General features: G+C 44.4%; 100 protein-coding genes (1 of these 100 running past the window's edge). 62 read left to right on the forward strand and 38 right to left on the reverse strand.

Annotation, left to right across the window (positions count from 1 at the left end; all coding sequences use genetic code 11):
- The coding region (locus tag AB6E78_RS02725; protein ID WP_372153727.1) for a hypothetical protein at positions 1–988 on the reverse strand (988 nt) is incomplete at its 3' end.
- Positions 989–1,153: 165 nt separating this feature from the next.
- On the opposite strand from AB6E78_RS02725, the gene AB6E78_RS02730 reads away from it, so the two are divergent.
- From AB6E78_RS02730 to deoD, 7 genes are all read left to right on the forward strand, one after another.
- Positions 1,154–1,309, forward strand: coding sequence for a DUF5363 family protein (locus AB6E78_RS02730; RefSeq protein WP_017066983.1), 156 nt, complete (start codon positions 1,154–1,156; stop codon positions 1,307–1,309).
- Complete coding sequence (locus AB6E78_RS02735; protein WP_102319908.1) at positions 1,290–2,102, forward strand: TatD family hydrolase; 813 nt, start codon at positions 1,290–1,292, stop codon at positions 2,100–2,102. Before AB6E78_RS02730 ends, AB6E78_RS02735 begins: the two co-directional genes overlap by 20 nt.
- Before the next feature lie 204 nt (positions 2,103–2,306).
- Positions 2,307–3,569, forward strand: a complete 1,263-nt coding sequence (locus AB6E78_RS02740) for a NupC/NupG family nucleoside CNT transporter (RefSeq protein WP_017058833.1) — start codon at positions 2,307–2,309, stop codon at positions 3,567–3,569.
- A 520-nt stretch (positions 3,570–4,089) separates the two neighbouring features.
- Complete coding sequence (gene deoC, locus AB6E78_RS02745; protein WP_010436196.1) at positions 4,090–4,866, forward strand: deoxyribose-phosphate aldolase; 777 nt, start codon at positions 4,090–4,092, stop codon at positions 4,864–4,866.
- A gap of 223 nt (positions 4,867–5,089) precedes the next feature.
- Positions 5,090–6,418, forward strand: coding sequence for a thymidine phosphorylase (gene deoA, locus AB6E78_RS02750; protein ID WP_017063283.1), 1,329 nt, complete (start codon positions 5,090–5,092; stop codon positions 6,416–6,418).
- Between the two features lie 76 nt (positions 6,419–6,494).
- Positions 6,495–7,715, forward strand: a complete 1,221-nt coding sequence (locus AB6E78_RS02755) for a phosphopentomutase (protein WP_372112667.1) — start codon at positions 6,495–6,497, stop codon at positions 7,713–7,715.
- Positions 7,716–7,779: 64 nt separating this feature from the next.
- The gene (gene deoD, locus AB6E78_RS02760) at positions 7,780–8,499 is read left to right on the forward strand and encodes a purine-nucleoside phosphorylase (RefSeq protein WP_017063285.1); all 720 of its coding nucleotides are present in this window, start codon (positions 7,780–7,782) and stop codon (positions 8,497–8,499) included.
- A gap of 97 nt (positions 8,500–8,596) precedes the next feature.
- Here deoD and AB6E78_RS02765 read toward each other — a convergent pair whose 3' ends face one another.
- Positions 8,597–9,208 (reverse strand): YtjB family periplasmic protein, encoded by a 612-nt coding sequence (locus AB6E78_RS02765; protein ID WP_076655999.1) that lies wholly within the window; start codon positions 9,206–9,208, stop codon positions 8,597–8,599.
- Between the two features lie 109 nt (positions 9,209–9,317).
- On the opposite strand from AB6E78_RS02765, the gene serB reads away from it, so the two are divergent.
- Entirely contained in the window at positions 9,318–10,298 is a 981-nt protein-coding gene (serB, locus tag AB6E78_RS02770) for a phosphoserine phosphatase (RefSeq protein ID WP_017058828.1), read from the forward strand.
- Between the two features lie 122 nt (positions 10,299–10,420).
- Here serB and AB6E78_RS02775 read toward each other — a convergent pair whose 3' ends face one another.
- Positions 10,421–12,766, reverse strand: coding sequence for a PilZ domain-containing protein (locus AB6E78_RS02775; protein WP_017066978.1), 2,346 nt, complete (start codon positions 12,764–12,766; stop codon positions 10,421–10,423).
- Positions 12,767–12,927: 161 nt separating this feature from the next.
- On the opposite strand from AB6E78_RS02775, the gene radA reads away from it, so the two are divergent.
- Positions 12,928–14,307, forward strand: coding sequence for a DNA repair protein RadA (gene radA / locus AB6E78_RS02780; RefSeq protein ID WP_017063288.1), 1,380 nt, complete (start codon positions 12,928–12,930; stop codon positions 14,305–14,307).
- Positions 14,308–14,541: 234 nt separating this feature from the next.
- A complete protein-coding gene (gene fusA / locus AB6E78_RS02785; protein ID WP_372112669.1) occupies positions 14,542–16,629 on the forward strand; it encodes an elongation factor G in 2,088 nt (695 codons plus the stop codon).
- A gap of 232 nt (positions 16,630–16,861) precedes the next feature.
- On the opposite strand, the gene AB6E78_RS02790 is transcribed toward fusA, so the two are convergent.
- The 7 genes from AB6E78_RS02790 to AB6E78_RS02820 form a co-directional block, all read right to left on the reverse strand.
- Entirely contained in the window at positions 16,862–17,716 is an 855-nt protein-coding gene (locus AB6E78_RS02790; RefSeq protein WP_102319911.1) for a hypothetical protein, read from the reverse strand.
- A 3-nt stretch (positions 17,717–17,719) separates the two neighbouring features.
- Positions 17,720–20,110, reverse strand: coding sequence for a fimbria/pilus outer membrane usher protein (locus AB6E78_RS02795; protein WP_372132640.1), 2,391 nt, complete (start codon positions 20,108–20,110; stop codon positions 17,720–17,722).
- A 10-nt stretch (positions 20,111–20,120) separates the two neighbouring features.
- A complete protein-coding gene (locus AB6E78_RS02800; RefSeq protein ID WP_102319913.1) occupies positions 20,121–20,801 on the reverse strand; it encodes a molecular chaperone in 681 nt (226 codons plus the stop codon).
- Positions 20,802–20,889: 88 nt separating this feature from the next.
- Positions 20,890–21,474, reverse strand: a complete 585-nt coding sequence (locus AB6E78_RS02805) for a hypothetical protein (protein WP_372054894.1) — start codon at positions 21,472–21,474, stop codon at positions 20,890–20,892.
- Positions 21,475–21,645: 171 nt separating this feature from the next.
- On the reverse strand, positions 21,646–22,284 hold the full coding sequence (locus AB6E78_RS02810; RefSeq protein WP_102319915.1) for a response regulator transcription factor: 639 nt from the start codon (positions 22,282–22,284) through the stop codon (positions 21,646–21,648).
- A gap of 237 nt (positions 22,285–22,521) precedes the next feature.
- A complete protein-coding gene (locus tag AB6E78_RS02815) occupies positions 22,522–22,737 on the reverse strand; it encodes a VF530 family DNA-binding protein (RefSeq protein ID WP_102319916.1) in 216 nt (71 codons plus the stop codon).
- 45 nt (positions 22,738–22,782) lie between these two features.
- On the reverse strand, positions 22,783–23,733 hold the full coding sequence (locus tag AB6E78_RS02820) for a LysR substrate-binding domain-containing protein (RefSeq protein WP_372132635.1): 951 nt from the start codon (positions 23,731–23,733) through the stop codon (positions 22,783–22,785).
- 103 nt (positions 23,734–23,836) lie between these two features.
- On the opposite strand from AB6E78_RS02820, the gene AB6E78_RS02825 reads away from it, so the two are divergent.
- Positions 23,837–24,043, forward strand: coding sequence for a DUF1127 domain-containing protein (locus tag AB6E78_RS02825; RefSeq protein ID WP_065584040.1), 207 nt, complete (start codon positions 23,837–23,839; stop codon positions 24,041–24,043).
- A 130-nt stretch (positions 24,044–24,173) separates the two neighbouring features.
- On the opposite strand, the gene AB6E78_RS02830 is transcribed toward AB6E78_RS02825, so the two are convergent.
- The 3 genes from AB6E78_RS02830 to AB6E78_RS02840 form a co-directional block, all read right to left on the reverse strand.
- Positions 24,174–25,079: a LysR substrate-binding domain-containing protein gene (locus tag AB6E78_RS02830; protein WP_372074603.1), complete on the reverse strand. Its 906-nt coding sequence runs from the start codon at positions 25,077–25,079 to the stop codon at positions 24,174–24,176.
- Between the two features lie 338 nt (positions 25,080–25,417).
- Positions 25,418–27,106 carry an AMP-binding protein gene (locus AB6E78_RS02835; RefSeq protein ID WP_136973756.1) on the reverse strand — a complete coding sequence of 563 codons (1,689 nt, stop codon included), beginning with the start codon at positions 27,104–27,106 and terminating at the stop codon, positions 25,418–25,420.
- A gap of 93 nt (positions 27,107–27,199) precedes the next feature.
- Positions 27,200–27,943, reverse strand: coding sequence for an AraC family transcriptional regulator (locus AB6E78_RS02840; RefSeq protein ID WP_171732469.1), 744 nt, complete (start codon positions 27,941–27,943; stop codon positions 27,200–27,202).
- A gap of 193 nt (positions 27,944–28,136) precedes the next feature.
- On the opposite strand from AB6E78_RS02840, the gene AB6E78_RS02845 reads away from it, so the two are divergent.
- The 17 genes from AB6E78_RS02845 to AB6E78_RS02925 all read left to right on the forward strand — a co-directional run bounded on the left by AB6E78_RS02845 (position 28,137) and on the right by AB6E78_RS02925 (position 44,205).
- Positions 28,137–28,325, forward strand: coding sequence for a Flp family type IVb pilin (locus AB6E78_RS02845; RefSeq protein WP_136973754.1), 189 nt, complete (start codon positions 28,137–28,139; stop codon positions 28,323–28,325).
- A gap of 169 nt (positions 28,326–28,494) precedes the next feature.
- Positions 28,495–29,025: a prepilin peptidase gene (locus tag AB6E78_RS02850; RefSeq protein WP_372132630.1), complete on the forward strand. Its 531-nt coding sequence runs from the start codon at positions 28,495–28,497 to the stop codon at positions 29,023–29,025.
- A gap of 37 nt (positions 29,026–29,062) precedes the next feature.
- Positions 29,063–30,412, forward strand: coding sequence for an AAA family ATPase (locus AB6E78_RS02855; protein WP_372132627.1), 1,350 nt, complete (start codon positions 29,063–29,065; stop codon positions 30,410–30,412).
- The gene (gene cpaB, locus AB6E78_RS02860; RefSeq protein WP_059020093.1) at positions 30,405–31,154 is read left to right on the forward strand and encodes a Flp pilus assembly protein CpaB; all 750 of its coding nucleotides are present in this window, start codon (positions 30,405–30,407) and stop codon (positions 31,152–31,154) included. Before AB6E78_RS02855 ends, cpaB begins: the two co-directional genes overlap by 8 nt.
- Positions 31,155–31,162: 8 nt before the next feature.
- Positions 31,163–32,617: a type II and III secretion system protein family protein gene (locus AB6E78_RS02865; protein WP_372132624.1), complete on the forward strand. Its 1,455-nt coding sequence runs from the start codon at positions 31,163–31,165 to the stop codon at positions 32,615–32,617.
- A complete protein-coding gene (locus AB6E78_RS02870; RefSeq protein WP_050652463.1) occupies positions 32,607–32,876 on the forward strand; it encodes a hypothetical protein in 270 nt (89 codons plus the stop codon). Before AB6E78_RS02865 ends, AB6E78_RS02870 begins: the two co-directional genes overlap by 11 nt.
- A 16-nt stretch (positions 32,877–32,892) precedes the next feature.
- On the forward strand, positions 32,893–34,161 hold the full coding sequence (locus AB6E78_RS02875) for a Tad domain-containing protein (protein ID WP_268671974.1): 1,269 nt from the start codon (positions 32,893–32,895) through the stop codon (positions 34,159–34,161).
- 2 nt (positions 34,162–34,163) lie between these two features.
- Positions 34,164–34,592 (forward strand): TadE/TadG family type IV pilus assembly protein, encoded by a 429-nt coding sequence (locus AB6E78_RS02880; protein WP_372132620.1) that lies wholly within the window; start codon positions 34,164–34,166, stop codon positions 34,590–34,592.
- Positions 34,592–35,083, forward strand: coding sequence for a TadE/TadG family type IV pilus assembly protein (locus tag AB6E78_RS02885; protein ID WP_102319923.1), 492 nt, complete (start codon positions 34,592–34,594; stop codon positions 35,081–35,083). Before AB6E78_RS02880 ends, AB6E78_RS02885 begins: the two co-directional genes overlap by 1 nt.
- 24 nt (positions 35,084–35,107) lie before the next feature.
- Complete coding sequence (locus AB6E78_RS02890) at positions 35,108–36,322, forward strand: AAA family ATPase (protein WP_102319924.1); 1,215 nt, start codon at positions 35,108–35,110, stop codon at positions 36,320–36,322.
- Between the two features lie 33 nt (positions 36,323–36,355).
- Positions 36,356–37,807, forward strand: coding sequence for a CpaF family protein (locus tag AB6E78_RS02895; RefSeq protein ID WP_171732476.1), 1,452 nt, complete (start codon positions 36,356–36,358; stop codon positions 37,805–37,807).
- A 9-nt stretch (positions 37,808–37,816) separates the two neighbouring features.
- On the forward strand, positions 37,817–38,782 hold the full coding sequence (locus AB6E78_RS02900; RefSeq protein WP_102319926.1) for a type II secretion system F family protein: 966 nt from the start codon (positions 37,817–37,819) through the stop codon (positions 38,780–38,782).
- Positions 38,783–38,785: 3 nt separating this feature from the next.
- Positions 38,786–39,757, forward strand: a complete 972-nt coding sequence (locus AB6E78_RS02905) for a type II secretion system F family protein (RefSeq protein ID WP_102319927.1) — start codon at positions 38,786–38,788, stop codon at positions 39,755–39,757.
- A complete protein-coding gene (locus AB6E78_RS02910) occupies positions 39,754–40,758 on the forward strand; it encodes a lipopolysaccharide assembly protein LapB (protein WP_102319928.1) in 1,005 nt (334 codons plus the stop codon). Before AB6E78_RS02905 ends, AB6E78_RS02910 begins: the two co-directional genes overlap by 4 nt.
- Positions 40,759–40,792: 34 nt before the next feature.
- On the forward strand, positions 40,793–42,556 hold the full coding sequence (locus AB6E78_RS02915; protein ID WP_372132615.1) for a hypothetical protein: 1,764 nt from the start codon (positions 40,793–40,795) through the stop codon (positions 42,554–42,556).
- Positions 42,553–43,482, forward strand: a complete 930-nt coding sequence (locus tag AB6E78_RS02920) for a glycosyltransferase family 2 protein (protein WP_372112682.1) — start codon at positions 42,553–42,555, stop codon at positions 43,480–43,482. Before AB6E78_RS02915 ends, AB6E78_RS02920 begins: the two co-directional genes overlap by 4 nt.
- A 9-nt stretch (positions 43,483–43,491) precedes the next feature.
- A complete protein-coding gene (locus AB6E78_RS02925) occupies positions 43,492–44,205 on the forward strand; it encodes a class I SAM-dependent methyltransferase (RefSeq protein WP_017065822.1) in 714 nt (237 codons plus the stop codon).
- A gap of 75 nt (positions 44,206–44,280) precedes the next feature.
- Here AB6E78_RS02925 and chrA read toward each other — a convergent pair whose 3' ends face one another.
- Entirely contained in the window at positions 44,281–45,429 is a 1,149-nt protein-coding gene (gene chrA / locus AB6E78_RS02930; protein WP_372132611.1) for a chromate efflux transporter, read from the reverse strand.
- A 101-nt stretch (positions 45,430–45,530) separates the two neighbouring features.
- Between chrA and AB6E78_RS02935 the strand changes: the two genes are divergently transcribed.
- Entirely contained in the window at positions 45,531–46,457 is a 927-nt protein-coding gene (locus AB6E78_RS02935; protein ID WP_372132608.1) for a LysR family transcriptional regulator, read from the forward strand.
- 233 nt (positions 46,458–46,690) lie between these two features.
- Here the strand turns inward: AB6E78_RS02935 and AB6E78_RS02940 are convergent, their stop codons facing one another.
- A complete protein-coding gene (locus AB6E78_RS02940) occupies positions 46,691–47,764 on the reverse strand; it encodes a LacI family DNA-binding transcriptional regulator (RefSeq protein WP_102398363.1) in 1,074 nt (357 codons plus the stop codon).
- 248 nt (positions 47,765–48,012) lie between these two features.
- Here AB6E78_RS02940 and AB6E78_RS02945 point away from each other — a divergent pair, with 248 nt between their 5' ends.
- Complete coding sequence (locus AB6E78_RS02945; protein WP_372128701.1) at positions 48,013–50,115, forward strand: alpha-galactosidase; 2,103 nt, start codon at positions 48,013–48,015, stop codon at positions 50,113–50,115.
- A gap of 102 nt (positions 50,116–50,217) precedes the next feature.
- A complete protein-coding gene (locus tag AB6E78_RS02950; RefSeq protein ID WP_102319935.1) occupies positions 50,218–51,912 on the forward strand; it encodes a solute:sodium symporter family transporter in 1,695 nt (564 codons plus the stop codon).
- Between the two features lie 93 nt (positions 51,913–52,005).
- On the opposite strand, the gene AB6E78_RS02955 is transcribed toward AB6E78_RS02950, so the two are convergent.
- The 8 genes from AB6E78_RS02955 to ebgR all read right to left on the reverse strand — a co-directional run bounded on the left by AB6E78_RS02955 (position 52,006) and on the right by ebgR (position 66,110).
- On the reverse strand, positions 52,006–53,346 hold the full coding sequence (locus tag AB6E78_RS02955) for an MATE family efflux transporter (RefSeq protein WP_102393203.1): 1,341 nt from the start codon (positions 53,344–53,346) through the stop codon (positions 52,006–52,008).
- 392 nt (positions 53,347–53,738) lie between these two features.
- Complete coding sequence (ygjK, locus tag AB6E78_RS02960; protein WP_372132603.1) at positions 53,739–56,132, reverse strand: alpha-glucosidase; 2,394 nt, start codon at positions 56,130–56,132, stop codon at positions 53,739–53,741.
- A gap of 15 nt (positions 56,133–56,147) precedes the next feature.
- Entirely contained in the window at positions 56,148–57,212 is a 1,065-nt protein-coding gene (gene ygjJ, locus AB6E78_RS02965; RefSeq protein WP_372132600.1) for a protein YgjJ, read from the reverse strand.
- Between the two features lie 427 nt (positions 57,213–57,639).
- On the reverse strand, positions 57,640–59,073 hold the full coding sequence (locus tag AB6E78_RS02970) for an amino acid permease (protein ID WP_017069519.1): 1,434 nt from the start codon (positions 59,071–59,073) through the stop codon (positions 57,640–57,642).
- 574 nt (positions 59,074–59,647) lie between these two features.
- Positions 59,648–61,072, reverse strand: a complete 1,425-nt coding sequence (locus AB6E78_RS02975) for an amino acid permease (RefSeq protein ID WP_372132597.1) — start codon at positions 61,070–61,072, stop codon at positions 59,648–59,650.
- Positions 61,073–61,214: 142 nt separating this feature from the next.
- Positions 61,215–61,667 (reverse strand): beta-galactosidase subunit beta, encoded by a 453-nt coding sequence (locus AB6E78_RS02980; protein ID WP_017066026.1) that lies wholly within the window; start codon positions 61,665–61,667, stop codon positions 61,215–61,217.
- Positions 61,668–61,670: 3 nt separating this feature from the next.
- Positions 61,671–64,802, reverse strand: a complete 3,132-nt coding sequence (gene ebgA, locus AB6E78_RS02985; protein ID WP_372132594.1) for a beta-galactosidase subunit alpha — start codon at positions 64,800–64,802, stop codon at positions 61,671–61,673.
- A gap of 324 nt (positions 64,803–65,126) precedes the next feature.
- The gene (gene ebgR, locus AB6E78_RS02990) at positions 65,127–66,110 is read right to left on the reverse strand and encodes a transcriptional regulator EbgR (protein ID WP_372132591.1); all 984 of its coding nucleotides are present in this window, start codon (positions 66,108–66,110) and stop codon (positions 65,127–65,129) included.
- Positions 66,111–66,503: 393 nt separating this feature from the next.
- Between ebgR and galE the strand changes: the two genes are divergently transcribed.
- The 4 genes from galE to galM all read left to right on the forward strand — a co-directional run bounded on the left by galE (position 66,504) and on the right by galM (position 71,376).
- Positions 66,504–67,514, forward strand: a complete 1,011-nt coding sequence (gene galE, locus AB6E78_RS02995; protein ID WP_136978116.1) for a UDP-glucose 4-epimerase GalE — start codon at positions 66,504–66,506, stop codon at positions 67,512–67,514.
- Between the two features lie 228 nt (positions 67,515–67,742).
- Positions 67,743–68,798 (forward strand): UDP-glucose--hexose-1-phosphate uridylyltransferase, encoded by a 1,056-nt coding sequence (locus AB6E78_RS03000; protein WP_065584017.1) that lies wholly within the window; start codon positions 67,743–67,745, stop codon positions 68,796–68,798.
- Between the two features lie 226 nt (positions 68,799–69,024).
- Positions 69,025–70,185 (forward strand): galactokinase, encoded by a 1,161-nt coding sequence (galK, locus tag AB6E78_RS03005; protein ID WP_017060799.1) that lies wholly within the window; start codon positions 69,025–69,027, stop codon positions 70,183–70,185.
- Between the two features lie 111 nt (positions 70,186–70,296).
- Positions 70,297–71,376 carry a galactose-1-epimerase gene (gene galM, locus AB6E78_RS03010; RefSeq protein WP_372132587.1) on the forward strand — a complete coding sequence of 360 codons (1,080 nt, stop codon included), beginning with the start codon at positions 70,297–70,299 and terminating at the stop codon, positions 71,374–71,376.
- A gap of 218 nt (positions 71,377–71,594) precedes the next feature.
- Here galM and AB6E78_RS03015 read toward each other — a convergent pair whose 3' ends face one another.
- Positions 71,595–72,593 (reverse strand): substrate-binding domain-containing protein, encoded by a 999-nt coding sequence (locus AB6E78_RS03015; protein WP_017066816.1) that lies wholly within the window; start codon positions 72,591–72,593, stop codon positions 71,595–71,597.
- Between the two features lie 197 nt (positions 72,594–72,790).
- On the opposite strand from AB6E78_RS03015, the gene AB6E78_RS03020 reads away from it, so the two are divergent.
- Positions 72,791–73,123 carry a tRNA-binding protein gene (locus AB6E78_RS03020; protein WP_017060796.1) on the forward strand — a complete coding sequence of 111 codons (333 nt, stop codon included), beginning with the start codon at positions 72,791–72,793 and terminating at the stop codon, positions 73,121–73,123.
- A 46-nt stretch (positions 73,124–73,169) separates the two neighbouring features.
- On the opposite strand, the gene AB6E78_RS03025 is transcribed toward AB6E78_RS03020, so the two are convergent.
- Positions 73,170–73,724 (reverse strand): gamma-glutamylcyclotransferase family protein, encoded by a 555-nt coding sequence (locus AB6E78_RS03025; RefSeq protein WP_017060795.1) that lies wholly within the window; start codon positions 73,722–73,724, stop codon positions 73,170–73,172.
- A 288-nt stretch (positions 73,725–74,012) separates the two neighbouring features.
- On the opposite strand from AB6E78_RS03025, the gene AB6E78_RS03030 reads away from it, so the two are divergent.
- Positions 74,013–75,197 carry an NnrS family protein gene (locus AB6E78_RS03030; RefSeq protein ID WP_372132584.1) on the forward strand — a complete coding sequence of 395 codons (1,185 nt, stop codon included), beginning with the start codon at positions 74,013–74,015 and terminating at the stop codon, positions 75,195–75,197.
- 67 nt (positions 75,198–75,264) lie between these two features.
- On the opposite strand, the gene AB6E78_RS03035 is transcribed toward AB6E78_RS03030, so the two are convergent.
- Positions 75,265–76,272 carry an adenosine deaminase gene (locus AB6E78_RS03035; protein ID WP_372132581.1) on the reverse strand — a complete coding sequence of 336 codons (1,008 nt, stop codon included), beginning with the start codon at positions 76,270–76,272 and terminating at the stop codon, positions 75,265–75,267.
- Positions 76,273–76,626: 354 nt separating this feature from the next.
- Here AB6E78_RS03035 and AB6E78_RS03040 point away from each other — a divergent pair, with 354 nt between their 5' ends.
- Positions 76,627–76,944, forward strand: a complete 318-nt coding sequence (locus AB6E78_RS03040; RefSeq protein ID WP_017069509.1) for a DUF3622 domain-containing protein — start codon at positions 76,627–76,629, stop codon at positions 76,942–76,944.
- Between the two features lie 202 nt (positions 76,945–77,146).
- Here the strand turns inward: AB6E78_RS03040 and AB6E78_RS03045 are convergent, their stop codons facing one another.
- Positions 77,147–78,193: a succinylglutamate desuccinylase/aspartoacylase family protein gene (locus tag AB6E78_RS03045; RefSeq protein ID WP_017060792.1), complete on the reverse strand. Its 1,047-nt coding sequence runs from the start codon at positions 78,191–78,193 to the stop codon at positions 77,147–77,149.
- Between the two features lie 271 nt (positions 78,194–78,464).
- Between AB6E78_RS03045 and AB6E78_RS03050 the strand changes: the two genes are divergently transcribed.
- Positions 78,465–79,004: a DUF3332 family protein gene (locus tag AB6E78_RS03050; protein WP_017066819.1), complete on the forward strand. Its 540-nt coding sequence runs from the start codon at positions 78,465–78,467 to the stop codon at positions 79,002–79,004.
- A gap of 155 nt (positions 79,005–79,159) precedes the next feature.
- Here the strand turns inward: AB6E78_RS03050 and AB6E78_RS03055 are convergent, their stop codons facing one another.
- Complete coding sequence (locus tag AB6E78_RS03055; RefSeq protein ID WP_017069507.1) at positions 79,160–80,632, reverse strand: aminoacyl-histidine dipeptidase; 1,473 nt, start codon at positions 80,630–80,632, stop codon at positions 79,160–79,162.
- Positions 80,633–81,695: 1,063 nt separating this feature from the next.
- On the opposite strand from AB6E78_RS03055, the gene AB6E78_RS03060 reads away from it, so the two are divergent.
- The 14 genes from AB6E78_RS03060 (at position 81,696) to pgpA (ending at position 94,487) form a co-directional block, all read left to right on the forward strand.
- Positions 81,696–82,985: an NCS2 family permease gene (locus tag AB6E78_RS03060; RefSeq protein ID WP_017060789.1), complete on the forward strand. Its 1,290-nt coding sequence runs from the start codon at positions 81,696–81,698 to the stop codon at positions 82,983–82,985.
- 84 nt (positions 82,986–83,069) lie between these two features.
- Positions 83,070–83,534 carry an oxytetracycline resistance phosphoribosyltransferase domain-containing protein Tet(34) gene (gene tet(34) / locus AB6E78_RS03065; protein ID WP_009847475.1) on the forward strand — a complete coding sequence of 155 codons (465 nt, stop codon included), beginning with the start codon at positions 83,070–83,072 and terminating at the stop codon, positions 83,532–83,534.
- An 89-nt stretch (positions 83,535–83,623) separates the two neighbouring features.
- Entirely contained in the window at positions 83,624–84,877 is a 1,254-nt protein-coding gene (gene frsA, locus AB6E78_RS03070; protein WP_017060788.1) for an esterase FrsA, read from the forward strand.
- Between the two features lie 144 nt (positions 84,878–85,021).
- The gene (crl, locus tag AB6E78_RS03075; protein ID WP_017060787.1) at positions 85,022–85,411 is read left to right on the forward strand and encodes a sigma factor-binding protein Crl; all 390 of its coding nucleotides are present in this window, start codon (positions 85,022–85,024) and stop codon (positions 85,409–85,411) included.
- Between the two features lie 76 nt (positions 85,412–85,487).
- Positions 85,488–86,672 carry a glutamate 5-kinase gene (proB, locus tag AB6E78_RS03080; RefSeq protein WP_372132578.1) on the forward strand — a complete coding sequence of 395 codons (1,185 nt, stop codon included), beginning with the start codon at positions 85,488–85,490 and terminating at the stop codon, positions 86,670–86,672.
- A gap of 66 nt (positions 86,673–86,738) precedes the next feature.
- Positions 86,739–87,989 carry a glutamate-5-semialdehyde dehydrogenase gene (locus tag AB6E78_RS03085; protein WP_017060786.1) on the forward strand — a complete coding sequence of 417 codons (1,251 nt, stop codon included), beginning with the start codon at positions 86,739–86,741 and terminating at the stop codon, positions 87,987–87,989.
- 156 nt (positions 87,990–88,145) lie between these two features.
- Positions 88,146–88,595, forward strand: a complete 450-nt coding sequence (gene nrdR / locus AB6E78_RS03090; protein ID WP_004734394.1) for a transcriptional regulator NrdR — start codon at positions 88,146–88,148, stop codon at positions 88,593–88,595.
- Positions 88,596–88,635: 40 nt separating this feature from the next.
- Complete coding sequence (ribD, locus tag AB6E78_RS03095) at positions 88,636–89,715, forward strand: bifunctional diaminohydroxyphosphoribosylaminopyrimidine deaminase/5-amino-6-(5-phosphoribosylamino)uracil reductase RibD (RefSeq protein ID WP_017060785.1); 1,080 nt, start codon at positions 88,636–88,638, stop codon at positions 89,713–89,715.
- 69 nt (positions 89,716–89,784) lie between these two features.
- On the forward strand, positions 89,785–90,441 hold the full coding sequence (locus AB6E78_RS03100) for a riboflavin synthase (protein ID WP_010436361.1): 657 nt from the start codon (positions 89,785–89,787) through the stop codon (positions 90,439–90,441).
- A gap of 108 nt (positions 90,442–90,549) precedes the next feature.
- On the forward strand, positions 90,550–91,659 hold the full coding sequence (gene ribBA, locus AB6E78_RS03105; RefSeq protein ID WP_017060784.1) for a bifunctional 3,4-dihydroxy-2-butanone-4-phosphate synthase/GTP cyclohydrolase II: 1,110 nt from the start codon (positions 90,550–90,552) through the stop codon (positions 91,657–91,659).
- Between the two features lie 295 nt (positions 91,660–91,954).
- A complete protein-coding gene (gene ribE / locus AB6E78_RS03110) occupies positions 91,955–92,425 on the forward strand; it encodes a 6,7-dimethyl-8-ribityllumazine synthase (protein ID WP_004741508.1) in 471 nt (156 codons plus the stop codon).
- Entirely contained in the window at positions 92,425–92,892 is a 468-nt protein-coding gene (nusB, locus tag AB6E78_RS03115; RefSeq protein WP_004734399.1) for a transcription antitermination factor NusB, read from the forward strand. Before ribE ends, nusB begins: the two co-directional genes overlap by 1 nt.
- A gap of 114 nt (positions 92,893–93,006) precedes the next feature.
- Positions 93,007–93,981, forward strand: a complete 975-nt coding sequence (gene thiL / locus AB6E78_RS03120; protein ID WP_017066823.1) for a thiamine-phosphate kinase — start codon at positions 93,007–93,009, stop codon at positions 93,979–93,981.
- Positions 93,981–94,487 carry a phosphatidylglycerophosphatase A gene (pgpA, locus tag AB6E78_RS03125; protein ID WP_017060782.1) on the forward strand — a complete coding sequence of 169 codons (507 nt, stop codon included), beginning with the start codon at positions 93,981–93,983 and terminating at the stop codon, positions 94,485–94,487. The genes thiL and pgpA overlap by 1 nt, the downstream gene beginning before the upstream one ends.
- Before the next feature lie 135 nt (positions 94,488–94,622).
- Here pgpA and dxs read toward each other — a convergent pair whose 3' ends face one another.
- From dxs to xseB, 3 genes are read right to left on the reverse strand one after another with little or no spacing between them, the layout of a single operon-like run.
- A complete protein-coding gene (gene dxs, locus AB6E78_RS03130) occupies positions 94,623–96,506 on the reverse strand; it encodes a 1-deoxy-D-xylulose-5-phosphate synthase (protein ID WP_372132575.1) in 1,884 nt (627 codons plus the stop codon).
- Positions 96,507–96,527: 21 nt separating this feature from the next.
- Positions 96,528–97,412: a (2E,6E)-farnesyl diphosphate synthase gene (ispA, locus tag AB6E78_RS03135; protein WP_012604642.1), complete on the reverse strand. Its 885-nt coding sequence runs from the start codon at positions 97,410–97,412 to the stop codon at positions 96,528–96,530.
- A 20-nt stretch (positions 97,413–97,432) separates the two neighbouring features.
- Positions 97,433–97,675 carry an exodeoxyribonuclease VII small subunit gene (gene xseB / locus AB6E78_RS03140; RefSeq protein ID WP_004734405.1) on the reverse strand — a complete coding sequence of 81 codons (243 nt, stop codon included), beginning with the start codon at positions 97,673–97,675 and terminating at the stop codon, positions 97,433–97,435.
- Positions 97,676–97,972: 297 nt separating this feature from the next.
- On the opposite strand from xseB, the gene pomA reads away from it, so the two are divergent.
- The 7 genes from pomA (at position 97,973) to rlmM (ending at position 105,136) form a co-directional block, all read left to right on the forward strand.
- Entirely contained in the window at positions 97,973–98,737 is a 765-nt protein-coding gene (gene pomA, locus AB6E78_RS03145) for a flagellar motor protein PomA (protein ID WP_017060778.1), read from the forward strand.
- A 12-nt stretch (positions 98,738–98,749) separates the two neighbouring features.
- A complete protein-coding gene (locus AB6E78_RS03150) occupies positions 98,750–99,697 on the forward strand; it encodes a flagellar motor protein MotB (protein WP_017060777.1) in 948 nt (315 codons plus the stop codon).
- A 318-nt stretch (positions 99,698–100,015) separates the two neighbouring features.
- Positions 100,016–101,464 carry a tRNA uracil 4-sulfurtransferase ThiI gene (gene thiI, locus AB6E78_RS03155; RefSeq protein WP_017060776.1) on the forward strand — a complete coding sequence of 483 codons (1,449 nt, stop codon included), beginning with the start codon at positions 100,016–100,018 and terminating at the stop codon, positions 101,462–101,464.
- Between the two features lie 671 nt (positions 101,465–102,135).
- Entirely contained in the window at positions 102,136–103,044 is a 909-nt protein-coding gene (locus tag AB6E78_RS03160; RefSeq protein WP_017063339.1) for a transcriptional regulator GcvA, read from the forward strand.
- Positions 103,037–103,660 (forward strand): alpha/beta fold hydrolase, encoded by a 624-nt coding sequence (locus tag AB6E78_RS03165; protein ID WP_171732497.1) that lies wholly within the window; start codon positions 103,037–103,039, stop codon positions 103,658–103,660. Before AB6E78_RS03160 ends, AB6E78_RS03165 begins: the two co-directional genes overlap by 8 nt.
- Complete coding sequence (locus AB6E78_RS03170; protein ID WP_102319950.1) at positions 103,650–104,048, forward strand: DUF423 domain-containing protein; 399 nt, start codon at positions 103,650–103,652, stop codon at positions 104,046–104,048. The genes AB6E78_RS03165 and AB6E78_RS03170 overlap by 11 nt, the downstream gene beginning before the upstream one ends.
- Complete coding sequence (rlmM, locus tag AB6E78_RS03175; RefSeq protein ID WP_017070491.1) at positions 104,045–105,136, forward strand: 23S rRNA (cytidine(2498)-2'-O)-methyltransferase RlmM; 1,092 nt, start codon at positions 104,045–104,047, stop codon at positions 105,134–105,136. Before AB6E78_RS03170 ends, rlmM begins: the two co-directional genes overlap by 4 nt.
- 80 nt (positions 105,137–105,216) lie before the next feature.
- On the opposite strand, the gene xni is transcribed toward rlmM, so the two are convergent.
- From xni to queF, 5 genes are all read right to left on the reverse strand, one after another.
- Positions 105,217–105,990, reverse strand: coding sequence for a flap endonuclease Xni (gene xni, locus AB6E78_RS03180; protein WP_017069498.1), 774 nt, complete (start codon positions 105,988–105,990; stop codon positions 105,217–105,219).
- 93 nt (positions 105,991–106,083) lie between these two features.
- Positions 106,084–107,448: a nucleotide 5'-monophosphate nucleosidase PpnN gene (gene ppnN / locus AB6E78_RS03185; protein WP_017060771.1), complete on the reverse strand. Its 1,365-nt coding sequence runs from the start codon at positions 107,446–107,448 to the stop codon at positions 106,084–106,086.
- Positions 107,449–107,691: 243 nt separating this feature from the next.
- Positions 107,692–109,257: a GGDEF domain-containing protein gene (locus AB6E78_RS03190; RefSeq protein ID WP_102393214.1), complete on the reverse strand. Its 1,566-nt coding sequence runs from the start codon at positions 109,255–109,257 to the stop codon at positions 107,692–107,694.
- A gap of 118 nt (positions 109,258–109,375) precedes the next feature.
- A complete protein-coding gene (locus AB6E78_RS03195) occupies positions 109,376–111,634 on the reverse strand; it encodes a tetratricopeptide repeat protein (protein WP_102393215.1) in 2,259 nt (752 codons plus the stop codon).
- A gap of 58 nt (positions 111,635–111,692) precedes the next feature.
- On the reverse strand, positions 111,693–112,538 hold the full coding sequence (gene queF / locus AB6E78_RS03200; RefSeq protein ID WP_017060768.1) for an NADPH-dependent 7-cyano-7-deazaguanine reductase QueF: 846 nt from the start codon (positions 112,536–112,538) through the stop codon (positions 111,693–111,695).
- A 131-nt stretch (positions 112,539–112,669) separates the two neighbouring features.
- Here queF and syd point away from each other — a divergent pair, with 131 nt between their 5' ends.
- Complete coding sequence (gene syd / locus AB6E78_RS03205; RefSeq protein ID WP_017063346.1) at positions 112,670–113,215, forward strand: SecY-interacting protein; 546 nt, start codon at positions 112,670–112,672, stop codon at positions 113,213–113,215.
- Between the two features lie 4 nt (positions 113,216–113,219).
- Positions 113,220–113,996: a Zn-ribbon-containing protein gene (locus AB6E78_RS03210; protein WP_017060766.1), complete on the forward strand. Its 777-nt coding sequence runs from the start codon at positions 113,220–113,222 to the stop codon at positions 113,994–113,996.
- Between the two features lie 120 nt (positions 113,997–114,116).
- Here AB6E78_RS03210 and AB6E78_RS03215 read toward each other — a convergent pair whose 3' ends face one another.
- Together AB6E78_RS03215 and AB6E78_RS03220 are read right to left on the reverse strand one after the other, a co-directional pair.
- Positions 114,117–114,926 (reverse strand): MetQ/NlpA family lipoprotein, encoded by an 810-nt coding sequence (locus AB6E78_RS03215; protein ID WP_017060765.1) that lies wholly within the window; start codon positions 114,924–114,926, stop codon positions 114,117–114,119.
- Between the two features lie 66 nt (positions 114,927–114,992).
- Positions 114,993–115,343: the 3' portion of a methionine ABC transporter permease gene (locus AB6E78_RS03220; protein ID WP_017060764.1), read on the reverse strand. 333 nt of this gene lie beyond the right edge of the window; the window shows 351 of its 684 coding nt (coding positions 334–684); its start codon lies off the right edge, out of view — the gene reads right to left on this strand; its stop codon occupies positions 114,993–114,995.

The following is a 115,343-nucleotide window of genomic DNA, read 5'->3' on the forward strand; positions in this document are numbered from 1 at the left end:
GAACGCGCACGGTCTCCCCGTCTACTTCAAATAAGTAGTCCATACCATCTATGCCAACAAATTCTGCGACGTAATCCATTTCACCGGTTCCAGGAGTAACTGTAGGAATACCAGGTTCGATAGGCTCACCGGGAATGATCGGTTTGATTGGAGTATCTGTACCTGGTGGTGTGATAGGACGGTCACCAGAAACTAGATAAAAAGATTTGCCATCAAAGCCATACATTTTACCGTCGTAATATACGATGTTATCGGTAATCGAGATTTCATGTTGTGGAACGCGCACGGTCTCCCCGTCTACTTCAAATAAGTAGTCCATACCATCTATGCCAATAAATTCTGCGACGTAATCCATTTCACTGGTTCCAGGAGTAACTGTAGGAATACCAGGTTCGATAGGCTCTCCCGGAAATGTTGGCTCATTCATTTCTGGACGAGTAACTTGATCTACTCGGTAAAGCTCATCTCCATTGATTCCTACTATAAGTTTGCGATCGTTCACGACAATGATTGCTGTGCCATCGTTGTGAAGTGTCACATTGCTTGAATCAACATAAACCTCTTGCCCAACAAGAGTCACAATATATCCACTGTCATTATCCGCGACTTTCCATGTACCAACACTGTCCATTGAAGTAGTGACTGGAAGCTCTGGGATTGTATTACCGTTGTCAGATGAACTGGAAGATGAAGAACTACTTAACAGCCCTGCAACCAACGCAGCCGAGGCGGCACCAACTGCAGCCCAGGTACCGTTAGATTGTTTTTCGTAAGTTACATCATCGACTGTAGCTGTCGTGCCTGGAGTAGCATTGGCATATTGTTCGTTTAATTTATACTGAACAGAAGCATCGATAGCGTTCATCTGCTCGTCAATAAGTTGAAGTGTTTGTTGGTTTGCTAGTTCTACGTCAACTTGAGGTGCAGAAGCAAAAGCAGGTGCTGCTAATACGCTAGAAATTGATATGGCTAAGAGTGATGCTTTCATAAAGTAGGATCTCGTTATTGAATGGAGCGTCTTGCTATCAATGCCTCCTTGGCAAGTGCGTTTATTATTCGCTGTGGTGAGATTTTCAACAATATAGCCAGCTAGTGTTGATGTATAAATCTAATTTATGCATTTGCGCTTTTTAGGTTGAGACTTGAGGTAAGTATGTTGGGTTGGATAAAAACTTGGGTTAAAAGATATGATAAGTGGTGTGAAGAGCTTGGCTTAACGCCTGAGAACAAGCGCAGTTGTGTTGCTTATCGTCGTGATCCTCAAGGGAAACAAATGGAGAGTAGGGAAAATGACACAGCAAATAAGTGACTTTCCGCTGTTTGATACTCATTGCCACGCGGATTTTGAGGCGTTTGAGCAAGGTTTTACACCTGATCAAACTATTGATGGCTATCTTAAAGAAGCGAAACAAGCGCAAGTCGAGAAGTTAATCATCCCTTCTATCGGCCAACGTAACTGGAGGAAGCTCGATGAAATCGCTCAATCTCACCCCAATATTTACTATGCATTAGGCTTCCATCCTTACTTTTTAGAACCGGCCAATGACGAACAATTTTCGGAACTTCGCCAATTACTCGCTTCAAAAAACAGCCAATGTGTCGCGATAGGTGAGTGCGGGCTCGACTTTTTTGTGGACGTTGAACGAGAGAAACAAGAGCGCTTTTTCATCCAACAAATGGAGCTTGCCAAGGAGTTTGACCTGCCTTTAATCATCCATGAGAGGAAGTCTTACAACCGACTTATCGAGCTAATAAAGCAGCATAAGTTCACCTTAGGTGGTGTGATTCACGGTTTTTCTGGGAGTGAACAGCAAGCTTTGGCGTGGATCAAGCTCGGTTTCTATATTGGCGTCGGTGGAACGATAACTTACCCAAGAGCGCAAAAAACACGCACAACCATCGCAAAATTGCCCCTTGAATGTCTGGTATTGGAAACGGATGCTCCGGACATGCCCATGTATGGAAACCAAGGAAATGTTAATCATTCCAAATATTTAGTTACGATCTTAAATGAACTTTTTTTGCTTAGAAAAGAGCCAAAGCAATCGATTGCAGCGCAAATTTGGCAAAATAGCCATCGCGCATTCGGTATATGTGAATAAAATCGAAGGTTTTTGTTTATCGTTTGCGTAAATTGCACTGAGCTTGTGATTTGGGTCACATTTGCGTGTGAATGGTACATGAATCTTCTACGAAAGTGTGAGGACGGCATTACTTTATTAGTGGTCGCATGAGTATAATTGCCTCCGCTTTATAGCCCCATTTTGTAACACGCCAATAAATAACTAATAAGGAAGTCATAAACTATGAGCCTGTTTATGAGCCTAGTCGGAATGGTTGCACTGATCGCAATCGCAGTACTACTATCTGACAACCGCAAAGCTATTAATCTAAGAACAGTGGGTGGCGCTTTCGCTATCCAATTCGCACTTGGTGCATTCGTACTTTACATCCCTTGGGGTCGTGATCTACTTGCAGGTTTCTCTGCTGGTGTAGCAAACGTGATCGACTACGGTAAAGACGGTACTGGTTTCCTATTCGGCAGCCTAGTTAACTTCTCAGTTGACGGTATCGGTTTCATCTTTGCTTTCCAAGTACTACCAACTCTGATTTTCTTCTCTGCACTTATCTCTGTACTTTACTACATTGGTGTTATGCAAATTGTAATCAAAGTTCTTGGTGGTGGTCTTCAGAAAGCTCTAGGTACTTCTCGCGCCGAGTCTATGTCTGCAGCAGCAAACATCTTCGTTGGTCAAACTGAAGCACCTCTAGTTGTTCGTCCATTTGTTCCTAAAATGACTAACTCTGAACTATTCGCAGTAATGTGTGGTGGTTTGGCTTCTGTAGCTGGTGGTGTACTAGCGGGTTACGCATCTATGGGTGTACCTCTAGAGTACCTTGTAGCAGCATCATTCATGGCAGCACCAGGTGGTCTACTATTCGCTAAAATCATCAAGCCTGAAACAGATACGCCAGACGACAACATCGCTGACGAAATGGACGGTGGCGATGACAAACCAGCTAACGTTATCGACGCAGCAGCAGGTGGCGCATCAGTTGGTCTACAACTAGCACTTAACGTTGGTGCAATGCTACTAGCATTCATCGGTCTAATTGCTCTAATCAACGGTATCCTAGGTGGCATCGGTGGTTGGTTCGGTATGGAAAACCTAACTCTAGAACTTCTTCTAGGTTGGATCTTCGCACCGCTAGCATTCATCATTGGTGTTCCATGGGAAGAAGCAACTATCGCTGGTTCTTTCATTGGTCAGAAGACAGTTGTTAACGAATTCGTTGCATACCTAAACTTCGTACCATACGTTGGTGAAAACGCTCAAGTTGTTGCAGCAACTGGTCAAGTGATGTCTGAGAAGACTCAAGCTATCATCGCATTCGCACTATGTGGTTTCGCAAACCTTTCTTCAATTGCGATTCTTCTAGGTGGTCTAGGTGGTATTGCACCAAGCCGTCGCCACGACATCGCACGTATGGGTGTTAAAGCGGTAATTGCTGGTACTCTATCTAACCTGATGGCAGCAACAATTGCTGGCTTCTTCCTGTCTTTCTAATTAGTTAGAAATCGATATATAGACGCCATAATAATATCGCCCCGTAGCAAGAAATTGCTGCGGGGCTTTTTTGTTTTTAGGCCTGCCGTTTTTAGTATATGCACGCGCTTATGCTTAGATTCGATGTAGGGTCTAGAATGTTTTTTTGAGATACAAACCGTTTGCGTTCTAAGGAGCACTACAATTTATTGATGGATACCTATAATGTATAAGCTAAAGGGATAGGATGTCTCTGTTGGCAAGAAAGTAACCTCGAAATCAACTCGAACGTTATTCTTCTGGGATTAAGCCAAAATTAGCGATACGCTATAGATGTTAGACACAACATGACTGATTTGTTGTGCCATAGACCAAACTGGTACTGTGCGGTGACAAGGATTGCAATTGGTAGCGAAAGTTATCAAGTCTTCAGGGAACCAAGTCCGTTCATTTGTGGCTACTGAGCATTACTAAAATATCCATCTATACTGGATGGAGGGCGAAGTAGTTAACTATTTGAATATATTGATCGGAGATAGAAATGAGCGATTTAAAAGCAGCAGCTCTACGTGCACTTAAACTTATGGACCTAACTACGCTAAATGACGACGATACTACTGAAAAAGTAGTGGCGCTTTGTCATGACGCGAAGACTGCAGTAGGCAACACCGCTGCAATCTGTATTTACCCTCGCTTTATCCCAGCAGCTAAGAAAGCGTTGCGTGAGCAAGGTACTCCAGAAGTACGCATTGCGACTGTAACTAACTTCCCTCATGGTAATGACGACATCGAAATTGCTGTTGCAGAAACAAAAGCAGCGGTAGCGTACGGCGCAGACGAAGTTGACGTAGTATTCCCATACCGTGCTCTTATTGCTGGCAACGAAGAAGTTGGCTTTGAGCTAGTTAAACAGTGTAAAGCAGCTTGTGGTGACATCACGCTTAAAGTGATCATCGAAACAGGTGAACTGAAAGAAGAAGCACTAATCAAGAAAGCTTCTCAAATCTGTATCGAAGCAGGTGCAGACTTCATCAAAACTTCAACAGGTAAAGTGCCAGTAAACGCGACTCCAGAGTACGCGCGCATGATGCTTGAAGTTATCCGTGACATGGGCGTTGCTAAAACAGTTGGTTTCAAACCAGCTGGTGGCGTACGTACTGCTGAAGATGCAGCACTATACCTAGCAATGGCTGATGAGCTACTAGGCGCTGAGTGGGCAGACAACATGCACTACCGTTTTGGTGCATCAAGCCTACTAACTAACCTTCTTAATACATTAGAAGTGACAGACCAGACTGCTGATCCAGCAGCATACTAATTTACTCGTCATATTTGACACCGCAGCGTTGTTGACTGCGTAAGTTCCTCCTAATCACATAGAGCCTCTATGCTCATAGGAATGAACTCACTGGTCGCCTAACTGCAACGCCAAATATTTAGAGTATTGAACATAATAAGTCTGTTTGATGGAGTGGCGTCAAGCCACTCCATATTACCTCTTTTCCCTACAAACCATACTCACTAGAGTTTGGGAGGCACTAATGTATCTACCTCAAGAAATTATTCGCAGAAAACGTGACGGTGAAGTCCTAACAGCTGAAGAAATTAACTTCTTCATTCAAGGTGTGGCTAAGAACACGGTTTCTGAAGGCCAAATTGCCGCATTCGCAATGGCTATCTTTTTTAATGAAATGACGATGCCAGAACGTATCGCACTAACGTGTGCAATGCGTGATTCAGGCATGGTGATTGACTGGAGCCACATGAACTTTGATGGCCCAATCGTTGATAAACACTCTACTGGTGGTGTTGGCGACGTTACTTCTCTGATGCTTGGCCCAATGGTGGCAGCATGTGGCGGTTTCGTTCCAATGATCTCTGGTCGTGGTTTAGGCCACACTGGCGGTACGCTAGACAAGCTGGAATCTATTCCGGGTTACAACATTACACCAACCAACGATGTGTTCGGTGAAGTAACGAAAGATGCTGGCGTGGCTATCATCGGTCAAACAGGCGATCTAGCTCCTGCTGACAAGCGTGTTTACGCAACTCGTGATATCACAGCAACAGTCGATAACATCTCGCTGATCACGGCTTCAATCCTATCTAAGAAACTGGCTGCGGGCCTTGATTCTCTAGTGATGGATGTAAAAGTAGGTTCAGGCGCATTCATGCCGACTTACGAAGCATCTGAAGAGCTAGCGAAATCTATCGTTGCAGTAGCAAACGGTGCGGGTACTAAAACAACAGCAATCCTAACGGACATGAACCAAGTGCTGGCTTCTTCAGCGGGTAACGCAGTAGAAGTTCGTGAAGCGGTTCAGTTCCTAACGGGTGAATACCGTAACCCTCGCTTGTTAGAGATCACTCTAGCATCGTGTGCTGAAATGCTGGTGCTCGGTAACCTAGCTAAAGACTCAGACGAAGCGCGCGAAAAACTGATGGCAGTACTGGATAACGGTAAGGCAGCAGAGTGCTTCGGTAAAATGGTAGCGGGCCTTGGTGGTCCAGTTGATTTCGTAATGAACTACGATAACTACCTAGAAAAAGCAGACATTATTAAGCCAGTGTACGCGTTAGAAAGCGGTGTGGTATCAGCAATGGATACTCGTGCAATTGGTATGGCTGTGGTTGGTATGGGCGGCGGTCGTCGTGTAGCAACTGACAGCATTGATTACGCAGTCGGTTTTGATCACTTCATTCGCCTAGGTGAAGTAGCAAGTGAAGATAAGCCATTAGCAATGATTCATGCTCGCAACGAACAACAGTGGCAAGAAGCTGCAACAGCATTACAAAATGCAATCACTGTGGGCGGAGAATATACAGCAACGCCAGACGTTTACCGTCAGATTCGTTCTGAAGACGTGTAAATAACAGGTATCGGTATACCTCGCGTATACCGATAAACAGAGTTCTGGTGCAAAGAGCAATAAGTTGGTGAAGAAAATGAAAAGAGCATTTATTTTAGTTTTAGATTCATTCGGTATCGGTGAAACAGCGGATGCAGACAAATTTGGTGATGTAGGTTCTGACACTATGGGCCACATCGCAGATCATTGTGACCAAGGTCTTGCAGACAATGCAGATCGTAAAGGTTCACTGGCACTGCCAAACCTGTCTAAGCTAGGTCTAGCGATGGCTCACAAAGAGTCTACGGGTCGTTTTGCTCCTGGTATGGATGCAGACGCTGAGATCATTGGCGCTTACGGTCACGCTGCTGAGCTGTCTTCTGGTAAAGACACGCCATCAGGTCACTGGGAAATCGCAGGTGTTCCTGTACTGTTTGACTGGGGCTACTTCACCGACAAAGAGAACAGCTTCCCAAAAGAACTGACTGACCGCATCCTTGAGCGTGCAGGCCTGTCTGGTTTCTTGGGTAACTGCCACTCATCTGGTACGGAAATCCTAGATAACCTAGGTGAAGAGCACATGAAGACTGGCCTGCCAATCTTCTACACTTCTGCAGACTCTGTTTTCCAGATCGCATGTCATGAAGAGACATTCGGCCTACAAAACCTATTAGACCTTTGTCAGATTGCTCGTGAAGAGCTAGCTGACTACAACATTGGTCGTGTTATCGCTCGTCCGTTTATTGGTGCAGGTAAAGGTCAATTCGAACGTACTGGTAACCGTCGTGACCTTTCTGTTGAGCCACCAGCGGCGACGGTACTTCAGAAGCTGGTTGATGAGAAGGGCGGCAACGTTCACTCAATCGGTAAGATCTCTGATATCTACGCAGGTTGTGGTATCACTCAGAAAACCAAAGCAACAGGTATTCCAGCGCTATTTGAAGCAACCAAAGAAGCGATCACTGAAGCGGGCGACAACACTATCGTGTTCACTAACTTCGTTGATTTCGATTCAGCATACGGCCACCGTCGTGATGTTGCCGGTTACGCAGGTGCGCTTGAGTACTTCGATGGCCGCATCAATGAAATCATCGATATGATGAAAGAAGATGACGTGCTTATCCTAACTGCAGACCACGGTTGTGACCCAACATGGCCGGGTTCAGACCATACTCGTGAACATATCCCTGTGATTGTTTACGGTAACAAGGTTCCAGCAGGCTCTCTAGGCCGTCGTGATACCTTCGCTGATATCGGTCAAAGCTTAGCGTCATACTTTGGCACATCGCCAATGGGATACGGTACAAGCTTTCTGTAATGGTTAACTAAGAGAGAGGGAAACCTCTCTCTTCTTTTTTGTTTTGAGATTAAGGATATTTTCAATGGCTACTCCACATATTAATGCTGAAATGGGTGATTTCGCTGACGTAGTTCTAATGCCAGGTGACCCGCTACGTGCTAAATACATCGCTGAAACCTTCTTAGAAGAAGTGGTTCAAGTGTGCGACGTTCGCAACATGTTTGGTTACACCGGTACTTACAAAGGTCGTAAGGTTTCGGTAATGGGACACGGTATGGGCATTCCATCTTGTTCTATTTACGCGACTGAGCTGATCAAAGACTTTGGTGTGAAGAAGATCATTCGTGTAGGTAGTTGTGGTGCAGTGAGCGAAGATATCAAAGTGCGTGATGTGGTGATCGGCATGGGCGCATGTACTGACTCTAAAGTGAACCGTATTCGCTTTAAAGATCATGACTTTGCGGCGATTGCGGATTACAAAATGGTGCGCGCGGCAGAAGATGCAGCCAAAGCTCTCGGTGTCGGCGTAAAAGTCGGTAACCTGTTCTCGGCTGAGCTGTTCTACACGCCAGATCCAGAGATGTTCGAAGTAATGGACAAATACGGCATTGTTGGCGTAGAGATGGAAGCGGCAGGTATCTATGGTGTATGTGCTGAATACGGCGCAAAAGCTCTAACGATTTGTACTGTGTCTGACCACATCAAGACTGGTGAGCAAACGACATCAGATGAACGTCAAACGACTTTCAACGACATGATGGTTATCGCACTGGACTCAGTGTTGCTTGGTGACCAAGAATAATCTTGATTTGTCTTAGCTTGATAAGTTAACAGATAACAAAAAGCCCCGTTGCTGCCTGAGCGTCGGGGCTTTTTATTGGATCTTTGGAGCTTAGTCGTTATGAGCTTACATTCTTCAACAGTAAGTTCTCACCAGACTTAGTCGGTCTTCTGCGAATCAGCATGATGAACAACACGCCACTCACAAACCCCATCAACACCATACCGATCATGTAGCGATCACTTTTGCGATAATGGTGATCAGAAATTGCAGTCATCTTACCCGTTTCGAAGGTCACTCGAATAAAGCCGATGATCGTCTTCTCTGGTGAATAAATAGGTTCAACTAATTGTTGTCTACCGATACTTGCTGTTGAAAGTGGCGTATCTAAGCCAAGAACCTCACGTACCGAGAGGGCTTTTTCGCTCGAAGCCAGTCGAATACCCTCTGCATCATAGATGGTGGTATCGAACACCAGTCGGTCTTGAGATAGCTGGTTAGTCAGATCAAGCAATCGCTCTTGGTCTTGTTGCGTGATCATCTTGCTGGCTGAAAGTGATGCCTGAGAGATAAGCAGCTTGGTAAGAGTTTCCAACTGTTTTGCTTGGATCTTCTCGTTACCTTTACTGATCACGACCGTATTTTTAATCGTTACAACGAACATGGTAGCCAACAAAATGAGGGCTAGCATTCGTAAAGCGTTACGTATTGAGAACAATGATTCATTCATGTTTCACGAAGCCTGAAATAAACAAATGTTATGATTAAGACATATTGAGACTTGCGTTTTCAAATTGCAATAGGTTAACGTTTAGCATAGTTAATTAGGAATCATACACATGGACGCTCAGAAATATCTGCCGATAAAAAGGCATACGACATTATTAACTCGACTCCCCGAGACTCGTTTCGCTTCTCAACTCGCTAAATCCAAGGCCAATTGGATTGTGTTTGGTGAGTACCTATCTCCACAATCTTTCGATGACATCGACTTTTTCACTGGCACTTACAACACCATCCTCGATACGTGGAAGGTTGGGCATTATGAAGTGGCTTTGATGTCAGGCAATCTAACGCCAGCACACGAAGAAATCCTCCAAGCGCTAAAGCTTGATTATGCTTGCCTTAGCGAGGTCCCAGACTTATCTAAGCCAGGTTTGATCGTGATGGATATGGATTCCACAGCGATTCAAATTGAATGCATCGATGAGATTGCCAAGCTAGCTGGAGTGGGAGAGTTAGTCTCTGAAATCACAGAACGAGCAATGCAAGGCGAGCTCGACTTTGAACAGAGCCTACGCCAGCGAGTAGGAGCACTGAAAGGTGCGGATGAATCGATATTAGAGCAAGTGCGTCAGTCATTGCCATTCATGCCAGACTTGGTCGGGCTGGTGAATACTCTAAATAAGCTTGGCTGGAAAACGGCGATTGCATCAGGCGGTTTTACTTACTTCTCTGACTACCTGAAAGATACCCTTGATCTAGACCATGCTCAATCAAACACGCTTGAGATCGTCAACGGTAAGTTGACGGGTGAAGTCTTAGGCGATGTTGTTTCGGCGCAGACCAAAGCGGATATCTTGGTAGAGTTAGCTGAAGAATACGAATTGGAACTGCACAATACCGTTGCCGTTGGTGATGGTGCTAATGACTTGGTTATGATGGGTTCTGCAGGTTTAGGTATTGCCTATCACGCGAAACCGAAAGTAGAGCAACAAGCTCAAACCGCTGTTCGTTACGCAGGTTTAGGCGGTGTGCTGTGTATCTTGTCGGGTGTATTGGCTAAGCAACAGAAGATCAGCTGGCAAGCGAAACCTTAGGGGCTCTACCTAAGTGCTATTGGCTATGTATCTTATTTAGCAATAGTGGCTCAGACACAAAAAAAGCAGGCTATCAGCCTGCTTTTTCAATTTTCATGCTTAAGTTAATACGCCACTCGAGGCTAGCGTGTTAGCTCCAATCGAATCAGCACTTCATCGGTAATGTCCTCTATCTCGCCATAACCGATAAACGCCGTCACCTCATTCTCTAGCTTCTTAGCTTGATGCATACTGATGCGTGAAAGCTCTTCTAAATCCGACTGGAATAAACTCGTTAGCGGATTAAAGATAGGTGCCGTGGTGACTCGCAATACATACACATCACCTAAGTGCTGCGCTTTCTTGATGAATAAGATGCGTTCCTTTGCTGAGGCGAAGTCTTTGACCAACTTGGTGTGTACCGACTGGATTTTGTCGCCAAACTTCACTGCAGCAATGTACACGTCATGATGCTTAGGCTCCGCACCTTCAATTCTTTTTAGTGGCTCAGCCAACAGTGAGTTGGTGTGACCCTTGAAGATTGGCTCGAGTGAGAACTTTTGGTTGTGACCAAGTTTAGCGAGTAACGTTAGATGTTTATTTAGTGGGAAATTCACACCAATGATCTTACAGCGCAGCGTTGAACTTGGCTTATCAATGAATATTGGGTTGCTGACCATCTTGCTCAACAAAATGTTGTGCAGTGATTCGAGTAGCGAATGCGTTGGCAGTATCTCTTGCTTCTTAATCAGCTTACTTTGGTTTTGATCGATAAGCCCATTAAGGAAAGCGATGGTACGCATTGTCTTGGCGTTCTCGGCAATAACCAACTGCACGTTACGGCCATTCGGGCTCACTCGAATCACATGGTAAGGCACAGTGCTCAGTGGCAAGTTCTTGTCATATAGCTGCAGTTCATTGAAGTTCACTAATACCGGATCATTAATCTTGAGTACCATAGGATGTTCAAGGCTAATACTCAGTCCACGCTTCGAGATATCTAAGGTGTGTCCGTTCGCCGCTGCGCCATCTTGTGATGTAAGTTGCAACGGTGACTTAAATTGGTATCTCGGCTCTTTACGACGAGTCTGAGAGTCAAAGTAGATGCTTTGAATATTGCCGACGACAGTACGCGGGTGACGGAAGCGGTTCAATTCACTGCTTGGAATGCGTGGCTTTTCACTCAGAAGATAGTCCGCCGCACTTTCGTGATCGCCAATCTCTTGCAAGATTCCGCAATGCGTCAGTTGAGCTGAGCTTTGAGCCAGCGTATCCGAGTGTTTAGCTAATGCTTGTCGCTCAGTGTCTGAAAGTTCGAAAACCGAGAACTTGAACGCCTTCCAACTTTTACGTTTGCCACCGATGTGCCAGAACAGCTGTCTTTGTTCACGAGAGGCTTCAGGCAGCATCATTGAATAGAACAAGGTCTTGTTTTGGTGTTCATGGGTAAAAGAGTAGATAACGTTACTGGTTCCCTTCACTCCTGGTTTCGCCAACAGGTTCATACGTTGCTCGTTGAACAGGGTACCCAGCGCTTGTTGATTTCGTTCGTCGTGCCAATATTGCCATAATGGATGGTTGTTATCCGTCAGTAGGGCAAGCTTTAGTTCGCTGCCGCTGAAAAACAGGGGTAGGTTACAAGTATGCTTTAGATAGGTGTGTTCGATTCCTCGAGTACGAGTTCGAATAATCCTATCTTGATTCTCATGGCTGGTTTTCTTACTGGTGCTATTTAAAGACTCATCGAGTAAGCGAGCCACAATATTGTTGTCGCTTACCTTGATGGTTCTTAGAAATTTGACCGCGTTGTTCTCATAAGATTCGTCGATACCCAAAACACGAAATTCAACCGCTTGGTTAACATCGTTTTCTTGGGACTTTTCGATAAGCTCTGAGAACTTAACGCTGATGATCTCGCCGAGGTTGTATCGAAAGGCGCTCGGTACTTTGAACTTTGCACCCGACGGGGAGATATCAACCGTTACACCATGTAGGCTTTGCCCTTTCGATGTGGTGATCTCGACCTGCGAGCTAATCTTGAGTCTGTTCTCTTGGCGTTTTAAGTCGTAACCTAGGTTAATAGCTTCCGCTTCGTACGGGCTATTGGCGCTAGTAATGTCGTGGTTACCTTGAGAAGATGTTTTAACAACGCTCAGAGGCTGAGTTCGCGGAGTCATTACTAACTCCCATGCGCCTTCTGTGTAACCTTTAAACTTTTTCGTACCACGTTGATATGCGTTTAAAGCGATATCATCGAGCCAGTGCTTACGGCCATCGAGAGTGAACTGACGACACTCATTATCAATACGCCCGCGTAAATCAATGCTCTTTGTACACGGAGCCATGATACGATTCAGTTCCATTTTAACGAGCAGCTTCAGAGACGGCGATTCCCCTTCTGTCATTTGAGAAAGAAGGAATTCGAAATCTTCGGCGTGGTAAGCCGGGATTAAACGTTCTGCTACAGATAGAATTTCAGATTGCTGCATACTTTTCTTGTTAGAATGGACGGTGCGTTTATGTTATCGACTAGTTTAAATCGATCTTTAAGTATAAGTGGTATGACTGCAACTTTTATTTTTATCCGTACGGTCAAATAAGTCACAAATTGACAACATCATTGTGTAATTGAGTAAATTATTGAGGTTTTATGGCGAAGGCAAAGCGAGCTTATGTGTGTAATGACTGTGGTGCCGATTTTCCACGTTGGCAGGGGCAGTGCAATGCATGTGGTGCTTGGAACACGATTACAGAAGTTAGGTTAGCCGCTTCACCTCAGGTCGCACGTAATGAACGATTGAGTGGTTATGCGGGCGGTGCAACTGAATCTTCGGTTCAAACGCTGTCAGAAATCGATCTGCAAGAAGTCCCACGTTTTAGCAGTGGCTTTAAAGAGCTAGACCGCGTACTTGGTGGTGGTGTCGTACCGGGTGCTGCGATCCTGATTGGTGGTAACCCGGGTGCCGGTAAATCAACGCTGCTATTACAAACCATGTGTCAGCTTTCTTCTCAATTACCGACTCTCTATGTAACCGGGGAAGAATCTCTGCAACAAGTCGCGATGCGTGCGTCTCGACTTGGATTGCCAAAAGAGCACCTAAAGATGCTCTCAGAAACGAACGTGGATAAGATTTGTCAGGTTGCAGAAAAAGAACAACCTAAGATCATGGTTATCGACTCGATCCAAGTTATGCACGTTGCGGATGTTCAATCTTCTCCGGGCAGTGTTGCACAGGTTCGTGAATCGGCAACCGCATTAACGCGCTACGCAAAACAGAATAACGTTGCTGTGTTCTTAGTTGGACACGTAACTAAAGACGGCACCTTAGCAGGGCCAAAAGTACTTGAGCACATTATTGACTGTTCTGTTTTATTAGATGGCGGAACCGATAGCCGTTTTAGAACGCTACGCAGCCACAAAAACCGTTTTGGTGCAGTGAATGAACTGGGTGTGTTTGCGATGACAGGCCAAGGGCTAAAAGAAGTCAGCAACCCATCCGCTATCTTCTTGTCTCGTGGTGAAGAAGAAACCTCGGGCAGTTCTGTCATGGTGGTGTGGGAAGGGACGCGTCCACTTCTTGTCGAAATCCAAGCGCTGGTGGATTATTCACAGCTGGCTAACCCACGTCGCGTCGCTGTCGGCCTAGAGCAAAACAGGCTTTCTTTGTTATTAGCGGTGCTGCATAAACACGGCGGCTTACAAATGGCTGACCAAGATGTGTTTGTGAATGTCGTCGGTGGTGTTAAAGTAACCGAAACCAGTGCTGATCTTGCGTTGGTGATGGCTCTACTTTCTAGTTTCAGAGACCGCGCATTACCAAAAGATGTGGTGGTATTTGGAGAAGTAGGCCTCGCGGGTGAGATTCGACCTGTACCGAGCGGACAAGAGCGTTTAAATGAAGCATTTAAACACGGCTTTAAGAAAGCGATTGTACCGGCGGCTAACATGCCTAAAGGTGGCATTCCAGGAATGCAGATCCACGGTGTGAAAAAATTATCGGAAGCAATTAATGCTTTTGATGAGTTGTAATTGAACTCACTTCAGCTACTCTATACAGCAGCAATTCAGCCTAACCTTAACGCCGATTAGGCTTTAGGTTAGCACTATAATTAACAATCATTTAGATTGTTACTACTGAGTGCCTTTTTCTATATGTTAGAAAAAGGCAAAGTTTTTTAGTCCCAAATGCATGCAAAGCTATCAGTCTTCACAGATTGTGATATACTCTGCGCGCATTTTATATCCTATTAACAGAGTAAGACAATGGCAGATTTATCGAAATACAGAAACATTGGTATTTTCGCGCACGTTGATGCGGGTAAAACAACTACCACTGAGCGTATCCTTAAGCTAACTGGTCAAATCCACAAGACTGGTGAAGTACATGATGGCGAATCAACGACTGACTTCATGGAACAGGAAGCTGAGCGCGGTATTACTATCCAATCAGCAGCTGTAAGCTGTTTTTGGAACGATCACCGTCTAAACGTTATCGATACTCCTGGACACGTTGACTTCACAGTTGAAGTATACCGTTCTCTTAAAGTTCTTGATGGCGGTATCGGTGTATTCTGTGGTTCTGGTGGTGTTGAACCTCAATCAGAAACTAACTGGCGCTACGCTAACGAATCAGAAGTATCTCGTCTGATATTCGTTAACAAACTAGACCGTATGGGTGCAGACTTCTACAACGTTGTTGACCAAGTTAAAAACGTTCTAGGTGCAACTCCTCTAGTAATGGTTCTACCAATCGGCCGTGAAGACGAGTTCGTTGGTGTTGTAGACCTACTAAGCCGTAAAGCATACGTTTGGGATGACACTGGTCTTCCTGAAAACTACGAAATCAAAGATGTTCCAGCGGACATGGTTGATGACGTTGAGCAATACCGTGAAGAGCTAATCGAAACTGCTGTAGAGCAAGACGATGACCTAATGGAAGCTTACATGGAAGGTGAAGAGCCTTCTATTGAAGACGTTAAGCGTTGTATCCGTAAAGGTACTCGTGATATCGCATTCTTCCCAACGTTCTGTGGTTCTGCGTTCAAGAACAAAGGTATGCAACTTATCCTTGATGCTGTAGTAGATTACCTACCAGCACCAACTGAAGTTGACCCTCAGCCTCTAATGGATGAGAACGGTGAAGAAACTGGCGAACACGCTATCGTTTCTACAGAAGAGACTTTCAAAGCGCTTGCATTCAAAATCATGGATGACCGCTTCGGTGCTCTAACTTTCGTTCGTATTTACTCTGGTAAACTGAACAAAGGTGACACGATTCTTAACTCATTCACTGGCAAGACTGAACGTGTTGGCCGTATGGTTGAGATGCAAGCTGATGACCGTAACGAACTAACTAGCGCACAAGCTGGTGACATCATTGCGATCGTTGGTATGAAGAACGTGCAAACTGGTCACACTCTATGTGATCCTAAGCACCAAGTAACGCTTGAGCCAATGGTATTCCCAACTCCAGTAATCTCAATCGCTGTATCTCCAAAAGATAAAGGCGGTTCTGAGAAAATGGGTATCGCTATCGGTAAAATGGTTGCAGAAGATCCATCTTTCCAAGTTGAGACTGACGAAGAGACTGGCGAAACTATCCTGAAAGGTATGGGTGAACTTCACCTAGACATCAAGGTAGATATCCTTAAGCGTACATACGGCGTTGACCTAACTGTAGGTGCTCCTCAAGTTGCTTACCGTGAAACTATCACTCAAGCAATTGAAGATAGCTACACGCACAAGAAGCAATCTGGTGGTTCTGGTCAATTCGGTAAGATCGATTACCGTATCAAACCAGGCGAAGCAGGTTCTGGCTTCAAGTTCAACTCTGTAGTTGTGGGCGGTAACGTTCCTAAAGAATTCTGGCCTGCAGTTGAGAAAGGCTTCGCATCTATGATGGAAAACGGCGTACTAGCTGGCTTCCCAACTCTAGACGTTGAAGTTGAACTTTTCGATGGTGGTTTCCACGCAGTCGATTCATCTGCTATCGCATTTGAAATCGCAGCGAAAGGCGCATTCCGTCAATCTATGCCTAAAGCTGGCGCGCAACTTCTTGAGCCAATCATGAACGTTGACGTGTTCACTCCAGACGATCACGTTGGTGATGTTATCGGTGACCTTAACCGTCGTCGTGGCATGATCAAAGATCAACAAGCTGGCGTTACTGGTGTTCGTATTAAAGCTGACGTACCTCTTTCTGAGATGTTCGGCTACATCGGTCACCTACGTACTATCACTTCTGGTCGTGGCCAATTCTCTATGGAATTCGCACAATACGCACCATGTCCAACTAACGTTGCTGACGAAGTGATTGCAAAAGTTAAAGCAGAAAAAGAAGCTGGTAAGTAATTAGCCCTTTTCTCAATTAGCTAAAAAAGCCCCGCAAGTGAAAGCTTGCGGGGCTTTTTATTTTCAACAAAACTAATTCTGCTCTCTTATCTTAAGTGCTTATATCCAAAAACTTAAAGTTACAGTGATGCATTAATTTCTTTTCATAGGATAGTGGTAGAGCCATATACGGTGTTCGTTAATATTTTTAGCTGTCCACTGACTAAACCGTAGGTTTCTTCATCACGTGTATCTATGGCATAGCTTTAACTTCAACCGTTATCGTATCTTGATATTTACCAGCTCTCGCAAAGTCTATGTTACCTAGCATTACTTCAAGGGGGAGCCCCCAACGCTTGGTTTCATCATTGTTTGAGAAGGTATAAACTGACTTCCGGTTTACCAAAGCATTATTAAATCGCAACGTATATGGGATCGAGATATTGGGTTCCGACTTCTGCTTTAACTCTCCATATTTTTGCTTTACAACTAACCTTACATTCGAGTTTGAAAGAAGATCAAAATCAGAACGGTAGGTGCGGTTAGATTCAAGATCACCAAGTTGGAAGCGATAACCTGAGCTCCCTGAACGTTGAACGTGTGGCGCATTTGGCACTGAGTTGAAAGCTACAAACGCTGGGACTTTGAGTTTAACTTTGGCATTTTTGGTCTCTTGCTTTCTATCTAAGGAAATAGAGGCTTCAAGAAGTCCGTTATAGTTACCAGATGCTGCTACTTTAGCTTCTGGTACCTTTATCCAAAACTTCGTCCTTTGGCTATTATCCAGAGGTAGTTGAAAACCTTTGCTAGGAAAGTGACTCAATTGACGGAAGTTCTTGTCCAGAATAGTAAGGGGCAAATTCGTTCCAATTGAACTTAAGTAGCTAGATTGTTTATTGTTGACCGATACTATGGCCATTGGGAATCGACAGTTCTGAATATCACGTGACAACTCTAAATAAACAGGAATATAAGCGCCTAAATCTCGCTTAAATTCAACATTGCTTCTGTCGATGTTTAGCATCCACTTGCCATTGCATTCGGCGGCCCAAATTGGTTGAGATAACATGGCTAAACCGAACACTGAGATCTTTAGAAAGTGTTTCATGGTTTATCCCTCTTTAATAAGTAAAGTTGGTAGATAAATCAGGTTGTCATTGATTTCTGGGACGTTCAATTTTGTTGGGCTAAAGCCATCTATGACGATGGTGTAGTTGCCCGGTGCAACGCCTTCCACAACGAACCTGCCTGATCGATTAGTGAAAAATTCATACGTTTTCTGTTGTCCAACCAACTGACCTTGGAAGAGCTTTAATGGTTTTTCTTGTCCGATCTCAATTTTACCAATGATGGTTTTCGATGCTGCCGATCCGATTTTTATTAGATGGCCTGTTTGTGATCCTGGCGTAATGCTGTACTCGTGGTCGCCAAAGTCATAACCTATCGGTGCGTCTGGCACATCAATGTAGATACTGGACAATTGGTGCCCTCCAGACAACTGAACGGCATTACTAATAGTATAGGTAGATATTGCTTCTGCAGGATCATCTGCAACCGCATTAATTTCTACATCAGCATCTAACGAGTTATGAACGGCAATAATTACCACTGGACCATTGATGGGACGTGACCAAGCTAAGTTACCGTCAGCCAGGGTAAGCGCTGTACTTGCTCGTAAAGAAGCGGTTTGGTAGTTTGCTGAGTTATCAAATGCTAGGTGAGAAACCTTAGCATCTGTGATAAAACGGTTTGCCACATAATTACCCTCGAAAGAGTAAGTTTGAGAGTCGCTCTCGCCTTCAGCAGTCATCGCATAGCCATAACTGCCCGTATAGTCCTCTGATGGGCGTTGAAATTGAGCTCGATAGGTATCTGGTTCGTTGGAGTAGGATATATTTGCATTGTATTCTCCATTGTCAGAGTTCCAGTCCCAATCTGCTGAAAAAGTAAAACGGGTTTCGTCAATGTTTTCATTTGGGTTATCTTCTTTCTCTATACCAGCAGAGAGTGATATATTATAAAATTGCCAAGCAACTTCAGTAGAAGCCTGCCATTGCACTTCAGCCTCTTCAAAATCACGATAGTCACCGCTCAGGATTAAACTAAGGTTATCCGTAATACTGAAAACGTAGTTTGAAAAGACACGAAGTCCAGTACTCGCATCTGCAATCTGCCAGGGTAGTGCAAAATAATTATCCTGGTATTCACTACCAAGGCGAAAGTTTGGGGAGCCATAACTGTCTGTTCCCCATAGTTGATGGGAATAATCTAAGCTGTAGATGCTACCTGTATCGTTATTGGGCTTGTTGTTTTGTGCTGAAGCTCTAACGCCTAAATTCCCCCAATCAGAACCTATTGTTGCAATCACGCCTAGTTGCTGTCCTTCAGGGTGATACAAAGCGTTTGCACCGGCTGTTAAGGTATCGCTAATACCATAGTCATAATAACCAGAAGTTACCCATTGCTCGTCGTCATACTTAAAGTTGTTATCTTCAATCGTCGACGTTAAACCAGAGTAGAATCCAAAATCTGAAATACCTTCGCGTAACAAACGCGAGTTAAAGAACTGGCTATAAACGATGGTATCGGTTCGACCTGATTGATAACTAATATCCAACCGAACATCATTGGTACCAGAAACGAGAGGCAAGTCGTCTAGTGTATATCGACCTGGAGGTAAGCGAATTTCAGTGAGAAAAACGTCGTTAATATAGACTTCTATATCAGCACTCTCATTCAGTACCAGTGGTTGAGTTCCGCCATTTTGGATATTCCGGGTAGGTTGTAAGTCTTGGTACAAACGTTCAAAAGCAAGTCCACCGAGAGGTGTACTAGGAAGGTGTCCGGCACTTGCTTGGGTTACATCGCCAAAGGTAAGTCGAAAAGGGGTTGTCGGTTCATCGAAGAAAAGACGAGCTTCGCCACGATAGACGTCAGAGTTGATATCGTTACCACCAGTAACAAAACCGGAAATGTCAATATTAGCGCCTCGAACGCCGCCAATATTGGTTTTTAATAACCATTCACCAAGCCACGTTTGGGTGTCCTCTGTATTAGAGTCGTTAAACAAGGAGTAGTCAGTACTGGCATTTAATGTATTTTGCATTGTCCAAACAGCGCTTTCTGAGTATTGGGCGGGTTCATATTTGCTACCAAACGAAAGCAAAAACTCAGCAGCAGCGGTTTCATCAATAACTAGGTTAATATTTTGATCGGAGGAATTGAAGGTTGCACTGATACCCATATGGTTCAGTTGTTCTATCGTAATGTACTCTTCGGAGAAATTTCGTAGCGCCACCAATGTCTCAGGGTTGATCAGCTTTTCAGTTGCCTGCACAAGCTGTTCTACGTTAATGGATCCAACAGTCATACCATCAGAATACGCATTTACTTCGCCGATAGTGTTTTCCCCCCAAGTTACTGGGAATGGGAACAACCAACTTTGCGCGAGCGCGGTTTGTATAACAGTAATGAGAGTGAGACATAAAATGAGATTTTTCATGAAAACCTCACTAGTCTATTGTTTTAACAGAAACTTTCTCTGGCTGCCCTAATTCACTTGGTAAGGTGTACTTGACGGTTGTTCCTGGCATTAAGTAAGCGCTTGTCTTTTTACTTAATACTTCCCAATCGACCGTTTTGTTTGCTTTGTCACCAGAGAAGCTGAACTCCATACCATTCATGTTCAGTACTCGTTTGCCATCGTTACGGATAGCAACCTGGCGATTTTGGAGTGTAGTAGTTGGAATTGATTTACTGGATGTGGGAGAGACAAAAACCAAAGTCGCAAACTCTAATAACATGGAAATAGAACTGTCGTCATCTTCCTCAATTTGATTTTCTAGTTCAATTTGCGAAAAGACGATACGGTAGGTGACGGTTTGTTTTATAGGTCCTGTTGGCATGTAACGTACGCGGAAAGTCTGAGATTTTTGCCCGTCAATTTTAGCTTGAGGTGGAAGGACGAGAAACTCATCTTCCGATGGTGTTAAAATTTCTTCGCCAGTAGAAAAATCAGTTTGATAGACATTTACTTCTAAGAGGATTGGTTCTTCTTCCACATTAGTCACTTTATACAAGCCTTGTGCATTTCGACCAACATCATCAAGTTCTAGATAGATTGGGCTGACTTCGTACGCGAAAAGGGCTGAGCTGAACAATAAAGAAAATAGAAGAGTTATAATCCTAGTCATTGATATTTCTCCATAAAATAAACTTGGCTCGAGAACCGAGCCAAGTTTCTTGCCTAAAAGACATTATCCATAAAGCGTCATTCGGTTATTAGCTTGCTGGACCTGCTGCAGCAAGACTCACTTTGATTTTACCTTTATATTTACCTGCTCGTGCAAAGCCTGAATCTTCAGGTTGTACATAAATTGGATGCTTGTTGATTTTGTTCACCAAGTGTTCGCCCAATGATGGAATTGGCGACGCCGTTACCTCCATGCCATGGTCGTTTTCGGTGTTCGCCACCGTATCTGAACCAATTTTCACTGCGTAGTTAATTTTTTCACTCATATTGTGCTTGGTTACGCCGTTTAGCTGGTAAGCTGTTACTGAAAACTCCAAATCAGTTCCGTAGTTACACCATGCACGCAAGTTACCTACCAAAACTTCCTTATTGTTGAAGCCATTGGACCATGAATCCTCGTGCACTTTGTTCGCTTTGCGTAGAACGTTATTCTTCACATCTTTCTTACCTATTCGCAGTAGACAGCGTTTTGGAACTCGGCCTTCAATTCGAATCGTTTTTTGGTCCGTGTTACTCAGTGTCGTAAAGTCCACAGCATTATTAAATTGAACCGCAGAAGCGCCAAAAGAAAGTGAAGCGGCTGCTACAGCAGTAGCAAGAAGTAACTTTTTCATAACTCAATCCCTCGTTAGTTAAGATGCATATCTGTGCATCGCCTCTAAAGACTACGAGGGAACGGTTAGTCAAACCTCATCACATGGAGTGAAAAATATCGTTTGCATAGGGTGAGTTTAGAATGAGTTTTGTCATAATTCATTTTTCTTTTGATTTAACCTTGTTGCTACCTAGTTAGCGCTTTTTACTTGAGCAAGAAGTTCATATCTCGATCGTAAGTTTAATTTACGAAGTAAGTTTGATGAGTGAGTTTTCACTGTATTGATACTGACGTGCTGCTGAGATGCAATCTGAGAGTTTGAAAGCCCCTTTAGCATCAATGTGCAGGTATCCCTTTCCTTTTTAGTTAACTCTTTGTAATTGATTATATTTTCGCAAGCTGATTCATAATTAGGCTCATTGCTTTGATAGGAAGAAACCAGCTTATTTAACACTGACCTTGGGAACCATATATCTTCTTGATAAACAGATAAAATTGCTTTCGATATAAACTCAAAGTGCTGACCGACTTGCCCTGAAAAGCCTTTCTCTAGCCATACTGTAGAGGTATTGTCATTCACATTGACTGCTAACCAAAATTCGTTTCGTTCATGTAGGATAAATCCGTATCTTTTGGGGCATGGCATTGTTTGAATATCAAATAAAACAACCGTTTCAGGTTCGAGTTTCGGTACTTGCACAAAGCATTGGGAATGAGTGATTTGCGCGCTAGGAATAGATACCGAAAGTAGGTCTTTTATCACCCTATAGTATGAATTATTGCGGGTAAGGACATGAATGTCTAACGCGAGTTCAGAATCAACTTCCATGATTGACCTCTCTATTTACTCATACACAAAATCTTTATTAATCGCTAGGTTAATGGGGAGTTATCCCACTGTCTCTGGTTCAATAATATTAGTATTGATTGAGCATTATTCAATGGAATGGATGTGCTATTTGTTTTAATTATTGATTTTCAAAGGAAAATAATAAAATTGAATGGAATGCGCACCAATGGGTTCATACTTTAGTACCGTAAATGGTGCGTTTGTTAAAGGTAGGGACTAGCTAGTTTTTAGTTGGATGTAGATTTGCTCTACCTTGGTACGTGCCCAATCTGTTTTACGCAAAAACTTTAAGCTCGATTTAATGCTTGGGTCTTTTTTAAAGCAGTTGATGTTCACCATGTAACTCAACTCTTCCCAACCGTAATGTTCAACCAATTCAGTCAGTAGCTTCTGTAGCGTGATACCGTGAAGTGGATTATTGTCTTGTGTCATGAGATGTTCTCGCCATTTATTTGAGCTAAGTATACCAGTTTCGCTTTATGAATTATCCGACCATTTGAGTTCGTAATCGGTGTGGATAATCGAAAGCTCTTCTCTACCTGTATCACCAAATAATTTAACCTGAGCCTGCATCCATTCTTCGAAACGTTTTATCTTCTCTCGATGAAAGTAACCCGGAGGCGCGCACAAAAAATAATTGTATTTAGGCTTCAGCGCGATGTTTCCGATCCGCACCAATTTCTTTTCTTGTAAGTAGCGGTATACCAAGCTGTGTTTAACAAGCGCGACACCTTGAACGGATAGCGCACCTTCTAGCACAAAATGAGAGCCATCAAATTGCAATGATGTGCGGCCAGCTTTTACCCCTGCGACTTGTAACCAGAGATTCCAATCCATATCAGGCCAACGGTCTTCAATAAGTTCCGCTTTATGCAGATCGTCGATGTCATAGATACCGTGTTTCTCTTGATAGATAGGGTGGCAAACCGGGTAAATGACCTCGTCCATCAACCAGCGTGATTCGATGTTTGGGTAGTCTCCATGACCATATCGAACACAGATATCGACATTAGAATCTTCAAATGTGACTAGCTTATTAGTCGGCTCAATTAACATGGATAGATCAGGGTGGCGATCGCGAAAGTCGCCTATTCTCGGTACGAGCCAATGCTGAGCAAAGGAAGGCACGGTAGAGATCGACAGCTGAGTGGGGTTTGGATCTTGGTTGATGCGTCTCACCCCATCTTGAATATGAGCAAAGCCTTTCTTCACTTGCTGGTACAGTACTTCACCTTCATGAGTGAGTACTATTTTTCGGTGCTGACGAATAAACAAGTCTGCACCTAACCACTCTTCAAGTTGGCGAATTTGTTGGCTGACGGCAGCTGCCGTGACAAATAGCTTTTGTGCGGCGAGCTTAAAACTGCCAGTTTCAGCCGCCGTGTAAAAGTAATAGATCCCTTGGAATGGTGGGGTTCGTTCTCTCACATTAGTTTTCCTTAACTGAATGCCAGTATCTATCGTTTGTCGATGTTGCTCTGTTGGTCGATTATTGACCATAACAAAGCAAAAGATCAACAGGAGAAAGGCTATGAATACGATCACAGCAACAGCAAATACCAACCATTCATTTTTATCATCATTATCAATTAAGAAATTCTATTCTAAATTAGACCTGTACTTTCAAAATCGTAGAACCAGAAAGCAACTGTCTGAGCTACCCGATTATTTACTGAGAGATATTGGGATTACGTCGGAACAAGTCGAGAAAGAACTGAAGAAGTCATTTTGGGAGTGATTCAAGGTAGCGTAGCTTTTAACTCGACGTTGCTTTAACTCAACATAGTTTTGTCGGTGTCGGGACGTTTACGTTACCGTTCTATGTTGAGTTAGGTTGATGGTTTATATAAAGAAGTGAGAGATGAGATTTAACTCTCCAATAGCTCGTTTACTTCTTCGTGCAACCAATTGGTGAACGCGGTAATGCGCTCTTCTCTCGGGGAGTTAGGATCAAAGCATAGGTTTACTTGAACACCAGGTGTCATGCCAATATTAAAGGGCTTCACTAACAAGCCGCGTTCGATGAAGTCACCAGCCAAGCTGTCTGTTGCCAAGCAAACCCCATGCCCTGCCATGACCGTGGTTAGCCCCATATCAAAGGTTCCTACTTCCATCCACTGAATGGTGCTGCTTTGAGTCGATATGTTTGCTTGCCTAAACCATTCCTCCCACGGGAAACAACCGCTATCAAACTGAATCAGCCAACATTTGAGGAGTTGTTCAGGTGATGTGAAGTTCAAAGAGTTTGCGAGTTCAGGGGAGCAAAAAGGGTAAACCGGTTCGTTGATTAGCATCTCGAGAGTTAAGCCTTCTTCAACACACAGATCTTCGCCCTGCAGAATAGCCACGTCAATCTCACCATGTTTTAAATTTGGGGTGTCAGACCCTGTGAGCACCTTAATTGGGATCTCTGGGTGTTTTACCGAGAACTTCCACAGCCTAGGCAGCAACCAACGAGAAGCAAAAGAAGGGGGACTTCTAACAACAAGCAACCCTTGAATAGGTTCTGATTGGATCTTGTTTAACCCCAGCAGAACCTCTTGAAATCCATCAGAGACATGTCTAAAAAGTGTGTGCCCTTCATGTGTCAAAGTCATTGCACGCCCCTTACGAATAAAGAGCTTACATCCAACCTGTTCTTCTAACTGTCGAATCTTCTGGCTGACTGCTGCCTGAGTGACGAACAGCTCTTCAGCCGCTTTACTGTAATTGCTCAAGCGTGCTGCAACTTCAAAGTAACGGAGGCCTGAAAGGTGACGCAGTCTATTGTCCATAATCTCAGCTTATAGTTCTTGTTAATAATGATTGTTCGCTTATCGAACAGGTTGTTTTCATAATAGCGATAAATAAACAGGGAATACAAGAGAGAGAACATGAAAGCAATAACCTGCTGGGTCGGTATATTTGTTACTCAGGTACTTAAAATCAATGATAATACTAAGGTGAGGAAGCCGACTAAATCTAGACAAGTTGTTTGCTTGGAATCGTTAAGTCATCGAATGAGAAAGGATGTCGGCTTAGATTACGAGAGTAGTGATGCTGCGGATTATACTAAGTACTTATAATGTGAGCTTACAAAAAAGGAGCCATAATGGCTCCCTCTCGATTTTAATTATTCTTCCCAAACCACCAATTTATCTTTCGGCCAGTTATGACCAACTTCATGGTATTTCTGCTCAAGGATATGTCGCTTGATTTTGAGAGTCGGGGTTAACACGCCATTCTCAATGCTCCATGGTTCCTTAATCATCAATACACCTTTGATCTTCTCGTGTGAACCAAGCTGCTCGTTCATTTTCTCGATAACGCGCTTTGTCGTTTTCTCATAGCGAGCTCGATCGAAATTAGGGAAGTCATGCGGTACCACAAGTAGGATTGGACCAGGTAGGCCAAGACCTATCAAACACATCATTTCTACGCGGCTGTACTCAAACAGTTTGTTTTCGATTGGTACAGGGGCAACAAACTTACCTTTAGCGGTTTTAAAGGTATCTTTCTTACGCCCACGAATCGTTAGGTAACCTTCACTATCGATATCACCGATATCACCGGTATGAAGCCAACCATCCGAGTTAAAAGACTCTTGGGTTGCAATATCATTCTTGTAGTAACCAGAGAATAAGCCTTTGCCTCGAACTAGAATCTCTTCATCTTCAGCTATTTTGAGTTCGATCCCTGGACCTGCATTACCAACCGTACCAATTTTATCGGCTCTGAATGGGTAGTTGAGCGTGCTGTAGGCGAAAGACTCTGTCATGCCCCATGCCTCGGTAATGTGCAGGCCAACACTCTCATACCATGCGAGTAGAGCGGGTGATACAGGTGCAGAACCACATCCAAGAACGCGAGCTTGGTCTAACCCTAAGCCATCAGCAAGTTTCTTCTTAATGATGTTGTTGATAAACGGAATCTTCAGTAAGAAGTTCAGTTTCTTCTGTGGCAATTTGTCTTGGATTCGCTGCTGGAACAGAGTCCATAAGCGAGGAACTGAGATAAACAGTGTAGGGCGATGCATTTTCACATCATCAATAAAGGTGTCTAAAGATTCAGGGAAAGCCGTAACCACGCCCCCCATCACTGAAGAACCAAAGATGTAAACGCGTTCTGTAATATGAGCAAGTGGTAAGTAAGAAAACAGGCGATCGCCAGGTTGGATTCCAATATGATCAATCAACCTTTGAACAGACCAAGTAAACGCGCCGTAGGTGAGCATTGCGCCTTTTGGTAGCCCTGATGTACCCGATGTATAAACAAGTGACATCAGCTTATCGTCGTGATGCTGAGGGCGTTTGGTTGATGGTTCATGTGTATCAATGAGCTGTTCGAAAGTGTGTTGGCACTTCGCTGCGCTGTCGTATGGCAGTGAAATACTCACTAAGCTCGGATTGTCATCAAGTACTTTTTGAGTGGCTTTAGGATCGTCAAGCTTACCTGCAATCACAATTTTACATTCACTGTGTTCAATACAGTATTGAATGGTATCTGCACCCGCTGTAGGAAAGATTGGGACGCTGACAAAATCTCCTAACATCATGGCAAGATCGCAGATGAACCATTCTGCACAGTTTTTCGATACGAGAGCGACTCGATCGCCAGGTTGGGCTCCGAGTCCTTCTAATGCTGACGCTAATTTCAGTGCTTTGTCGGCTACTTCTTTATAAGTAAATTCGACAAATTGGCGGTTAATAATCTGTTTCAAATAGACTTCATCTGGGCGTTCTTCTGCCCATTTTAAAATCATGTCATTGGGTGTAGGGAGAGCTGTTGCTTGTTCTTGGCTAAACTCGTTAGGCTGAATCATTGTCTAACTCCATGTTTTTCGCTAAGTTATTTTTGGTTATTTTTGTTAAAATCATGTTAAATGTACCATGATTTTTTCTTTTAGGGAGTAAAATTAGCGTTTTCTGTTATCTGTGCAGGCACGTCTGTAGCTTGCAGGGGTTACCCCCGTCCTTTTCTTAAAAATTCTTGAAAAATACGACACATCCTTGTAGCCACATTGATAAGAAATTACAGCTATTTTTGATTCGGTATCCGCCTCAATCAACTTTTTGGCTAACAGTATTCGTTTATCGCACACAAAGTCTCTAAAGCTTACTCCAAAGTGTAGATGAAACTTTTTAGAAAAATAGGTTGCTGAACAGTGACATTTTTCAGCTATGTCCGTTTCTCTTATTTCCTTGTTAATGTTATCCATAACAAAATTAACAACTTCAGAAGTAAACTGCTTGGTCGGCTCCTGGTTGTTGCTATTCATGTCTCTATCGAGGTCGAAGTGTGCTTCAAAGATATGCTGTGTTTTACTCTTTAATTCTTCGAAGGCACTGGTCAGATGATTGTTACTCGTTTCTATAATGAAAAATATATTCTTATGATTTCGAATGATATTAGGTATCTCAAATGGAGAAATTAAAACTATCCGCTTGTTTAGGTTTTTACAAATAGATAATGCCATGGTAAGTAATTGAATTTCACTTTCTCTATTTAAAATGAAAAATACAATTCTTACATCTAAGTTACTGATAACTGATATATCTTGTTGAAAATTTTCCACAGGGAAGTAGCGACTAATTTTATTTATAATAATTGAATTAAACTCGCTATCTATATCTGATAGCAGTGGTGTTATTAATTTCATTTCTACTAAACCTGTATCATATATAAAGGGCCAGATGTGAAAATTTAGAAATAAGGGAGTTATTACAGAGATTAGAAGTACAACAAAAAAGTGCAAGTAAATGGCAAAAAAATCCTAACCGAATGTGTGACTCACCTCTAGATTTACTTTACAGGTAAACGAAGCCTGTTATGAAAATCAAGGAGAGGTTGTCATGGGTAAGTTTTTGAATAATTGCAAAGAATTCATGAAAGATGAAGAAGGGTTGACTGTAATCGAGTATGTAATCGGTGCAGCATTATTGGTTTTAGGCTTAACAACTGTATTTTCAGGCCTAGGAAATACACTGGCAACTAAACTAAACACTATTGTTGCCAATGTTGGTAACACTTCGGGTGGTTAATACTATCATGGATAAGAAAAGAGCAAGACAGCAAAAAGGGCTTACTACGGTCGAATACGTGATTGGTGCTGCTTCACTTGTTCTTGCTGTTGGATTCATTTTTTCTGGAATGGCAACAGCCTTACTTAGTAAGTTCCAGAGTATTATATCGAGTGTATAAATAGAAAATATGATTAATGAGCCTTCTGCTTTTTGGGCGCTGCTAATTGCAGTTTCTGTATACGATGTTGAGAAGCATCGTATACCTAATAAAATATTGACTCTTCTTTTATTTGTTTATTTTTTGTCAATGTTTGATAGCAATTATACGTTGGGTTTTTTCTTGTCTTCATTAGCAGGGCTTGTCGTACTTTTTGGGTTTGGTTTGCTTTTGTATTTTATGAGAGCGATGTCTGCAGGTGATGTGAAGTTATTGGGTGTTGTGGGATTGTATCTTGGGTGGGGACAAATACTTGATGCGTCGTACTTTATCTTACTTGCCTCTGGGATGATCGGATCCTTTTATTTACTGTATAACTACGCTAACTCAAGTAGTGTCAGCATTAAAGGTTATTTCCAAAATAAACTTATTTTATTGAGTGGTGTTTCACCAGTCAAAGATGAGCGTACTAATTTTCATAATCGATACTTAAATAAAGTGACAATGCCTTTTGCCCCCTCTGTTGTCATAGGATTAGCGATGTATAGCTATTTTACTTAAATCCGTTGTTGGTTGCTTTTTATGGGGAGAGATATTTATGGATTCTATAGGGCATCGTGCTCCAACAACTTTGACGCCTCAAATTTCAGCCCCAACGGTCCCGACATCTCTTGATATGTTGGGTGTTCCTGAAGTGGTTATTGAAAACCTCGTGCTCAAACACTTGTCTGCTTACCCTAAGTCGGATGTGTTAGAGCTCTCTAATTATTTATGTGTTGTTACCCACATTGTGGAAAGTACTCTGGCTGTTTTGAGAAAAAAGTCATTGATTGAGGTTTTTCAACCGACTTCAGATCTTTCTCTCTCATCGGCCTCACATAGTCACGTTCGTTATTCCCTTTCAGAGAAAGGATTTGAAGAAGCTGATTTGGCTTTTAAGCGAGATGCTTATTTAGGCCCAGCTCCCGTTTCGCTTGCTCAATACAGTGAGATTGTAAAACAACAAGATTTGAGAGCAGAGTTGGTGACTCGTCCACATGTCGAAGCTGCGCTAAGTGATGTTTACGGCGTAGACAAAATGATCTCTGTGCTGGGACCTGCAATAAATTCTGGACGAGCATTGTTGTTATATGGCCACGCTGGTACTGGCAAAACCTTTGTCGCGAGCCGTATTGTGAATGCCTTGCATACCTCCGTATTTATTCCTTATGCAGTCTACGCTCTTGGAAATATCATCAAGGTTTTCTCAGCACAGCACCATAAATCTTTAGATAGAAACGGGAGTACCAACGCTATCTCGCTAAAAGACCAATATGATAAACGTTGGCTTAACTGTGAGAGACCGAATATTCAGGTGGGTGGTGAGCTTACCATGGATATGCTTGAAGTAAATCATTCAGAGAACAGCCGAGTCTGGTTAGCACCGGTACAGATGATGGCTAACAATGGGATCTTCGTTATTGATGATCTTGGTCGTCAACCAATACCTGTAGATGCATTGTTAAATCGATGGATTGTTCCGATGGAGTATTCTTTTGATTATTTATCGTTGCCCAATGGTCAGCAGATAACGATGCCGTTTGTTCTAACTCTTGCCTTTTCCACTAACTTAAACCCCAAGAAAATAAGCGATCCGGCGTTTTTACGTCGCTTGGGCTACAAAATTGAATTTAAACCTTTAAATCAGCGAGATTATGAAACTTTGTGGATGAGCGTGGTCGCTGAAAAAGAACTAGAACTTCAAAATGGTTTCTTTGAGCGTTTGTCTCAAATGCACACGCTTCTAAAAGTGCCTCTTTTCCCTTGCTTACCTAAAGATCTCGTTGGTATAAGCAAAGACATTCTTTCGTTTGAGCAACTCCCACCTGTTATCACATTCGATATTCTTTCCATGGCATGGGAAGTTTATTTTACCTCTGATGGACACGAGGAAGAGAATAATGAATAAGAGTCAAGTTTTCCTACTGTTTTTACTGTCCGTAGTATTCGGCTTAGCGGCTGTATTTTTTGCTAAGCAGTGGATGGATGATCAAGTTCAGCCAACCGTTGAAGTTGAAACGGTCGAGCGTCACCCCGTTGTTGTCGCATCACAAGAAATCGAAGCTGGAACCATAATTGAAGAGCAGTATTTAACGACGAAGTTGATGGAAGTTGATTGGATCAATGAAAACAACTATTCGGATCAATCTGAGCTAATCGGTAAGGTTGTCGCTAATACCATTTATGCCGGAGAGGTGCTTCACAAGTTACGATTTACTGTACCAGGAGAAGGGTCAACGCTTGCAGCTCTTATCCCTGAAAATAAACGTGCGGTAACGATACGTGTTGATGATGTTATTGGTGTGGCAGGTTTCTTATTACCGGGTAACAAGGTTGATATTCTCAATACGGTTTCTTACGGAAAAAATTCTGCAGCTACTCAAACGGTTCTTAAAGATATTAAGGTTTTGGCTGTAGATCAAACGGCTAAAACGAATGAAAACAGTCCAATTATTGTACGAGCGGTAACTCTTGAGATGACGCCGAAAGAGGCCGAGAAACTTCTCACGGCTAAAAGCAAAGGCAGTATTCAGCTGACTTTGAGAAACCCACATGAAGTTGAGAAAAAAGTGGTTCGTCGATATGTGCCTAGACCAAGTGTCACCATTATCAAAGGTACAGAAACATCTAATGTGCGCGTCAAGGATTGAGGTGAAATATGAGAATATTAATTGCGTGTGTTTTGAGCCTAATTTGTATTTCGACGGCCAGTGTTGCGGCGTTACAAACGGGAAAAACAGTCACGGTTCCACATCATAAATCTACGCATGTCGTGCTGTCGGGAAAAGCGGCGAAGGTTTCTCTTGGTGATCCTGAAGTTTTAGATATTGTAATTTTAAAATCAAATGAAGTGTTTTTAATTGGTAAAAAATTAGGTGCGACAAACCTAATGGCTTGGGACTCTCGAGGTCGGTTGATTGAGTCTATTAACATTGAGGTTACTCATGATCTTAATAGCCTCAAAGCTAAATTATATGAGTTTCTTCCTGATGAAACTATCGAAGTGCACAGTGCTCAAAATCGTCTGTTGTTAAGTGGACAGGTGAGTAATCAACAGCAGATGAATGTGGCAATTAGAATTGCAGAAACCTATTCATCTGGGCAAACCGCTGATGAATCGAAAGAGAGTGGTAGTGAACAAGCTGCGGCTACGGGGGTTATCAATTTAATGTCGATTGGTGGGGCTCAACAGGTCATGTTAGAGGTGACCGTAGCCGAAGTTCAACGAAGCTTGGTAAGAAAGTTTGACGCCAATTTCCATTTCTTCCAAACCAGTGGTTCAGACTTTTCATGGGGGGCATCTTCAGTGCCTGCTGGTGTTCTGGGTGCGACGCCTATCTTTGATATTCCCACTTCTACGGATTACGGTATTTTGGGATCTTTCATTGATAGCAATACATTGTTTACTTTCGCATTGGACGTAGCAAAACAAAATGGTGTGGCGAAAGTTTTAGCAGAACCTAACTTAACCGCATTAAGTGGCTCAAAAGCTGAATTTTTAGCGGGTGGTGAGTTCCCTATTCCGGTGCCTGACGAAGATGGTATTACCATTGAGTATAAAGAATATGGCGTTGGGTTAAAGTTCATCCCTACGGTTCTTAGCGACAAGAAAATCAATCTAAATTTGGCCGTTGATGTGAGTGAAATTGCCAACAGTAGTTCGTTAACGATTGACCCTGGTACTACTAATGCGACTTACTTTATACCTCCTATTACTCGACGAAGCGCATCGTCGACACTTGAATTAGCCGATGGACAAACTATCGGTATCGCAGGTTTATTGAGTGAAAACGTTAGAGACATCAGTAATAAAATGCCAGGTTTTGGTGATGTGCCAATTTTAGGTCAGCTTTTCAATAGCCAAGAGTATGTATCTGGCGAAACAGAACTCGTTATTCTTGTTACTCCTAGACTTGCCAAACCAATCGATCGAACGAAAGTGACGTTACCTACGGATGCTTTCGTTGACCCCAATGACTTGGAATATTACTTATTAGGCCGAAGCGCTTACATCGCTGAACCGTCAGAGTCGGACTCCGAGCAATCTCAATCGACACAGACTGTATCGCCGACTGATGGTGGTAGCGAAGGCTCATTTGGTCATGATTTATAAGGAGATGGATATGATTAGAATAATGATGGTCTTTCTCGTGATGGTGTTAGTTGGCTGTGCGAACGATGCTCGTTTAGGGCACTCAGTAGCACTAGTGAAAACTGAGCAAACGTATAACCCTAATGCGACCCAAGAGAATTTACTCGAAGTACCTGATGGTACAGGGGAGCGGATGCAGACTGGTTACGACAGATATGTTGGCAGAGGTGAAAATGACCTGTCCGGAAGTAGTAGCCAGATCTTAGAAGAGTTTAATTAAATCTGGAGGTACTCACATGTTGTATCGAGTATCACAAAGTCCGAAAAAACAGAAAGGATTAGTGGTGATTATGATTACTGCTGCCTTGTTGGTTTTTTTAGCCGTCTCAGCGTTAGCTGTAGATATCAACCATATGGTTGTGAACAAAACACGGTTACAAAATGCGGTAGATTCAGCTGCTTTAGCTGCCGCAACTATTTTGGATAATAGTAAGGATAAAGATGCAGTAGATGCCGAGGTTGGCACTGCATTAAATGCCATGGCTGGCTCGACGGGAAACCACGAGTTTGATTTTTCAACCGCTTCAATCAGTATCGATTACTCTAATGATCCTCAAGACTTTACGGGCACGGCTACTTTTGGCATCGACGATGATGTTTATGTGCGTGTTCGAGTAGATTCATTGGGTATGAGTGAATTCTTTATTCAATTATTTGGCCTTGATAAAGAGGTATCTGCTAGTGCTGTTGCGGGCCCCAGTTCAGGGCAAGAAGTTGTAAATAACGTTGTACCAATAGGTGTATGTATTGGTGATGGGACATCTGACAATGATATAGATCCTGAAGATGGCTTTCATGATGTAACTGGTGAAGAAATAACGAATGTTTTTGGCTATGAAGTCGGTACCGTTCATGCTTTGAAAGTTGGAGATAACAAACTATCTGAAATGGGTAATGGAAATTACCACCTATTGGACTTTGGCTCTGGTGGTAAAACGGTAAAAGAAGGTCTAGGGGGGGACTATAGTTATCCTGTTGCAATAGGTGACGATATAACCACCAAACCAGGAGGAACGGTTGGTCCTACCGGTGATGGCTTAAATACTCGATTTGGTGATTATGGTGGAGGATTATCGGCATCAGATTACCCCACTGATTATGTAACGACTGAGCCTACTAATGAGATTACGATCGATGCTAGTACGGGAGATATCGATTTTGACGGCAGTTATACCTATGCTCAATATGAATCAGCGACTAACACATGCATAGCTAATAATGGTTCTGGGTGTGCGGCTAATGGTGTTGCTTGGCGTCGTATATTACCTATACCTATGGTGGATTGTTCAGGTAAAAGTGGCGGTGCGACTGAATTTACGGTGAACAAAATTGGTTGTTTCTTCTTGCTACAAAAAGCGCCGACCAATAACTCAGGAACGCCTGCAGTTTTTGGTGAATTTATACACTCTTGTAGCGTAGCTAGCGGATCTGGCAGTACTAACTCGACTACGGAAGGGACATACAAAATCGTATTGTATAAGGACCCAGATAGTGGGGAGTCGTAACCATGAAACTATTCAATAAATTACAGGGTGGTTTTGCAGCCATTGAGGTGGTTATAGCGACCCCGGTATTACTGTTCTTTCTGATATTGGTGCTGGAATTTGGCAATATTTTAGTCCATTACAATGTGATATCTAAATCTGTGCAAAACGGTGCTCGTTACGCAGTTAGTGAAGTCTATGGAACGATCGGTGGAACTATTGCGCCGACTTCCGAAATTCAAAATGTGGTGGTTTACGGACAGAATAGTGTAGGGACTGCGGTGTTATCTTCATTGACGACTGCAGATGTCACTGTCACTCAGCCATCTGGTGATAGCTATGTGCGAGTAAGTGTTACCTATGATTATGTTCCACATTTCTTGTCTATTCCCTTTTCGTCGGAGAGCTTTGCCATTCCATTAAGTGTGACTTCGGTTATGAGGGTGCTGTGATGAGAAAGTCAAAAAGGTGTATTGAAGGGCTTGCTATCATAGAGTTCACATTAGTGTCATGGCTGATTTTTCTCTTGATTTTTATAATCTTGGCATTGGGTGCCTATATGTTTTCGTTGCAGATGGTAAGTGAAGCCACGAGGAAAGCAGCAAGGTTAGCAACGGTTTGCTATGTAGCAGATAGAGATAATATTGCCGCAATGGTTGTGGGAGATATTCCTCTTGTAGGATTTACCGCTGCCAATTTAGAAGTTGCTTATTTAGATATTGATGGGAATGAAATTACGTCAGGTTACGACACTGATCCAGTATTTAGTACCATTAAATTTGTAAGGGCGAGTGCAACTGGATATGGCGTTCAGTTAATCGGAGATTTGAGTTTTTTTGGTACTAGTGGGTATCTTACAGCTCCTTCGTTCGAAACTATTTTGCCAGCTGAGAGTTTAGGAGTTGTTAGAGCTGATTCCGAAACAAGGAATAGATGTCCATGAGTTATTTTATACAGGAGTTGTAGCATGGGGGAAGCAATTAAAATAACGCCAAATGAGAGTGATATTGTGCGTTTGAAAACAAACCTTAAGGTCTGGTTAATATACAGCTCAGAAGGTTTTCTTTCACATATGAGTCTTGAATTAAAGAAATGTCGAAATGTACATGTTACATCATTTTCTCTCGCAGCAATGAGCGAGGAATACCTAAAAAATGCTGATGTTCCAGAGCTTATCTTTGTAGAAGCAAGTGGAAGTTGGGCACAAAAAATGGTGGAGTTACAGGGGTATGATTTATCGCTCGAGGATAAGGATTTATCTTTAGTTGTACTCGGGGACGAAAGTGATAACGGGTCATTAAAAATTGCGCTTCGCTTAGGAGCCTCAGATTTCTTATCTCATAATGTCACTATTTCAGACTTACTCCCTTTGCTTAAGAAAACGGCTTCCGAAAAGCTTGAAAACTCCAGTTATGGAGAATTTATCTTGTTTTTGAACACCAAGGGAGGGATGGGAGCAACCACTTTAGCGTTAAATACCGCTATTGAGATGGCTAATCAACACCCAAATGAAGTTCTCTTACTCGATATTGATCTCCAATTTGGAGTAATTCCTGATTACTTAAATATTATTCCCACTTACAGCGTTTCTGATGCAATAAATAGCGCGAATGACCTAGATGAAATCTCCTTAGGTACTTTGGTCAATAAACATGAATCTGGTCTTCATGTTCTAAGCTTTAAACATGAAAACAATGCTGATGATTTCGAGCAGGCACAAAAAATAGGCAGACTGCTGCCTATATTGCGCCGTTTTTACCCTTATGTGGTGATCGACCTATCTAGAGGGTTAGATCATGTATTTGCATCTGCTATATCACCTGCAACGAAAGTGCTTCTGGTTTTACAGCAGAGTTTAGTGTCAGTAAAAAACACAAGTAGATTAATTAAGTCTCTGAAGTTTGAGTACGGCTTACAAAGCGACGCAATAGAGGTAATCCTTAACCGTTACGAAAAACGACATTCTATAAAGTTAAAAGACATTGAGCAGGCGGTGGGCAATCACGACATCCACCTGATGCCTAATGATTTTAAAGTGGCACTAGAGAGTGCCAATTTGGGGCAACCGTTAGTTCAGTCGAGAAAGAAAAGCTCAATTACTCGTTCTATCATCGATTTGTCTCACGTTCTTTCACCACCAGAGCAAGAAGAAAAAGGCTGGTTGAAAAAGTGGTTTTCATAACGGGTAGATGAATAGTGAACACGAGGGATTGTGATGTTCTTTAAACGAAAAAATGTAAATCCAGAGTTTGAAAAAAGAGTAGAACAGATTTCGCATGACTCAGAAGATACCAACCCTGTTGAGCGTTTATCCAGTGTTGATACGTCTAGTCAATCTCGCAGTTCTGAAGCGAATGTAGAAAAGGAAAAGGCGATTGATGAAGCTCGAAAAGTGTTAGAGCAAGAGTTATCAATCAAACACTTTTTTCATAAGCAACTGCTTGAGACCCTAGATTTAGGATTACTCTCAAGTTTGGAAAAAGAGCGGGCTAAGGTTGACTTGCATGAAGCCATTTTACAGTTGATGGCTGACGATGGTAGTCATGCGCTGAGTGCTGAAGGGCGAAAGCGGGTTATAAAGCAGATAGAAGATGAGGTGTTTGGTCTTGGGCCGTTGGAGCCTTTACTCGCTGACCAAACCGTTTCAGATATCTTGGTCAACGGTCCTAAAAGCGTTTATGTCGAGCGAAGAGGTAAACTTGAAAAGACGCCGTATACTTTTCTTGATGATCGCCACTTAAGAAATATCATTGACCGTATCGTAAGCCAGGTTGGTCGCCGAATCGATGAAGCATCACCTATGGTAGATGCGCGCTTGGTTGATGGCTCACGTGTGAACGCTATTATCCCTCCTCTCGCACTTGATGGCCCTTCTGTTTCTATCCGCCGTTTTGCTGTGGATCGCTTAACGATGGATAACCTTATTGACTACAATTCAGTTTCACCCCAAATGGCTAAGTTTGTTGAAGCTGCAGTAAAAGGCGAGCTCAATATATTGATTTCAGGTGGTACAGGTTCAGGAAAAACCACCACGTTAAACATATTCTCTGGCTTTATTCCACGTGATCAACGAATAATTACCATTGAGGATTCTGCGGAGCTTCAACTTCAACAACCTCATGTTATTCGATTGGAAACTCGCCCAGCAAACCTTGAAGGTAAAGGCGAAATCAGCCAGCGAGAACTCGTAAAAAATACCCTGCGTATGCGCCCCGACCGAATCGTGGTTGGTGAGGTTCGTGGTAGCGAAGCGGTTGATATGCTGGCTGCGATGAACACGGGCCATGATGGATCTCTTGCTACTATTCACGCGAATACCCCCCGTGATGCTTTGAGCCGTGTCGAAAACATGTTCTCGATGGCTGGGTGGAACATATCAACCAAAAACTTACGAGCTCAAATAGCTTCGGCTATCCACCTCGTCGTACAGATGGAACGACAAGAAGATGGTAAGCGTCGTATGGTGAGCATCCAAGAGATCAATGGTATGGAAGGTGAGGTGATTACGATGTCGGAAATTTTCCGTTTCCAACGTCAAGGTATTGATGAAGATGGCAATATTATCGGCTATTACACAGCAACGGGGGTAGTTCCTCAATATCATGACCAGTTAGTCAAACGTGGACTCGACCTGCCTTTCGAGCTCTTTACTGAGACTCACGGTTAAGGAGAGGTTATGGATAATGTAAGCGTTTCATTAGGTCTGTTATTCATTGCGGTGCTTTTTATCTCTCAAGCTTTGTTATTACCTGCTGCAGGGAAAAAAGCGAAGCATAAAGAGTTGTCTCGGCGTTTGAAGGAGGCGCAACGTAATATCGATGAAGAGAGTCTATCTTTATTAAAAGAACATTATAACAAAGAATTATCTCCTATAGACCGTAAGTTAATAGTTATTCCATACTTTGCTGGATTAAAAAAAATGTTGGAATTAGCTGGTTTTAAATTAGCATTGAGCCGGTTTTTACTTATTGTTTCTCTTTGTGGTGTCTTGCTCACATTGATATCAATAATGACCAATCAAGAATGGTTTATTAGTTTAGCAGCATTCATTTCTGTTTGGGTTATATCTTATCTGTATGTACAAAATCGAGTGGCTTATAGAATGGCTCGATTCGAAGAGCAACTTCCAGAGGCTTTAGATATTATCCGACGAGCACTGCAAGCAGGGCAACCGCTTGTTCAATCATTTAATGAAGTTGGTGAAGAACTTCCTGAACCTATCGGTGCTGAGTTTAAAAATACCTACAACTTACTTAATTACGGTTATGACTTACGTTTAGCTATTTTACAGATGGCAGAGCGAGTTCCCACCGTATCAATGTTGGCTTTTTCTAGTGCAGTAATGCTACAAAAAGAAACTGGGGGGAATCTATCAGAGAACCTGCAAAAGGTATCTGAAGTACTAAGAGCCCGCTTTAAGTTAGAAAGGAAAGTAAAAACGCTCTCTGCTGAAAGCCGTCTGTCAGCATGGATCTTAACCTTATCCCCTTTTGGTTTATTTTTTGCCTTAAAGGTAGCCAGTCCTGAATATATCGAGCCACTTTACAAAGATCCTCGCGGTCTATCGATGGTCAGTGTCGGTATTGTTCTCTTGGCGATCGGAGCCTTGTGGATTAAAAAGATCATCAGTATAGAGATTTAACTTATGGAATTATTAAATATTGAAGTCTGGAAGCAGATGTTAGCAGAGTTTGGGATCAGCTCTCAGGCTGTTATCTATGCGATGATTTTGCTCACTACTGTCTTATTAACATTGACTATTGGGTTCTTGTTTTTAGGTGCTAGATCTCCTTTAGATAAGAAGCTAAGACAAATATCTGAAGAGGGGAGTACTGGTGGTCGAAAACCTTATGATTTTTCTAATACGTTAGAATCATTAAGCCCCTTTATAAGTAAAGGTAATAAAAAGGACAATGAAACTTACTCAGAAAAGCTGATGCATGCTGGGTTCCATGAGAAGAGCTCGTTATCAGTTTTCTACGCGTTGAAGGTTTTATCTAGTTTAATAGGCATCGTCGCTGCTTTTATGGTCTATTACATATCGTTGGGTGGAGATTACAATAATTTACTCATCATGACTTGTGTTTTTCTCGGAACATTTACGCCAAATATTATTCTGAACAAGTTACAAAAAGAGCGTCAGAAAAAAATAAGAAATGGTGTCCCTGATGCGCTTGATCTTCTTGTTGTGTGTACCGAGTCTGGGCTTGGTTTTAATGCAGCCCTTGGACGTGTCGCATCTGAGATCTATGTCTCTCAGCCGGAACTTGCGGATGAACTAGAGACTGTGTTTGCTAAAATCCAAGCGGGTGTCACTATGCCTGATGCGCTTAGACAGCTTATCGAGCGAACCGGTTTAGTCGAATTGGAAGGGTTGGTTTCTTTGCTTTCTCATGCATCGAGAATGGGCGGTAGCTTAGCGCAAACGCTTCGTGATTATACTGAAGACTTTAGAGATAAACGTCAGCAAGCCGCTGAAGAAATTGCGGCGAAAATACCGACCAAAATGTTATTTCCTATGCTGATTTTTATTTGGCCTTGTTTTTTCATTGTTGCACTTGGCCCAGGACTACTTATCGTAATGGACGCATTGAGTGCGCCGGGAGCAAGTTTATGATGTTATACAATAAGTTCCTTCTACTTTTCCTACCAATACTACTACTCGGTTGTGCATCATCTGATGAGCCAACGAATCAATTTGATGCAGAACTGTATTCCGGTAAACCGATAGATACGTTAACGAATGATGACCCTCCTTTGAGTGAGAAAGAAGCGATCATGCGTGGTGATGTAGCATTAAGGGACAACAACATCGATCTAGCCTTGTATGAATACATCCGCTCTCTGTCTTTTCCTGAGCAAGAGTTTCACGACAAAACGCTGTTTACTATAGGTAAAATCCATTCATCTCGTGGCAACTCGGCGCTTGCCGAGAAAGCGTATTTGGCGGCCTTAGATTTCAATCCAGCACATACCGAGGTACTGGAGGAATTAGGCGTTTTGTATACGAAGCAGCGACGAACGGATGAAGGTCGAAGTTATTTCTTTAAAGCGATTAATGCCGACCAAGTTCGTTTGAAAAGCAGTGAAACGATTAAAAACCACCAAGCGTTAAGCCAAAGTGAAGTCGCTAGCTTGAAGGTTGACAGTATGTCTCCTGCATCAGCATATATGGGAATTGGTGTGTTGGAAGATGTCGACGGAAAGCATCAGATAGCTCAAGAGTACTTCAAAAAGTCACTGCAGATAGACAAAAACTCATTCAAAGCTCTGTTGAATATGGGCTACTCCCATTACATGTACGGCAATTACAAGGAAGCGTATCAGTACACGCGTTCAGCTCTAGAGTTAGAGCCAAATAGTGAGAAGGCCCAAAACAATCTAGCCCTCATTTATCTGGCTTCCGGTGATGTTAAGAAAGCCACTAATATGTTTATGCGACATATGGATACGCCTGAAGCGTTGAATAATGTAGGGTATTTCCTAATATTACAAGGTAAGCCGGATGAAGCCGTTCCTTACCTTCAGCAAGCAATAGACAAGAAACCATCGTATTACAGAGTTGCGAACGAAAACTTAAACAGAGCACTAGCGGAAGTGAGAGAGATGGAGCAATAGTCGTTTAAATTTTGGCTCAGTGAAAAGGATATTCATGTCGCCTAAAAGTGAGAGTTTTAATAAAGATATCATTGTTATCTCTGTCATTTGGCTAGTTTGTGCCACAGTGATCTTTATTTACAAGTGGGAGAGTGTTTCAGCTCTTAACCTGAATGATAATGACGACTATATGCGTTTCGTTCAATTTCAGGATTGGATGGCAACTGGACATTGGTACCTAGAGCCAATGAATAATTTTAATGCCGCTGATGGCATTGTTATTCATTGGTCTCGCTTTCCTGATTTAATCTTATCGCTCGTAGCTTTTCCATTGTTGTTTATCGTCGATGATAATCTTGCTTATACAATATCCATTTCTCTTGTCCCTCTGCTTTACTTGCTACTTTTTTCGCTGTCATGCTTTTACCTAGCTGACCACCTCTTCGGTGCCAAGTATCGCTTTATTAGTATGATGTTTGCGATTTCTTCGCCTTCAATTATCCATTTTTTACCCGGTTCTATTGATCATCATAATATTCAGCTGGTCTTCGCGGTCCTATTTCTAGCTTTAACGCCATTGAATCATGAGCAGTTGCGCCATGCGTGGCGTGTGTATGCGCAATCTATCTTGCTGTCTCTATCTTTATGGACGGGGCTTGATAATGTTTTGCTATTCATGTTTTTTTTCGCGATTTACACCGTGTATTACGGTCTTGTTCGCCATGAGTGGTTTGGCTATATCTCTAAGTTGTATGCGAGTTCCGCTCTGTTTGGGATTTGTGCGGTTTTATTAAATCGGCCTTACGATGAGTTTTTCGTTTTTAAGTACGACGAAATATCATTTGTTCTCATCATCCTTTTCTTCTGTGGCTGGCTTTTCGTTAATGTTTATCATCGGTTTATGAATGAAGATAACAGTCTACTGCAAAAGGTTTTTCTGTTCGTATTTCTAGCTGTTCTATTTTTAATCCCAGTGGCAGTGCTTTATCCATCACTCAGCAGTGCGTTGTTAATTGATTACCCTCCAATACTTAAAGTCTATTGGTTAGACCAAGTGACGGAAGCGAAATCGGTCGTTAGATATGTCGCAAGTCATGGTTTTTTCTCGATAGAGAATTACGCTTTGCTCGTGATTCCTGCCACTTTGTATCCACTTTTTAAGCGTAAAAATCACCACTGCGCAATTTTGTATCTCATCTTTATGTTCAATTTAGCCCTTGCGATCTTTTGGCAGATTAGAGTCATGAGGTTGTGTTTTGTGCTAGCGGCTCCCCTCCAAGCATACGTGATTCTTCAGTTAGCAGATTACATCCGTTCCTCCATCATAAAAGCAGCGGTTATTACTTCTGGATCACCACTAGCGGTCGCCTTTGTCATTCTCGCGTTGTCGCCAACCGAAGAAATTACAACTACTCTTGATCAAAAGGAGCAATCTCTGAAGATTCATAAGGTGTTAAAAGATAACGATATAAATTCGCACACCATACTTTCAGGGATTGAAACGGGGGCTCCAGTGTTGGCAAAAACGGATAATCGAATTATTGCTGCTCCTTACCATCGAAATATTGTTGGGAACCAATTTCTTATTGAAGTAATGCTAGAGGAAGATCTGAGCTTAGCCGAACGGAAAATCATAGAGAAAAGCATCGATATCATTGTTATTGGCAATGATCCGCATTTGTTGATTTTAAAGGACTCGGCTAGCGAGGAGGCATTGATCAATAAGCTGTACAGCTCAGATACGCCAACTTGGTTAGATGTTGTGTACGACAATATTGAAAATGGGTACCGAGTGTTTCGAGTCAGGGAGAGCTCATGAAGAATCAAACCATAGCGGTGTTACTCCCGTGCTATAACGAAGCCGGAGCGGTTGGAAAAACGGTGGCTGACTTTCAACGTGCACTACCAAGTGCGACGGTTTATGTGTACGACAATAACTCTACTGATGGCACGGTCGAAGAGGCGCTGCAAGCTGGTGCTGTTGTTCGCCATGAGTATCGTCAGGGCAAAGGTGAAGTTGTGCGACGGATGTTCTCAGATATTGATGCTGATATTTATATTATGGCTGATGGTGATGATACCTACGACGCCTCCATTTGCCCTACACTGATTGAACAACTGGTTACTGAACAGCTCGATATGATCATTGGCAGTCGAGAGCGCTCTTCCGAGGCTTATCCTGCAGGACATATTTTGGGTAATAAGATGTTTTCGACTCTGATAAATAAAGGGTTCAATGCTCAATTGAATGATGTTTTCTCTGGCTATCGAGTGATGAGTCGCCGGTTTGTAAAAACGGTTCCTATTTTCAGTGATGGCTTTCAAATTGAGACGGAACTAACCGTGCATGCATTGCACCATAATATGTCGATCAAAGAAGTACCCACTCATTACCACTCAAGGCCTGAAGGCACGGCGAGTAAGCTGAATACATTGAGTGATGGGATCAAAATCCTCAACTTTATTTTGTTCCTGCTACGAGACGTAAAGCCGATGTTTTTTTTCGGTGCTTTGTCGGTGTTGCTTTGCTTTATCTCATTGGGATTAGGGGTTCCCGTTATTATCGATTTTATTGATACCGGGCTCGTTGAAAGAGTCCCAACAGCTATTCTGTCTAGTTCAATTGCACTTATCGCGGTGATGTCTTTCTTTTGCGGCTTGATACTCGACAACGTGTCGCGCGGCAGACGAGAGATGAGGATCCTTTCAATATTAAGAAGTCACGATCACAAGCCATCTCAATAGGATTCAGGAATGAGAATAAACAAGGATGAAGACAAGGAGTGGCTCGATTATTTGTCCCGTTTCAGTGATGAATATGACGAGCGAGTCTACGAAAGCAGTACAACAGGCTATGTGATGAGGGCGGGTCATATAGCGTGTGAGAAGCCTTTCAGTAACAGAGAGCATTTCTCGAAGGTGCTAGAAGTGGGTTCAGGAACGGGTGAACACTTGAGACATGTTCAGCATAGTTTTGACGAGTATACGGTCAGTGATGGCGATTCTGCCGCACTTGAAGTGGCAAAAAGGCAACTCAGTAACACCAGTACTTATGACAAGCTCGTTTTTAATGTAACGAATGCACGAGCGTTAGACTTTGAAAGCAACTGCTTTGATCGTGTTATTGCGACACATATATTGGAACACCTTTATGAGCCTCATCTTGTGATTAAAGAATGGCTTAGGGTATTAAAGCCGGGCGGCACTTTGTCCATTTTGATTCCTACAGACCCAGGTATTGCATGGAAGGTTGGTCGTTATATGACGACAAGAAAACTTGGAGTGAAAAAGGGGTGGAACTACGATTACATTATGGCGAGAGAACATGTTAATCCCTGCAATAATTTGATCGCCTTTTTAAAGTACTATCTCCCTGATAATAAACACTCTTTTTGGCCGTTAAGCCCAATCCCGCTAATTGATTGCAATTTGTTTTTTAACTTCCATGGAATCAAGCCTGCTAGTTAAAGGTTCGACGGCTCCTATCGTTCAGTCGTAAGCAAGAAGTTAGGTATTCACTAACTTCTTGCTTCGGTTAGATCTTTAGTTAACAAAGCCAGTAAGAGCGCCGAATAGCATAAACATGCCGACAAGCCCTACGATTGGCATCTTGACCGTTTTCAGTAGCCACACACCTATGATGATCAGAGCGAAGTCTAAACCGCCACTCACCGCACTTGTGAAGATTGGCTGATACAGAGCCGCAAGTAGTAACCCGACTACCGCCGCATTCACACCAGTAAGAGCGCCTGCCACTAAAGGTTTGCTTGCAATCGCCTGCCAGTTCTTCAGTACACCCAGTAGTAATAAGAAGCCCGGTAAGAACACAGCAATCGTTGCGAGTAGTGCGCCAGTGATCGGTGCCGATGGCATCAATACATAACCTAAGTAAGTAGCAAGTGTAAACATAGGCCCTGGTACTGCCTGTGCTGCTGCATAACCTGTTAGGAAGGCATCTTGAGACAGTTGGTCACCAATACCATTTTGTAGCAACGGAAGTACCACGTGGCCTCCACCGAATACTAAGCTACCTGCTTGGTAGAACAAGCCAAATACTTCAATGCCTTGAGAGTAAGCACTGAATAGAGGCAGACCAACCAGTAAAGCAACGAAAATCACGAGTGGTGTTAACGATATCTTGTGCGTCGAAGGTACTGTTTTTAATTCGTGTGAGGTTAAGAACTTACTGCCAACCATAGCAGCAAACAATAGAACTAATACCTGAGGCCAGATCCCAGGAATTAAAAGCAGAACAATCGCGGTGATCACACACAGTGCTGTTGCTATCTTTGATTGGCAAAAGTTTTTGTACATGCCGAAAGTGGCGTCAGCCACAACCACGACCGCGAGTAGCTTAAGTCCGTGGATGATAGAAATGAAAAGCGGTGCTTCCAACAACTGATTGCTCACTAAGGCCAATATCAACATTAGGATGACAGAAGGGGAGGTGAAGCCTACAAATGCGGCAATCGCACCGGTTAAGCCACCTTTTTTGTAACCAACCGCGAAGCCAACCTGACTTGAGCCTGGACCCGGCAGAAATTGACTGAGGGCGACAATTTGCCCGTACTCTTCGTCGGATAACCAATTCAGTTTCTCAACAAAGGTTTTACGGAAGTAGCCAATGTGTGCCGCTGGTCCACCGAAGCTAATCCAGCCAAGCCAGAAAAAGGTTTTAAAAATTGAAAGCATGATCGATTCCAGATAAATGTTTAGCGTAATTTAGGTGGAGTTGAACTATGATTCAAATTAATTGTTTTAATTGTAACTATGAATAAAATGGGTTAGTTGACATGGCTGATTTTAATTGGAAAGGGATCGATCTTAACTTGTTGATTGCACTGCAGGCTTTGTATAAAACGAATAGCGTGAGTAAGGCTGCTGAGCGTTGTTATGTAAGCCAATCTGCGATGAGCCATAGCTTACAAAGGCTACGAAAGTTGTTTGATGACCCTTTGTTTGAGCGTGTAGGTAGCAAGATGGAGGCGACCGACCGAGCCATTGAACTATCGAGCACAGTGGACGCGCTACTGAATACCATCCAGTCTGAAGTTCTGTTATCTAAATCGTTTGATGCAGAGACTTATAAAGGGACTTGGAAGATTGGTCTCACTGATTATGCCGAGCAGATGTTCGCTCCAATATTGTTTGACCTGATTAATCAATCCTCTCCTTATTCCCAAGTAGCGTTGTTCAATGTAAACCGGAGTAACTACCAGCAAGTCTTTGACGATGCCAAGCTTGATATGACGATAGGCAGCTTTGGTGAGGTACCAAAGCAATATCGAACAAAGCATTTGTATACGGAGCAACATGTTTGTTTACTTGATCAATCGGTTCTATCTATTGAGGAGCCGATGTCGCTAGAACAATTTGTTGCTGTCGAGCACGCGCTTGTTTCCCCTGCAGGGGCTTTAAAGACGGGAGTGGACACTCGTTTAGGTGAACTCGGCTTAAGCCGGAAAGTCGCGATATCTTCCAGTAACTTTTTAACTGTTAAACGACTCATTCGTGGCAGAGAACTATTGTGTATTGTCCCCAAGCTAGTCGCGCGCAAGGATATTGATAGTGAAGAAACCTTACTAGCTGTGAAGCCACCTATTGATGTTCCAGATTTTGATATCCAGCTTGTTTATAGAAAGGCAAAGCATTTAGATGATAAAAATAAACTACTTAGAAAGTTGATTACTAATGCGATCTCATCTGTGATTTCCGAATAGTTTATTGTGTCGGTTAATCGTCAAATTCATATGAATTAATTTTAGAAAAATCCGGTTTATTATAAGAACCCGACTATACTTAATTTACGACTCAAGGCAGTCGTAAAGAATAGGCTTTTTGATTTACCTAAGTAAAAAAATTGGTTATATCCTCATGATATAGCTTAAAAAACTACCAGGCTAAACGGACTTAGTTGGTCTTAAAGCGCTAGCTCCCCCTAGCGCTTTTTCTTTTATGTCGATTCTGGCAAAAGGGTCTGAATTCTTTTCAGCAGTTGCTCGATCTCTTGTTTTTCATAGTGAGCCGTCACCTTAGGTTGGCTGCTTTCTCTTGGGAGTAATGCAGTTTCGATATGGTGCTGCAGTAAAGCATCTTGTGAGTTAGCGTTGAGCTTCTCTGCAAGTACCACAGCTTGTCGACCAATCGTGGTGAAGTCTTGTTTGATGGTGGTCAGTGGTGGATTAAAAAACGCACTGTCCTCGATGCCATCAAAGCCGACGACCGCAACCTTGTCAGGGACTGGAATCTGCAGTTCTTGCAGTGCGCGTAAAACCCCTAATGCCATTTGATCACTGGCGACCAACACAGCATCAAATGGGATTTGTTTCGCAACGGCGTCTCGAATGCCAAGGTAGCCACTTTCCGCTTGCCAGTTTCCTTGATGTTGAAACTGTACCTGACAGTTTGCATCTGATAGCACACCCAACCAACTCTGAAGACGGATTTGTGAGGCACTGGATTCGTTAGGCCCGCTGATCAACAAGTATTCAGAGCGACCATTTTCAATAAGATGCTGAGCCGCCAGCTTTGCGCCCTCGGCGTGATCGCCGCATATATAGTTAACTTGGCTGTTAGAAGGGACATCAATGAAGATGAGGTTCAAGTGTTGATATTGTTCTACCAGCAATTCGGCGTCTGCACTCTTTAAAGGCACATTGAGAATGATGCTGTCGACCTGTTGAGCCATCAGTTCACGAATAGCCTCACGGGTGTTCGCGAGATTAGGCTCGGAAACAACAGAGAAAGCGACGCCATAACCCATATCATGAGCCTGCATTCGCACACCATTGGCGATCATTGCTGCGCCATGCAGTGCCATATCGAGCGTGACTAAACCAACGCTGGTGGACTTGGCTCGACTGAGCATTTGAGCACCTTTATTGGGTACATAACCCAGTTGCTTTATGGCGGCGTTAACCTTGTTGCGGGTGGATTCCGCGACGTCTTGTGAGCCATTGGTTACTCGAGATACTGTCTGGGTAGATACCCCTGCCAGTTTTGCTACGTCTTTGAAGGTGATACTCATCGCTCTGCTCATCGAATATTTTAGAGTGAAATAATCCTACCGAAATTTACCAAACTAAACTCTGCTCACTCTCAAATAAATGTCTTTTAAAACATTAAAAATGTTTCCGGAAACAGTCGATCTTGTGCAAATTTTTCGAATATTAAAGCCAATTTACATCACGATTTTGTGGGTTTTGGATACTAATCTGGCGTGATGGGTTCACTATTATTTCTATATTATGTTTACGAAAACAATAGAGATTAGTAATGAACGAATTTATTCACTTAAAGAGTAAAAACCATAGTTTGATCATTAAATCAGGGCGTGTTCCAGAGGTTTTGCATTGGGGGGCAAAGATCGCAAGTATTGATGAAGATCTTCTGCTTTCGACAGAAAGACCGATTTCTCAAGCTCGACTTGATGTGGATGTGCCACTTTCTCTTTGCCCTGAGTTAGGCAGTGGACACTTTAACGCTCCAGGCATTGAAGGTCACAGAGAAGGGAGTGATTGGGCTCCTGTCTTTAAGACCGTTCGTTACGATGCTCAAGATCAAGAGGCGTGTTTTTTCCTTGAAGACAAGGTTGCTCAACTGAACCTTAAGGTAGAGATTAAGCTGGATTTCGAATCTGACGTCGTCCAAAAGCGTGTAACCGTCACCAATAAAGGCAGCAATAAATACTACTTGAACAAGCTTTCTTCAACGCTGCCATTGCCGAATCATGCTAACGAGCTTATGACGTTCCATGGCCGTTGGTGTCATGAGTTCCAAACGCAACGTCAGCGTTTTGAACACGGCGGCTTCATGCAAGAGAACCGTCGCGGTCGTACTTCACATGAAAACTTCCCTGGCATGTTTGCAGGCACTCAAGGGTTCTCAGAGCAGAACGGCTTGGTGTGGGGCTTCCATTTAGGTTGGAGTGGTAACCACCAAATGCGCGCTGATGTACGTAGTGATGGCCGCCGCTTTGTACAAGCGGGAGAGTTATTGCTAGCGGGTGAATCGATTCTAGAACCAGAGGCAACTTACCAGACACCTTGGCTCTATGGCTGTTACAGCAATTCTGGTTTGAACGGTATTGCTCAACGTTTTCAGCAGTTTGTTCGTGACAACATTATTCAATTCCCTACCGATAAACCTCGCCCAGTGCACTTGAATACTTGGGAGGGTATCTACTTCGACCATAAACCGGAATACATTATGCGGATGGCAACGGAAGCCAGCGCGATGGGTGTTGAACGATTCATTATTGATGATGGTTGGTTTATTGGTCGTGATGGTGAACGAACGGCATTAGGCGATTGGTACCTCGATGAAGTGAAATACCCAAATGGCTTAGAACCTGTGATTGAACACGTTAACCAACAGGGGATGGAGTTCGGGTTGTGGGTTGAACCTGAGATGGTCAGCCAAGACTCAAACCTATACCGTAACCACCCTGATTGGGTGCTTGGTTTGCAAGGTTATCATCAACCCTCTGGTCGTTGGCAGTATGTTTTAGACTTGCAGAATGAAGCGTGTTTTGACTACTTGTTCTCTCGCCTTGATACGCTTCTGACTACGTACAATATCGGCTACTTTAAGTGGGATATGAACCGTGAATTAGTTCAGCCGGGCCACCAAGGTAAGGCGGCGGTGCATGGTCAAACTCAAGCCTTGTATCGTCTCGTTGATCAACTGAATCAAGCACACCCTAAGGTCGAGATTGAATCTTGCTCATCAGGCGGTGGTCGCATTGATTTTGAAATCCTTAAAAGAACACATCGATTCTGGGCATCCGATTGTAACGATGCATTGGAACGACAAGCCATTCAAAAAGGCATGAGCTACTTCTTCCCACCAGAAGTTATGGGTGCGCACATTGGCCCTGCTGAGTGCCATTCAACCAATCGTCGTCACAGTATCAATATGCGTGGTGTCACCGCTTTGATGGGGCACATGGGCGTTGAACTTGACCCGGTTAAAGAGTCGCAACAAGAGAAGCAAGCTTTCTCTCACTACATCTCTCTGCATAAGCAGTTCCGCCATATTTTGCACTCAGGTCGTAGTTTCCGCATGGATCCCGCGGACAAAAACCAGAACATCTATGGGGTGCAGAATGATGATGAAATGCTGATCACCGTGTGTCAGTTGGCCATGCCTGAATACGCTCTGCCATCACCACTTCGTATTAGCTGCGTGGAAGACAGTGCGCTGTATCAAGTGAAGTTAGTGGAGATGCCACAAACCAGTTTCCAACTCATGAAGCAACGCCCTCAATGGTTAGATAAAACTCTGACTTTAAGCGGCGATAACCTCAAAGAGATTGGATTGACCTTACCTATTCTCGACCCAGAGTCTGCCTTGATTGTGCATCTAAAAAAGATGTGAATCTCTGACTCTGAGTACCCCTACAAATAAAAATCTAAATATAAAAATTATAATCGGCAGCGAGGTATTGCTGCCGCAATAACTCAACTTAAGGAAAACAAAATGTCTATTACCGTTCTGTTGTCATTTTTGTTATTTACTGGGTTTGTAGTCGCGTTTACCTACAACAAAGTGAAAAATGACAAAAACACCTCACAAGATGGTTTCTTTCTTGGCGGAAGAAGCTTAACCGGTGGCTTAATTGCCAGCTCACTTATCTTAACGAACTTGAGTGCCACCAGTTTCGTGGGCATGAGCGCACAATCTTACACCCACAACATGAGTGTCATGGGTTGGGAAGTGGCTTCTGGTGTCACCTTGGTGATTATTGCTTTAATGTTAGTTCCTCGTTATTTGAAACAAGGTATCACCACCATTCCTGATTTCTTAGAGAGCCGCTACGACATGTCGGTGAAGAAGTTTGTGACGTTACTTTTCTTGTGCCAATACGTGATCAACATTTTGCCTACCACACTTTACGCGGGCGCTGTTGTTTTGGGTGAAATCTTCGATGTTCAGGCCCTGCTAAATATTTCAGAGTTTAGTTCAATTGCACTGATTTCGGCGACGATTGGTCTACTTGGCTTCTTTTACGCGATTTATGGTGGCCTAAAGGCGGTTGTAATTGCAGATACCATTAATGGTGTAGGCTTGATTGTCGGCGGCATGATGATCCCTGTATTTGGTTTAATGGTGTTGGGCGAGGGGAGTTTCGGTGCTGGCTTAGATATTCTGCTTTATGCCGCGCCAGAGAAGCTTCAATCGGTGGGTACAGAAACCGATCCACTGCCGTTCTCAACATTGTTCACAGGTCTGCTTTTGGTGAACTTGTATTACTGGGGTACTGACCAATCTATCATTCAACGCGCATTGGGTGCTAAGAACCTGAAAGAAGGTCAGAAAGGTGTAATCCTTGCCGGTGCGATTAAGGTCATCTCTCCGCTGTTTTTGATCATTCCGGGTATCATTGCTTTCCATATGTTTGGCGCTGATGCGGGTAATCCAGACACCATGTACACCCGTTTAGTTAATGAAGTTTTGCCTAAGCCGCTAGTGGGCTTCTTCGTTGCGGTGATGTTTGGTGCGATTTTGAGTACCTTTAATGGTGTGTTGAACAGCTCAACGACTCTGTTTGCATTGAACGTGTATAAGCCGCTATTCGGACAAGGTAAAACCGATGAAGAGCTAGTGGGTAAAGGGCGTATTTTTGGTGTCGTGATTGCGATTATCTCGGTATGTATCGCACCATTCATCATGTACGCACCAGAAGGTTTGTTCCAATATCTACAAATGGTGGCAGGTTTCTTCAGTGTGCCAATCTTCACTATCGTGTTTGTCGGCTATATCTCTAAACGTGTACCAGCTGTAGCGGCGAAAGTGGCGTTGGTGGTGTTTGTAAGTTCTTACGCTGCAATGCAGTTGGTGTTCAAAACTCCGATTCACTTCCTACATCAATTAGCGATTCTGTTCGTGGTATGTACCGCGTTGATGTTCATCATTGGTTACTTTATGCCGCGTGAGTCTGAGTACGTGATGCCAGTCAATGAGAATATTGATGTGACACCTTGGGAGTTCCGTTTCGAGGCTTCGGCTATTATTCTTTACATGGTGCTTGGTGCTTACGTTATGTTCTCGGATGTGGGTTTTGTATCGGACGATCCAACCATCATGCAAGTTTATGGCGTGTGTGGCATTGTTATGTTGCTCGGTATTTTTGGACGACTAGCAAAGCGAAAGAAAGCACTTGCGACCGCGTAGATGAGTTCGGGTAATTAAAAACGAAAACGCCGCTCTTTGGAAATAGGAGCGGCGTTTTTCGATCTTGTGAAGATAAATGGAAGGCTAAAAAGTCTAAAAAGAGAATCGAGTCCATTTCTTAGCTCGCCAGCGATAGGCCATGATGATTCCACGGAACCACTCGTCCATCGCGATTGCCATCCAAGCACCCAATACGCCATAACCCCAATGCACGCCAAGCAAATAGCTCATGGCAACCCCAATGCCCCACATGCTGAGAATGCCCATTTTGATCGGGAATTTAATGTCGCCAGCAGCCTTTAGACAAGAGATAAAGATAAGGTTAAATACTCGTCCAGCTTCAAGAATGATGGAACCTGCAATCAGTGCCGCCGTTAGCGCAATGATCTCTGGATCTTGCGTGAACAGATCGAGAATTTCGAACCGGAACACATAAACCATGCAGGTAATCGCGGTTGACGCGATAAAGCCAACCACAAAGTAGCGTTGCACGCGCTTGGTGATCTCGTCGATCCAACCCTTACCAATGTAATAGCCTGTTTGGATTTGGCTGCCTTGACCAATTGCCAGTGCAAACGCAAAAGAGAGACGAGCGATGTTTTGTGCGTAAGTAAACGCAGCCAGTGAAGAGGTGCCCATCTGCACGACAAAGAAGGTAATGCTGATCTGAGCCATGTTATAAGAGAGCACTTCTCCAGCGTTCATCGAGCCGATCTTCATGATTTTTTGATAGATGGCTTTCGGCACAGATTTAAACTGCTTCACTGGTAGATAAATCCCTTTGCTTTTGACCACACCAATCAAGATCAACATCCCTATCACTTGGCTAATGACGGTCGCGGTCGCAACCCCTTGCACGCCGTATACAGGCAAACCAAAAGGTTGATATAAAGCGCAGTAGTTACCGAATACGTTGATAACGCCAGCAATCATGTTGATCACCATCGGTGATTTTGAATAGCCATGACTGCGCAAAATAGTGGTGAGAACCACACCTATGGTTACATTGAAGGTGAGAGCACCACTGATGAACAGGTATTCTTGCGCGTACTGTTCGACTTGAGGTTCGAGTTGATAAAGCGGGATAAAATATTCAGCAACAAGAACGGCAATCACACTCAGTAGCACACCGGCAATAATGGCCAGAATGATACTTGCTACACCCACGTGAGCGCTCTCTTGAGTGCGGGAAGCACCATTGTATTGCGCGATTAGAATACCCGTACCACTGCTGACCATGGTCGAGACAATGATCAGGAAAAAGGATATCTGAGAAATAACACCAACGGCAGACACGGCTTTGTCCGAGTATCCCGATAACATGAATACATCACTGGTGTTGAGTGCGGTTCTTAAAAGAACTTCGATAAAAATTGGCCAGGTGAGCGCAACGATTCCCATACGTTTGTTTAGGGTGGAATCAGCATTAGGCATTTAGGTTTTCTCAAAAAAGGGGTAGGCGACGCTATAGTTTAGCTATTATTTAGTAAACGACTATCAAATTAATGTCCGGAAGGCTAATAAGGATAAATAAAATTCGAATAAGTCTTCAGAATTCAATATTTCAGTGAGGGTGATGAAATTTTTGAATGGGATTTCATAGCAAGAGCACTCTTTGCTTTTTGTGAGTAAAAGCTTGCCTGTGTTAGCTGAGTACAACGAACAGAGTAAAAGGATCATGGTAGGCCAAATGGTCTAAGTGCTTGTTTTTCGCTTACGTTACTTCAGATATAAAAAAGGCACTCAGCGAGAAACTGAGTGCCAAAGTCTGAAATTTATGAGGTTAGATTTTCATTGAATTTCAGAAGACAGGTATAGGTTTTTACTTACTCTGCGTCAGTAAAGAAATCGTTGTATAACATGTATAGGTGGGCAGCACTCCAAGAGAAGTTTGGAGCACCTTGTTGTTCACCGTTTAGCGGGTTGTAGTTCTCACGGATAGGACCGTCTTGTACCAAGCCATCGGCGTGGTCGAAGAATGCGCCTGCCATTTCAATCGCATCGTCACGGTAGCCGTAGCTGTCCATACCTTTTAGGCCGAAGTAGAACTGGTCTACCCATACACGTCCACGCCAGTAAATATCTGGGCCAAATGCTGGGCTAGAAAGCGCTGCTGTGCCCAGTGGAACGTAGGTGTTGAACTCTGAGGTATCTTTCATCACAGAGACCACGGCATCAGCGTGAGCTTGTGTTGCTGCACCGTTGAACAGTGGTGACCAACCCTCAGGGCCTTTACCACGCTCGACAATCGGTTTGCCTGCGCAGCCATTGGCTAAAGGCTTGTCTTCAATACGAATGTCATAGAAGAAGTTAGTGCCTTCGTCGAACATACAGGTGTTGATGTAGTTCGATAGGTGCTCTGCTTTTTCACGGAACTCTTTCGCTTCTGCGTCTTTACCTAGAATGTCAGCCATTTCTGCTAGGTACTTGTTATCGCTGTACATGTAGCTTGCTTGGTCAACGGACTCTTGCAGCAATGAATAGCCAAGCAAAGTGCCGTCTTCAGCGCGGTTTTGAGCGAATTCAACATCCCAATCACTGCGCTTGCCACCGTTAGCAACGTACGCGTCTAGCTGGTCTTTATCGATGAAACCGAAGGCTGCTGCATCATCACGACCTGATTCCCAAGACGCAGCGGTTTGAGCTGGGCTCTCGATGTAATCGTAGTTGCCTTCTGCTACCACTTTATCCAGTTCAGCTTGGCCTACGACTGTTTCGTGTTTATCGCCACGAACCACGGTGAAGTACATTTCACCTTCAGGTGTGTTGTGTGCTTTGTCGCGTGCTGCGCCGTATTCTGGAACACCGTTGCCGTTGTTATCACGGTTGCGTAGCCACCAGTCGTGGTAAGCCACTAGCTTTGGATACATCTCTTCTAGCCAAGCTTCATCGCTGGTGGTCTTGTAGACTTCCATCACGGCCCATGCAGCTAGGCTTGGTTTGGTATTACGTTCGTTCCAGTTACCGCCGTCGCCGCCACGTTCTGGGCTTAGGTTGTAAGCCAATAGATCTGGCACGTAACCTTCATCCCAAGGGCGAACAGGATCGTCAGCTTGAATTTGGTAGGCAAACATCGCGCGGATGTTATCTTTCGCTACATCTGGGTTGAAGTGAGCCATTGCGTAGGCTTGCTTCCATGTGTCCCAAGGCCAAGTTTGGTTGCCCGAGAACCAACGCGCCGTCACGGATGGTGTCACAGAGTCAAACTCCATCGCACCTGCAGCGCCACGCCAGTTACCGTTTAGGGTTTCCATCGCTTTAACCGCAACACGCTCTTGCTCTGGTGTCGCGTTCGGGTTGGTTAAACCCATCTCAAGATAGCCTTCCCAACGTTCTGCTGATGCGGCTAAGAAGTCGGTAGGGTTTGCCATGATCTTTTTGATTTCAGGCTGTTCCGCTTGCGCTTCTTCTGCCGTTAGAACATGCGAGTATGTGGTGTAGATAGTCGTCGATGCTTCAATGTTTGCCGTTGAAGTAAACGCTAAACCATCAACCGTGGTTTTCGTTGGAATCGACTTGTGAACTTGGTATTCAGACTCACCAGAAGTCAGTAGATCCCATGTCGAACGAACCTTACCGAAGGTCACCTTTAGGCCATCGTCGGTTGCGACGATTTGACGGTCATATTTAGGGTAAGTTTCAGCGATTGTTTTGTCGGTTTGTGCCACGCCTTCTTTGGCGTGCGTCTTTTCTAGCAGTTCACCATCCCACACTAATTCAACCGGTGAGTCGGTAGTGATTTTTGTTTCTAGCAGAGAGGTACGGTTTGAAGCAAAACGCATCGTCATTTCTACGGTCACATCGTCAGATTTTAGCGTCTGAACCAATGCGCCCGGTAGGCTATAAGCTTCCATAGTGAAAGCCACTTTTTTGCCGTCTTTGAACACGCTTAGGCGGTCGAAGTTATCAGCCATGAAGTTGATATATTCTTCGGTAAGCAGTGCTGTACCTGGGAATCCGCCCATGCCTTCTGCACTGTCTGGCAGCAGATGACCGTGCCATGCACCTAGGTCGAAGAATGGGTTAAAGCGTTGGTGGTCATCGAAGTCGTAGTCACGCATGTATTCAGGTGAGCCAGTACGGTCGATAACGTTCTTAAATTCGTTGGCTTGCAGTTGCTCTGTGTCAGAGCCTGAGCCTGAGATTGAGTTTGAAGCACAACCAGTAACGACAAGGGCTGCACCGATAGCGAGAGCTGCGAATGATTTATTCAGTTTCATGATCAATTCCTGTAATTACCAGTAGAAGTATTGCATTGCGAACACCTGAGCGTCGCCGATTTCAGTGTCGCTGCCTACGCCAAAGCGGCTATCGAAAGCAGTCGCAAACGCGCCGTTGCCGTATTCATACCAAACGCCAGCATTGATGTAAGAGGTGATTTCTTTGTCGCCATTGTCACCGTCAAAGTTTGCGTAGTTGTAGGCTGCAGATAGGTAAACGCCTTGTGCCGCTTCGTACCATGCACTGGTTTGAATACCAGACTCGCTACCGAAAGACTCTTGGTTGCCTTTATCTGTATCGTGCCAAACACGAGTGGCGAAGTTTTTGTACTCAGCACCCAATAGCAATAGTTCACCACCATCGTTGTTACGAACTTCACCACCACCCATTAGGGTTAAGTCGTCGGTCAGATCGTATTGGAGGTAACCATTGACCATGGCGTTCTTATCTTTCCATTGGTCTGCGAAGCTGTCGTATTTACCGAAGTGAACAAGAGCATCGTCTTCCGAGAAGTCAGACTCTGGCGCGAAAGAAACGCTGTAGCGAAGCTTGCCTTCTAGGTTTTGAATCTTCACACCAAGGTGCACGTCTCGCGTGTTTGAGATCGCGTAGCCGTATTCAACCGTAGGGTCACCCCACCATTGAACGTCATCTAATGAAGAGTCCATACGACCAATCATGAATTCTGTTTTGTTATCTGTGCGGTAGCCAGCGTAAAAGCGGTTGAAACCACCTTCAAAACCGCCCCAGCCGTGGCCCGTTGCCCAAGCATTGCCTTCGTCATCGGCTTGTACTGTCCAGCCCTCCATATAAGCAAGACCAAACCAATTACCGTGCTCGATAGCCAAGCCAGCTTCAATGTAAGTACCGTCTGTGTAGCGGCCTTTATCATCACCTTCGAGTGCCACGTGACCACCAAGGCCAAGCTCACCATAAAAGTTAAATAGGGTTTCAGTTTCTGTCTGAGGAGGCTGAGTATCACTGTGGTTTGCTGCGGACTCTTCCGCGTGGGCAGTGGTACTTAAGGCAGCAAGAATACAGCTTGTAATAAGAGTGTTTTTAGTAAAACTACTTTTCATTTTAATCACTTCTGTGTCGGGGTTATAAATGAAGGTTCGCAAGCAGTTCTGACTTCTAATATGGGGTGCTCTTCAAGGCGTATTGGTCAGGTTACTTACGATCGCAAAACCGATATTAATGATAATTTTGGTGTTTAAAATTAATTCAGTTTAAAATTGCGATCTGTTTTTAGTAAATATTTACTTTGTTTTTATTTTGACTTTCAGTTGAATTTGCAGAGGTATGGCTAGGGTTGTAAGTATTCGGGAGGTGAATTGTTTGATGGGTGGTTAGATTGTTGGTTCGAATGTTTTGATTCTTGAATGGCTTTGATTTAATCGAGATGGTTAGTGGAAATGTACCGACAAATAAAAAGGCACTCACCAAATGTGAGTGCCTGAAGTTTAAGTCAGAGTGCCCGAAGTTTAAATCAGAGTGCAGGGTAAACTAAGCGTTCGCCGGTTCAGGTTTTGCTTCTAGTTTTTTCTCTTCTGGAGATAAGCTTTTTTCATATTTTCCGTACTTCCACCACGCGTAGCCAAGGAAGATAACAATCCCGCCCACGTTGTAGAAGATGATGGTCATGATGTCAGCACCTGTTGGGAAGGTTGACGCAAAGAAGCCAACAGTGAAAATGCCGATCAGAATCGAGACCACGGTAATGCCTGTCATACGTGAGCCCATTCTGAAATCACGAGGTAAGTGATCCAACTTCAAACGTAAATTAAGGTACGCGATCATGATGAATAGCGGTGGCAACATCGATGCTGCAGCTGTCATGTTGATAATGGTACTCATCAGATCTTGAACCGTATCGGACGCCAGTGTCGGAATGAACATCAGTGGAATCACAATCAAGAACTGAATCCAAGCCGCACGCTCTGGAACGCCTTGTTTGTTTAGAGCGACCGTTTTCTCACCGAAGATACCTTTAGGGATTTCAGAGAAGAAAATCTTAACGGGTGTTGCCGTCCACATCAGCAGAGAGCCCAGCATCGCCGTGAATGAAACCACACCAACGAAACGGTTCATCAAGATTTCAGACAGGCCAAAGTGTCTTGCTAGCCCTTCAAATACCTGAACTGAGCCGCCTGTGAATTTAAGCTCTTCACGCGAAACAAACACGTTTGCTAACACAGATCCTACCGAGTAAAGCGCACCGATGAAGATACCGGCAATGATGATGACTTTAACGAAAGACTTGTGACCGCCTTTGATGTCGTTAACGTAAACCGCGACCGATTCTGCACCGCCTGCCGCCATGAAGATCCAAGTGATTACGCCAAGGAATGCCCAGTTGAAGCTTGGTGTCATGGCTTCAATGGTGATTGGGTCAGCTGGCTCGATACCGCCTACCAAAGCACCGCCAGATAGCAAGATGTAAGACATCGTTAGCAGCAGCATCAGTGATGATGTTAGTGAGGTGATAGGGCCCAGTAATTTCGCACCGTTATTCGAGATATGAGTCGCGACCGCAAACAAAATAGTACTTAGAATTGCGGTGGTCATTGGCGTGAATATGTACTCAAAACCTAAGAACGCATACGACGCGTAAGCGATGATTCTAGGGAGCAGAGAGGTGAAGAAGAACAGGTTAACAAACCAGTAGGTGTAAGCTGAAATAAACGCCCAGCGGCCGCCTAGAGAGCTTTTAACCCAAGAGTAAACACCCGCTTCAGAGTCTTTATTCAGTGACACAAACTCTGCAACGATCAAACAAAATGGCACAAAGTAAAAGATGGTTGCTAGAAAGAACATCGGAGCCGAGGAAAGGCCGATCTCGATGTTGTTATTAATGATGTTATTGAAGCTGTATACCGCCGCGAAGGTCATAGACAGTAGGGCAAATTTGCCTATCGTACTGCGTTTATTTTCGGACATGATGTTCTCCGGTGAATCACGTTGATGATCGTTATAACTTGGTCCTAGAGAGGGAAGCTCTAGGCCGCACTTTTATTGTTATGTTGGTTTGGCAAACACCCGCTTTGTTTTGTCAGGGTTGGCTCATTGTTGTTTTTATAGATTTACGATCGGACTTCTTTGGGATTTTTTTCTTTGGTATTTCAGTAAACTTATTACCAAAACAAATAGTTAAAGATTAAGAAGTTCATTGAAGAGATTGCTTGTTTCATGAGCGACGATTTATAAGGCGTGTAGGGGCTTTTTTGTCGCTTTCTTTATATGAATCAGTTTGTCTCTTCAACAAGAAGATTAAAGATTAAGCGGCGGGAAGTTAATCGAAATTGATCAAATATGTGACCTTGAGTAAATGAATTTAGTTAATGTTTTACCTTGGTTTTTATTTGAGTTTTATTACCTATTAATTGGTGTTTTTCGTGAACTGAAACCTTGACGGAACGCCGTTTTTATTTTTGGGGTTTGATTTTAATTGTCTGATTTAAAACAAAAAAAGCGCCTTGTTAGGCGCTTTTTTTGTTGGGGGGGATGCAGAGTGCTACGATTGCTTAGCGGTTTCTAGCTTTGCGTCTTTACCTGCCTGCTTCTTTTCAAAGCGAGAGATCCACCACCATGCAATACCAGAGAATACCGCTGTCATGAAGACGTTGATGAAGAAGGCTTGAACAAGGTCAACACCTGTCGGGAATGCCGATGCTGTCATGCTCACAATGAAGATACCAATCAGTACCGATACCACTGCCATACCTTGAACTCGAGTACCCATGCGGAAATCACGCGGTGTGTCGTCATGCTTCAAGCGGAATACAAAGTAGGCCACCATGATGAAGATTGGCGGTAGCATTGCGGTACCTGCTGTTAGATTGATTGCTGTATTCATCATGTCTTGTACAGATTCAGAGCCGAAGCCGTTCACCACAAGCATCACGAATACAAACGCGAACTGCCACCAAGCTGCACGTACTGGCACGCCGTGTTCGTTAAGCTCTGTTGTCTTCTCGCCGTAAACACCTTTAGGGATTTCAGAGAAGTGAATTTTTACTGGAGCTGCTGTCCACATCATCATCGAACCGAACATAGCAACGAATAGGATAATACCGACGAAGCGACCCGTTAGAGATTGTGAAATGTCGAAGTAGTTCGCCATACCTGTGAAGATTTCAACCATGCCGCCAGCGTAGGTCAGTTCATCACGAGCAACGAATACGTTTACTAGAAGAGAGCCCACTGCGTACATTGCGCCGATTGCGATACCTGCACCAATGATAACCTTGATGAAAGACTTGTGACCGCCCTTAACATCGTTTAGGTAAGCGGCTGCGGTTTCTGCACCACCGGCTGCTTGGAAGATCCAACACATGATACCTAGCGTTGCCCAGTTGATGGTCGGTGTCATTGCTTCAAGCGTGATTGGTTCTACTGGCTCATGGTTGCCGCCCAGTGCCATTAGTGCACCGATAACGTAGATTGCAAACAGAGCGAATACACCGTAGGCCACGATCTCGGCAATCTTACCTAGCCAGCTCGCGCCTTTGGTTGAGATGTGAGTTGCTGCAGCAAACAGAGCAATCGAGATAGCCGATGTGACGACTGGCGAGAAGGCGTATTCATAGCCCAACATCGCGTAAGACGCATAGGCGATTACGTTTGGTAGCAGGGATACAAACCAGAAAAGGTTTACGAACCAGTATAGGAAGGAACCTAGGTAGGCTGCTTTTGAGCCTAGTGGTTTTTTTAGCCAGTCATACATGCCTGACTCAGAATTTTTATTTGCTGATACGAATTCAGCAATGATGAACACGAACGGAATGAAGTAAATAAGGGTCGCGAGCAAAAAGATAGGGGCTGAACTCAATCCCAATTCGATGTTGTTGTTTACAATGTTGCGAACGTTAAATACCGCTGCAAATGTCATGGAGAGTAGGGCAAATTTGCCTAACTTACCGCGTACAGATTCAGACATAGTGTCCTCCGAGGAATCACGTAATTATAGTCGTTATTTCTCAATGCTTCCTTGTAGGGAGGAAGCATTGAGGCTTTGTTCAGCATGTTGGAGCCTTGAACGGCAAGGCTCGATACATACTGTGAATAGATAGCGTTATTGTTTATTTATTGAGGAAGTAACCGTCTTCAATGGTCACTTTCAGTACCACTTTTCGAACTCGGTTATCACCGTGGAAACGGTAAGCCTGATTGTTGTCAAAGATCGCCACTTGGCCTTCAGCTAGCTCACGAGTTTCACCGTTCCCCATTAGGTGTTCGCGGTCGGTTTCATCGCTATAAGCTTGGATCTGCTCTAGCTCTGATTTCGCTGCGAATTCAACCGTTTCACGGCCTTCTAGGTAGTAGTGCACGTCGAAGTAACGACGATTACCGGTGAAGTTTTCTGTGTTACGAGCCACACCGTCTTCAATCATGTAAGCCAGTGAATCACCAATTGAATACATCACGCCATCTTTGATGTTTCCGATGTTTTCAATCGCTTCTACACAGCGTTGCCATTTACGACCATCGCGGTAGACGACTTTAAATTGTTCTAAGTTCTCTAAAACGATCATCGCTTATGCCTCGTTCAGTTGTGGTTGAGCTTTTGGTGCATTCACCGTAAAAAACTCATCGCCAAAGTTGTGATTGATTAGGTGCTGCGCATCGCAATCGCCTGCTTGGAATGGAATCAGAGTTAAACCGTAGCGGAACTCGTCCATGTAAACGCGGTAAGAATCGAGCACTTCGCTGCCCCAAGAGTTAGAGCCTAAGCCCATCACTTGGTGATCTAGGTTTAACGTGATGTAACCGCTTTTCTCTAGCTCAATGGTGTGTTGTGCTTGGTGCAGGTTTTGGTTGGTGTAGAACCATGCGCTGAAGTTGATTTCTTGCTGTGGTTTTACTGCAATACCATTACCCGCGCGGCTTGAAAGCGCAGCCCAACGAACGTGTTGGCGGTTGCCGTTGTTCTGTGGGAACGGGTAGTTCTCGAACATGTCTGCAACGGTTGATTGGTACACATCAATCATGTTGGCTTGCTTGCTGTCTTGGTAGTTCTCTTCAGGGCCGCGTCCGTAATATTGGACTTGGTCGAAGTCGCCGTTGATGCCCATATCAAAACCAATCACAGGAATTACATGAGGGTACTCACCGTAACGTTCGCCGCTTAGCTCAACGTTCAATTGGCCTTCAGCATTAACTTGGTAGCGATATTCACAACGCATGCCGAAATCGAATACTGGTGGAGCAATGATGCTGGTGGTGGTGATCTCTACCTTGCCATTTACCTGTTCAACGTTAACGCATTCAAGGTCAATGCTACGGAAGTGCTCCTGCATAATTTGCAAGTGTGCAGGCTCCCAGTAACCATCGTGCTCTTGTTTATGGTTATCGATCATTGGCTTGAAGAAGTTGATTCGTGGTTCTGACTTAATCATCTCTTCGCCATTGACCAACCATGACGTCAGCTTGCCGTTCACTTTCGAGAAGTTCAGTGCGAAGTTGTGGCCTTTGATTAGGTAAGCTAAACGAGACTCTTCCACATTCAGTGCTGTCGCATTGTTGTTAGTGAAGGCTTCTAGCTGTGCTGTGTTCTCTTTCACTTGGAATTGATACACCGCGATGTCGTGGTTCGCTTCGCTGTAAGGCGTACGAGAATCCTTGCGCACGGTAAAGTTCACAAACACTTCGCGCTCATCAAGTTGTGGCAAGTTAAGTGTCAGTTCACGGCTCGAGTTTTCTGCCAGTTCTTCAATCTTGATGTGTTGCACAGCAATGGTTTCACCTTCAGCACGGATTTCCGCAGTGATGGTGTAGTCATCGATGTTTGAGAACCAAAGTTTGTTGTCTACTGTGAAGGTGCCGTCTTCAGCATTGAAGTCACGGATCTTCACTGGTGCGATAACCTGCTTGTACTCTTTTAAGCCTGGCCCCGGTGTTTGGTCTGGGTAGATCAAACCGTCCATGCAGAAGTTGTAGTTGTTCGGGTAGTCACCGTAGTCACCGCCGTACTTATAGAACTCAGTACCCGCTTCATCACGCGCTAGAATGCCGTGGTCACACCATTCCCAAACGTAGTGACCTTGAATTGCATCGTGCTTGTAGAACACGTTTTGGTATTCGGTTAAGCCACCCGGGCCATTACCCATTGCGTGTGCGTATTCACAGATAATGCGTGGTTTTTCATGTGGGAATTCACCGAAGGCATTCATCAGTTGAGCACGTGAGTACATGGTTGAAATGATGTCGACCACTTCAGCATCGCGGTCTTCTTCATAGTGAACCAAGCGGGTGTCATCAATCGCTTTTGCCGCATCGTACATAGAGCGGATATTGCAGCCGTAGCCTGATTCGTTACCTAAAGACCACATGATGATAGAAGGGTGGTTCTTTTGAGCGTGGATATGACGTTCGATACGTTCAACAAACACCGCTTCCCATGCTGCATCGTTAGTGATGCGGCTTAGGTCGCCAACGTTAGCAAAGCCGTGAGTTTCGACATCGGTTTCACCCATCACGAACAGGCCGTAGATGTCACACAGTTCGTAGAAACGTGGGTCATTCGGGTAGTGCGCAGTACGTACTGAGTTGATGTTGTGTTGCTTCATCAACACTAAGTCTTTCTCAACGCGATCCATGCCCACAGCACGACCTTTCAGGTGGTCGTTGTCGTGACGGTTTACACCATGCAGCATCACGTATTTGTTGTTGATGTAGAACAGACCATCGCGAACTTTAATGTCTCGGAAACCAACGCGCTGTGGAATCACTTCTAGCACTTCGCCGTCTGTGTCTTTTAGCGTCAGCAACAGTTGGTAAAGGTATGGGTTTTCAGCATTCCATTGAACAGGGTTCACGACATCGATAGAGAATTGAGTGTTCGCATTGCCGCCAGTCTGTTGGTTAGGAACAGTTAAGTTATCTACTGAGCCTTGGGAGATAACTTGGCTGCCATCAAGCAATGCGTACTCAAGAGTTGCGTTAGTCGCTGCTGCTAGGTTTTCTAGTTCCACTTTGCACGAAAGGGTCGCGCTTTGGTAAGCGTCGTCAAAATCAGTACGAACCATTAGGTCTTGAACGTGAAGTTGTTCTTTACCAACAAGGTAAACATCACGGAAGATACCGCCCGTCCACCACATGTCTTGGTCTTCAATGTAGGTGGAGTCTGCCCACTGCATCACGCGAATAGAAAGTAGGTTGTTGCCCGCTTTTACGTGGCTAGAGATATCGAATTCAGCGGTTAGGCGGCTGCCCTTGCTGAAACCAACGTACTCACCATTTACGTAAACTTCGAAGTAGGTCTCTACGCCATCGAATTTAATAATGGTTTGTTTCTCGTTCCAGCTGTCGCCAAGGAAGAACGAACGTTGGTATGCGCCTGTCGGGTTATCTGACGGTACGAAAGGTACATCAATTGGGAATGGGAAACCTTCATCTGTGTACTGAAGATCGCCGTGGCCTTCCATCTGCCACATATTTGGCACCGTAATGTGGCCCCAATCGCTCATCTCTTGAGAGTAAAACTCTTCAGGAACCAAGAGCGGGTTAGTGAAGTAGCTGAAATTCCATTGACCACTTAGTAGTTGGAAGTGGCTGCTTAGTTCACGTTGAAATGTTTTAGCGGTTTTTTCTGATGCGTATGAGAAGAAGTAAGCACGTGGTGCCATACGGTTCTCATGTAAGTTCAGGAAGTTTTCCCAGTTGTTCACGTTGCCTCTCTCTCGGTCTGAATGCAGTTTGCTGACCGACGTTCTTATGCGTAATTGGGTCGTAGTGAATACGAGTATTTTTGGATTGAGGTAATTATTAGTAAAAGTTTTACTAAATGAAAATGGTGAAAACGTTTTACTTTAACTTCATCACGTTTTTTATGGTCTTTTTACGGTGCTGTGTGATCCACTTAAAAGAATGCTATTGGCTGATTTATGTAGCAGATTAAAGAGGGGGATACGTGGAGATTGATGTATGTGACGGGCACAAAAAAGGCCACCTTCAACAAAGGTAGCCTTTATTTATCTACTTGATATATTTAATTATTTTGTTGTATCGCGCAGCTTGAGTTTGCTTGGTACATAGACACGTAGTGGGATGGTTCGGCCGTCGCGTACTTTCTCAATCAGCAGATTAACGCCTTGAATTCCCATCAATTCAGAGTGAATACGAACAGTTGATAAAGATGGGAAGGTAAATTTAGCTGTTGGGATGTCGTTTACACTGATCAGCGCAATATCTTCAGGGATGTTTAATCCGTGCTCATGAACTGCTCGTAAAACGCCAATTGCGATGGAATCTGACGCAATAAACATGGCTTTAGGGTAGTCGTCCGTCGCGAGCATCTGTTTTGCAAGCTTGTAACCTGATGAGCTAGAGAAGTCACCACGGTAGATGTCTTGCTCACTGACAACGTTCTTGAGGCCACCATATTCAGCAAAAGCGACTTCACGAATATCAGGGGTATTGACGTCGTCTTGGCCACCAATAAAGCCGATGCGCTCATAGCCTTGGTTGATAAAGAAGTTGGTGATCTCTTTGCTGATCAAAGCCAGGTCGATATCGACAGAGTCATAAGGTTCTGAGTGATCGGTAAAATCGACATAACAGATATTATCGCTCAGCTTTTTAGCTTGCTCGATAACCTCTGGTGTCATTCTACCCACCAACAAAACACCTGTGATTGGTGCTGAATTGATCTGTATTTTACTTTCATAACAGTTGGTTAGCTTAACTTCCATCTTTTCACATTGGGTTTCAATCCCGTGGCGAATCGATAGATAGTAAGGGTCGTTAACTTCCGCTTCTTGCTTGTAGTTATACAGTGCTAGGAAGTGATGGTTTTGTTTTTTACTGCTAACGGTTTTTCGTGAGCTGCTGGTTTTGTATTCCAACTTCTCTGCAATTTCAAAGATACGCCTTTTGGTCTCTTCCTTGACGCTTAATGTTGGATCTTCATTGAGAACCCTTGAAACTGTAGCCAATGATACATTCGCTTCAGTCGCGATATCTTTTAACGTTGCCATACTCACTTCCTGTTATTGGAACATTGCGCTGCTTTGAAATTGGTATTTAGTAAAAAAGCAATGCACCTCTTTATTCTACAGACCTATTGTAATCAAACTGGACGTCATTGCATTAACTTTTAGTAAAATAAATGCTCAACTCATCTGTGATGTCTCAAATCTAACTGTCTATAATTATCTTATTAAAATTCAATGAATTAGAGGTTAACAGCTATACGTTCTCTCTATGTCATGATCAGTTCCAATGATGAAAGTTAGTGTAAACGTTTACACTTCGTGGTTTTGATCACAGAATTATAGTCAAAATGGCTGCTACTATTTCTGACATACGGTGCTACTGAGCTGAATGTCAGTTCGAGTTAGCCCACGAATGACGACAAAGAGAGGTTGATTGTGAAAGTACTGGTTACGGGCGGCATGGGTTACATCGGAAGTCATACATGCATTCAAATGATACAGGCAGGTATGGAGCCGATCATTGTTGATAACCTTTGCAACAGCAAAGAGCTAGTGCTGAAACGAATCGAATCGTTAACTGGCAAGCGACCAACGTTTTATCTTGGCGACATTCGTGACCAATCTTTTCTAGATGGCGTGTTTTCAGAAAACGATATCCAAGCGGTGATTCACTTTGCTGGCCTGAAAGCGGTAGGGGAGTCGGTGGCTAAGCCTTTGGAGTACTACGATAACAACGTTAATGGTTCACTAGTGTTAGCTCGAAGCATGAAGAAAGCGGGCGTGAAAAGCATCGTATTTAGTTCTTCGGCTACCGTTTACGGCGATCCAGAAGTAGTGCCGATTACTGAAACTTCACCAACTGGCGCGACAACTAACCCTTATGGTCGCAGCAAATATATGGTGGAAGAGTGCTTGAGCGATCTGTTCAACGCTGAAAACGACTGGAGCGTGACTTTACTGCGCTACTTTAACCCTGTTGGTGCACACCCATCAGGCACCATGGGAGAAGACCCACAAGGCATTCCAAACAACCTAATGCCGTTCATCGCACAGGTTGCTGTAGGCCGTAGAGAGAAGCTTTCTATCTTTGGAAACGATTACCCAACACCGGATGGAACTGGTGTTAGAGACTACATCCACGTAATGGATTTGGCTGATGGCCACGTAGCAGCATTAAAAGCCGTGGGCGAGAAAGCGGGCTTACACATTTACAACCTAGGTACGGGCAAAGGCTCAAGTGTACTCGAGATGGTTGAAGCCTTCGCACAAGCATCGGGCAAACCGGTTCCTTATGAACTTTGCCCACGCCGCGCAGGTGACATTGCCGAATGTTGGGCAAGTACTGAAAAAGCAGAGCGCGAGCTTGGCTGGAAGGCGACGCGTAGCGTGATGGAGATGACGGCGGATACATGGAATTGGCAGTCGAATAACCCACAAGGTTACTAAAGAACTTTTAAGCTATTGAAAAAATAGAGATTCCAGATATCTCGTGCCTTTATTCTGGAATGACGGATGAGCATAAGGCTATGAAGTGGTGGCCTTTGCACAAATAGCACAACGAGATTACACGTCATTCCCTACAGCGAGGCACGAGCGTGATAGGGAATCTCCTTGTAGAAGAATTATTCATCTTGGTGAATTGACCAAGACACAAAATTTGAGAGCAATCTAAACATGTCAAAAGTTGAATTTAACCCAGTAGACCACCCGCATCGTCGTTATAACCCATTAACGGGTCAGTGGATCTTAGTATCACCGCACCGAGCAAAACGTCCTTGGAGTGGCCAAGATGAAAAACCATCGACTGCGCAGCTTCCTGCGTATGAGAAAGAGTGTTTCTTGTGCCCAACCAATACGCGTATCTCGGGCGACGAAAACCCAGATTACGACGGCACTTACGTATTCAGTAATGATTTCGCGGCCTTGATGCCCGATTCGCCTGACGCTCCAGAGTCTGAAAACCCTCTATTCAAGACTCAAGGTGTTCGCGGGTTGAGCCGCGTGATCTGTTTTTCTCCGGACCACAGCAAAACGCTGCCAGAGTTACCAGTAAACAAGATTCGCGGTGTTATCGACACATGGAATGAACAGATTGAAGAGCTAGGTAAAGACTACCTATGGGTTCAAGCGTTTGAAAACAAAGGCGAGACCATGGGCTGTTCTCAGCCACACCCACACGGTCAGATCTGGGCAAACAGCTTTTTGCCCAACGAGATTGAACGCAAAGAGAAACTGTTAAAAGAGTACTTTGAACAACAAGGTTCGAATCTTTTAGTGGATTACGTTGAATCTGAAATGAAAGACGGCTCTCGCACTGTGGTTGAAACTGAACATTGGATCGCTGTGGTGCCTTATTGGGCTGCGTGGCCATTTGAAACCATGTTGCTACCAAAAACACACATCCGCCGTATGAGCGAACTGACTGACGAACAACGTGATGATCTAGCGCTTGCGATTAAGAAGCTGACTAGTCGTTACGACAACTTGTTCCAGTGCTCATTCCCTTACTCAATGGGCTGGCACTATGCGCCGTTCTTCGAAGAAGGTACGGACATCGATCACTGGCAACTGCATGCATTGTTCTACCCGCCGCTACTACGCAGCGCATCGGTTCGTAAGTTCATGGTGGGCTACGAAATGTTGGCTGAGTCTCAGCGTGATTTAACCGCAGAACAAGCGGCGCAGCGTCTTCGTGATTTGAGTGACGTTCACTATAAAGATCAGGAATAGCCTGTTTCGTAGATAACGAGTGAGATTCCTGATATCTCGTCCCTCGATTCTGGAATGACGACAGGTGAGAAGCCCATAAGTTTAAGAGCTTAGAAGCTTAGAAGTATAGAAGTTTAGTCGCTGATGTTGTCATTCCCTACCGTGAGAGACGAATGAGATAGGGAATCTAAAAGAATTAAAGTGGTGCCGTGAAGGGGCCATAACCAATTGAACAAAGAGTTTACTTATGTCTGACCTAATCCAAAACGTGAAAGCATCTTTTGAGCAAGTCCTTGGTTACCAAGCGACTCATATTATCCAAGCACCAGGTCGTGTGAACCTGATCGGCGAGCACACTGACTACAACGATGGTTTTGTTCTACCGTGTGCCATTAACTACCAAACGGTAGTCGCCGCGGCTAAGCGTGACGACAACATTGTTCGTGTAGTATCAGTGGACTACGGTAATGCAGTCGATGAGTTCGATTTAACTCAAGAGATCACCTTCCAACAAGACAAAATGTGGGCGAACTACATTCGTGGTGTGGTGAAGTGCTTAAAAGGTCGCGGCTTTGAATTTACAGGTGCAGACATCTCTGTAACGGGCAACGTGCCTCAAGGTGCAGGTTTAAGTTCTTCTGCGGCGCTGGAAGTGGTGATTGGTCAAACATTCAAGGTGCTTTATAACCTAGAGATCAGCCAAGCTGAAGTGGCGCTAAATGGTCAGCAGGCCGAAAACGAATTTGTGGGCTGTAACTGCGGCATCATGGACCAAATGATCTCTGCAGAAGGTCGCGCAAACCACGCGATGCTTTTGGATTGTCGTAGCCTAGAGACTCAAGCGGTTTCAATGCCAGAAGATATGGCTGTGGTTATCATTAACTCAAACAAGAAACGCGGCTTAGTCGACAGCGAATACAACACACGTCGTGAACAGTGTGAAGAAGCGGCGCGCATCTTTGGTGTTCCGGCACTTCGTGATGTGACCATTGAGCAATTCAAAGCGAAAGAGTCTGAATTGGATGAAATGGTCGCGAAACGTGCTCGTCACGTGATTACTGAAAATGACCGTACTGTTGAAGCGGCTCAAGCTCTACGCACTCATGATATGAAGCGTATGGGCGAGTTGATGGCTGAATCGCATGCATCAATGCGTGATGATTTTGAAATCACGGTGAAAGAGATTGATGCGCTGGTTGATATGGTCAAAGAAGTGATCGGTGAACAAGGTGGCGTGCGTATGACTGGCGGTGGTTTCGGTGGTTGTATTGTGGCATTGGTTCCACCTGCATTGGTTGATGAAATCAAAACAACCGTTGAACAGAAATATCAAGCGGCGACGGGGCTAAAAGAATCTATTTATGTGTGCCAAGCGAAAGACGGAGCAGGCTTAGTTGAAGTAATCTAACGGCTTCGAGACTTAATATAGAGCTTACCAAGTAAAAAGATCATGGTAGGCCAAATGCTAAAGCCTTTACTTCAGGTAGAGGCTTTTTACTGGCACTAGAAGGAATTTAGAATGACACAAGAGCAAAACCTGCATCAATCCATGGCGCAGACTCCAGCCTATGATGGCCAACCCGCTCAGTTAGTGACGCTATCAAATACGCATGGGATTCAAGTGACATTCATGGATATTGGTGCAACATGGTTGAGCTGTATCCTGCCAGTAAAGGGAAACAAAAGAGAAGTGTTGTTGGGTGTTAACTCAATGGAGAACTTCGATAAACAAGCCAGCTATATGGGCACAACCGTTGGCCGTTATGCTAACCGCATTGCTAATGGTCGTTTCAAAATTGATGGTCAGAATTACAAGCTGGAAACCAACCAAGCGGGCAATACCTTACATGGTGGCCCGAACGGATTTGATAAACGCCGTTGGAATATTGCCGAGCAAACCGAAACGTCAGTGGTGTTCAGTCTAGAGTCTGCTGATGGCGACCAAGGATTCCCGGGGAATTTGAATGTGTCGGTACGTTATGACATCACCGAAGACAATCGAGTGTCCATTAATTACTCTGCAACCACAGACAAGCCGACTGTAGTCAACCTAACGAATCATGCGTACTTCAATCTACTTGGCGCTGAAGCTGGACACGATTGTTTGTCACACATTGTCAGTATCAATGCTAATCAGTTCTTACCGACCAATTCGGTGGGTATTCCGTTAGGTAACCTTAAATCAGTGAAATCGACCAGCTTTGACTTCAATCAGCCTATGATGATCTCAGAGCGTTTGTTGGGCGATGAACAGCAGAAAGCAGCAAAGGGTTACGACCACTCTTTCTTATTGGCTGATGGCTGCAAACGCACTCAATACGCCGCGACCGTAACCTCACCGGATGCGCTCGTCACACTAAAAGTATTTTCAACCAAACCTGCGATGCAGCTATACACCGGAAACTGGCTTGGTGGCACACCAAACCGAAGTGGTGGCAGCTATGAAGACTACGCTGGTTTGGCGCTAGAAACCCAGTTCTTACCTGACTCTCCTAACCACCCAGAGTGGAAGCAGGACAGTTGTATTCTCAAGCCTGAACAAGAATATAACTACAGTACCTGTTACCAGTTTGAATTTTCGGGGGATTCTTCAAACTAGTACGCTCTAGCTCAAAGCGGTTACGTCAATATCTTTTGTTTGTGAATAGGACGATGTGAATTATCGCGTTGTTCTTGGGGGATGAGCAAAAGTGGCGCTCAACAAGAGTGCGGTTTATTAAGCGCGATTGTTGAGTATCTGAGTAAGGTAGGAAAGCCCTAACAGAAGCGATTCTGTTAGGGCTTTTTTTGTTTATTGCTTGATGAGTCGACCAGAACCTAGACTTTCTCTACCGAATTACGGCGTACCAGAGTTGGAGAGAACATCATTGGTTCAGTTGAGGTGTTTTCACCTTTGGCTAAGTGCAACGCGAGTCGTGTCGCTTTCTCTGCCATCATCTGAATCGGGTAGCGAATAGTGGTGAGCTTTGGATGAACATAGCGGGCAATCAAACCATCATCGAAACCGATGATCGACATTTTGTCTGGCGCTTGAATACCGTTTTCATCAAGGACAGACAAAGCACCAGCTGCCATGTAATCGTTGTACGCCACAATGCCAGTGATTGGCAGTGACTTAGTCAGAAGGTTAGTCATGGCGTATTCGCCACCGTCACTGGTCGGCGCTGAGTATTCAATATAGCTGTCAGAGAGCGCTATTTTGTAATCTGAGAGTGCCGCTAAGTAACCTTGGATACGCTCATCGGCATCTTCAATGCTATGCGATGAGGCGATACAGGCAATGTTCTTATGGCCATGGCGGATCAGATATTCCGTCGCAAGATACGCACCTTTTTTGTTGTCTAAGAAAATACAGTGGTTGGCAATCTCAGCAATATAACGGTTGATCAGTACTAAGCCTTTGACCTCTTTTGCATAGGCAATCAGTTCTTCGTCGGTGAGGCCTTTAGAGTGGATCACCAGGGCGTCACAACGGCTGTTAATCAGCAATTCAATCGCTTGTCTCTCTTCTTCACGATCGTGCGAGCCATTACCGACAAGGATATGTTTTCCGTTCTCACGAGCGACATTGTCGACAGCCTTAACCAGCGTGCCAAAAAAGGGATCGGAGATGTCACCGACCAATACACCAACAGTGTTCGTGCTTTGGCTTACCAGCGCTCGAGCATTGGCATTCGGTCGATAGCCAAGTTTAGACATCGCTTTAGTTACAGACTCTACCGAGCTTGCACTCGCCTTGGGAGACTTGTTGATCACTCGAGATACGGTTGCAACAGAAACACCAGCTTCCTTTGCTACATCTTTAATTGTTGCCATTTTTAACCTCTATACATTGCTTCATCTATTTAACACCGACAATGATAGTAAGGCAACGAAACTCTCATTTTACTTCCAGTAATGAGATCTTTACCGCTTGTAATTATTAGGCTTAATGCTAGTGTAAACATTTACATTTTACTTAATTTTAGTAAATGATTTAATGAGTGAAAATAAACCAATATAGGAAGTGAGAAATGGATACTGTCTCTTATGGTGACTTTGCTAAGTTAGAAATGCGTGTGGGTAAGATCATTGAGGTTGTGCGTCATGAAAACGCCGACAAGCTTTACATAGTGCAAGTGGATGTTGGTGACAAGACACTGCAAACGGTGACCAGCCTAGTCCCTTACTACACAGAAGAAGAGTTGATGGGTAAGCAGGTTGTTGTTTTGTGCAATCTAGCGAAGGCGAAGATGAGAGGCCACACTTCTGAGTGCATGTTGCTTTGTGCAGAAACGGAAGATGAATCTGAAAGTGTATTGCTAACACCTGAACGTGCGATGCCAGCAGGTATTCGTGTCGTTTAAGCTCACTTTAGGTTGGTGAGTCAATGTGTTCACCAACCTAAATCAACTAGCTGCGTACAGTTAGTATCAAGCCATCAATCACACTGTGATGGTGATCGGAAACCCCAGCAAGGTTGCCGTATTTAGGCTGGTGGCGATCATTTTCTAATGGGTGATGCCAACCTTGTGTGTGTTTAACGAAGTGCGCCGCAAAGCTTTCAGACACCTCTAAACATCCTGCTAATACAGTATCGACGTAGGTTTGAACGATAGGGCTGTTTTCGCAAGGTGCTTCAATCTCGTCTTTGATGTAAACCCAGATCGGTTGATCCTGTTTGAATTCATCTTGGCTTTCTATCTGAGAGGCCTTTAATTCGATACGGTGATAACCACGCTCACGGCGATCAAACTCAGCCAGTGCAATATCATCCACCTCAAGCAACACACCATTCACTTGTCCTTCGCCGAGATTGACGATCAAAGGGGATAAGACATAGCTGTCATCGATCTTGCTCCAATGGCGAATCAAGCCATGAACAATCGCAGGGATCGCTTGCCCTGTCTGACCGGTAAGCTGACGTGAAGATGAGTTGATTAAACTGCCATAACCAAAAATATACATCGCATTCCTTGTCTGAGTTGTTCCATTTAAGTCTAGTCTTACTATATGTGGCGAGATACCAAAAGTCAGTAAGTTTCTATTTATACATGCATGTGTCTTTATGACTCTTTTGGTTGTGTTTTTTTGACTTATTTATTGGCTATTGAATCTCGTGAGTCGCTGTTTTTACTGGTTTTATCTAATTGGCGCGTTTCATGCAATGTGATCTGCATATTGCATCGGATTTGATGCACACAAAATTTGGTTTAGGTAATACCTTGGCCGCTTATCTGAGAATTAGGAGCGAGTTTGTTAAATATCACAGATAAAAGTGTAGAAGACGCGATTCCAGCCTACCTGCGTTTAGGCTTTCGACCTTTCTTCTTTTTAGGCAGTCTCTATGCAGTGATCGCGATTGTCGCTTGGGTCATCATGTTCCAAAACGGTCAGCCTGAGATTTTAAAAGTTCCCGCACTGTGGTGGCACGTGCATGAGATGCTGTTTGGTTTCTCAATGGCGATAGTGGTCGGTTTTGTGTTAACGGCAGTACAAACGTGGACGGGTGTCAATGGCACCAAGCATTATCGATTAGCTGCGCTAGTCGGTTTGTGGCTCGCACCTCGTATTCTGTTTTGGACACCCGCTCCGTTATGGCTGATCTCGTCGGTTGAGGCGCTGTTCTTAGTCTTCGCCGCCTACGAAATTGGTTTTCGAGTCGTGAAGTCGAAAGGCTGGAAGAACCTGTTTTTTGTGCCGCTGTTTATATTGGCTATCGTGGCGAACTCTGCTAGTTACGCGACCATTAAGGGAATGCCTCCATTTCCATCGTCTGCAGTTTGGCATGCCATGTTGTGGTGGTTTACCTTGCTCTTATCAGTGATGGGTGGGCGAGTAATCCCATTCTTCACAGCGCGTCGTTTTGATTTCGAAAAAGCGCAGCCCTTGGTTTGGTTGGAATGGTTAGCCAATCTACCTTTGGTTGGCTTATTTGTGTTGAGCTTCTTCCCATTGACCTTTGCTCAAGTCGGCAATGAGTTGATGGTATTTGCAGGTGTGACACAGTTGGTGCGCTTTATCCGCTGGAAGCCTTGGACAACACTATCAGAACCCTTGGTGTGGTCGCTGCATGCGGCTTACCTATGTATCCCTCTCAGCTTGCTCTTACGCGGTTTGCTAAATAACCCGTTCGCGAGCCATAACATGCTGCACCTGTTTGCGATTGGCGGTTTGAGTGGGTTAATTCTGGCGATGATCACGCGCGTGACAATGGGACATACTGGCCGTGCTATCTATAAAGGGCCAAGTATGGCTTTGGCGTTCTCGGCTATATTTATCGCGGCACTCGTTCGTAGTTTAGGTGTGACATTCTTCCCGGCGTATTTATTTGAGATGGTCAATATCAGCGCGGGTTTATGGACGTTAGCGTTCGGTCTATTTATCTGGAAATTTGGGATGATGCTGTTAACGCCAAGAGTGGATGGTCACCCGGGCTAAGCCAATTAATTATCAATTGATACAGAAAGGGAAGCTCAGAGCTTCCCTTTTTGATCTTGATAACTCATTAAGTATTCGCAGCAAGATATTGACGTACCTGTGTGATGAGATCTTCCTTGGCGTGAGGCGAGATGAAACTGGCTTCGATGGCATTAATACTGAATTGTGCTAATTCGTTTTTCGTCAGTGGATGAGCATTGGCGACGGCGAGGAAGTTATCATTCATATAGCCGCCGAAGTAAGCCGGATCATCGGAATTGATGGTGACGCACAGCCCTTTTCTCAGCAACTCGACGATGTTGTGCTCTTGCATGGTCTCAAACACCTTGAGCTTGGTATTCGATAGCGGGCAGACTGTTAGAGGTGTGCGTTTTGCTATTAGCTGTTCCATCAGATCCTCATCTTCTACACAGCGAACGCCATGATCAATTCGGGTAATGCCTAACAAGCTCACTGCGTCGATAATATTTTGTGCTGGGCCTTCTTCTCCGGCGTGCGCGACAGTCAGAAAGCCTTGGTTGATCGCTTCTTGGAATACATGTTTAAACTTCTCTGGTGGATTGCCCTGTTCTGATGAATCTAACCCAACGGCAATGATCTTATCTTTATAAGGAAGGGCTTGTTTGAGTGTTTCAAAAGCGCTGTCTTCATCGAGATGACGCAGAAAGCACATGATCAGTTGGCTGCTGATACCAAGCTCTTGCTCCACTTGATTCAAAGCTCGAGTAATCCCGCCAACGATGACTTCAAAGTCAATGCCGCGTTCAGTGTGAGTCTGAGGGTCGAAGAAGATCTCAGTATGAACCACATTATCTTGCTGACACTTCAACAGATAAGCCCACGTCAGGTCGTAGAAATCTTGTTCATGAATCAGTACGTTTGCACCTTGGTAATAGATATCGAGAAAGGATTGAAGATTGTGGAACTGGTACGCGTCTCGAACTTGGTCTGGGGTCTCAAAGGGAATCGACAGGTTATTACGCTTGGCGAGTTGGAACATCAGCTCTGGCTCTAATGTGCCTTCTATATGTAAGTGCAGCTCAACTTTGGGTAAATTTTTGATGAAGCTATCCATAGCAACTCCTTAGCTATTTTAATTATGAGCGGAGTAGGTGAGACAGTAGAGTCTATAAACCTGAGCAAGCAGGTATCTCTTTCATTTATCTCTGTTTGAGCATAGTTCATTTCATTGTTATCGATAAAATAGGATAGAAGTTGATGGTGAACCGAGAGTTATGAACCGATTGAAATTAGGCGCAAACGATTTGCAGCATTGGAGTGTGATCCGCTGCAAATATTTGCAGCAATATTCATTGATTTGTGCTCTAATACCGCGCTTACCAAGGGATGGTGTTAAAAGATGCTCACTTAGATGGAGTTATCAAAGTTGACCGATCCCTTAATGATCTCCCTTAGGAAAAAATAGAACATGTCTAAGAACAAAAAATTTGATATCCGCCTTACAGAAAAACGCAACGGTTGGTGTGCAGAGATTACTCGTCAAGTAACGTCTCGCAGCACTACAGTATCTAAGCGTGAGTCTGGTTTCGAAACTGAAGCTCTAGCACAAGAGTGGGCAGAGAAAGAGCTAGCATCTTTCATCGCTAACCAAGCTGAACGTAACGAGCGTAAATCAGAGCAACGTAAAGAGCGTGACGAACTACGTCACACTAAAGAGCTTAAAGCTGAGCAAGCACGTGAAGCGCGCGCTAAAGCTCGTGCAGAAGAGCAACAAGACGCTGAATAATTCAGTGCATGACTAATTTATAGATCCCTTAATTTTAAGATAAGGGATTTGTGAAAAAAAAGCCCCGATACAACTTTTTTCTTTCGAGTTAAAAGTGTTTTGGGGCTTTTTAGTTTGTGGAGTTCTGTTTTATTGTGTTTAAGAGCTCGGTTTGACTTCTCGCTTTTAACGTCGAGCTCTTAAACTGTTAAGCATTGTCTGATCAGTTATTCAGTGCAGTTAGCCAATCGTCTTCTGCCACTTCTTCAATGTAGCTTTCTACTGATTGTCCTACTTCTTCATCGTCTTGCTTGAAGTAAGCGATGTGGAACACAGCATCACCTTCGTTGACCAAAGGCAGAGTTTGCTGACCAATCACGATACCGCCTTTGGTTGTGATCACTTGGCCTTCTTGGTGACCCAATGGAGAGCTGATGTAAGCAAGGGTTTGTCCTGCTTCAACCTGTTCGCCAAGTCTTACCATGTTACGCAAAATACCGTCTGATTCAGCGCGGATCCAGCTGGTGGATTTACTCAATACTGGCTCTGGTAACTTCTTACGGTTAGGGCGCAGCATGCCGATTTCTTTCATCACTTGATGCACGCCAAGGTAACCCGCACGAATCGCGAGGTGATCAAAACGCAGCGCTTCACCACCTTCGTAAGTTAATACAGGAATACCCAGTTTTTCCGCTTCGCTACGCAGTGAACCGTCGCGCAGTGGAGAATCAATAATCACGGGTGTTGCGAACGCTTTTGCGATGCGCAGTGTCTCAGGGTTCGATAGGTTTGCACGAATCTGTGGCAGATTGGTACGGTGAATCGCGCCCGTGTGTAGATCCAGAATGTAATCACAGTGCTTTGCCACGTTCTCAAAGAAGGTGTAAGCGATACGTGATGTTAACGATCCTTTCTCACTGCCAGGGAAGCAACGGTTTAGGTCACGACGGTCTGGTAGGTAACGAGATTTATGGATAAAGCCAAATACGTTAACGATAGGCACAACAATTAATGTCCCTTTCAGTTTCTTTGGATCAATCGCATTGGTCAGTTGTCGTGCAATCTCAACACCGTTTAGCTCATCGCCGTGGATAGCCGCATTTACCATCAGTGTTGGGCCTGCTTGGCGACCGTGAATAATTTCAATCGGGATCGAAAGTGGAGAATGCGTGTAAAGCTGAGCCGCTTGCAGTTCAATCTCCATTCGCTGTCCTGGCTGAACAGTATAACCAAGTAATTCGAAGGGTTGATTAGGTTTTAGTCTTGCCATTTAGGTTGTTCTCAACATGGTGATAATTCGTTAACACGGAATGTATCAATCGTTGATTTTTAGTACGAATCAATCGCTTTACGGTGACGACAAAACTTTTTTATGGACGCGTTTCTTAATTGGTTTCTGTTTTTGATTTGGCTAGTTAGAAGGGGTTTAGAATTGTGAATTTCCTGACAATACATTGATTTAACGCTGATATTTATTGTTCGGTTGGTTGGTATTATTCATCGCCATTTTTTGGCGGCCAAATTCATATATCGAGATAAAAATGAAAAAAACAATTTCAAAAGTCGTTGCACTGGCGGTGGTTTCTGTCGCTTTATCTGGCTGTGTTGGTAGTAACGCAGTAACCGGTTACCTAATGAAGTTTAACGTTAAGGCTGTTGATAACCGTTACGCACGTGGTGGCTTGAACATGCTACTAGCGCCTGCTTACGGCCTAACAGTTGCTGCCGATTACCTGGTATTCAACTCACTAGAGTTCTGGACTGGTAGCAACCCACTAACTGGTTCTCCGCACATCTTTGATACAAAGACTGATACTTACCTAGACATCAACCACCAACTTGATCCGTCTCTAACGGAAGCGCCAGTGGGTCCTATCACGAGTGCAGATGTGATCGAAAAAGGTCAAATGCAGCAGATTGATGAAAACACGATCCAAATGGACATTACTTACCAGTCTGGTGAGCGTGCGACGTTAATCGGTGTTCGTGATGGCGAGATGGTGACGTACTTCATCGATGGCGAAGTTGTGGCACAAACTTCAATTGATGAGCTAGAAAGCTACGCGGCTTCACGCGCTTAATTGTTTATTTAGTCACAAGTAGTAGCTACAAAGATTAGATACAAAAACAGGTACTCAATGAGTACCTGTTTTATTTTGTCTCGAATAAACGGCATTTACTGAAAAGTACTATTTATTGAAAAGCACGGTTCATTGAACAAACATAGCTTATCGAATTAAGCTTTTTCTGGGATCGCTTCAAGCAATGCAACCATTTGGTTCCAGAATAGCTCAACGGTGTCGATCTTCACTTTCTCATCAGGAGAGTGCGGAAACTTGATGGTTGGGCCGAAAGAAACCATATCCATGTTCGGGTAAGGTTCTTTGAATAGACCACACTCAAGACCAGCATGGATAACCATGATGTTTGGCTTGTGACCGTAGATACCTTCGTACATGTCACGGAAGATATGCATGATTTCTGAATCTGCGTCTGGTTTCCAACCTGGGTAAGCACCAGAGAACGCGATGTTAGCGCCTGCTAGTTCAGCAACAGAGTGAAGCATGCTTTCTACTTGGCTACGACCTGAATCTATAAGAGAGCGGATCAGGCAAAGTACTGTGATTGAGTTCTCTTCTGTTGTGATAACACCTACGTTTAGAGACGTTTCCACAACACCTTCAATCTCGTCACTCATACGAATCACGCCGTTTGGACATGCGTTAAGTGCCGCGATAAAGCGAGCTTGGTCTGCTGACGCAAGTGCGCCCATTTCTACAGAAGCTTCTTCATTGAAAGTCACGATGCTGTCTTCTACTTTACCTAGCTCTGTTGAAAGCAGCTCAGTGTAGTAGTTGTATAGTGAAGCCAGTTTTTCTTGGTTTGCCGCAGGAACAGCAACCGTTACGAAACCTTCACGAGGGATCGCGTTACGAAGGCTACCACCTTTGAATTCGACGATGCGAAGGTCTAGCTCTTTTGCGTGACCCGCTAGGAAGCGAGCAAGCAGTTTGTTTGCGTTTGCACGACCTGTGTGGATGTCACAACCAGAGTGACCGCCTTTTAGGCCTTTTAGCGTTAGCTTACGTGTTACGAAGTCAGCTGGAATCGCATTACGAGCAATTTCAAATGTCATTGCGCCGTCGATACCGCCAGCACAACCCATGTACACTTCGCCTTCTTGCTCTGAATCGGTGTTAAGAAGGATATCGCCTTCTAACCAACCCGCTTCAAGACCGAAAGCACCAGTCATGCCTGCTTCTTCATCTACTGTTAGTAGAACTTCGATAGGGCCGTGCTGGATTTCGTTTGAAGCAAGAACCGCTAGGCAAGAAGCCATGCCCATGCCGTTATCAGCGCCAAGCGTTGTGCCTTTAGCTGTAACCCACTCACCATCAATGTATGGTTGAATTGGATCTTTAGCAAAGTCATGAACTGTGTCTTCGTTCTTTTGTGGAACCATATCGATGTGAGCTTGTAGCACTACACCTTTTTTGTTTTCCATACCCGCCGTTGCTGGCTTTTTGATGAATACGTTACCCGTTGGGTCACGACGTACATCTAGGCCTTGCTCTGTTGCCCAAGCAATAATGTATTGAGCAAGCTCTTCTTCATGCTTAGAAGGGTGTGGGATTGAGCAAATCTTATCGAAGAACTGCCAGATAGGGGTAGGGGATAATTTACTGATCTCAGAATGGAATTCAGACACGGATGACTCCTTTTTTATTTAATAACCATATATTTAGGTTTTGTATGGGGAAAAACCTAGAACAAAAATCTAAAATATGGGTCTGTTTTGATGGCAACAGCATACCACTTGAGCGTTTTGACGAGTAGCGGTTCTAAACCTCAAATAGCTCAAATTTTGAAAGCGATCTTGTCCATCTGATCACAGCTAAGCGCCTTGATGCTTATAAATGGAGCAGGCAAACGTTTGTTTAATTCTATTTTGTAGTTTTATTACAAAATAAGTTTGTAAAATAACCGTAAATGGCCAAAAATGTGACGTATAGCAAAAAATACTTGTAATCTTTTTTCTTTAGGGTATATTAATAACCAACTTCTGAGATGAAGAGTAAATGCTCAAAGGATGAGTCCGTTTTATCGCCTCCAAGGAACCGAGAAATCAAATTCGTTTTTTATTGATTTATTAAGGTGATAGTTATGAAAGGTTTACCATCTGCAATGTTCTGGATTAACAGCTCTGTTTACACTAGCAACTTTGCATACCCTACAAGCTTTGGTTACTAATACCGTAAGCATGTAACTCGAACAGTTTTGTTCACCCCTATATATTGGAATTCTTTTACAGCCCTTTTGGTTGACAGATTCTACCGCCACTCAGTTTTGAGTGGCGTTTTTTTTGCCTGCTACTTTTCCAAACCGCTTTCGCTTGTCACTTTCCTTGCTGTTCTGCGTGGTTGTTTTTTAAACGCCGAAATATCAATTTGCGCCTTATTACTGATCCTGTTGAAAAATACATAACTATTGTGAGTTTGAATTCAGAATTTACTGGCTAGATTATCAATGAAAATAACCGATGGTAGAAAAAACAACCAACTAGTTTTAGTGAGTCTATTGTTGTTAATTGTTTGTTTTTAATGGTTATTTATCGATGATATCTTCATTTTTAATCGCTTTGTTTCATACGGCATTCTGATAAATATCGATTAGAGCCTTAATTCTATCTGGAATTTGTTATTTGATAACTTTATAATCCACAGCCAATCGATTACGCAACCGTTTACTTTTTACCCTTATAGGATTCGATAATGTTCGAAAAGCTATTCAAACTCAGTGAAAATGGCACCAATGTGCGCACTGAAATCATCGCAGGTCTAACAACCTTCCTAACAATGGCTTACATCATTTTTGTAAACCCAATGATTCTAGCTGATGCTGGTATGGACCATGGCGCTGTATTTGTAGCAACCTGTTTAGCGGCTGCTATTGGCTGTTTCATCATGGGCTTTGTTGCTAACTACCCAATTGCTCAAGCTCCAGGCATGGGTTTGAACGCATTCTTTACCTACGCTGTTGTAATGGGTATGGGTTATACGTGGCAAGTTGCTCTGGCAGCGGTTTTCGTATCAGGCGTAATCTTCATCTTCTTAAGCATCTTTAAGATCCGTGAATGGATTATCAACTCGATCCCTATGTCTCTGCGTGTTGGTATCTCTGCAGGTATCGGTCTTTTCCTAGCGTTTATTGCGCTTAGCAATGCAGGCATCGTTGTTTCTAACCCAGCAACTAAAGTTTCACTGGGCGACATTACCGCGATTGCTCCTATCCTAGGCTCACTTGGTTTCTTCCTAACGATTGCTCTTGTTCACCGTGGCGTGAAAGGGGCAGTAATGATTGCGATTCTAGCTATCACAGCTCTTGGCATTGTTATTGGTGACGTTCAATACGGCGGCATCATGTCTACACCACCAAGCCTTGCTCCTACATTCATGCAGCTTGATTTCTCTGCTGTATTTGAAATCGGTATGATTTCAGTGGTATTCGCGTTCTTGTTCGTCGATTTGTTCGATACAGCGGGTACTCTGGTTGGTGTTGCAACGAAAGCAAACCTAATCAAAGAAGACGGCAAACTACCTCGCTTGAACAAAGCACTGCTTGCTGACTCTACAGCAACATCTATTGGTGCACTGCTAGGTACATCAAATACTACTTCTTATGTTGAGAGTGTTGCGGGTGTTGCTGAAGGCGGCCGTACCGGTCTAACGGCTGTTGTTGTTGGTATCTTATTCCTACTGGCTCTTTTCTTCTCGCCACTTGCAGGTATGATTCCGGCTTACGCAACATCAGGTGCACTTTTCTATGTAGCAATTCTGATGATGTCTGGCCTAGTTGGCATTGATTGGCGTGATCTTACGGAAGCAGCACCAGTCGTGGTAACATGTCTGCTTATGCCGCTGACGTACTCTATCGCTGAGGGTATCTCACTAGGTTTCATCGCTTACGCTGCAATTAAGCTGCTAAGTGGTAAAGGTCGCGACGTTTCACCTGCTGTGTGGGTAATGTCGGCTATCTTTATTCTTAAATACATTTTCGCTTAATCGTCTAGATTTCTGCTTAATCGCTGAAGAGGCTATGTTTGAAATAGCCTCTAATAACATGACAAAATTATTAGGTTTTATACTATGAGCAACAAATTCGTTATCACTTGGGACAACATGCAGACTTACTGCCGTCAACTTGCTGAAAAGCAAATGCCAGCAGAGCAGTGGAAAGGCATCTGGGCAGTAAGCCGTGGTGGTTTGGTTCCTGGTGCAATCTTGGCTCGTGAGCTAGGTATTCGTCACGTAGATACGATTTGTATTTCTAGCTACGACCACGATCACCAACGTGATATGACAGTAGTTAAAGCACCTGAAGGTGACGGCGAAGGCTTCCTAATCGTTGAAGACTTGGTTGATAGTGGTGACACTGCACGTAAGCTTCGCGAAATGTACCCTAAAGCGAAACTGATCGCTGTATGTGCAAAACCATCTGGCGCTGATTTGCTAGACGAGTACATTGTTGATATCGCTCAAGACACATGGATTGAGCAACCTTGGGATACTAGCCTAAGCTACGTAGAGCCAGTAAATCGCAAGTCAAAATAAGCGTAAACTTAGTTTTTTGAGAAATGACCCTTTATAGGGTCATTTTTTTTTATATTATTAGTAACAACCATTTCTTATTAAGTATCCCAATGTCTGAACCAGAAGAAACGAGCTCGAACCTTTCGGAAACTTTGTTTGTAAAGCACAAGCAAGCGAAAGAGACCTCAATGTTGACACAATACATGCCAAGCTCTGAAGCGCTATTGGATGAGAAACGTGAACAGCAAAACTCATCATGGTATCGAAACCTAAGACGTCTTCAGTGGGTATGGCAAGGCGTTAATCCAATAGAGCAGGAAGCGGTATTGGCTCGCATCGCGTCATCAGATAACTCTCGTACAACCGATGAGTGGCTTGATACGGTCATGGGTTACCGAAGTGGTAACTGGGCATACGAATGGACCAAGCTGGGTATGCAGCATCAAAATCGTTCTAATGAGAAGAATGGTGAAGAGATGGCTGAAGAGCTATTTTCCGCATCGTTGTGCTTCAGTATTGCGGGTTACCCACACCTCAAGAACGACAACTTGGCAGCTCAGGCTCAAGTGTTGGCCAACGCAGCGTATTCTGAAGCGATCAAGCACACTAAGTTGATCGTCAAGCAGATTGATATTCCATACCAAAACAAGAAGATCAAAGCGAACTTGCATCTAACCAAGACAGATAAACCACAACCGGTTGTGATTGTCAGCGCGGGTCTAGATAGCTTGCAAACCGATATGTGGCGCCTGTTTAGGGATTATTTAGCACCTAAGAACATTGCTATGTTAACGGTAGACATGCCATCAATAGGGCACAGTGCACATTGGCCGTTAACAGAAGACTCATCTTGTCTTCACCAAGCAGTGCTGAATGAATTGCCTAACATCCCATGGGTCGATCACCACAAAGTCGGCTTGTTTGGTTTCCGCTTCGGTGGCAATGCGATGGTGAGATTATCTTTCCTCGAGCAACATAAGATTAAAGCGTGTATTTCTTTAGGCGCGCCAATTCACGATATCTTTGTTCATGCAGACAAACTTAAGCAGATGCCTAAAATGCATCTAGATGTGTTGGCTTCGCGCCTTGGTAAAGGGGCGGTCGATATCAATAGCCTTTCTGGGCAGTTGATGGCGTGGTCACTCAAGGTACAAGGTTTGCTGTCAAACAGTAAAACCAGTGTTCCTATCTTGGCATTGGCTCTGGAAGGCGACCCGGTTTCACCGCCAATGGATAATCAACTGGTTGCTATTTACAGTGATTACGGAAAAGCGAAGAAAATCAAAGCTAAGTCAATTACACAAGGTTATGAGCAATCCCTCGAATTGGCGATAAAGTGGCTTGAGGATGAATTATTTAGATGACATTTCTCCTAAATTAGTTAAGCATGAAAAATGTACAAACTAAGTACCTGATACTCAGAGGTCATTTATAAAATCCAAATGCGTAGTTTCTACGTATAACAGTCTGAGTAACGTCATTCTTAACATTGAAAATGGAGATTCAATATGTCAGAAGTGACACAACAACCTACGCATTACCGCTTGTTGAATGTTTTAAAGGCGATCGGGCCTTACTTAAGGGAACCGCAATCAGAAGAAGGCCACTATATCTTTGATTGCTTGTCTGTATGTGTGAACGATAAAAAATCACCAGAAGAACGCGAGTTCTGGGGCTGGTGGCTGGAATTGGATAAGTCGGAAGAGGGATATTCGGCGAAGTACAATATCGGCAAGTACAACATCGATGGTAACTGGGATTCTTTGCCGTTACCTAAAAAGGCGGTCGCTGAGGTCTCTCGAACTCAAGAAGCCTTCCACAAGAAACTGGTTGATGAACTTCAAAGTAAGTTTGAAATCAGTATCCAATTAGACGAAGAGTCTGTCGAATTCGTCTAATTTTAAAGGTTACTCTTCTATATAAAGCAAAAAGGTGCGATTTCGCACCTTTTCTGCTTGTGAATTCCCCTTTTGATTGCTAAAACATCACCTCTTATTTGTTTTATCCATAAAAGACTTCATGACAACAAATCATCAAAGCGGGACAACAACACAGCTTAAAACTGTCGTTGTTAAACTGGGTACCAGTGTCTTAACTGGTGGAACATTGGCATTAGACCGCGCTCATATGGTTGAGCTGGTTCGTCAATGTGCTGAATTAAAAAAACAAGGCCACTCTGTGGTTATGGTTTCGTCTGGTGCAATTGCAGCAGGACGTGAGCACCTTGGTTACCCCGCACTTCCCAACTCAATGGCGAGCAAACAGTTGCTTGCGGCAGTTGGGCAAAGTCAGTTGATTCAAGTTTGGGAGTCTTTGTTTGCTATCTATGGCCTTAAGATTGGCCAGATGCTACTGACTCGTGCTGATCTCGATGATCGCGAGCGTTTTCTTAATGCACGTGACACGATCAACGCACTGGTTGAGCACGATATTATTCCGGTAGTAAACGAAAACGACGCAGTAGCAACCAACGAAATTAAAGTGGGCGACAATGATAACTTGTCGGCCTTAGTGGGTATTTTGTGCGGTGCTGATAAGCTTTTGCTACTAACAGACCAAAAAGGCCTGTTTACGGCTGACCCTCGTAAAGATCCAAATGCTGAGCTCATCAAAGAAGTGAAAACCATTGATGACACGCTGCGTAAGATCGCAGGTGGCAGCGGTACTACGTTGGGTACTGGCGGCATGGCGACAAAACTGCAGGCGGCTGACATTGCTCGTCGCGCAGGCATCGAAGTGATTATTGCTGCGGGCAGTGCTGAAAATGTGGTGTTTGATTCACTGAGTGATAACCCACAAGGCACACGTTTCTTGCCTTTAGCGGAAGCGCTTGAAAACCGTAAACGCTGGATTTTAGCGGGCCCTGCTTCAGCAGGTGACATCGTGGTTGACGACGGCGCAGTAAACGCAGTCAACACCAAAGGCAGCAGCTTGTTGGCGAAAGGGGTTGTTCGAGTTAAAGGCGAATTCTCTCGTGGTGAAGTTACCCAAGTCACAGACAGCAAAGGCAAAGTAATTGCGCGTGGTATCGCCAGTTATTCAAGCCAAGACCTAGCAAAAATTGCAGGCAAGCACAGTAAAGATATTGGCGACATCCTTGGATACGATTATGGGTCAGAAGTCATTCACCGTGACGACCTAGTTGTAATCCAAGAGTAGCTCGTGATGATAAGGTGAATCACCTTTTTGCATCCAAAGACAGACAGAATTTAGGGAGAGTTAAACGTGGATTTAACTAACATGGGTATCGCAGCAAAAGACGCTGCTTTCCACCTAGCGACCGCATCTACGGCGCAAAAGAATAAAGCATTGGCGATTATCGCTGATGAGCTAGAAGCAAACGCAACAACGATTTTAGAAGCGAACGCGAAAGACATCGAACTGGGTCGTGAAGCGGGTTTAACTGACGCACTGCTCGATCGTCTACTTCTTAACGAAGAGCGCTTAACCGGTATCGCTAACGATGTTCGTAACGTGATTAGCCTGAATGACCCAGTTGGCAGCGAAATTGACAGCAAAGTACTAGAAAACGGTATGTCACTGTCTCGCCGCCGCGTGCCACTTGGTGTGGTGGGTGTTATCTATGAAGCGCGTCCGAACGTAACCATCGATATTGCAGCTCTGTGTCTGAAGACAGGTAACGCAAGCATTCTACGTGGTGGTAAAGAGACGTTTTTCTCGAACATGGAACTGGTTAAGGTTATCCAGTCTGCATTAGAGAAAGCGGAGCTTCCAGCCGCTTCTGTTCAGTACATCGAGAAGCCTGATCGTGAACTCGTTTCTCAACTGCTTAAACTGGACGACTACGTGGATATGATCATTCCTCGTGGCGGCGCTGGTCTGCACAAGATGTGTAAAGAGAACAGCACCATCCCAGTAATCATCGGCGGCTTTGGTATCAGCCATATCTTCGTTGATGAAAGCGCTGATCTTGAGAAATCTGTCGATGTGGTCGAAAACTCAAAAGTTCAACGTCCATCGGCGTGTAACTCGTTAGATACACTGCTAGTGCATGAAGCGGTTGCTGAAGCTTTCCTAACTAAGCTGAAACAGCGTTTAGCCGGCAAGGTAACCTTAGTTGCTGATACCAGTGCAAAATCGCTGCTAGCGGGTTTTGAAGACCAACGTGATGCGGTTGAAGGCGACTTTGACACTGAATGGCTAAGCTACACGCTAGGCGTGAAAGTGGTAGCGGATGTGGCAGAAGCGATTGACCACATGCGTGTACACAACGCGAGTCATTCAGATGCGATCATGACCAATAGCTTAGAGAGCTCAGAGCGTTTCATTAACTCTGTTGGTTCTGCAGCGGTTTATGTGAATGCATCAACACGTTTCACTGATGGAGCACAGTTTGGTTTAGGTGCTGAAGTTGCCGTGTCTACTCAGAAATTGCATGCTCGCGGCCCAATGGGCTTAGAAGAGCTGACAAGCTACAAATGGGTAGGTAAAGCGAACTATTTAGTCCGCGGTTAACGCTGGTCGTTAATTTTACTCCTCAGCTCATTTTTGAAATGGCGGTCGAGTAGCAATAATCAATGAATCACCACACAAAAGGGCCTTAATTGGCCCTTTTTCTTTCCTAACGTTTGGCAATTCCGTTACACTGATATTCAATTATTTGGAGGTGATATGCATTGTCCTTTTTGTTCAGAGAACGACACTAAAGTAATCGATTCAAGACTGGTAGCCGATGGCCATCAGGTTCGTCGTCGCCGTCAATGCCTTGCATGTAGTGAACGTTTTACTACGTTCGAATCGGCAGAACTTGTGATGCCTAAAGTCATAAAGTCGAATGGAAACCGCGAACCATTTAATGAAGATAAAATGGTGGGTGGTGTACAGCGCGCCCTAGAAAAACGCCCAGTGAGTGCTGACGCGATTGAACTTGCGATCAGTACGATTAAGTCACAACTCCGTGCAACTGGTGAGCGTGAAGTACCAAGCGAGATGATTGGTAATCTTGTGATGGGCCAATTGAAAGAATTGGATAAAGTGGCGTACATTCGTTTTGCCTCTGTTTACCGCAGCTTTGAAGACATCCGAGAGTTTGGCGAAGAAATCGCTAAATTAGAGGATTAACTCCTCAATCATGTCAAACTTTACTCCCCTAGATTTTCAAATGATGTCGCGTGCTATTCAGTTAGCAAAACGCGGCATTTACACTACTGCGCCAAACCCTAATGTGGGTTGTGTCATTGTACAAACCGACGGTCAGATCGTTGGTGAAGGTTTTCATGCCAAAGCTGGCGAACCTCATGCTGAAGTACATGCCATGCGAATGGCAGGCGACAAAGCAAAAGGTGCGACGGCTTATGTCACGCTAGAGCCTTGTTCTCATTACGGTCGAACGCCGCCTTGTGCTGAAGGTTTGATTAAGGCTCAAGTAGCCAAAGTGATTTGTGCCATGCAGGACCCAAACCCAAAAGTCGCAGGTCGTGGTATCAAAATGCTACGCGATGCGGGTATTGAGGTTGAAATCGGTTTGCTAGAGCAAGACGCTCTCGACTTGAACCCTGCATTTATCAAGCGTATGCAAACTGGCATGCCATTCGTTCAGTTAAAGATGGCCGCTAGCCTTGATGGGCAAACGGCATTGGAAAATGGCCAAAGCCAGTGGATCACATCGCCAGAAGCACGTCGTGATGTTCAGAACTACCGAGCAAAATCAGGCGCTGTGTTGTCAACTAGCCAGACGGTGATTGAAGACAACGCGTCGTTGAATGTTCGTTGGGCAGAGTTGCCAAGCAGTATCAAAGGTCATTACGCTGAAGACGAGCTGCGTCAGCCGATTCGCGTGATTCTTGATCGTCAAAACCAACTGCGTCCTGAACTCAAGTTATTCCAGACTCCAACATCGGTGTTGAGAGTTGCCGAAGCATCTGCTGATATTGAAGTCGCAACCACAGATGCAGGTCAGCTCGATTTGCACGATCTGATGCGTCAATTACCTGCCAATCATATCGACCATATTTGGGTCGAAGCGGGCGCAACATTGGCAAAAAGCTTGATTGAAGAGCAGCTGGTGGATGAGCTAATCCTTTATTTAGCACCTAAACTTATGGGCAGTGACGGACGAGGTTTGATGGGTGCATTAGGGCTCACTTCAATGTCTGACGTTATTGACCTAGAAATTAAAGATGTTCGGCAGGTTGGTGTGGATATTCGCATCGTTGCGAAACCCGTATTTCGAAACAGATAGTAACGAAACCACAGTGGAAATAGTTACTCCAACTACATACGTGTCGTTGACAACAAAAAGAGTTTTAAAATGTTTACAGGAATTGTAGAAGCCGTAGGTACATTGAGTGCAATCACTCCCCGCGGAGAAGACATCACCGTAACGGTTAATGTTGGTAAGCTTGATATGGCTGACGTTAAGTTAGGCGACAGTATCGCTACCAATGGTGTGTGTTTGACAGTTGTTGAATATAACGACCACAGCTACAGTGCAGATCTTTCGCTTGAGACCCTGAAAAAAACGGGTTTTGTCGATTACCAAGCGGGCGATAAAGTTAACCTTGAGAAAGCAATGTTACCAACCACGCGTTTCGGTGGACATATAGTGTCTGGTCACGTTGATGGCGTGGGTGAGATTGTTGAACGTAACCAAGTTGGCCGTGCGATTGAATTCTGGGTAGAAATGCCAGCAGAAATCTCAAAATACGTGGCTCAAAAAGGCTCAGTAACAGTTGATGGCATTAGCCTGACTGTGAACGATTTACGTAAGAACGCATTCAAGCTGACTATCGTTCCTCATACTTCTTCAGAAACCACCATCGACCAATTCAATGTCGGTCGTAAAGTGAATCTAGAAGTTGATGTATTAGCACGTTACATGGAGCGTTTACTGCAAGGTCAGCAACAAGAATCTGAGCCTGAATCTCGATTAACGATGGAATTCTTACAGCAGAATGGTTTTGCCTAACCGTTGATACAAAGTGCGTTAAGCGAGACTTTGTAAAGCGAAGCAATATCATCAGGTTTAAATAGTGTCGGTTCTAGGAAGCAGAACCATTTCAAAGGATATAGAACAATGCCAATTAGTACTCCTCAAGAAATTATTGAAGACATTCGCCTAGGAAAAATGGTTATCCTGATGGATGATGAAGATCGCGAAAATGAAGGCGATCTGATCATGGCAGCAGAACATGTGACGCCAGAAGCGATTAACTTCATGGCGATGTACGGCCGTGGTTTAATTTGTCTGACGCTAACCAAAGAGCGTTCAAACCGCATGGGTCTAGCGCCTATGGTTCAAGATAACAACGCACAGTACACCACTAACTTTACTGTTTCGATTGAAGCGGCAGAGGGCGTAACAACGGGTATCTCTGCATCAGACCGTGCAGTGACGGTTCAAGCGGCAGTGGCGAAAGATGCGAAAGCGGCTGATCTTGTTCAACCTGGTCATATTTTCCCACTGACAGCGCAAGATGGCGGTGTTCTGACTCGCGCAGGACACACAGAAGCAGGTTGTGATTTAGCACGTCTTGCAGGCTGCGAGCCAGCATCGGTTATCGTTGAGATCCTTAACGACGACGGTACTATGGCTCGTCGCCCTGACCTTGAAGTGTTTGCTGAAAAACACGACATCAAGCTAGGCACGATTGCTGACTTGATTGAATACCGCAACAACACAGAAACAACGATTGAGCGTGTAGCACAATGCCATTTACCAACAGAGTTTGGTGATTTCGAGCTGGTGACTTACCGCGATACAATTGATAACCAGATCCACTACGCGATGCAAAAAGGCGACCTATCTGAAGGTGCTCCTTTGGTACGTGTTCACCTGCATGACACGTTCACCGATCTGCTTCATTCAGACCGTGGTACTGAACGCAGCTGGTCGCTAGATAAAGCGATGAAGCGTATTGGCGACGAAGGCGGTGTGTTGGTTATTCTTGGCAACGAAGAGTCGTCTGATTCTTTGATTCACAAAGTGAAGACATTCGAAGCGCAAGACAAGAACGAGCAGCCAACTATGGCGAAGAAGCAGGGTACCTCGCGTCGTGTTGGTGTCGGTTCTCAGATTCTTCAAGATCTAGGTGTGCACGATATGCGTCTGCTTTCTTCAAGTACTAAGCGTTACCACGCATTGGGTGGTTTTGGCCTTAACGTTGTTGAGTACGTTTGCGAATAAACCATGCGTTAGCAAGCAGACGTTTCTCCGTTTGTAGCAACATAATTTACCGATGATTTCAGTGGCTCTTTTGGTGATAAATCTTGCCAAAAGAGCAAAGTAGCCAAGTCCGACTCAAAACGTGTTCAACACACAAACTTGGTTACTCGCTGTTCCTATATGCTTGGGATCAGCGCTGCATTATCATCTTTACATTGCCGGTGTCTGTTCTTCTAAATTACCATTAGATATTGCTCACAGTTTTGTGCTAGAATCCGGCGATTCTCACTTGATGAAAATAGTTAAAGGAAGGCTTATGAAAGTGATCGAGGGTGGCTTCCCAGCGCCAAATGCAAAAATTGCTATCGTTATTGCTCGTTTCAACAGTTTTATTAACGAAAGTTTACTTTCTGGTGCAATCGATACTTTAAAGCGTCATGGACAAGTAAGCGAAGACAACATCACTGTTGTTCGTTGCCCTGGTGCAGTAGAACTTCCACTTGTAGCGCAGCGCGTTGCAAAAACAGGTAAGTTCGATGCGATTGTATCTCTTGGTACAGTAATTCGTGGCGGTACACCTCACTTTGACTATGTTTGTAGTGAATGTAATAAAGGTTTGGCACAAGTGTCTCTGGAATATTCTCTTCCAGTAGCGTTTGGTGTTCTTACTGTTGATACGATCGATCAAGCTATTGAACGCGCAGGAACCAAGGCTGGTAATAAGGGTGCAGAAGCAGCACTTAGCGCACTTGAGATGATCAACGTTCTTTCTGAAATCGATTCCTAATGGGGGCCAGTGTGAAACCAGCCGCACGTCGTAACGCACGTCAATTTGCTCTACAAGCAATTTATTCTTGGCAAATTACTAAAGAAAATATTGCTACCGTTGAAGAACAGTTCTTATCTGGTGGTAAGTATGATGAAGAAGAGCATCATGCTGCAGAGCCTGCTCTTGCTATGCCAGAAACAGACGTTGCATACTTCCGCGACCTACTAACTGGTGTTGCTCTTAGCCACATGGAACTTGATAGCAAGCTTCGTCCATTCGTATCTCGCCCTATGCAAGATCTGGATCTGATGGAACTAGCGCTTCTACGTTTAGCTATGTACGAGATGACTCGTCGCGAAGATGTACCATACAAAGTGGTTATCAACGAAGCTATCGAGCTTGCAAAAGTATTTGCAGCAGAAGACAGCCATAAGTTTGTTAACGGTGTGCTTGATAAAGCTGCACCGCACGTTCGTAAGAAATAAGACGTTCGTATATTGAATCTAAAGGTCAGCTTTTATGCTGGCCTTTTTTGTAACTAAATTTCTGTAATATCCATGATTACGGCGATTTTTATGAGACTAAAGATAGGGCATGTGATGTCTGGCGAATTTAACCTGATTGAAAAATATTTTGTAAATCGACAACCACAACGTAAAGACGTTCTTCTAGCTGCTGGCGATGATTGTGCTTTGGTCAAAGCGCCGGGCAATGTTGAGATAGCGATCAGCACGGACACCTTAGTGGCTGGTACCCATTTCTTAGCTGAGGCGAATCCGGCTTGGGTGGCACACAAAGCGTTGGCTTCCAATATCAGTGACCTTGCTGCAATGGGCGCAACGCCGGCTTGGGTGTCTTTTGCTTTAACCATGCCTGAAATCGATGAAGCATGGCTTGCTCCCTTCTGTGACTCCTTTTTTAAACTCGCAGACTACTTTGGTATTCAGTTAATTGGTGGCGACACAACCAAAGGTCCACTAAGCCTGACACTGACGGTACAGGGCTTTGTTCCTGAAGGACGAGCGCTGCGCAGAGATGGCGCGAAAGTGGGCGACTGGATTTACGTAACAGGTAATCTAGGTGACAGCAAAGCTGGCTTAGAAGTGTTACTTAACCCTGAGCAGAACAGAGCGAAGCCCTATGCTGCTGAGCTTGAAGAGAGACATTATGTGAGCGCCCCACGAGTGTTAGCGGGTCAGGCTCTAGTGAACCTTGCTTCATCTGCGATTGATATCTCTGATGGCGTTATTGCTGATTTAAAACATATCCTTAAGCGTTCTCAAGTTGGCGCGAGTATTGATGTAAGCACGCTGCCTATCTCTCCAGAGTTACGTCAGTTCGCTCCTGATATCACTTCAGCTCAGCAGTATGCGCTAACGAGTGGTGAAGAGTACGAACTGTGCTTTACTGTACCAGAAGAGAATAAAGGGTCGCTGGAAAGTGCTTTGTCACACACTGGTACAAAAGTCACCTGCATTGGCCAGATAAGACCTGTAGAATATTTTGAATTACACAATAATGGTGAACCACTAAGCTGGAACTTAACTGGTTACGATCACTTTAAGGTTAATTGATGACAAACCCACTTTCTCTTATTTCTCTTAAAAATCCTTGGCATTTCTTAGCAACGGGTTTTGGCAGTGGCTTATCGCCTATTATTCCCGGCACAATGGGCACGCTTGCGTCAATTCCGTTGTACCTATTGTTGGTTCAGCTACCGTTTCCTGCTTACGTTGCCGTGGTGGTGGTAAGCTGCATTATTGGTATTAAGATCTGCCAAGTAACGTCTGATGATATGGGCGTGCATGACCACGGTTCTATCGTTTGGGATGAGTTTGCGGGCTTTTGGATCACCATGAGCTTAGTGCCTATGCTGAATATCCCTGCTGATGACTGGAAGTGGCTGCTGACTGGTTTTGTGCTTTTCCGCTTCTTTGACATGGTGAAACCATGGCCGATTGGTTGGTTAGATGCACGAATTCACGGCGGCTTGGGTATCATGATTGACGATATTGTAGCGGGTATTATGGCGGCTATTTCGTTGTATGCCGTGGCACATTTCGCTGGTTGGTTAGTGTGAGTTAACTGAAGGGCTAAGGTTTAGTTGGCGATACACCAAACTAATTAGCAGATACTAAAAAGGTTGACCCTAGGGCCAACCTTTTTTGTTTGCGGAGCTTACGAGCTTACGAGCTTACGAGCTTACGTATTAAAGCTACTTGGCAAGATAGTCAGTGATAGACTTCTCAATCCCTTTCGCATCTAAGCCAAGCTCTTCATGCAGCTCACCTTGAGTACCTTGAGCAATAAACTTGTCTGGTAGGCCAAGGTTCAATACTGGCATCAGTAGTTTTTCTTGCATCAAGAATTCAATCACACCTGCGCCCGCACCACCTGCAATCGCATTCTCTTCGATAGTTACCAGTACATCGTGGTCAGCAGCAAGTTGTTTGATCAGAGCTTCATCGAGTGGTTTCACAAAGCGCATATCTGCAACTGTCGCATCGATGACGTCAGCGGCTTGAAGTGCACTCTCAAGGAAAGTACCAAAGCTTAAGATAGCGACTTTCGAGCCATCTTTTGTTTTTTCGCTTTCGCGAACGATACGACCTTTACCAATCTCAAGCGCGGTAAATTTATTTTGTATCTCAGTACCCATACCATTACCGCGAGGGTAACGAACGGCACTTGGACCTGTATGCTGGTGGCCAGTGTAAAGCATTTGGCGACATTCGTTTTCGTCGCTTGGCGCCATGATCACCATGTTTGGAATACAACGCATAAAGCTTAAGTCGAACGCACCTTGGTGTGTTTGACCATCAGCACCGACAAGACCTGCACGGTCAATAGCGAACATGACCGGTAAGTCCATGATAGCCACATCGTGGATCAGTTGATCGTAGCCACGTTGTAGGAACGTCGAGTAGATAGCGACAATCGGCTTATCACCCGCAATCGCCATACCCGTTGCTAGGGTCACAGCATGCTGCTCAGCAATTGCTACGTCGAAGTATTGTTCTGGGTACTCTTTCGAGAAACGCACCATACCAGAACCTTCACGCATTGCAGGCGTGATCGCCATTAGCTTAGGATCTTGAGCGGCCATATCACACAGGAAGTCGCCAAAAATCTTAGAGAAAGTTGGTTTAGAGCTGGTGCTCTTAGGCAGACTTGAATGTGCAGGATCGAATTTAGGTACGCCATGGTAGCCAATTGGATCTTTCTCAGCTGGCTCGTAGCCTTTACCTTTCTTCGTCATGATATGCAGGAACTGAGGACCTTTTAGATCTCTCATGTTCTTCAGCGTTTTAATCAGCTCATTGACATCGTGACCATCAATTGGACCAATGTAGTTAAAGCCTAACTCTTCAAACATGGTGCCAGGAACAACCATGCCTTTTAGATGCTCTTCTGTACGACGAACGAGCTCTTTAATCGGCGGAACGCCCGATAGCACTTTCTTGCCACCCTCACGAATTGACGTGTAAAGACTGCCAGAAAGAACTTGAGCTAGATGGTTGTTCAGAGCGCCGACGTTTTCAGAGATCGACATCTCGTTATCGTTAAGGATAACCAGCATGTCATTGTGAATATCACCCGCGTGGTTCATCGCTTCGAAGGCCATACCTGCGGTAATCGCGCCATCACCAATCACACTGACGACTTTACGATTCTTGCCTTCTTTCTTCGCACTGATCGCCATACCGAGTCCGGCACTGATCGATGTTGAAGAGTGACCAACAGAAAGCGTGTCGTATTCGCTCTCTTGACGCCATGGAAATGGATGAAGTCCATCTTTTTGACGGATAGTCGACAAGCGGTCACGACGGCCAGTAAGAATCTTATGTGGGTATGCTTGGTGGCCAACATCCCAAACCAACTGGTCGAAAGGCGTGTTGTACACATAGTGCAGAGCAACTGTTAGCTCTACTGTACCTAAGCCTGATGCTAAGTGACCACTTGACTGGCTCACTGAGTTAAGAAGATAGGTACGTAATTCATCACAAAGCTGTGTAAGCGTCTCTTTTGGAAGTAGACGCAAATCCTCTGGCTTATCAGCCAAAGCAAGAGTTGGGTACTTTGATATATCAAGAGTCATAGGTAATGCGCGCTTATTGTCTTAGTTCTTGCGCTCGATGACGTATCGGGCGAACTCTTCGAGTAACTGGGTATTGTATGGGATTGCAGCCAAAGCTTGAAGCGCTTCCTGTAGCAGAGTTTGCGCTTTTTCTTGAGCGCCCTCTAAACCTAACAAAGAAGGGTAGGTGCTTTTGTTCAAATCTTGGTCAGAGCCCTGTGGTTTACCCAAAGTTTCGGTATCGCTAATGATATCTAAAATATCATCCTGAACTTGGAAGGCTAACCCGATTGCATCGGCGTACTTATCTAATTGAGGCATCACTTCAAACGCTTTTTCGCCAGCAGCAAGAGCACCTAAACGAATCGCACTCTTCATTAGAGCGCCAGTCTTGTTACGGTGAACTTCTTCTAACTCTTCTAGCGTGACAGAGCGGTTTTCAGCTTCAATATCAAGTGCTTGTCCAATACACATACCTTGTGCACCAGACGCTTCTGCTAGGCGTTGAATCATTCGAACGCGATTGCTTTCCCCGTCAGCACTTAATGTGCCTTCCGCAAGTATAGTAAACGCGAGAGTTTGTAGTGCATCGCCAGTTAAAATTGCCGTTGCTTCATCGTATTTGATGTGACAAGTCTGATGGCCACGACGCAATTCGTCGTCGTCCATTGCTGGAAGGTCGTCGTGAATCAGAGAGTAGGCATGAATACATTCGATTGCTGAAGCTGGAGTGTCGAGTTCTTCCGCGGTGCAACCGAGCATTTCCCCTGTAATGTAGACAAGAAACGGACGTGCGCGTTTGCCGCCTAAAAGTAACCCATAACGCATCGCGTTGATTAGGTTCTGATTTTGGTGTGGCAGGCGGTCAAGCCAAAGGTTCAGTTGCTCGTTATTACGTGCTTGATAAGACAATAACGTCTCGATCATAGGGGATCTCATACAATTTGTTATTCAGGTTGTGGGTTAAAGTCACTCAGTTCTGCATTTTCGTCATTTTGCAGCAGGATGCTAACACGCTGTTCAGCGTCGTTTAGTTTACTTTGACCAGCACGAGCGAGGGATATGCCTCGTTCGAACTTTTTCAGCGCATCATCTAAAGCTAGATCACCATTTTCTAGTTGATCAACCAAGCCATCAAGCTCTTCGATAGCCGCTTCAAAGCTCATATTTTCAGGTTTCTTAGTAGCCATAATAAATCTGCGTTTGGAAAGATGAACGAACGTTACCCTAGGCCGCTGAGATGGTCAAATGTAACCAAGAAATTTTGCTAGAAAGTTCGTTTTTAAGGGGCTTGAAGCCACTTTCATCTAATAACCTCACCTTGATCGAGTTTATGACTGCTCGAGAACGGGGAAGCGGGTAATAGTTGTGATACAAAAAGCAAAAGTGTGATACTTAGGCCAAGAATTTACTAAAAGATCTTATAGTCTTGCCGATAAAAAGATTATCGTCGACATAGAGCTACAAAAAAGCATGAGGAGTGCTCAGTGGATTTAGCAACCCTAATAGGTTTGATTGGTGGATTTGCCTTTGTAATCATGGCAATGATCCTAGGTGGAAGCCTCGGGATGTTCTATGACACGACATCCATATTGATCGTGGTTGGTGGTTCAACGTTTGTTGTTCTGATGAAGTTCACCATGGGACAGTTCTTTGGCGCGACTAAGATTGCCGGCAAAGCTTTTATGTTTAAAGCGGATGAGCCTGAAGATCTTATTGCGAAAGTTGTAGAGATGGCTGATGCGGCTCGTAAAGGTGGTTTTTTAGCACTGGAAGAGATGGAAATTAACAACAGTTTCATGCAAAAGGGCATCGATCTTTTGGTGGATGGCCATGATGGAGATGTAGTTCGTGCTGCACTGCAAAAAGACATCGCATTAACCACAGAGCGTCATGAGCAGGGCGCGAAGGTGTTCTCTGCATTTGGTGATGTAGCACCCGCGATGGGTATGATTGGTACCTTGGTTGGCTTGGTTGCCATGCTTTCTAACATGGATGATCCAAAAGCGATCGGCCCTGCGATGGCGGTGGCACTTTTAACCACCCTATATGGTGCGATTCTTTCGAACATGGTGTTCTTCCCAATTGCCGACAAGCTTGCGCTGCGTCGTGACCAAGAGACACTCAACCGTCGTTTGGTTATGGATGGCGTACTCGCGATTCAAGATGGTCAGAACCCACGAGTAATCGATGGTTACCTGAAGAGCTACCTAAACGAAGGTAAGCGTACGATTGATGGTGAACCTGCGTAAGAGGAGTTGAAGATGGATGAAGAAAATCCATGTAAATGTCCTCCTCCGGGATTGCCTCAATGGATGGGGACATTTGCTGACTTGATGTCACTGCTGATGTGTTTCTTCGTACTGCTGCTCTCATTCTCTGAGATGGACGTACTGAAGTTCAAACAGATCGCTGGCTCGATGAAATTTGCGTTTGGTGTACAAAACCGCTTGGAAGTGAAAGACATTCCTAAAGGCACCAGCATCATTGCACAAGAGTTTCGACCTGGTCGTCCAGAGCCGACACCGATTGATGTGATCATGCAGCAGACGATTGATATTACGCAGCAAACGCTTGAGTTTCATGAAGGTGAATCTGAGCGTGCTGGCGGTACCATGCGTGATCAAGGCAAGATGACCGGAGGCAAGTCGCCAGAGGTTTCGACTCACGACAATCAAAACTCTGAGTCAGACCAACAGCAACAACAAGCTGAAGCTCAATCGCAAGAGATGGAAACCTTGATGGAAAGCATCAAGAAGGCGTTGGAGCGAGAGATAGACCAAGGCGCGATTGAAGTTGAAAACCTTGGCCAGCAGATTGTGATTCGAATTCGTGAGAAGGGTGCATTCCCATCGGGTTCTGCTTTCCTACAGCCTAAGTTCCGACCTTTGGTGAGACAGGTTGCTGAGTTGGTGAAAGATGTTCCGGGTATCGTTCGAATCTCAGGGCACACCGATAATCAACGTCTTGATTCCGAGCTTTATCGATCTAATTGGGACTTGTCATCACAGCGAGCAGTGTCTGTTGCTCAAGAGATGGAAAAGGTGCGTGGTTTCTCTCATCAACGCTTGAGAGTACGCGGCATGGCGGATACCGAGCCAGTCGAGCCGAACGATACTGAATGGCAACGTAGCCTCAACCGCCGCGTTGAAATCAGCATCATGCAGGGCGAGCCGCTTTACAGTGACGAAGTGCCTGTTATTAATGAATAGCCGATACGTGTACACACGGTAGCATGCAGATAGCATCGAAAGCCCAACCTTATAATGAGGTTGGGCTTTTTGTTTGCTGGTCTTCAATGGTTCTCTCTGCGGCATTTATGTCGTTTCGAAACCTGCTACTGTTAATAACAAGCGGTTTAATGATGGTGTTACAGCAAGCACTCTTTTCCTTGCTTCACTTTCTCATGTATAATTCGCGCCCTTAGATTTAGATATGATCTATTCTTGCTTCAAGTGCTGTGTAAATTTTCTAATTTACTTGGCGATGAGCGTTTTCAAAATTTTGAACATTAATGTTGTGAAAGTACTATGAAATTTATTGTTAAGCCCCATCCGGAAATTTTTGTAAAAAGTGAATCGGTGCGTAAGCGCTTCACAAGGATTCTAGAGTGCAACATTCGTAACGTTATTCAACGTCGCTGTGAAAGTGTTGCGGTATTCAACCGTCGCGATCATATTGAAGTGACGTCTGAGAGTGACCAGTACTACGCAGAAGTGTTAGAGGCTCTGACTCACACTCCAGGTATTCACCACTCTCTTGAAGTTCAACAGTCTGAATTCAAAGACTTGCACGATATTTACGAGCAAGTACTAGAACGCAGCCGTGCTGACATTGAAGGCAAGACTTTCTCTGTACGTGCTAAGCGTCGTGGTAAGCATGACTTTACCTCTATTGAACTTGAGCGCTACGTAGGCGGCGGTCTAAACCAAGCAGTTGAGTCAGCGAAAGTTCGACTTAAGAACCCTGATGTAACCGTTAAGGTTGAAGTGGCTAACGACAAGCTAAACCAAGTTCTAGCTCGTCACAAAGGCCTCGGTGGCTTCCCTCTTGGTACTCAAGAAGATCTACTGAGCTTGATCTCTGGCGGCTTTGATTCTGGTGTTTCAAGCTACCTGCACATCAAACGTGGCTCTAAGGTTCACTACTGTTTCTTCAACCTTGGTGGCCCAGCGCATGAGATTGGCGTTAAGCAAGTAGCTCACTACCTATGGAATAAATACGGCTCATCTGCAAAAGTGAAGTTCATTTCTGTAGACTTCGAACCAGTAGTTGCTGAAATTCTTGAGAACGTAGAAGACGGCCAAATGGGCGTTGTTCTTAAGCGTATGTTTATGCGTGCTGGTGGTATGGTTGCAGAGCGCTTCGGTATTGAAGCTCTAGTAACGGGTGAAGCACTTGGTCAGGTTTCTAGCCAAACGCTAACTAACCTTCGCCACATCGACAACGTGACAGATACTTTGATTCTTCGTCCGCTTATCAACTGGGACAAAGAAGACATCATTGACCTTTCTCGTATCATCGGTACTGAAGACTTCGCTAAAGTAATGCCTGAGTACTGTGGTGTTATCTCTAAGAAACCAACAGTGAAAGCGAAGAAAGGTAAACTGGAAGCAGAAGAAGCTAAGTTTAACTTTGAAGTGCTGGATCAAGTGATCGAGAACGCTCGTGTTATGGATATCCGTGACATCGAGAAAGAGAGCCAAGAGCAAGCGCCTGAAGTTGAACAAGTTCAAGCTGTTGCTGAGCACGCTATCGTTCTTGATATCCGTAGCCCAGAAGAAGAAGACGAAAGCCCACTAGAGATTGAGGGTGTTGAAATTAAACACATCCCATTCTTCAAGCTTTCGACTCAGTTTGGCGACCTAGACCAAGCGAAAGAGTACTTGCTGTACTGTGACCGTGGTGTAATGAGCCGTCTACAGGCGCTTTACCTACAAGAGCAAGGCTTCCATAACGTTAAGGTTTACCGCCCGTAGTGGTGTATTGACCAACCGTTAATCATTTTGCAAAGCCGCTTACTGAAAAGTAAGCGGCTTTTTTATTTTCTATTGTGAATGATTTACAGTAGTCAGACAGAGGCGTGAGTTTGGGCGTGCTATCGTCATGCTCAGCTTTGAAATTTTTGATTGATAGAAAGAGTGTGTTCTAAACGGGTTTATAAGTACCGAAGAAGTGTGAGTATCTTGAAGTATTCTGTTACTTTTTAGTGCAACTCAATGGTGCTATTTGTATGTGTTCAGTTGATTATTTGAGTGGGTGTCTGATTCTGTGATTGGCGATGAAAAATAATAAAGATTAATTAGCACAGCTATTGATAAACTTGTTGTTACATTTCTTTGCACATAAAAAAACACCGCCCATAAGGCGGTGTAAACAAATTTGACAGACAGGTCAAAATAAATACAGGAAGTACATGCCTCGTTTCAGTATAAACTGCAACAAAACATTTGGTAGAACTCTACCCAACTCGAAAAGAACGAGTTTGCAAACACAACATCGCAGGAGCTAAGCCAATTGATTCTAGAGAGAATCAAGCCGTTCAGGCTAGCTGCTGCGGGATGAAATATAGAATTTCTCTGGCTGCTAGGCAATGGACAAATTATAATGTTTCAGATAAAAAAAACTAATGCTTATTTAGAGAGTAACTATGTCTCGTCGATTACCCCCATTAAACTCGCTAAGAGTGTTTGAAGCTGCAGCTCGACACTTGAGTTTTACGCGTGCTGCAGAAGAGTTGTTTGTTACTCAAGCGGCAGTCAGTCATCAGATCAAAGCGCTTGAAGAATTCTTATCTTTGAAGCTGTTTCGCCGAAGAAACCGCTCTTTGCTGCTAACTGAAGAAGGTCAAAGCTACTTCTTAGATATCAAAGATATTTTCACATCACTAGCAGAAGCGACAGACAAAGTGCTGGAGCGAAGTGAGAAGGGCGCATTGACCATCAGTTTACCGCCGAGTTTTGCTATTCAATGGTTGGTACCAAGGCTCGCTGACTTTAATCAGCAAGAGCCTGATATTGATGTAAGAATCAAAGCCGTTGATATGGATGAAGGCTCGCTAACCGATGATGTAGACGTCGCTATCTATTATGGCCGAGGGAATTGGTCGGGGCTCAGAGCCGATAAACTTTACCAAGAATACTTGATCCCTCTTTGCTCACCTTCCGTGCTGCTAGGAGCTAAACCTTTAGAATCTCTCAGTGATTTGGCATGTCATACGCTACTGCATGATACATCTCGAAAGGATTGGAAACAGTTTGCTAAGCAAAATGGTATTGATGGGGTAAACGTTAATCATGGCCCTATCTTCAGTCACTCAACCATGGTATTGCAGGCGGCCGCTCACGGGCAAGGTATTGCTTTGGGTAATAATGTGTTGGCGCAACCTGAAATCGAAGCAGGTCGTTTGATTGCACCTTTTGATGAAGTGTTGGTAAGTAAGAACGCCTTCTATGTAGTGTGTCATGAGAAACAAGCTGACATGGGGCGTATTGCGACTTTCCGTGATTGGATGTTGGCGAAAGCGCAAAGTGAACAAGAGGACTTACTTGATGAATAACCTCATCATTGATGGTGAAGACAACCCAATAACCTTTATCTTTGCACATGGTGCTGGCGCAGGTATGGATCATGAGTTCATGCAGTCGGTAGCAAAAGGGTTGGCGTTTAAAGGGATACGAGTGATTCGTTTTAATTTCCCTTACATGATCAAACGTGCTGAAGATGGTAAGCGTCGTCCACCTGATCGAGCCCCTAAACTGCTCGAAGCTTACCAAGATATTATCGGACAGGTAGATGCCGATAAGCTTGTGATTGGCGGTAAGTCGATGGGAGGACGTATGGCGAGCCATTTGTCTGAACTTGATAAGGTGGCCGCAATGGCGTGTTTAGGCTTTCCTTTCCACCCACCAGGTAAACCCGAGAAATACAAAGGTGAGCATCTGGCTGAGTTAGCAAAGCCATGCCTCATTTTACAAGGTGAGCGCGATACCTTTGGTAAGCGTGAAGAGTTTGCTGATTTTGATCTGTCTGATTCTATTCGTGTTGAATTTATTCCCGATGGCGACCACAGCTTTAAACCTCGTAAGAGTTCTGGTTACACCGAGCAGCAGAATATTGCGTTAACCGTTGAGAAGTTATCAGCGTTTATCAAAGAGGTACTCAATGAGAAGTAAGTATTTACTCACGTTTGCTGGCATCTCTGGTGCGGTTGCTGTGATGCTTGGCGCCTTTGCAGCTCACGGTTTGAAAGCTATCTTGTCTGAATATCTGCTAGGCGTGTTTGAGACGGGTGTTCAGTACCAATTTATCCATACTCTAGCGATATTGGCGTGTGGCGCTCTGCTGCAGATGAAACTTGGCGCTAAATCACAAAAATATTTTTTCATTGCGGCAATTTGCTTTATCATCGGCATCCTTTGTTTTAGTGGCAGCCTTTATGGCTTAGCACTGACAGGAATAAAATGGTTTGGCCCTATAACACCGTTTGGTGGTCTACTATTTATCATTGGTTGGGGAGTCTTCTCCTTCGCTGCTTTGAATATAAAAGAGGTAACTCAGTGAAACACGTACTACTTTATTGTCGCTCTGGTTTTGAAAAAGAATGTGCTGGCGAAATTCAAGACAAGGCAACACAACTGGAAGTGTTTGGTTTTCCTCGCCTAAAGAACAATACAGGTTTTGTATTGTTTGAATGTTACCAAGCAGGTGAAGCGGACAAGTTGATCAAAGAGATCGATTTCCAATCACTGATCTTTGCTCGTCAAATGTTGGCAGTGGCTGTTGAAATTAAAGACCTGCCAACCGATGACCGTATTTCTCCAATTCTTGAGGCGCTTTCTGAGAAAGAAGGTTTCCCTCGTTGTGGTGATATCCGTATTGAAACGCCAGATACTAACGAAGCAAAAGAGCTTTTGAAGTTCTGCCGTAAATTTACCGTGCCGATGCGTCAAGCGATGCGTGGTAAAGGCCTGATGACAGCGAAAGATAACGCTAAGAAGCCTGTGCTTCATTTATGCTTCATCGCTCCGGGCCACTGTTTTGTTGGTTACTCTTACCCAACGAACAACTCCCAGTTCTTTATGGGTATCCCTCGTCTGAAGTTCCCATCAGATGCGCCAAGCCGTTCTACATTGAAGCTAGAAGAAGCATTCCACGTATTCATCCCTCGTGATGAGTGGGACGAGCGTTTGGCTCCAGGTATGTGGGGTGTTGATTTAGGTGCATGTCCAGGTGGTTGGACTTACCAATTGGTTAAGCGCTCGATGTTCGTTCACTGTGTTGATAACGGCATGATGGCAGACAGCCTAATGGAAACAGGTCAAATTAAGCACCACATGGTGGATGGCTTTAAGTTTGAACCAGACCGTAAGAACGTAACTTGGATTATCTGTGACATGGTTGAGAAGCCAGCTCGTGTTGCTCACCTTATGGGTGAGTGGATCATCAAAGGCTGGGCGAAAGAAGCACTGTTCAACCTTAAACTGCCTATGAAAGGCCGTTACGATGAAGTACTGCAAGATATCGAGAACCTAAAAGTGTTCCTGATTGAGAACAAAGTGAAGTTCAAGATGCAGGCTAAGCACCTTTACCACGATCGCGAAGAGATCACGGTCCACATTCAGGCGCTTTCAAACATCTCACCGCACTAATATTTACGTTAGTGTGTCAGTGATAAAAAATGCTCCTTTAAGGGGCATTTTTTGTATCAATATTATCGAGTCACAGCGACTTAAGCGTTTGCTTCGTAACGAATATCTTGCAGGTTGAACCCTAAATCAATATCGGTTTTGAGTGCCGATACTTGCTTACATACACGAGCGGATTCGATGTGTTCGTCGAACTTCTTACGATATTTTTTCGGCAGATCTTCTGCTTGATAGGCCGCTTCGATATCTGGGTAAGTGGTCAATATCTCTTTGGCTGCTTTTGGCCCGATACCTGGGATGCCCGGTACTTGGCTTGAGCTTACGCCCGTTAATCCCCAGTAATCCGCCAGTTGTTCAGGTTTAACGCCAAACTCAGCTTCGATAAAGGGTTTATCTAACCAGCGGTGCTGGAAGTAATCTCGGATCTGAAGCGTTGGTGACAACAGTTGGCAGTAGCCCTTATCCGTCGAGACGATGGTGACGGTTTCTCCGTGGTCAGCCACTTTCTTTGCCAGTGTTGCGACGAGATCATCCGCTTCATCGCCATCAGACAGCAGTGAATCAATGCCTAACTCCCACCAAGCTTGTTGAATAGCATCAAGGCCTTTCATCAATGGTTCTGGCATGGGTTTACGATTCTGCTTATAAGCAGGAAGCACATCTGCGCGCCAGCCACGGTCTTGTAAATGGTGATCAAATACCGCGATGATGTGGGTGGGCTTTGATTCATTCAGAATCTTATTGAGAGTGCGAATTGTGGTGGTAATGGTTCTTGCTATATCGGTTGGATCCGGCTGAACAGAGTGCACGCGTCGGATGAGGTTTAAGGCATCGATAATAACAAGATGGATAGACATAAGTTTCCACTAAATAGGCAATAAAAAAGGGGCTGCTAGCCCCTTATAGTAACGTATCACTTGGTGAGTTGAAACGTTGGTAACGTAAACGCCTTAATCACGTGAGGCGATTTTATAGCAAGGCACGTAGTCGGTCCCTCCCGGTAACTTCATTCGATGTTGCTCAACAAAGTCATTCAGCAGTTGGTCCATCTTGGTCATTAGCTCTTTGTCGCCATCAATTAGGAATGGGCCGTGCTTCTCGATCTCCAGAATACCCTCTGCTTTGACGTTACCAGCCACAATGCCTGAGAACGCTTTACGTAAATTAGCGGCTAGGCTTTCTGTTTTTTGGTCCATATGAAGATCAAGCGCCGCCATAGATTCGTGTGTTGGGTCGAATGGCAGTTGGAACTCAGGCTCAATATGCAGTGACCAGTTGTAGCTGTAGGCATCACCGGTCTCTTTACGGTGAGAACGCACATCTGGCATCGCTTGTTTCATGATTTTCGCAGCGCGTGCTGGGTCATCAATCACGATCTCGTAATGTTTCTGAGCATCAGGCCCTAGAGTTTCCCCAATGAACTTATCGATTGAGCGGAAGTAAGCCTCACTCTCTTTCGAGCCCGTTAACACAATCGGCATTGGCTGTTCGGCGTTATTCGGGTGCATCATGATCCCTAAGATGTACAGCAGCTCTTCGGCCGTGCCGGGCCCGCCTGGGAAAATGATGATGCCATGTGCCATACGAACAAACGCCTCAAGACGCTTCTCAATATCTGGCATGATCACCAGTTCGTTGACGATTGGGTTTGGTGGCTCAGCCGCAATGATCGAAGGCTCGGTAAGCCCAAGATAACGATGATCGGTGTAACGCTGCTTCGCGTGACCAATGGCAGCCCCTTTCATTGGGCCTTCCATTGCACCCGGTCCACAACCGGTACAGATATTCAGTTCACGGAGGCCGAGCTCATTACCGACTTCACGAGTGTATTGGTATTCGCTGGCATTAATAGAGTGACCACCCCAACATACAATCAGGTTAGGCTCGATGCCTGGCGTCAACGCACCTGCATTTCTCAAGATACCAAACACAAGGTTAGTAATGTGAGTGGCATTAGTCAGGTTGAGCCTTTGGTTATCGGCTAAGTGCATGTTGACGTAAACAATGTCACGCAGCACTGAAAATAGGTGCTCTTGAATACCCTTGATGATTTCACCATCGACAAAGGCATGCTCTGGTGGGTTGCTTAGTTCGAGCTTAATACCACGCTCACGGCGAACGACTTCGACATCGAACGACAGATATTTGTCGAGCAACTCTTTGGAGTTGTCGGTATGGCTACCCGAGTTCAGGACCGCTAACGTACAGTTGCGATACAGTTGGTACAGATCACTAGACGCGGTTTTCTTAAGACGCTCAACCTCAAGTTGAGAGAGTAAATCCATGCTACCGGCAGGGCTGATATGAGTGATCATAGTGCCTCCTTGTTGAAAAGAGCAGGGGACGTTGAAGTGACCCTCTGGCTCGAGAGTGAGAAGCAAACGTTGAAAGTGTTTGGTTAAAGGTAGGAGAGAGTTAACCAGACGAAACGGATACGACAGCGTTGCTTGCCATGAATGCTTGTTAAGCGAATGTTAATCATTAGCTTAGCAAACATTGAGGGAAATGGTATGTGATAAGTATTTGAAAAAATGAAATAAATTAAATCTAGGGCTGGCCTAGTGCCAAACAAGTTGGTTGGTACCGCGTTGTTTTGCTTTATTTAGAGTCTTATTGAGTCGCTCTAGCACTTCTTCAGGTGTATCTGACTCTTTAAACTGAGTACTTGCCGCGCATAAAGTAATCGTGATTTGTTGGTCACGGAACTTAAAGGGTAAGCGGCTTACTTGAGTTTGAATGTTTTGAATCACTTGGTGACAATATTCATCGGTTTGCTCTGGCAATAGTAAGACAAATTCTTCACCTGAAAAACGCGCCACAGTATCGGTCGTGCCTGCTTCTTTGGTGATGGTTCTTGCGATGATCTTAAGCGCTTTATCGCCGGCGGTATAACCAAAGCTATCGTTAATGGCTTTGAAGTTGTCGATGTCCAGAAGTACTACGCGCAGTGAGTGTTGTGCGCGGATCCAGCGGCGATACTCAAGCTCTAAGCGATCAGTAAAGGCAGTGCGATTGTAAACCTTGGTTAGAGGATCAAGCAGCATACGCTGAGCCTGATCTTCCAAGCGCTTACGGTAATCTTGCGTCACTTCATAGAGTGAATCTAACTGAGTCTTTCCGTAACTCATTCTCTCTATCAGAGCTTGTTCTTTTTGCTCTGCGTGGTTCAGCCTTTCCGAAAGAGAGGCGATTTCACTGAGTAGCGGATTAATCGACAGCTTTAAACTATCAATATCTTTCGCTTTATCTACCGAGCTTTGGCTTCTAGTGACTAGTTCATTTAACTCAGAGTTTAGACCTTGTCGGTGCTCAAAGTAGCTCTGGCTCTGGTCGGCATTTTGGTCTGCCGTTTTGATGCTGGACGCTAAAGAAGAATTAAGCTGATCGATGAATTGTTCAGACTTCTTACGTTCTAGGTTGGTGCCTTCAATAACCAGTTTGAGGATCTGAAGTGTTAGCTCAAGTAGGTTTTGTGTGGAAACACCAAGCAGCAGCTTCGCTCGAATATCGGTAAGCAGATCACCCGATTCACCCTCGAAGTCGAGTTCAGTGATCAGATGTTGTAGTTCGTTTGATAGGTCGGAAAGGAGCTCTTGTTCCGGAGAGTGCGCAGCGTCAGCAAAATGGGTGCGTGAGTTATTCGCCATAATCTTTATGGCACGCTCATAAATACCGAGAAGTTTCATGGCGTGGTCGACTTTCTGACTGCCATTGCATTCGGAGAAGCTAAGTAAGTTTCGTAGGTCGCGTTTGAGCTGTGCTGGAAGGCCAGTTATGCGCTGCAGCGTTTCCCCACTGTGCTTAATGCTATCGTCCAGATACCCGTTCTGTTTATCCATAGCCAACGTTTTCTGCTTAAGCATCCTTTCTAATACTGCCAGTTTTGGGATCATTGAGCTAATGTCTTTTTGCTTTTCTAGCTCTTCCCTAAGGGCAATGAGGTTTTCATCTAAATGGCTGTTACTACCAACACATGCATCACTTAAAGACGTGACGATACGCTTTAGAACTTTCTGTTCTCTAATAAACTTGAACGAGGTGTCTCTTTGCGTCAAACGGACCTGATCCAACTGAGATTTCAGCTGGTGGAGTTGCGCCTGAATGTCTTTTTCAAGAATGCCCATAGATGTATTTATTAGCGCCGCGTAGACCGATCTCGATCATTTTGATGAAATTCCGTTACATCGATAATAACAAAACTAAAAATAAGGTCACGACTTGCTGCTCTTAACCGCTCGCAAATCAGTCATCTTTTAGCATTTTTTTGATGTTGTCCTCATTCTGGTACGAGGATTGTATTTTTATTAACCCTTGATTAATCGCATGTTTACACGCTTCTCTTATGTTACCAGTTGCAAGGCTCGCTGCTGGTGCATTATCGATAGCTTTTAGATAGACCCATTGGCTACTGCGCTCTTTGAGACTGATCTCACGGGCGAGATTGGTCGACATCAACAATACGTCGAGCAGCTCTTGATCGTTAATTGCGGTGTAAGCGCGTGGCAAGAATGGGTAGTCAGCGATGCCCATACGGACCGTTCGGTTGATGTTTCGCTCTGTTTCGAAGTCATTCACCCAAGACTGAATCTTTCTGAACATGTCCTCAGGCGACAAATCACGGTCCGCGTTTGGCTCGATATAAAGCAGGTTCGCATCCGAGAAGTGGTAGACACGAGCTGGGCCTTCAAGCTTAGATTTTAGGAATTCACCGAAAGCGTCTTCCAGTTCTAGACCGGCTTTGTAACCGTTCTGCGTGTACATATTGCGTAAGAACGGTAAATCAATCATCACGAAGCGTAAGCGGTCGTTGAGTGGCTCATGAATCAATTCGCCAAGTTGCCACTGTTCGAAGGTCTGGCTGGTTTGTTCTAGCGAATTGGACAGCTTGGCATTGAGCATTCTGAGGTTCGGGAGCTTAGATCGTGAGTGCGTAAACAGGTCTGTTCGTAGTGAGTCGACTTCTTTGGCTAAGGTTTGAATGAGGTAGCCACGGCGAAGCACAAAGAAGAACAAGATAATACTGAACAAGAATAGGGCGAACGATATTTTCTGGAACTTGCGATGCTCTAGTTTGTACTTTTCTAGCTCTTGCGCTTGGCCTGCGTAGTGCAGGGTTTGTTCGGCAAATTCTTTCTGTTGACGGAACGCGTCTTCGCCAACACGGTTGAGTTTTTGCTGCTCTAGAGAGACAAGGCTGTTGTATTGCTTGAGGTTTGCCAATGCTTGCTGTGGACGACCTGCCTGTTCATAACCCAAAGAAAGTAAGTAGTACGAGCGTTGTGAAAGGCGCATGTTCTCTATCTGGCGTGAGATCTCAAGTGCACGTGTCGCATGCTTTATCACGTCTTCGCTTTCTTGTAGGTGATACGCTAACCCTGCAGATAACAGTGCAGCACGGCCTTCCAGCTTTGGAATGTCGGTATATTCCAGCAGCTCAAGGGCACGGGTTAGGTACTGTTCTGCTAGAGGGTAGTTATAAAGGCGTAAGTAGGTCGCCGATAGACTTAGTCGGATATCAATGACTTGGTGGATATCTCGGTCAGTGCTTTCGTGATCAAGAACGTTGAAGAAGTGTACCAAGGCAAGGTTATATTTCCCTTGATAGAAGTACACATCCCCCATTTTCTTAAGCACTTGTGCTAAGACAGGCGAGTTTTCAAAGTTGTCATAGAAATCAGCGGCTTGAGATAGGTGTTCTAACGCTTTATCCAACACTTGGCGCTCAAAGAAAAGCTGCGCAAGTAGGCGGTTGACCTTGGCCAAACGTGAACTAAGATTGCCCTCTACTGATTTCCAGTAGCCATACAACAACTCGGATAACGCGTGGTTGTACTCTTTGTGAGTCAGATAAAACTCGCCGACGGAGATATGGTAGTCGATGGTGACTTTTTCAGAGTAACGTTGATCGAGATAGGTTTTGGCTTCTTGATAGAACTTTTCGGCTTCATCGATCTTGTTGTCGTAAGAGGCGATGTCGGCTTTCAACATGATCAAGCGATAGGTAATGCCTTCCGTTAAGCGTAAGGTTTTATTCACCGACTCTAGATTTGTTTCAATGTTAGTGAGCTCTGATTTTGCTTTGGCTGATTTTCTATCACTCAGCCAAAGTAAGCGAACTTTTAGGATCTGAAGATCTATTTTTAGGTAATCAAGCTTATAGGTTTGCGCTAGCTCGGAGGCTTTGTCGATGTGCTGAATCGCAATACGCATATTGCCAAGGTTGTATTCCGCTTTGGCTAAGATCTTATACGCATCGATACTGCTGTTTGGTGTTCGAATCGAGGAGTCTGTCTCTTCGCGAGAAATAGCTGAAGGGCTTTTCTCGCGTTGATCAGAAAGGACACGCAGCGTTAGGTAGCTGTTGGCCATTTGTTTTGCTTGGCTCGGCTCGATCTCAACCAAATTATTGGCTTCATTGAGTAGCGCCGACGAATAAACCGACGCATTGACCGATGTGCTTAAGCTTAAAATAAATAGACTAACAACGTATAACCAACGCATTTCAATGTCCCTTTAAAGATTTGGTAGGTTCAAATAAGTGTGGGTGGTTCTCGCCTGATTATTGGCGAGCCATACGCTTATTGTGGCTTGGTCTATCTTGCTCTGTTGAACGGTATGGGTTGATATCCAGACCACCACGACGTGTGTAACGTGCGAACACAGTTAGCTTCGAAGGTGCACAGTATTTCATGATGTCAGTGAAGATACGCTCAACACATTGTTCGTGGAATTCATTGTGCTCACGGAAAGAAACTAAATAGCGTAGCAGAGCTTCACGGTCAATTTGCTTACCAGAATATGCGATCTCAACGCTGCCCCAATCCGGTTGATTGGTGATCAAACAGTTCGACTTCAATAGGTGGCTGTGCAGTGTTTCTTCAACGTCTTGTTCGCCAGCAGCGCCTTCAAGCAGCGACGCTTCAAAGTCGTAGCTAGTGATTTGGATGTCTTGGTTGTCGATACAGTCACCTTCCATCGTCACTATAGGTTGGTTAGTGTAGTCGGTTACTGAGTTTACATTCACAATCACCGTTTCGCCTGCACATGCCGACAAATCTTGGGTCAGGCGCTCGGTTACTTGATCCCAGTTTTCAAATTGAGTCTGGTTGTAGCTGTTCAGGTACAGCTTGAAAGATTTTGATTCAATTAAATTTGGGCTGGTTGCTGGGATGAAAACTTCACCGACAGCCACTTGTGGTAGACCATTGGTGTTTAGCCACGAAAGCTCGTACATCGTCCAAATATCATGACCAACAAAAGGCAGCTCGCCGTTTAGCGCAAGATCATCGCGATTAAGGCTACGAGGCACTGGTTGCAATAAACTTGCATCGTATTGGTTAGAGTACTCAGTTTTTTGGCCAAGGGTTAAACCCGCTAGCTCTTTTGCGTCAGAATATTTGCTCATACTTTCGTTTCAAATTCGATTAGAATGGGGTCGATTTTACTGAATCCCCCTTACCCTGTCATTAAGTCATCGCTTAATCGGCGCGGAAAGGGCTCGGATTCTATTTATTATTTTGTGTTTAGGAGATTTTCATGACTCAACGTGCTCAAGACGCACTACTTTCTTTTAGTCAGCGATACGTTGACGCGTGGAAGCAGAAACACCAAAGCTTACCTCGTAATGAGGAGTTGGTGGACATCGTATCGCCATGCGTAGAAGAAAAGAGTGGCGATGCCGTGTTGTGGAAGCACTATCCACGTGAGCAATTCGCGGATTTCACCAACGTTGAAACCGGTATTGAGTTGACTCTGCATGAGGACATCAAAACTTTCTACGGCGCACAATTCAGCGCAGATATGAACGCAACTTTCGATGGTAACGAATTGACTCTGTTACAGATTTGGAGTGATGAAGACTTCGAATGCCTACAAGAAAACATTTTGGGTCACCTAGTAACTCAGCGTCGCTTGAAGCTAAAACCAACGGTTTTCATTGCTGCGACCGATGCTGAGCTGGATGTTATCTCTATCTGTAACCTAACGGGTAACGTGATTTTGGAGCGCTTAGGTACCAAAAATCGTGATGTGCTCGCCGAGACATTGGCAGAATTTTTAGAAAAGCTACAACCAGCGGTATAAATAGATGTACGTACTAGAACTTCAATTTGAGTGTTTTGATAACACAACGGTAAGCGCTGTCGACAAGGCGGTTAATGGCTTAATGGATGCACTTCGTTATAACGGACAAGTGTTAGGTCGTGAGTTCCCAATCGTGATGGGCGATGGTGAATTCTATGTTCGCGTTGTGTGCCCGGAGCAAGATAGCTTGCACCCGCGTAATCACTCAGACTTTGTGAAAGTGTGTTTTGATCGCTTGTCTAACGCGAGCCTACTAGCGCCTAAAATGCGTTTGCTAGGTCGAGATCTGAACTCAGAAGAAGTGGCAGAAGATGAAACACCAAGCTGGCAGGTGTTATACACGACATTCGTGCACACCTGTTCACCGCTGCGTAGTGGCGATAGCTTGCTACCAATCCCTTTGTATCGCAATCCACCTACCTTCAATGGCGACCATAAAGCCGTGTTGAAATGGCAGACCGAATGGCAAGCCTGTGATGAAGTACAAATGGGTGGTGGTTGTCGCGCGGAACATGCAACGCTAACCGAGATCAGTGACACGAAGAGTGTGCTGTTTAAACGCGGTTGGGGTCTAAGAGGGCGCATTGAGTATCTGACTAAGGTTCCAACCTACTACTACTTATACCGTGTCGGTGGGATCAGCCTGAAAGATGAAAAAGAGCGCAAATGCCCGCAATGTGGTGGTGAATGGCTGCTAGATGCGCCTATCCACGATATTTTCTATTTCAAGTGTGATGACTGCCGATTGGTGTCAAACATCTCTTGGGATCACCTGAAGTAATCGACTTTGTTTCGCTTAAATCTGAGATGCTTTACTTTCTAGCAAATCTTTATCATTAAAAAAGGGGCTGACGTTATGTCAGCCCCTTCGGGTATCTATACAGTGCTGTCGTTTAGTTGATTACCAACCTTTAACGACGCCACCTTGGAAGATGTCAGAAGCTGCGTTGTACACTTCTTCAGTTTGGTAAGCTTTAACGAAGTTTTGTACGTTTTCAGCGTTTAGGTTGTCTTCACGAGAAACGATTAGGTTTACGTAAGGAGAATCTTTGTCTTCAACGAATACGCCATCTTTTTGTGGAGTCAGGTTGATAGAGCTCGCGTAAGTTGTGTTGATGATAGATAGAGCAACATCATCAAGAGAACGTGGCAGTTGAGCTGCGTCTAGTTCAACAATCGTTAGGTTCTTAGGGTTACCCACGATGTCGCGAACTGTAGCTAGAAGACCTGCGCCTTCACGAAGTTCAAGAAGACCTTGTTGCTCAAGAAGAAGTAGAGAGCGACCTAGGTTTGTAGGGTCGTTTGGTACAGCAATACGAGCACCGTCTTGGATTTCGTCTACCGATTTCACTTCTTTAGAGTAACCCGCAATTGGGTAAACAAACGTGTTACCAGCGATAGTTAGCTTGTAGCCACGGTCAGCCACTTGCTGATCTAGGTACGGTGCGTGTTGGAATGCGTTGATGTCGATAGAACCATCATCTAGAGCTGCGTTTGGTGTTACGTAATCCGTGAAAGTAACCAGTTCAACGTCTAGGCCGTATTTCTCTTTCGCTACTTTAGCTGCCACTTCAGCAACTTGCGCTTCTGCACCTGCCATTACGCCAACTTTTACTTTAGAAGTATCCACTTCTTTATCACCACAACCTGCTAGAACTAGCGCTGAAGCTGCTGCTGCGATAGTTAGTAAACCTTTAAGGTTAAATTTCATAATAATCTCCTTTTAATAAATCTATTTAATTAGGTTCAGACGACTCTAATCTTTATGTGTGAGTCTTTATCTGTGGTCAACGCGGCGAACTAATGAATCACCGATTGATTGAATAATTTGTACCAGCACAATCAACATCACTACTGTCACAGCCATGATGGTCACATCGTAGCGGTGGAATCCGTAACGAATCGCGACATCACCTAGGCCACCACCGCCTACAGTACCGGCCATTGCTGAGTAGCTCACCAGAGTCACTAGCGTAATCGTTACTGAGTTGATGATAGTCGGTAGTGCTTCTGGAAGCAGAACCTTATTGATGATTTGTGTTGGTGTTGCGCCCATTGATTGGGCCGCTTCCACTAGACCTGTTGGTACTTCAAGTAGTGCACTTTCGATAAGTCGAGCCACGAATGG

It is taken from the genome of Vibrio sp. 10N.247.310.98 (assembly GCF_041467395.1).
In the GTDB taxonomy this organism is placed as follows: domain Bacteria; phylum Pseudomonadota; class Gammaproteobacteria; order Enterobacterales; family Vibrionaceae; genus Vibrio; species Vibrio crassostreae_C.

Excerpts from the sequence above, each read along its gene's own strand:
- AB6E78_RS02730 (WP_017066983.1), top strand. The coding sequence starts at position 1,154 with ATGTTGGGTTGGATAAAAACTTGGGTTAAAAGATATGATAAGTGGTGT.
- AB6E78_RS02735 (WP_102319908.1), top strand. The coding sequence starts at position 1,290 with ATGACACAGCAAATAAGTGACTTTCCGCTGTTTGATACTCATTGCCAC.
- AB6E78_RS02740 (WP_017058833.1), top strand. The coding sequence starts at position 2,307 with ATGAGCCTGTTTATGAGCCTAGTCGGAATGGTTGCACTGATCGCAATC.
- deoC (WP_010436196.1), top strand. The coding sequence starts at position 4,090 with ATGAGCGATTTAAAAGCAGCAGCTCTACGTGCACTTAAACTTATGGAC.
- deoA (WP_017063283.1), top strand. The coding sequence starts at position 5,090 with ATGTATCTACCTCAAGAAATTATTCGCAGAAAACGTGACGGTGAAGTC.
- AB6E78_RS02755 (WP_372112667.1), top strand. The coding sequence starts at position 6,495 with ATGAAAAGAGCATTTATTTTAGTTTTAGATTCATTCGGTATCGGTGAA.
- deoD (WP_017063285.1), top strand. The coding sequence starts at position 7,780 with ATGGCTACTCCACATATTAATGCTGAAATGGGTGATTTCGCTGACGTA.
- AB6E78_RS02765 (WP_076655999.1), bottom strand. The coding sequence starts at position 9,208 with ATGAATGAATCATTGTTCTCAATACGTAACGCTTTACGAATGCTAGCC.
- serB (WP_017058828.1), top strand. The coding sequence starts at position 9,318 with ATGGACGCTCAGAAATATCTGCCGATAAAAAGGCATACGACATTATTA.
- AB6E78_RS02775 (WP_017066978.1), bottom strand. The coding sequence starts at position 12,766 with ATGCAGCAATCTGAAATTCTATCTGTAGCAGAACGTTTAATCCCGGCT.
- radA (WP_017063288.1), top strand. The coding sequence starts at position 12,928 with ATGGCGAAGGCAAAGCGAGCTTATGTGTGTAATGACTGTGGTGCCGAT.
- fusA (WP_372112669.1), top strand. The coding sequence starts at position 14,542 with ATGGCAGATTTATCGAAATACAGAAACATTGGTATTTTCGCGCACGTT.
- AB6E78_RS02790 (WP_102319911.1), bottom strand. The coding sequence starts at position 17,716 with ATGAAACACTTTCTAAAGATCTCAGTGTTCGGTTTAGCCATGTTATCT.
- AB6E78_RS02795 (WP_372132640.1), bottom strand. The coding sequence starts at position 20,110 with ATGAAAAATCTCATTTTATGTCTCACTCTCATTACTGTTATACAAACC.
- AB6E78_RS02800 (WP_102319913.1), bottom strand. The coding sequence starts at position 20,801 with ATGACTAGGATTATAACTCTTCTATTTTCTTTATTGTTCAGCTCAGCC.
- AB6E78_RS02805 (WP_372054894.1), bottom strand. The coding sequence starts at position 21,474 with ATGAAAAAGTTACTTCTTGCTACTGCTGTAGCAGCCGCTTCACTTTCT.
- AB6E78_RS02810 (WP_102319915.1), bottom strand. The coding sequence starts at position 22,284 with ATGGAAGTTGATTCTGAACTCGCGTTAGACATTCATGTCCTTACCCGC.
- AB6E78_RS02815 (WP_102319916.1), bottom strand. The coding sequence starts at position 22,737 with ATGACACAAGACAATAATCCACTTCACGGTATCACGCTACAGAAGCTA.
- AB6E78_RS02825 (WP_065584040.1), top strand. The coding sequence starts at position 23,837 with ATGAATACGATCACAGCAACAGCAAATACCAACCATTCATTTTTATCA.
- AB6E78_RS02830 (WP_372074603.1), bottom strand. The coding sequence starts at position 25,079 with ATGGACAATAGACTGCGTCACCTTTCAGGCCTCCGTTACTTTGAAGTT.
- AB6E78_RS02835 (WP_136973756.1), bottom strand. The coding sequence starts at position 27,106 with ATGATTCAGCCTAACGAGTTTAGCCAAGAACAAGCAACAGCTCTCCCT.
- AB6E78_RS02840 (WP_171732469.1), bottom strand. The coding sequence starts at position 27,943 with ATGAAATTAATAACACCACTGCTATCAGATATAGATAGCGAGTTTAAT.
- AB6E78_RS02845 (WP_136973754.1), top strand. The coding sequence starts at position 28,137 with ATGGGTAAGTTTTTGAATAATTGCAAAGAATTCATGAAAGATGAAGAA.
- AB6E78_RS02850 (WP_372132630.1), top strand. The coding sequence starts at position 28,495 with ATGATTAATGAGCCTTCTGCTTTTTGGGCGCTGCTAATTGCAGTTTCT.
- AB6E78_RS02855 (WP_372132627.1), top strand. The coding sequence starts at position 29,063 with ATGGATTCTATAGGGCATCGTGCTCCAACAACTTTGACGCCTCAAATT.
- cpaB (WP_059020093.1), top strand. The coding sequence starts at position 30,405 with ATGAATAAGAGTCAAGTTTTCCTACTGTTTTTACTGTCCGTAGTATTC.
- AB6E78_RS02865 (WP_372132624.1), top strand. The coding sequence starts at position 31,163 with ATGAGAATATTAATTGCGTGTGTTTTGAGCCTAATTTGTATTTCGACG.
- AB6E78_RS02870 (WP_050652463.1), top strand. The coding sequence starts at position 32,607 with ATGATTTATAAGGAGATGGATATGATTAGAATAATGATGGTCTTTCTC.
- AB6E78_RS02875 (WP_268671974.1), top strand. The coding sequence starts at position 32,893 with ATGTTGTATCGAGTATCACAAAGTCCGAAAAAACAGAAAGGATTAGTG.
- AB6E78_RS02880 (WP_372132620.1), top strand. The coding sequence starts at position 34,164 with ATGAAACTATTCAATAAATTACAGGGTGGTTTTGCAGCCATTGAGGTG.
- AB6E78_RS02885 (WP_102319923.1), top strand. The coding sequence starts at position 34,592 with ATGAGAAAGTCAAAAAGGTGTATTGAAGGGCTTGCTATCATAGAGTTC.
- AB6E78_RS02890 (WP_102319924.1), top strand. The coding sequence starts at position 35,108 with ATGGGGGAAGCAATTAAAATAACGCCAAATGAGAGTGATATTGTGCGT.
- AB6E78_RS02895 (WP_171732476.1), top strand. The coding sequence starts at position 36,356 with ATGTTCTTTAAACGAAAAAATGTAAATCCAGAGTTTGAAAAAAGAGTA.
- AB6E78_RS02900 (WP_102319926.1), top strand. The coding sequence starts at position 37,817 with ATGGATAATGTAAGCGTTTCATTAGGTCTGTTATTCATTGCGGTGCTT.
- AB6E78_RS02905 (WP_102319927.1), top strand. The coding sequence starts at position 38,786 with ATGGAATTATTAAATATTGAAGTCTGGAAGCAGATGTTAGCAGAGTTT.
- AB6E78_RS02910 (WP_102319928.1), top strand. The coding sequence starts at position 39,754 with ATGATGTTATACAATAAGTTCCTTCTACTTTTCCTACCAATACTACTA.
- AB6E78_RS02915 (WP_372132615.1), top strand. The coding sequence starts at position 40,793 with ATGTCGCCTAAAAGTGAGAGTTTTAATAAAGATATCATTGTTATCTCT.
- AB6E78_RS02920 (WP_372112682.1), top strand. The coding sequence starts at position 42,553 with ATGAAGAATCAAACCATAGCGGTGTTACTCCCGTGCTATAACGAAGCC.
- AB6E78_RS02925 (WP_017065822.1), top strand. The coding sequence starts at position 43,492 with ATGAGAATAAACAAGGATGAAGACAAGGAGTGGCTCGATTATTTGTCC.
- chrA (WP_372132611.1), bottom strand. The coding sequence starts at position 45,429 with ATGCTTTCAATTTTTAAAACCTTTTTCTGGCTTGGCTGGATTAGCTTC.
- AB6E78_RS02935 (WP_372132608.1), top strand. The coding sequence starts at position 45,531 with ATGGCTGATTTTAATTGGAAAGGGATCGATCTTAACTTGTTGATTGCA.
- AB6E78_RS02940 (WP_102398363.1), bottom strand. The coding sequence starts at position 47,764 with ATGAGTATCACCTTCAAAGACGTAGCAAAACTGGCAGGGGTATCTACC.
- AB6E78_RS02945 (WP_372128701.1), top strand. The coding sequence starts at position 48,013 with ATGAACGAATTTATTCACTTAAAGAGTAAAAACCATAGTTTGATCATT.
- AB6E78_RS02950 (WP_102319935.1), top strand. The coding sequence starts at position 50,218 with ATGTCTATTACCGTTCTGTTGTCATTTTTGTTATTTACTGGGTTTGTA.
- AB6E78_RS02955 (WP_102393203.1), bottom strand. The coding sequence starts at position 53,346 with ATGCCTAATGCTGATTCCACCCTAAACAAACGTATGGGAATCGTTGCG.
- ygjK (WP_372132603.1), bottom strand. The coding sequence starts at position 56,132 with ATGAAACTGAATAAATCATTCGCAGCTCTCGCTATCGGTGCAGCCCTT.
- ygjJ (WP_372132600.1), bottom strand. The coding sequence starts at position 57,212 with ATGAAAAGTAGTTTTACTAAAAACACTCTTATTACAAGCTGTATTCTT.
- AB6E78_RS02970 (WP_017069519.1), bottom strand. The coding sequence starts at position 59,073 with ATGTCCGAAAATAAACGCAGTACGATAGGCAAATTTGCCCTACTGTCT.
- AB6E78_RS02975 (WP_372132597.1), bottom strand. The coding sequence starts at position 61,072 with ATGTCTGAATCTGTACGCGGTAAGTTAGGCAAATTTGCCCTACTCTCC.
- AB6E78_RS02980 (WP_017066026.1), bottom strand. The coding sequence starts at position 61,667 with ATGATCGTTTTAGAGAACTTAGAACAATTTAAAGTCGTCTACCGCGAT.
- ebgR (WP_372132591.1), bottom strand. The coding sequence starts at position 66,110 with ATGGCAACGTTAAAAGATATCGCGACTGAAGCGAATGTATCATTGGCT.
- AB6E78_RS03000 (WP_065584017.1), top strand. The coding sequence starts at position 67,743 with ATGTCAAAAGTTGAATTTAACCCAGTAGACCACCCGCATCGTCGTTAT.
- galK (WP_017060799.1), top strand. The coding sequence starts at position 69,025 with ATGTCTGACCTAATCCAAAACGTGAAAGCATCTTTTGAGCAAGTCCTT.
- galM (WP_372132587.1), top strand. The coding sequence starts at position 70,297 with ATGACACAAGAGCAAAACCTGCATCAATCCATGGCGCAGACTCCAGCC.
- AB6E78_RS03015 (WP_017066816.1), bottom strand. The coding sequence starts at position 72,593 with ATGGCAACAATTAAAGATGTAGCAAAGGAAGCTGGTGTTTCTGTTGCA.
- AB6E78_RS03020 (WP_017060796.1), top strand. The coding sequence starts at position 72,791 with ATGGATACTGTCTCTTATGGTGACTTTGCTAAGTTAGAAATGCGTGTG.
- AB6E78_RS03025 (WP_017060795.1), bottom strand. The coding sequence starts at position 73,724 with ATGTATATTTTTGGTTATGGCAGTTTAATCAACTCATCTTCACGTCAG.
- AB6E78_RS03035 (WP_372132581.1), bottom strand. The coding sequence starts at position 76,272 with ATGGATAGCTTCATCAAAAATTTACCCAAAGTTGAGCTGCACTTACAT.
- AB6E78_RS03040 (WP_017069509.1), top strand. The coding sequence starts at position 76,627 with ATGTCTAAGAACAAAAAATTTGATATCCGCCTTACAGAAAAACGCAAC.
- AB6E78_RS03045 (WP_017060792.1), bottom strand. The coding sequence starts at position 78,193 with ATGGCAAGACTAAAACCTAATCAACCCTTCGAATTACTTGGTTATACT.
- AB6E78_RS03050 (WP_017066819.1), top strand. The coding sequence starts at position 78,465 with ATGAAAAAAACAATTTCAAAAGTCGTTGCACTGGCGGTGGTTTCTGTC.
- AB6E78_RS03060 (WP_017060789.1), top strand. The coding sequence starts at position 81,696 with ATGTTCGAAAAGCTATTCAAACTCAGTGAAAATGGCACCAATGTGCGC.
- frsA (WP_017060788.1), top strand. The coding sequence starts at position 83,624 with ATGTCTGAACCAGAAGAAACGAGCTCGAACCTTTCGGAAACTTTGTTT.
- crl (WP_017060787.1), top strand. The coding sequence starts at position 85,022 with ATGTCAGAAGTGACACAACAACCTACGCATTACCGCTTGTTGAATGTT.
- nrdR (WP_004734394.1), top strand. The coding sequence starts at position 88,146 with ATGCATTGTCCTTTTTGTTCAGAGAACGACACTAAAGTAATCGATTCA.
- ribD (WP_017060785.1), top strand. The coding sequence starts at position 88,636 with ATGATGTCGCGTGCTATTCAGTTAGCAAAACGCGGCATTTACACTACT.
- AB6E78_RS03100 (WP_010436361.1), top strand. The coding sequence starts at position 89,785 with ATGTTTACAGGAATTGTAGAAGCCGTAGGTACATTGAGTGCAATCACT.
- ribBA (WP_017060784.1), top strand. The coding sequence starts at position 90,550 with ATGCCAATTAGTACTCCTCAAGAAATTATTGAAGACATTCGCCTAGGA.
- ribE (WP_004741508.1), top strand. The coding sequence starts at position 91,955 with ATGAAAGTGATCGAGGGTGGCTTCCCAGCGCCAAATGCAAAAATTGCT.
- nusB (WP_004734399.1), top strand. The coding sequence starts at position 92,425 with ATGGGGGCCAGTGTGAAACCAGCCGCACGTCGTAACGCACGTCAATTT.
- thiL (WP_017066823.1), top strand. The coding sequence starts at position 93,007 with ATGTCTGGCGAATTTAACCTGATTGAAAAATATTTTGTAAATCGACAA.
- pgpA (WP_017060782.1), top strand. The coding sequence starts at position 93,981 with ATGACAAACCCACTTTCTCTTATTTCTCTTAAAAATCCTTGGCATTTC.
- dxs (WP_372132575.1), bottom strand. The coding sequence starts at position 96,506 with ATGACTCTTGATATATCAAAGTACCCAACTCTTGCTTTGGCTGATAAG.
- ispA (WP_012604642.1), bottom strand. The coding sequence starts at position 97,412 with ATGATCGAGACGTTATTGTCTTATCAAGCACGTAATAACGAGCAACTG.
- xseB (WP_004734405.1), bottom strand. The coding sequence starts at position 97,675 with ATGGCTACTAAGAAACCTGAAAATATGAGCTTTGAAGCGGCTATCGAA.
- AB6E78_RS03150 (WP_017060777.1), top strand. The coding sequence starts at position 98,750 with ATGGATGAAGAAAATCCATGTAAATGTCCTCCTCCGGGATTGCCTCAA.
- thiI (WP_017060776.1), top strand. The coding sequence starts at position 100,016 with ATGAAATTTATTGTTAAGCCCCATCCGGAAATTTTTGTAAAAAGTGAA.
- AB6E78_RS03160 (WP_017063339.1), top strand. The coding sequence starts at position 102,136 with ATGTCTCGTCGATTACCCCCATTAAACTCGCTAAGAGTGTTTGAAGCT.
- AB6E78_RS03165 (WP_171732497.1), top strand. The coding sequence starts at position 103,037 with ATGAATAACCTCATCATTGATGGTGAAGACAACCCAATAACCTTTATC.
- AB6E78_RS03170 (WP_102319950.1), top strand. The coding sequence starts at position 103,650 with ATGAGAAGTAAGTATTTACTCACGTTTGCTGGCATCTCTGGTGCGGTT.
- xni (WP_017069498.1), bottom strand. The coding sequence starts at position 105,990 with ATGTCTATCCATCTTGTTATTATCGATGCCTTAAACCTCATCCGACGC.
- ppnN (WP_017060771.1), bottom strand. The coding sequence starts at position 107,448 with ATGATCACTCATATCAGCCCTGCCGGTAGCATGGATTTACTCTCTCAA.
- AB6E78_RS03190 (WP_102393214.1), bottom strand. The coding sequence starts at position 109,257 with ATGGGCATTCTTGAAAAAGACATTCAGGCGCAACTCCACCAGCTGAAA.
- AB6E78_RS03195 (WP_102393215.1), bottom strand. The coding sequence starts at position 111,634 with ATGCGTTGGTTATACGTTGTTAGTCTATTTATTTTAAGCTTAAGCACA.
- queF (WP_017060768.1), bottom strand. The coding sequence starts at position 112,538 with ATGAGCAAATATTCTGACGCAAAAGAGCTAGCGGGTTTAACCCTTGGC.
- syd (WP_017063346.1), top strand. The coding sequence starts at position 112,670 with ATGACTCAACGTGCTCAAGACGCACTACTTTCTTTTAGTCAGCGATAC.
- AB6E78_RS03210 (WP_017060766.1), top strand. The coding sequence starts at position 113,220 with ATGTACGTACTAGAACTTCAATTTGAGTGTTTTGATAACACAACGGTA.
- AB6E78_RS03215 (WP_017060765.1), bottom strand. The coding sequence starts at position 114,926 with ATGAAATTTAACCTTAAAGGTTTACTAACTATCGCAGCAGCAGCTTCA.